We start from the raw sequence: 115,343 nt of genomic DNA on the forward strand, positions 1-115,343 counted from the left end.
ATGGAGCGAGTCAACAAGTTCTTGCGTTGTAACGCTGTTTTTCAGTGTTACAGAAGGTGACAATCCCAGAATTGGCACTGTAAGAAGGAAAAACCGATTTACAGAGGAGGAAGGGAGCGAGTCAGCCAGTTCTTGCGTTGTAACGCTGTTTTTCAGTGTTACAGAAGGTGACACCCAGAACAGGGCGAGCCAGCATAGTTTGCGGATTGAGGAATGAAATTCGTCAACCGATGTTGATATGCTATAATGAACCCGATTAACAGCAGCAGGAGTTGATGCAGGATGGGTTTGCGCAAGATGTACCGAAATTATTTGAAAAATAATTTGTTTATGAGGCTGCTGCTCCTATTTTCGCTGATTACCGTCGTTACGATTATTTCGTTTTCTTATTATATGTACCATTCGATGTCGCAGGCGCGATTAATCGCGAGCTGGATATACAGAAGAAGGCCATGACGAATGTAAACAATTATTTGGGCGGGAAATATGATTCAGCGCAGTCCATCTTATTTGGCTTATACAGGGATAGTTCGTTAGCCGCGGGGGTATCTTTTATGCTGCAGCACCCTTTTCAAGAGTATGTGCAGCATAGTCTGGAGCAGTACAATTTAGGTGGCAACAGCATGTGGAATGACGGGCTGCAATATTTTAAAAATCAGGTGGACGACGACGAAGATATTCGCAATCTGCTGCTATACAGCGTGGATCAACAGACTTTATATGTGCTAGGGCATAACCGGCAATTGAAAATTGTGCCTACAAATCGGGCCCACTCGTATATTCCTGATGTGATGGCGCTCGAAAGTAAAAGCGTTGAGCTGCCGAATGTCTGGGTCCGCGAAGCGGCAGAGCAGTGGGATAACAACTTGTACGCGATTCGAACACCCATAAACGACAAGCAAACCTTAAAAAATATTGGGCAGCAGACCGTGTACTATAGCACGGATGGTATTTGGAAGGTACTGAAGAATGATAAGGACGAGCTGAAAGGGAGCATTCTCGTACTGTCTCCGGATGGCGGTGTTCTATTTGATTCTTCCAATCAGTATGACGGCAAGCCATATCCTTTCATGGATCAGATTAGCTCGTTGTATGAGAATCGGGGTTCGAATCAAAACGACTATGTGACAAAGCTGACGCAAAGCAAAGGAAATTTCAGTGTGATCGGTATCATTCCCAAAAAAGAGCTGGACGCCTCCTCAAGGAAAATCGGAAGCACGATCTTCATGATCAGCGCGATATGTATCTTTTTTGCCATTCTGATTCCGTTCCTCGTTGTCATGAGTGTCGCTAAGCGTACGAACCAAATCATTCGTTTTACACGTAAGGTCAAGCAAGGCGATTTGAGTGCGCGGATTCCGGATGTGCGAGAGGACGAGCTGGGACAAATATCTCGCAGCTTTAACGATATGGTGGAGGAGTTGAACCATTACATCGATCGTGTGTACAAAGCTAATATTAAACAGAAGCATACGGAGCTGACGGCGCTGCAAGCTCGTGTTAATCCTCACTTTTTATACAATACGTTGGAAGTGATTCGCATGCGGGCGATCTCTCAAGGGGCCCATGACGTAGGTGAAATGATTTACAGCTTGTCGGCGTTATTTCGCAGCTTCGTACAGCAGAAAAAAATGTACACGCTAAAAGATGAGCTAGAAGCTTGCCGCTTGTATCTGGAGCTGTTCCAGATTCGCTATAAGGACAAATTTACCTATTCGATCGTGTGCGATCGGAAACTGGCTCGTATCCGTGTTATGAAAATGTCCCTTCAGCCGATTATAGAGAATTACATCGTACATGGGTTGCGAAGCGAAAGCACCGATAATGAGCTTCACATCCGCGTGGAGCAGATAGAGGAATTCCTTCACGTGCAGGTAGAAGACAACGGGAACGGCATTTCACCCCAACGTTTGAACGAATTGGAGGCATTCTTGCAAGATGAGGAGACGGAGGGAGAATCCTTCGGCTTGCGGAGCATTCATCACCGTCTCAAGCTGCTTTACGGCAGCGAATACGGTGTGAAGCTGCAAAGTGAATTACATAAAGGAACAGTAATAGACATATCGCTGCCAATCGATGGTGGTGAGGGGGTGCATGATGTTTAGGGTGTTTCTTGTGGACGATGAGCCATTTATCATCGAAGGATTGTACGATATTATCGATTGGGCTGAAGTCGGACTGGAAATTGTCGGGCATGCCGGTAATGGGCAAAAGGCGTTGGACGCCTTGAAGGAAACATCGGTAGATCTGTTGGTGACGGACATCTCCATGCCGATCATGACAGGTTTGGAACTCATTCGCCATGCTAGGATGGTTCATCCGGATTTGAAAGTCATTGTTCTCAGTGGATTCGATGAATTCACGTATCTAAAAGAAGGCATGCAGCTCGGTATCGAAAATTATCTGCTTAAGCCCATTAATATTCAGGAGCTGAAGGCTACCCTCTATAACACGGTGGAGAAACTAAACACGCTGAGTGAGACTCAGCTTGTACAGGCCTACAGCAAACAGATTTTGAAGGACAATACGCTCCATCGCTGGCTAACGCATCAGATTGCGCCTGTGGAGTTCAACGAACGCGCATCCCTTCTGGGCATTAACCTCGATTTTGCCTATATAGCCGTTTCAATTCTGCGCATGTCCTCGGAGAACACGGAGGTTTTGGATAGGTTGACGGATCACGTTGAAGCCTACAGCTGGATGACCTCATTTTTCGATATGGACGGGGATATTGTGCTGCTTGCTTCCATGGATGACCCTGAGCAGGGAAGACAAGAACTGACCAGCCTGCTGCAGAAGCTTCAGACTGATCTGCATCATCAACCTCTGCGCATTTCTATTGGAAGCGTAGAACCGCTTCATGAACAAGCCGCGCAAAGCTATGCATCAGCGAAGAAAATCCAAGAGTATTTCTGGATCTATCCAGAGCTGCAAGTCATTGATTATCACGAGCTGTCCATGAATACAGACAATCAGAAGGTAGATTTCTCCATCATCGATTGGCCGGCATATGCGAAACTGATTATTGCCAAAGATCAAGAAAATCTGCGCGAGCATATCCAAAGCGACTTCAAACGTATTCAAGGACTGCCCGGAATTACCCCGCACGATTTTCAGAATATTGCCCTTGAGATGGTCATTCATTTCAAGCTGGAAATCAAAGCGATTCGCCATACCGAGGAACTGGACGCGTATCATCATGCTTTTCGCCAAATCCGAAGCGCAGTGACATTAGAAGAGCTAGAGGCTGCGATTCTCGAAATTGCCGATACGACGATAGGCTTCCTTATTTCCGACGTTCGAAGTCCGATTGTGCAGCAGGTGTTAAAATATATCCAACAGTCCTATGCCGAAGAGCTGTCACTCAAAATGCTGGGAGCCCACTATCATATTCACCCGGTTTATTTGGGACAATTGTTCCATAAAGAAATGAATGAGACGTTTACGGAGTATATCAACCGATATCGGATCGAGAAAGCGAAGGAACTGCTGAAGACGACGCATTCCAAAGTTCATGTCATCGCCAAAGAGGTAGGTTATTGGGAGCTGGGCTACTTTTATAAACAATTTAAAAAGTACGTAGGAATCTCTCCAACAGACTATAGAGGATTGCTCTAGGGAAAACTTAGAAGCAATCCTTTTTTTGATCGGAAAAATGATTGGTAGCGTTTTTTTCTTGTTTTTAGACAGGGTTCATTTAATTTATCGTCTATTTGTAAATGCTTTCATGCGGTACTGTAAATATAGCCCCTCGGGCGAAACAAAAGAGCATTCACTAGGGAGGATACAAAATGAGCAAGATGAAAAAAAACTTGGTCACCACACTTGGATTGACGTTAGCAGTTTCACTGACACTTAGCGCGTGCGGCAGTAAAGATGCCGGCGATGCGAAAGGGAATGCAACAAATAAACCCGTAGAGTTAATTTGGTATACAATCGGAACACCGCAAAAAGACGTGGACCGCGTCATGGCTGAAGTAAGCAAGTACACAGCTGAGAAAATCGGCGTAACCGTGAAAATGAACATGACGGACTGGGGTGACTACGCGCAAAAAATGCAAGTCATGACGGCGTCTGGTACACCTATGGATATTATGTTTACGTCCTCATGGGCATTCGATTATGTACAAAACGCCCGTAAAGGCGCATTTAAGCCGATTGACGAGCTTTTACAAAAAAATGGACAAGGGATTGTCAAAGAACTGGACCCTGCGTTCCTTAGCGGTTCCAAAGTAGACGGGCATAACTATGGTGTACCTGCCAACAAAGAATTGCCTGCGCAAGACGTCTGGCGCTTTAACAAAAATCTATTAGATAAATATAACCTCAATCTGGATAATGTGAAAACGTTAGAAAGCTTGGAACCATTGCTTCAAACGATTAAAGCGAAAGAACCTAATACGTATGGATTAGCGGTTGATAAAAATTACATGCCTTATGTGCCTTATGATTACATTGTTGAAAAAATGCCAATGGCAGTAAGTATTGATAACAAAGACTACAAAGTGGTTAACATTCTGGATACGCCGGAAATGAAACAAGCTTTGAAAACAATGAACAAATATTATAAAGCGGGTTACGTCCCGACAGAAGCATCAACGCTGACTTCACTCAATGATGTGCAAGTGACCGGCAAATGGTTCACGGATAAAGCGACGAACCAACCCTTCGCGGACAACCTTTGGTCGGCAAGCTACGGCTACCCGGTTGTGTCCAAACCAGCAAGCCCGGCATTGATTTATAACTGGTCCGTTATGGGCTCTATGCAAGCAATCTCCGCGAATTCCAAATATCCGGAGAAGGCGATGGAATTCCTGAACCTTTTGAACACAGATCCTGTGCTGCGCAATATGGTTGATTCCGGTATTGAAGGCGAGCACTATAAAAAAGTTGACAACGATAAGATGGAAAACTTGCCGGCATCCAAAAATTATGACATGCCAACCTTTTCACTGGGTAACGTTCTTTTGACGTATAAAGACGTTAAAGATCCTGAGAACAAATGGGAAGAGTTTAAGAAATTTAACGATACGGGTGTTCCAGCGCCGCTTCTTGGCTTCAACTTCGATCCTTCCAAAGTGATTAATGAAATCGCCGCGGTTCAAAATGTGAAAGAAGAGTTCTGGGCAACACTTATGACAGGTACCGTAGATCCGGATAAATATATTCCGCTTGCCAATGAAAAATTCAAAGCAGCCGGATTGGATAAAATTATGGCAGAAGCACAAAGTCAGATCGATGCATGGAAAGCTGCAAACAAAAAATAGTTGCTAAATACAGGATGAGGTGAATGTTATGCATTCACCTGATCTTTGTCTTTGTTAACAAAAAAGGGGTGAAAAGTATGAACAGAATAGGAGCATTTTTAAAAGATGTAAAACAAAGCAGAGTGCTGCTGCTGATGGCATTGCCGGCAACGCTTTGGTTCCTGTTCTTCTCCTATCTGCCGATGGCTGGCATGGTTATTGCTTTTAAGCAGTATCGCTACAGCCGGGATGGATTTTGGGCAAGCATTGTTGAAAGCAAGTGGGTAGGGCTGCAAAATTTTAAGTTCTTATTTAGTACGAACGATGCTTATATCATTACGCGCAATACGCTTTTATACAATATTGTGTTCATTATTGCAGGTCTTGTCCTATCGGTTGGATTAGCTATTGTGCTATCGGAAATAACGAACAAGAAACTAGCTAAGCTTTATCAGACAGGGATGTTTTTACCTTATTTCTTATCATGGGTTATCGTAGGTTACTTCGTATTCAGTTTCCTAAGCGTGGATAAAGGAATGCTGAATCATATTCTTCCTTGGTTCGGTGTCGATCCGATCCGCTGGTACAACGATAAGACGTATTGGCCTCTTATTATTATACTCGTCTACCTTTGGAAATCTGTTGGCTACAGCAGTGTTGTGTATTTGGCAGCCATCATGGGGATTGACAAGTCGCTTTACGAAGCTGCGATGATTGACGGTGCAAGCAAATGGCAGCAGATTAAAAACATTACCTTCCCAATGTTGAAGCCGTTGATGACGATTCTAACTTTACTTGCCATCGGGCGCATTTTCTATGCGGATTTTGGACTGTTCCTGCAAGTGCCTAGAGATTCAGGTACCCTCTACTCGGTAACCAATGTTATTGACACGTATGTTTACCGCGGGCTTAAATCTACGGGAGAAATCGGTATGAGTACAGCAGCCGGTCTGTATCAGTCTGTTATTGGTTTTATCCTCGTCATGACATCAAACTATATCGTTAGAAAATTTGATAAAGACAATGCGCTGTTTTAACCCATTTGTTGTTGAAAGGAGGAACTTGGCGTGAATGCTGCAAAATCGATAAAAACCCGTGATTTTCATAAGCTGCCACCCGTTTTGAATACACTTGCTCACCTTGCCGCAGGACTCTTTGCGATTGCCTGTGTCTTTCCGTTTTTGTTTGTGACCATCATTTCGTTTACAGATGAGAAATCCCTGAACACGAACGAATACCGTATTATCCCTGAGAAGTGGAGTCTTGAAGCTTATCGCTATCTCTTTAAAGCAGGCGATCAGCTGCTCATGTCTTATGGTGTGACGATTCTGGTTACGGTATTGGGGACGCTTGTCAGTTTGCTTTTGACAGCTACCTTTGCTTATGCCATTTCACGTAAAAGCTTTAAATTCCGTAATTTTTTCGGTTTTTTCGCTTTCTTTACGATGTTGTTCAATGGCGGTCTTGTGCCGACTTATATTGTAATGACACAATTACTGGGACTTAAGGATTCGCTGTGGGCGCTCATTTTGCCGCTCGCCGGCAATGCGTTTTACATTATGATTATGCGTACCTTCTTTATTACGTCGGTACCGGATGCCATTATTGAATCGGGGAAAATAGACGGAGCCGGCGAATTTGGTATCTTCGTGAAGCTGGTGCTGCCGCTGTCCCTTCCGGGACTGGCGACGATCGGTTTATTCAGTACTCTCGGGTACTGGAATGATTGGTTCAATGCCCTGCTCTATATCGATACGCCTAATCTGGTCCCCTTGCAATCCATGCTGATGCGGATTGAGAACAGCATGCAGTTCCTGCTCCAGAATACGAGCAATCCTTCTGTAGGCATAGGCTTGCTGCAATCACTGCCGCAGGATACGTCTCGGATGGCGATGGTTGTACTTGCAACAGGACCGATTATTTTTGCTTATCCGTTCTTCCAGCGTTACTTTATTCAAGGCTTGACGATCGGTGCTGTGAAAGAATAAAACATCAAACCAACTTTCATGAAAAGATAGATTTGGAGGATTTACCGTGGAACAATTCAGACTGCCGAAAATTCCGATGCCAAAGCTGGAGCTGCCCAAGGCAATTCAAGACGTGATCTTACAAGCCGAAGAAAAGCTGGCTCATCGTCCGAAGCTTTTGCAATTATTTAAAAATTGTTTTCCTAACACCCTAGAGACAACGACCAAATTGATGGAGGACGGGACTACGTTCGTGATTACGGGGGATATCCCTGCATCATGGCTGCGGGATTCCGTCGAGCAGGTCATGCATTATGTGCCGTTTGCCAAAGAGGATGCGGATCTGCAGCGTGTGATTAGTGGTTTAATTAAACGTCATATCCAGTACATCCATATTGATCCCTATGCGAATGCATTTAACGAGTCGGCCAATGATTGGCATTGGAACAAAGCAGACCAAACCGAGATGTCGCCATGGGTGTGGGAACGTAAATTTGAGCTCGATTCCTTATGCTTCTCGATGCGCCTGGCCTACGCATATTGGAAGGAAACAGAGCTGACGGATATTTTCGATGCCGGATTTAAAGCCGCAATGGTAAAAATCTATGAGTTGTTTAAAACGGAGCAGCATCACTTTGAGCAGTCGCCTTACCGTTTCACGCGTGATAACGGAATTCCGACAGATTCCCTGCGCAATAACGGTTTGGGGATGCCTGTCAATTATACGGGAATGGTATGGTCAGGCTTCCGCTCCAGTGATGATGCTTGTGACTTCCATTACAATATTCCAGCCAACATGTTCGCGGTTGTGGCCCTTCGCCATATGCAGGAGTTTGCGGAATGGGTGTTCAGGGATATGGATTTTCTGAAAGATTTGAAAGCACTTGAATCCGATATCGATCATGGGATTCAATTGTATGGCATTTACCGTCATCCGAAGTTCGGCCCTATCTATGCTTATGAGACAGACGGCTTCGGCAACTATTGCTTAATGGATGATGCAGGCACACCAGGTCTCATGTCGATTCCTTATCTTGGTTATGTGTCCGCGGACGATCCGATTTACCAGAACACAAGAACATTTGCGCTAAGCAAAGAAAATCCGTTCTATTTTGAAGGCAAAGTGGCCAGAGGTATCGGCAGTCCGCATACACCGGACGATTACATTTGGCATATGGCCTTGTCGATGCAAGGCTTGACGGCTGCTTCAGCGGAAGAGAAGCTGGAGATGATCGCGATGCTGGAAGCTACGGATGCAGACACAGGGTTCATGCATGAAGGGTTTCATGTAGATGACCCAGCGATTTTTACGCGCAAATGGTTTGCTTGGTCGAACAGTCTGTTCTCTCAATTGGTATACAAAGCAATGAAGGATGGTCTTCTATGAGCCGTCCGATCGTTATATTCTATGAAGCTGGGTTCCCGAGCAGTTCTTTCAACGACGTACAAACGAAGCAATTGACAGCACAAGGCGCGGTTGTTGTTGGAGCTGCTGCGCTTGGAGAGGCTCTTCGAACAGCAGACGGCGGATGCTTCGTCAATCTGCATGCTCCGTATTTTCCGAAATCAGCTTGGCCGCAAATTCTTGCGTTCTTGCAGCGGGGCGGCGGACTGTTGAGCGTAGGCGGTGCAGCGTTCAAGTTTCCAGTTCGCCGGGAGGACGACGGCTGGTATGTGGAATCTGAGCAGACAGGCTATCATCAGCAACTGCATATTCATGAGATTCTTCGCGTCGAAGGAACGCCAATCCGTTCGTATACAGCATTGGAAACTATTCCGCTGCTGCAGGGACAGGAATCGATGTTCGCGCTTTCGGACACGTGGAATATGGTGCCACATACGACGCGCAATAGTGATTTGCCTCATCAAATGGGTGCCGCGGGTACGATGAGCACACAGATTTATCCGCTTTTGAAAAGCATCGGCAAGGAAGGCCGCGAGGTCGCTGCGCCTGTTGTGCTTTGGGAAAACTCGCGTGGCGAGTTTATCGGTTCCCGTTGGATGTTTATCAATGTACCGCTTAGTCCTTCCTTTTGGAGCGAAGGAGGCGCTCAGAGTTTGCTGGCTTGGGCGTCGTTTTGTGGCAGTGGTGTTACTGAGCTGTGGATCAAACCTAATTATGCCAGCTTTGAACCAGGCGAGCATGCGATGCTTACGCTCCAATCGCAGCTTATGAGTGCAGAGTCTGGCTCGAAAACATGGACGTTTGATATACGTGTAGAGCATGAGAATGGCACACAGGAAGCTTGGAATCAGCAGATAAAAGCTCAAGTAAACAAAGAATTCAATGTGGTGCGCATTCCGGTGCCGCTAGATATAGAATGTGGTCTATACCGTGTGACCTGCAAAGCAACGTCTGAGGATGGGGAGCTTCGTGTGCTTCGCCAAGGCTTCTGGGGACACGATCCTCATCTTCTTGCGGAGGGACAACCGATTACTTGTGATCGCGATTATTTCATCAAAGATGGACGTCCGCTGCCGATCGTCGGCATGACGTATATGACCTCTGATGTTGCCCGCAAATTTTTGTTCCTGCCCAATAGCGATGTCTGGGATCGGGACATGGCCCAAATGGCCAAAGCTGGCATCAACTGGATTCGTACGGGTATCTGGACAGCTTACCGCAATATCATGCAGGTGGACGGACATGCCTCGGAAGAGGTTCTGAGAGCCATTGATGCTTTCTTGTTAACAGCCAAGAAACACAATTTGCAAGTGACCTTCACCTTTTTCTCTTTTACGCCGGAAACTTGGGAGGGCGTCAACCCCTACCTTGATCCGCAAAGCGTCGAGGCGCAGAAGCGGTTTATTCGCTCCATTGTTTCCCGCCATAAAGCTACAACGCATGTAGACTGGGATCTGATCAATGAGCCTTCGATGTTTGATCCAGCGCAGATTTTTTCCGATGGACCGCGTTCCAGCCGGGATATCTACGAAAGAGAAGCCTTTGTCGAATGGCTGAAGCAGCGTCATGGCAGCATCGAGCTTCTTCAGGAGCGATGGAATATGTCGCCGGTGCAGCTGCCGACTTTTGAAGCAGCGGCAATTCCCGAGGCAGCAGAAATCAATTTCGACGTGCAAGATATGCACCGGGCGAAAAAGGGAACAAGATGGCTGGATTATTGCTTGTTCTCGATGGAAATGCATAACCGCTGGGCTAAGCAGCTTTACGATACGATTAAAGAAATCTGCCCCGAGCATCTGGTTGTCGTTGGTCAGGACGAAGCACTTGGCGCGCAGCGCCCTTCTCCGTTTTTTTATGAGGAAGCAGTGGACTACACAACCGTGCACTCTTGGTGGTTAAACGATAACCTTGTCTGGGACGGGATTTTTGCCAAAACGGCAAATAAGCCGAATGTCATTCAAGAAACAGGCATTATGTACGTGGAAACGCCGGATGGACGAGCTAAACGATCGGAGATCGAGCTGCGGAGCTTGTTGGAACGCAAATATGCCTATGCTTTTGCTACCGGTGGCGCAGGGGCTATTCATTGGATTTGGAACACGAATTTCTATATGGATAACGCGAATGAATCGCATATTGGCGCGCTTCGCGCCGATGGAACGGAGAAACCGGAAGCGGACGTTTCTTATGACTTTGGGCATTTTATGGCGGAAATCAGGGATTTATTCGAGGATCGGGTTCTGGAGGATATTGTGGCGATCTTCCCTTATTCCAATGATTTTTCTAACCGCAAACTGGCGTTTGATGCGACAACGAACATGACTCGCGTGCTGTCCTATCACATGAAGATGCCGTTCCGTGCGGCGTCCGAATATCATTTGGATGTGTTGGAGGATCAACCAGCGAAGCTGATTCTGCTTCCGAGCGCGCATAATCTGGACGAACAAGCGTGGACGAAACTTGTAGGCATTGTTGAACGCACAGGTGCCACATTGTTGGTGACTGGTCCGATCGGTCTTGATGCGTATTGGAAGCAAACACCTCGTCTAATCGATGAGTTGGGGGCAGCTAAGCTTCATAATGTACGCCGAGAAGAAAGGCTTCTGCTGCAAGGCGCAGCGCTCCCGGTATCATACGGCAAGCGCCGAATTGCTGAAACTGCCAAAGAAGTACGGACCGGAAGTACAGTTCCAGGTCATAGCGCGGAAACGATTAGCGCAGGCGATGCGGTCGTCGATATGCCTATGGGCAACGGCCGATTGATCTGGAGTCCGCTGCCTGTGGAATTGAACGACCGATTGGATACGGTGGCCGAGCTTTATCGTCATGCGGTGGAGACTGCCGGATGCCACAGTGGATTAATGTGGATGCAGGGCGGCGATGTGGCTGGCGTTTATGGCAGGAAGCTTTCATTCAAGGGCGGTTTCTTGTACGTATTCGTATCCGAGTTTGCGTGGGATGTGAATGTTCAGGTGAAGGATACCGATAGTGAAGCGACGTATACATTTAATCTCGAAAAAGAGCGATCTGTCCTCTTTGCCGCTGATACACAAGGGAAGCTTATTGCCGTCTATCGTCCGCAGGAAGTCCATATTGAAAGGAGTTAAACGATGAATACCAAAAGAACGGCACATATCATTTCTCATACGCACTGGGATCGGGAATGGTATTTACCCTATGAGAAGCACCATGTTCGCCTCGTAAAACTTGTAGATACGTTATTAGATAAAATGGATCAAGACCCGAATTATCGCAGCTTCTTTTTAGATGGGCAGACGATTATTCTGGAGGATTATTTGCAAGTTCGACCTGATCAAAAGGATCGATTGAGCAAGCTGATACAAGATGGCCGTATACTAATCGGACCGTGGTATATTTTGCAGGATGCCTTTTTGACGAGCGGCGAAGCCAATATCCGAAATATGCAGATCGGACATCAAGATGCGAAGAAATTTGGGCAAGTTTCGAAAATCGGTTATTTTCCCGACACGTTCGGTCTGGTCGGACAAACGCCGCAATTGATGCGCCAGTCCGGGATCACGAATGCTTTGTTTGGCCGCGGCGTGAAACCGACTGGCTTTAACAATACCGTCTCTGACGGAGATTATGAATCGTCATTCTCGGAGCTGCTCTGGGAAGGTCCCGATGGCTCACAGGTGCTCGGCATTCTTTTCGCCAACTGGTACTCGAACGGAAATGAAATTCCGACAGATCGCGAAGAAGCGAAAGCGTACTGGGAGCGTAAGCTGACGGACGCCGAGAAATATGCGTCGACCGGTGAACTGCTTTTCATGAATGGCTGTGACCATCAGCCCGTCCAGTTGGACTTGCCAGAGGCGATTCGAACGGCGCGTGAGTTATTTCCGGATACAACGTTTGTTCACTCGAATTTCATTGATTACTTGGAAGCTGTTCAGCGTTCATGGAAGCATGAGCTTTCAACGGTAAAAGGTGAGCTGCGCAGTCAACGGACAGACGGTTGGTCTACGCTTGTCAACACGGCTTCCGCTCGTGTGTACTTAAAGCAAATGAATCAGCTGGGGCAAGCGATGCTGGAAAAAGTGGCTGAGCCGCTGGCCGCTTTCGCTCATGTCCTCGAAGTTGGGGAGAAATACCCGCATCATTTATTTACGTACGCGTGGAAAACACTGATGCAAAACCATCCGCATGATAGCATTTGCGGCTGCTCGGTAGACGAAGTGCACCGGGAAATGGTGACACGCTTCGAGAAAAGCCGGCATGTGGCGGAATCAATCGTCGATGATAGCAAACGAGCGATTGCGGAAGCGATCGATACGTCGAGCTTCGCGCAGGCGGGCGAAAGTGCCCTGCCCGTCGTTGTCTTTAATACGTCTGGCTGGGAGCGTACAGGCGTTGTGAACATTGAACTGGATGCTTTGCGTCTGTACTTCCGTGATGGCTACACACTAGAGGAAGCCAGCGCTTTTGCCAAAACAGTAGATCTTTCAGGCAGAACGCTGGTGGACGAGCTAGGCACGATCATTCCGTGTACGGCCCAGGATCTTGGACTGCAGTTCGGCTATGATTTACCAGACGATAAGTTCCGTCAGCCGTATATGTGCCGTAAAGTGACATTGACTTTTGAAGCTGAGAAAGTACCTGCTTTAGGCTTGAAGACGTACGCTTGGGTGAAAAAGGAAGCGGAAAATATGGGTTCCTCGCTGCTCGCGGGAGAACGAGTGATGGAAAATGATGCGATTAAGGTTGAAATCGCGGATAACGGTTCATTCGCAATGACAGACAAGAAGAACGGTCGTACCTACCGAGATTTAGGCGTGTATGAGAATACAGGGGATATCGGCAACGAATATATGTATAGACAACCGGATGGCGAAGAGCCTCTAACCACTTCTGGTTTAGTAGCAAAGATCCGCGTGATCAAAGACGCAGCTTATCAGGCTGCCGTTGAAATTGTACACGATTGGGCAATCCCTGCTTCAGGCGATGAAATGCTGGAAGAAGAGCAGCGGGATCTGATCTACTACCCGCATCGCAAAGCGCAGCGTTCCACACGCATGGTGCCAATGCAAATTCGTACGGTGGTTAGTCTGAGCCGCAGCGGCAAAGGGGTTGAGATCGAGTCTTCCTTTAACAATCAGGCCAAAGATCATCGATTGCGGATGCTGTTCCCATCGGATCTAACTGCACAAGTTCACCGCGTCGATTCCATGTTTGAAATCGCGCAGCGAGACAACGTGCCGGCGGTTGAGTGGGAAAATCCAAGCAATACGCAGCATCAACAGGCTTTCATTGATGTAAGCGAAGCGGGAGCGGGCTTAGTGGTTGCCAACCTCGGATTAAACGAATACGAAGTTCTGCGCGACGGTCGCAATACGATTGCCGTAACGCTCTTGCGTGCGGTTGGCGAGTTGGGTGACTGGGGCTTGTTCCCGACGCCGGAAGCGCAATGTCTAGGCGAGCACACGGTTCGAATGTCTATCATTCCGCATAACGGAGATGGCAGACAAGATGGTGCTTATCAAGAAGCGTACCAATTCCAAATTCCGTGGACCTTGTGCCAAACAGGCGTTCATTATGGACGCATTGCCCCTACGTATGCACCATTCCGTTGGGAAGGCGGCGAGATGGCTTTTTCCTCGATGAAATTGAATGAAGGAAATGGCGATCTGCTGCTCCGTTGGTACAACATGAGTGTACAAAACACCGAAGTTAAGCTTTACTCTCATATTGCGCAATATGATTTCTACAAGAGCACGATCATGGAAGCACACGGCCCGCGTATTGAAGTTGATGCAGATGGTCAAATCGTATTGCCAGTTGGCCCTTGCGAAATTGTGACGATCGGGATTCAGCGATAAGTTTGGCCTTATGTTTAACATATTTTTAAGTGGAGAGGTGCTTAGCGGCACCTCTTTTCACTTTCCTGGAATACAAGATCTTCGGCAATTGTGCAGCCCCAGACTCCGTTTCAAGGACATGGATGAGTTTCTAACAGTAGTCCATCTCGTACTAGCTTTCGCGAAGTGCGATGCAGGGACTATCATTGAAGAAAACCTGCATTTGTACATTTTTAAATATCGCGATTTATCCAGCAGCTACTCATTCATGCGAAAATACATTTTTTCATTCACCTTATCTCAAGTTAGGACAATAAAAAGTCGGAATACCTGTAGATTTGCAAGATTTCCCTACTAAAAAACGATTACTATCGAAAATAACTGCACTCTTACAGTTTAAGAGGGCTACTGAACTAAAAAACACCTTTCATTAGCCCCATAGACCACTGAAAATTTTTTCAGTGGCCCCAGGATGATCTGACGGTTTTTCTTTTTGTGTGCAAAGAAGAGATCTTTCTTCAGAAAAAATTCATAATTACCCTCGCTTTTTCTGCAGAATTTTCAGCTAGGATACAGGAAAGGAAACATTTGTAAGATGGATGTGGGATGCAGGAGAGGGGAAAAGAATGAACAAATTAACGGCATTTTCGATGAAAAACATAACAGCCATCTTCATCATGATGCTGCTGTTGGTTGCGGGAGGCAGCTACTTTACGACGACATTGAAAGTGGAAATGATGCCCGATACATCATCTTCTAGAATTTACATCACGGCACAGTATACCGCAGCGCCAAAAGATATTTTAGAGCAAATCACCAAGCCAATTGAGAAAGCCGTATCTGGGTTGGATGGATTGAAGAATCTTACCTCCAGCTCACAAGACAATTACGCTCAGGTTGTTGTTGAACTTATCCAAGGCAAAAAATTGGATGATGCCAAGAAAGATATCGAGAGCCTAATTGCTAATGTTCGACTGCCCCAGGGGATTGAGAAGCCGAAGGTGCTCACGGCTGGTTTTGCATCAAGTCCCGTTTATTACATGGCTGTATACGGAGAAAATGGGATGAATCAAAATGAGCTGGATAAAGTGTATAAGGACACTATTCTGCCAGGCTTTGAATCGATCAACGGCATTGACCATGTGGATTCGGTTGGTAATCAAGATGCCATGTTGACGATCAAATTGAATGCGGACGCCATCAATAACTATGGACTGAGTCCGACGCAGATCTCCAACATCATTCAGGCTTCACTGATATCCAGCCCTGCAGGGTCCGTGGATGTTAGCGGAAATACACAGATGGTTCGTGTAAAAGGTCAACTCAACTCCATATATAAATTGGATAATCTTCCCATATCAACGCCGCAAGGGGATACCTTATTGCTAAAGCAAATCGCTAAGATTGAAGCGATTAGCGAATCTTCCTTTATCGCGAGAGTCGACGATAAGCCGGCGATTGGCGTGCTGCTGTACAAAACAAAAGCTGCAAATGCCGTTGAATTTGCCAACACAGCAGATAGGATGATGACGGAGTGGCAGCAGACACTGCCTGGTGTGAAGTTTCATATTGTACTTAATGAAGCTACTTCGATCAAAGAATCTATTCATGGCATGGTTCAAGAAGGAAGTTTAGGTGCGATATTAGCATCTCTGATGATATTGCTTTTTTTGCGAAATTTACGAATGACCTTCATTGTGCTCGTTTCCATTCCACTATCTATCCTTATCACTTTATTGGTGATGAATCCCTTGGGCATTTCCCTTAATATTATGACACTTGGGGGCTTAGCTATCGCGATAGGGCGCGTTGTTGATGATAGTATCGTCGTTATTGAGAACATATACAGCCAATTGCAAAAAGCGCATGACCGTAATGAATCCGTCATCAAATTGGCGACTCAGCAAGTTTCCGCGGCCATTACTTCATCCACGATCACAACCGTTGGAGTTTTCGCGCCGATTGCTTTCGTCAGTGGGGAAATAGGCGAAGTATTTCGTCCTTTTGCGATTACACTGGCTTGTGCGTTGTTATCCTCACTGCTCGTAGCATTGACGGTGATTCCTTTGTTGGCAAAGCTCATGGTCATGAAAAGCAGCAAAATTCCGCATCATGCTGAAAACCAGAAAAGCTGGATGGCGAGCCGCTATAAGAAAGCGTTGTTATGGTCGCTGCATAATCGAATGAAGACACTGGCTATAGCTGCGCTTGTTTTTGTTCTTTCCATTGTGTTGATCGTACCGCAACTCAGTATAGCTTTTATGCCAGCCAGTGAGTCGGATAAACAAGTGGTTTATCAAATTGTAATGCCAAGAGAGACCTCATTCGAGATGATGAATGCCAAATCCAAGGAAGTCGAAACGATGCTTCGGGACGCGAAGGATGCGGAAGGCAACCCCATTTTCATGAATAATGAGTCCCTTGTTGGTTATGATTTTAGCAGTGATCGGTCCGCCTATAAGACGACGATGTTCACAGAAGTTGGCCCTAAGCAAAACGCTAAGAAAATAATGAAGAAGTATGAAGCTGAAATCATGAATCTTCTTCCCGGCAGTTCAACCGTTAACAGTCAGTTGATTAGCTTTGGGGATGGCGGTGGGGGAGGTGGGCCGGATTTCTATTACTTTTTGATAGGCGACGATCAACTTTATTTACAGCAAGCAGCTAATATGGTCAAAGAGAAAATGAAGGAGTTTCCTGAACTGACGGATAGGAAAGACAGTTTGAGCGACTCGAAGAGTGAGATTGAAATCACAATTGATGAAAATAATGCCAGAATGTATGGGTTTACAACCACGCAAATACTGGAAAATGTACACAACTGGATTAAAGAAGAGAAGCTGGGCGACTTGAAATTCGATAACGTTACCTATACGACGAAGGTCATGTTGGATAGCAAATTTAAAAATTCAGTCAATCAATTAGGTGCTCTTGTTATGAAAACAAACACGGGGCAAAGCGTACAATTGAATGCCATGGCGAAGGTTAGAACCATCGACGCACCGGTATCTATTCGCCGAGAGTCTCAAAAGCAGGTGGTGTATGTCACGGCGGTCATTGACGGTAAAGATAAAGGCGGTATAAGTAAGAAGGTGTCCGAAGCGCTTAGCAAATTGGAATTGCCGCCCGGTGTTAGCCGTGAGTTGAAGGGTGTATCCAAAAATATTGATAACAGTTTCATGCAAATGTACGCAGCCATGGCCGCATCCATCTTTATTGTATATTTAGTGATGGTATTAGCATTTGGTAATGGCAGTGCGCCATTTGCCATTTTATTCTCGCTGCCGCTGGCCGTTATTGGCGGATTGCTAGGTCTTCTTGTGACCGGAGAATCTGTAAATGTGACGTCACTCATTGGGTTCTTGATGTTGATTGGTATCGTCGTCACGAATGCAATTGTATTAATTGATCGCGTTCAACAGCTTAGAGAGCAAGGACATTCCGTTCATGATTCGCTCATAGAGGCAGGATTAACAAGATTAAGACCGATCATTATGACCGCTGGCGCAACCATAATTGCCCTAATGCCCTTGGCACTTGGTTTATCCAAAGGAACGATCATTTCAAAAGGCTTGGCCGTAGTGGTCATCGGCGGTCTCGCGACCTCAACGCTCCTTACCCTGGTCATTGTACCGATTATGTATGAGCTCATTTATAGAGGCAAGGCGAGACTATCCCGAACGTTTAAGAAAGGGAAGGGGAAGAGGAACTTAAGCGAGCAGCCACCAAGCAGTCATTCCTAGTTTATATATCGGATAGTATATTAAATAATAAGGATATATGCTCTTGTCTTTTGCTCATGACAAGAACATATATCCTTTGTCGTTATGGCGTTCAAATCAATACACCATAGACCCACAGGGTTAAACCTAGGGGTAAACGATGGGTGAATATACGGGTGTAGGGTAAGGATGCACGAGAACAGGTGTAGCGCTCCATCCCGAATTGCCTGGTCCTTGTATAATCGTAAATCCATTGGCAGTGCCAAAGTAACTGCCCCTGCCTAATCCTGAGGCGGTGACATTGTTAAAAGTAACAGAACCGCCGTTTGCTCGATTATCTATTGCAAAAGTGCCTGCCCCAATAATCTGGTCATGATTAAATGTTATATTGTTGATCGTTGAACCAATAAAGTGAATCGCTTCATAATGCTATCAATGATTTTGTTGTCGTCCACATTAATGGTGGTAGTTAAAGGTTTGATCCAACGCGAAAAACCAAAGCGCGCCCGTGCCAAAATAAGAATAAGCATACAGCACCATTTGACTAACTTGTTAGAGCCCATGGACCGTGTTCCATTCAACATTGTTTCCTCCTCAATTCGTTCAAACTAAATTTTCCTAGCTGGTAGGATCCAAGTAAAAACATCATCACCTCCTCAAAAAGCAGACCACTTATCGGACCACCTCATTTTCAGTAGCTATTTTAATTGTAGGCCGCCTTTCCCGGGAGCTCAAAGTAAAGTGCTATGCATATCAAGTGTTTTATTACGATTTATGAGGAATTCTGATTAGGTACCAAGACACTTTTACCTAATTGTGGTAAATTAAATATGGAGGCTATGGGCATTAAACGGGATTATTTTTGAATTGGAGGGTTAATCATTGAGAAAATTAGTTCGATATATATTGGGATTTACACTTTTGTTAATGATAACAAGTTGTAAACCAGCATTCAAAACAGATATATCATCATTAGATTCAATAAATACAACAAATGAAAAGCAAACGGCAGTCATCGAATTGAAAGCCTCAAATCCTCCTACGCCTCTTGCTACACTACCTCAGCCAACAAATCCCCCGAATGTACCAAAGAATACGCCGAATGAGGTTCATGCGAGTAAAGAGAAATTTAACTTAGCTTACGTGAGGAATGAATTGAAGAGTCAAACAGGTATCTTTGATATAACGGAATCTCCCAACAAAAAATATGTAGCTTATATGCACAGTGATACAAACTCACAATATGACCCTCTCACCTTGCACATCTGGCGTGTGGGGGATGATAAACCACAAGAAACTCAGGAAATGAAAGAAGAAACAGTGGGAGACGTGATTTGGTCTCCAAACAGTGAGTATATCTTCGTTGATACGGGAACGTATGTAACTCGCGCCGGAGATTTATTTGTAGCCGAAGGAGTTAAGAAGGTCGTATCTCTTGGCTATCTGCATAGCATTTACTTCTCGCCCAATGGTAAGAAAATACTATACAGCAAACTGAACCGAGATGTTTCCACATTAAAGGGAAAATATGTGGACCCTTTCGAAGCTTTTGATCTAGTTATGTATGACATTGCCACAAACAAGGAAGAAATGATTCTGAAAGGTACAGAGACTGAAGACAGTAACGCAATAGGGTGGTTAGATTCCCAAACGATTAGTTATAACTTAATTAAATATAGTGAGGAAAAGGGCGAACTCCAGGAAGAAAATGTGAAATACAAGTATGATGTAAAGAGCAAAAAATCGATTGTAGACGAACCCATTCCGGGCAACAAAATAACGCTTACAAATTATTGGAAGATCACCAAATCTTTAAGTGAGCAAAAGGATGTTTTTGAAGAAACATGGTCACCCGATCAACGAACTATAATCTACGCTAAAGGGAACAAAAAAGAAGGTCATGGGCAGGTTTGGATATGGAGATGGGGAGAAGAAAAACCGATCTCCATCTATGAAGAGGAAATGCTGAATAAGTTCGTTTGGTCCTCTGATAGCCGCTTTTTCATATTTAGTGGTGGCATTTCATCCGAAGAGCAAATAAAGATTGTTGATGCTCATAATGGAAATATCGATAAGATTGGTTGTTTCTGTTTGGTTGATGGACGGATTGCGGGTACTCCTTATTTTTTTTCTCCAGATTCAAAACTATTATTGTTTAGCGGGGTTGAAGAAATTCGATCTACCTACAAAATGAACACCGAAACGGGAAATTCGCATAATGTATCGATCATGAACATGGACACCAAAGAAATTAAAATTTTATTCAAAGCTACGGATAAAATCGATTATGTTGCCCTGGGATGGTCGGGCGAAAATAAAGTGGTTTATAAAAAGCTTGACTATGAACAGAATTCCGATGAAATATTGGAATATACATTATTAAATTAACCGCATTTTTGGTCCAGAGAAACAGGGCAGGTTAAAAGTAAGGAGCGTGGAAATCGATTGCTTTCAAAAAAATCTGTAAACCCGTTAAAGATTATCTTGTTTTCATTGATGGCTATGACAATTATTTTAACGCTTGTTGATATTGTTTGGGTAACATATACACGTTCGATCGACGTGACAATCCAAGGTGTAAACTACCAGCTTGGAGCTGAAAATAGCAACGACGTACAATCCGAAAGTGTAAGGATCAAAGGATCTTCCTCTAGAAGCTTGAATGGTTTACGAACATTTAAAGGCACAATTACGTTCGCGCATGATACAATTACCGTTCCGGAAGAGAGCCGAGAGGCCGTGATTCATTTCGATAAGAACGGGTACGGCCCAGTCATTTATGGCTATTTCGAGACGTCAAGTTCAGGTGTTGTCATGCCAAGAGTGTATAACAGCGGTGTTTTATTCGCAGATTCCGATTTCCGTTCGGTTACGTTTCTGAGAATGAAGGAAGTCGTTGCCAAAGATGGCTCCAAGGGCGGTGGATGGAACGGCGGCGATGGTTTGATGTTTGCAGGGCCGGCGACGACCCGCGAGCAGGCACTTATCATTTCGAATGAGCTTATGAAAAGACATTTACAAAATGCGGATTATGTCGGTGGCCATTTTATCTTAAAGTAGGGACACAATCACAAAAGTCAAAACGATAACAAAATGGTTCAAATGATTAAGAAGGTCAGAACGAAAACATTAATTTTAATGGAGGCATAGTATGTTTTCTGAATTTGAAAAGCAAGCCTTATATAAAGTTATCTATACAAGACGTGACGTACGAACATTTTTAACAAAAAAGATTCCCGAGAATATTGTTATGAATATTTTAAATGCTGCACATCATGGTCCGTCTGTAGGTTTTATGCAGCCATGGAGTTTTATTTTAGTTTCTTCTGATGAATTAAAGGAGCAATTAGCTTGGGCAGCGGATAAAGAAAGAAGAGCCTTAGCCATTCATTACGAAGGAGAAAAGCAAGACCAATTTCTAAGTCTTAAAATTGAAGGATTAAAACAAGCGTCTTTAACAATATGTGTCACATGTGACCCTTCTAGAGGGGGATCTCATGTACTTGGGCGTAATTCAATTCCTGAAACGGACATATTGTCCACTGCTTGTGCGATACAAAACATGTGGTTAGCTGCATGTGTAGAAGGAGTGGCAATGGGCTGGGTTTCATATTGATCCGATAGCTTTAATTTCAATTGGTTATACGGATGACTACCCGAATAAGCCTATATTAGAGACGGAAAATTGGGCCAAAAGAATTAATCTCATGAATCTTATATTCAAAGATACGTGGGGAGCGCCTCATGATGATTGTGATTTAACGAAGTTTAATTAAGATTTGCAGGTAATGTTGGATAGTATCGCTGCTTCGAATTTGAATATATTGTAAATATAGAAACATTTCTCCTAAGCATGCGTCATATAGTTTAAATCCCGCAAGTGAAGGAGTTAAACGATGAAGATGATTAAACATGCAGGCCTGCGACTCATTCCTTACTGGCTAGTCGTAATGCTATTGATGATTCCAAGCCAAGTTTATGGACAATCCAAGCAAGTGAACGTTAAAATTGCAGAGTTTTCGGTGACTGTAAACGGGATTGCTGCGGATAACGCGAATGCCGCCTATCCGCTTTTCGTGTATAAGGACATAACTTATTTTCCGCTGACATGGGATATGTCTAAAGCGCTGAAGTGGGATATTTCTTGGAGCGAGGAGAACGGATTAAAAGTGTCATCTGTGAATGAGCGAACCGTCTCCACGGTTGCTCCTAAGGCTTTACACCCGGATGCCGCGTCGCCAAATAGTACGAAAAGGTCGTATCTCGCGACCGTTGTTGACTATCCGGTAGAGCTTGGAACGCCATCCGAAACAGGTCTGGGTGGTTGGGAACTCATCGACCAATCGAAAGAGCCTTATCCGCTCCTGCAATTTAGGGATATGACTTATATACCATTAACCTGGCATATAGGTCATGAACTCCTAGGGCTCTCGCTTGCTTGGAACGAACAGAGCGGACTGCAGGTGACAAGTCTGCAGTATCCGGAATTAGGAAGGATTTTTTCGGATGATGCTGATTCGTTGTACGTATTGCAAGGGGGGCAGCTCAGCAGGCAAATGTTTCGGGTTGATAAAAAGCTGGAAGCCAAACCTGTCGCACTTTCTCGGAGTGAGTGGACAACCGTCATGGATGCTAGCAGCAATAAGCGAGACAACGGCAGTTTGGACGTGTCCGCAGAGGTAACCAAGCAGGATGACATGCTTATGTTCCGCGGGAACAAGATTAATGTTAATCATGACTTGCCGGTCGACGCTACGTTATGGACGACACAGAATAATGTTCACATTGAGGCAAAATGGTTTCCTCTGGAAGGTGATCAAGGGCTATTGTCATTACGAATGGAGTTTGTTCCTCCAATAGCCGTTCCTCATGAGCTGCCGTTCCGCGCGTTGTTGTATTGGGTGCACGGGCAAGAGGTGACGGAGCTTCCTGGATATATGAGCGTACCAGATCGGGTGATTGCCAACTCTAACGGGTCGCATTGGATCTATACGAGTATAAGGCGGGGCTATGAATATCGGGCATACAATTATCATCACGGTCAAGCAGCGTTATTGGCTAAGGATGGCACGTTCAAGCTTGTGAATAACATGTTTGAAGGCAAGGACGTAAATGTCTTAGGGGCAGATAATCCAAATCCGGTGCAGCTAGCAGCTGAGGATGGCAGTCTCATGATTGACGTATTTCAGCCGAGTCAGCCAATAGCTAAACCTAGCGAAGGAGGCACGCTCTTTCGTCTTACGACCGAGCTGCTGGCTGATAAAGTGTCTAACTATGATCAAGGTTACTGGTATATGGGAATTAACCGTCATCTCTACTTTCTTGATTCGAATCAGAATTCGATCACGAATGTTACGGAACATCGTTCTGCTAAGTGGTGGGACTACGAGCTGGAACCGGGAACGAATTAATGCGATTTAAATGAACAGTTGAATAACACATTCTAGGCTGCATAGGAATTTTCCTAGGGCAGCCTTTTTTTCTCCAAGATAATATACAGAATTGGAAAATATGCTCAATGAGGGAACCGAGAACTTCATAATTATGGTAAAATTGAGTAAACAGGACAATTGGAGGCTTTTTAATGCAGAAACTAGGTTTACTTATTCTTATTTTGTTTGTAAGTTTTTCTAATATGGCTTTGGCGTTACCAGTGCAATCTCAATCTTCTGATGTCGATGTGTCTCAGAATGAGATGCTTAAAACCATAAGCCTCCTTGATACGACTCCGCTCTATTCTACACCTGATGATACCATAGAGTCCTTAGCTTCGCTTAGTCCCCAGGATGTAAAAGTTGTTCAAACGCAATATGATGGGAATGATTATGAGCAAGCAGAAGGTTATACATGGATTCAAATTCACACAACTTGGCTTGGAAAAATGTGGATTAAGCTTGATAACACTAAACTGGGTGTAATTAAACCGCTCAAGGTCGACTTGAACTTGGCAGCAGACACCCCGTTATATGATCGTCCATACCATTCGGCTGCGAATAAAGCGATACTGTCACCACAGACTGTACATACTAAAGCAGAATTTCTTTCTCCCTCAGGATTTTACGCCATTCAAATTGAAACTTCTTGGAGAGGAGATCAATGGTTGATTAATCCTGAAATTAGTGATGGTAACTCTGAAACGATTTCTTTCCCAACTGCGATAAGTCCTGACTATGGGGATTTAATGACAATTAATTGCATTCACATTATCAAATTGGGTGACCGGACATTTGTTCAAGGGCAATTTACTTTAAAAGCAGATGCATGGAATGTAGGGCGGATTCATCCTGGTCCACGTCAACACTATGTATGGGGAAAACTAAGCTTTTGGAATTCAACGGGTGATATAGCAGCTAAAATTCCTTATACCATTTTTAATCAAGATGGATTGGGGCAAGGAAGTGTGACGACCCCTCTTTTACTGCCTTTGTATAATAAATTGTCATCAACTGAAATACCGACGCTACAGCAGACATTTCCATATTATTTTGGCCTGCCGGTACCGCCTTCTCTGAATTTAGTTGATCCAGAAGGAAAGGTGCTTTTAGGTATTCTTAGAATGCAGAAAACGGGAAGCTACACGGTTGCAAATGCGTGGATAAGCGGGAAATTGTCCGGGTCTCACGATTACAACATAAATCTGACTTTTTTTGATAATAACGAGCGGATTCTAGGTCATTCACGTATTCATCAACACATGGATGTTCCTGTAACACTGGAACAAAGAAGTCCAGAAGGCGGAGGCGTCTATTATCAATTAGATATTGTAGGTAGTGGGGATTGGACAGATTACTCCAAAGTAGATATTCATGTAGATACAATTACAGATTAACGGACGATTGCACAAACGGAAATCAGCAAGACAGGCCGTAGTTCAATGTTAAAAAACGGAAAATTATAGTTGGTTAACAAGCCCGATCTCTTGGTCTCCAAAGGGATTGGTAATTATTTTATCCGTATATTTAGGAACAACCGCGAGAAAAATAGCTTTGAGAAAATACAAATGAAGCCGAAATTGATCGTTATAACCGCTTCTTACCCGCAACGGTAAGGCTTAAAGGAAGGAGGTTATTCCTATCAAAAATCCATTGTACATGTGGCTAGGCAAGAAACTTGGAGTCATCTCAGTTAGAAACAGACGTAATTAACAAGTAGTAGAAGGAATAATTGCATAGGAACGCCTCTTTTCCCATCTTTAGCTAAAGAGGCGTTCTTTTGTTAACGATTGCGAGGAAAGGTAATCCAGCCTAGAAGATTGAGCCTTGATTTTTTACCCTTTTCTCGTACTTGACCGATGAATGCACCAAGAAACTTCTCCCATTTCAAGCCAATTTCTTTTTTTGTATCATCGTTCTCGAGTACACTTCTTATGCTTTGGTTTAATGCGGTTTCTAGATGAGATAAAGCTTCTCGCAAATGAAAATCTACATTTTGCTCCATATTGCCAGTATTCACCTCATTTATCATTTCATTTCTCTTCGTCATCGAGCGATGCGATTTCTTTATCAAGCTGTTTTTTCATTCTTTCAAACTGGGCTTCTGCTATGATATCTTCGACTTCTTCCCGGGCTATTTGAAGTAAGGATCTTGCCCGATGTAACAAGCCAGAACTGCCCTGCATGCCGGCTGACGTGATCGGCTGCAAGGTAGATTTGGCAATTGGGAGTAAGGCGGAGGCCGCTACAGTAAGCGCGGTACCGATAATAATTTTGTCTATGTTTTTCTGAATCATGTTTATACACCCTCGGAGTTTATTTGGACGTTCTCTAGTTTTTTGAGTACTGCGGTTGTTAAACCGCAGCACTCGCATATTCGCCCATGGATGGCAGAAACTTGTTATCTTGTTTTCTTGAAATGAGAGAAAGTAGTGGTTTTGATAAAAGCGATACAGATCCGGCTACCCCGATAATTGGAATCCAATGTTGTAAAGAGAGGGGAGTCGTATGGAAAAATCCTGCTAATGTTGGTATATACAACGCAGCAAGTAAAGTCAACCAGGAGATGCCAAGAGCACCAATTAATAACCGGTCCTTCGTCCAATCGCGAACCGTTTCCTCCGAGCCCTCTTGACGCCACGAGAAGGTTTGGATCAATTGTCCTGCAACTAGCGTAGCGAACGCCATGCTTTGCGCAACCGGGATAGGTGTCCCAGCAGCGATACTCATGGCAAATAAGCCGATTGATCCTAATCCCAGCAGGACTCCTCTGGTGATTACTTTTTGATACAATTCCTTATCAACGATATCATTTCGCTTCGTTTGTTTAGTCTTATTTCCGGGATTCACAGCCAAAATCATCGCGGGCAGCGCATCCGTCAGCAAATTCATTAGCAATATTTGAATAGGTACTAAAGGAATCGGCAGTCCGATCATTACAGCTGCACTAGTCACAATAATCTCGGCTAAATTACCTGTCAATAAGCATCCGAGTGCTTTACGGATATTGCTTATGATCGTTCGACCTTCTTTAACACCTTCAACAATTGTTCCAAAATGATCTTCGGTCAAGACCATATCCGCAGTTTCTTTGGTAACCTCCGTTCCTGATCGTCCCATCGCAATCCCAACGTTGGCTTGTTTGATGGCAGGGGTATCGTTAACGCCGTCTCCTGTCATGGCGACTATATGACCATGTTTTTGAAAGGCAGTTACGATACGAAGTTTATGTTCCGGTGTAACCCTTGCAAAAATAGTTATTTGATCCACAATACGATCCAACTCATCATCCGATAAACGTTCAAGTTCATGACCAGTTAAAACATTCTGAGACCCATTATAAATACCAAGCTGTTTCGCGATGGCAATAGCCGTAATCGGGTGGTCGCCTGTGATCATAACTGGCTTAACGCCTAACTCTAAAGCCTCACGGATATTGTGTTCAACATCGGTTTTTGGAGGGTCCATCATCCCTGCCATACCTACATAAATCAGATCCTTTTCATCCATTCCCTCTTCATTCGTATGTTCATCCATATGTCGGTAAGCGAAGGCAAGTACACGTAAGGCATCTGAAGATAGTTTCTCATTTTGCTGTAAAATGAGTTGTTTTTGCTCTTCAGACAATGGGAAAATTTCACCATTTTTTTGATATCGGTTGCAATGGCGAACGATGGTTTCTACGGCCCCTTTTGAAAACAGAAAACATTCCTGCTCGGTTAGTGTGTCTTTGCACACAACGCTCATTTTGGCAGTGCCCGAGTCGAACGGTATTTCAAGTCCTCGATGCCAATGGGACATATTCTTTTCCCACAATCCGGTTTTGGCTGCTAGCGTGAGAAGTGCGCCTTCGGTTGGATCACCTTTGGTCATCCATCTTCCTTCCTCCTGTACGAGCTTGCTGTTATTGCAAAGTACACAGATTTGGAGAAGGCGCTTCAAATCTGGGCTATTCTCTATATGGTGATGATCTTGAGAATCCGATTGAACAGCCGCTGCGGAAGCAGCAGCCACCTCGGGAATGAGCTCTTCAAATTGACCTGTCGGTTCATATCCATCGCCTGTTATTGCCCATGCCCGATCAACCGTCGAAAGGGCCTTAACCGTCATTTCATTTTTAGTTAAAGTGCCAGTCTTATCCGTACAAATGATTGTTGTTCTACCTAATGTTTCCAAGGAAGAAAGCTTTCTAATCAAAGCATTTTTCTTCGCCATACGGAAAATTCCTGCACTCAAAGCAATGGTAATCGTAACTGGCAGTCCTTCTGGAATAGCGGATGCAGCCAACGTTATGGAAGTCGTAATCATTTGCGTAATAGGTATGCCCCGCAGTAGTCCAGTTATGAATACAAGTCCCCCAGCCACAAGAGCACCTTTTACAAATTTTTTGCTTATAGACGTTACCTTTTCTTGCAAGGGAGTAACTTCTTTGTCATGATTTTTCATAAGGGACAATAAATGGCCCATCTCCGTTTGCATACCCGTATGTACAACGACTCCGATCCCTTTTCCCCCGCATACATCAGTCCCCATGAAAAGCATATTTCTCTGCTCTGCAAGAGGACAATCTACTGTCAGAGCAGATTCATTTTTTTCAATGGGTAACGATTCTCCGGTTAGGGCTGCCTCGTTGACACGCAAGCTTCTTGAGCTTATCAAACGAATATCGGCTGGTACACGATCTCCAGCTTCGAAGCAAACGATATCGCCAGGTACCAATTCCGCAGCGGACATTTCCGCCTGTTTGCCGTTTCTTATTGTCCGGCAGGTAGGTGGTTGAAATTGATTCAGTGTCTCGACTACCTTCTCAGCTTTTCGCTCCTGAATCGTCCCAATAGCCGCATTAGCGAGAAGGATGGATCCCATAGCTATGCCATCGAATACCCCACCAGTAAATAGGGCAAGAACTGAGGTGCCGAGCAGGATTAAGGTTGTAAATTCCTTGAATTGCCCTAAATAGGAAACGAGCCAAGGGGTTGGTTGTTTGCTTTCAAGCTGGTTCGAACCATAACGATTTCGAAGGGAAATGACTTTCTCTGTTGTCAGACCCTGATTTTGATCGACATGGAAATCCCTGGTGACTTGTTCACTTGAAAGGGCATGCCAAATGGGAGCCTCCGAAGCAGCCGCAATTTCAGGATGGAACGTATTTGATGGTGTGGCTGGGAATGATTCGCTTATTTTTTTCGATCGGGACATAAAAACAAGAGATAACGCATCTGAAGCTAGATTGACAACAGGTGCGCTTATCATTCCGAACGTCGCTAAAGCGCTCCCCAGTAAACTCCAATTTTTTGAAACGGAAACATGTTGGTTTACCGTTCGATCGATGAACTCGGCATATGTAGCGCTTTCCTGAATACTCTTCAACTCATCAACTGAAATTGACGCTATGCCAGTTTCTTTAAATAAAGCATTGATTGGATTTTGCTCTGTACTTGAAACAAATAGTACTTCCTCACCGCGCTGCTGCATAACGGCGATTTTTTCAAACACTTCACCATGCTCAAGTGCCAACCAGTTTAAATCCATTTGGTATCGATTGAGCAATTCATCGCTAATTTTCAAACTATTGTGTAATAACTGGATGCGCCAACCTTTTTCTATAAAGGAAGCCGCCATAAGGCCATTTTCATTGATGGAGGTTTCTTGATGTCTGACGATTAGACCCAAACATTCACCATTCTTGATGCCTTGTTTTCCTACAAACAGAACACTATTGCCAGTTTTCATCAGTCTTTTTGCTTTTAGTTCATATGATGTGCAATCAATGCCGTGCTCTTGAAGATACTTGAAACTGCCTAGCAAAATACGGGAATCGTTTATTTTTCCTTTGATTCCTTGTACATCTTCTTCCACTTGGAATGCGGTACGAATCGTACGACACGTTTGTTTGGCTCTATTCCATATCTCCTCTTTCCAAGGATGGCTGCTTTTTGCCATCAATGACGCTGCATAACAAACAATTTTATCTGCATCTGCTTCATTCATTGTCAGACTCTCTATTTCTTCAATTTTCGGAGGGTCAAAAAGGAGAGAAGAGTCTTCAATCAACATTGTTTTTGTACGTGCAAGTTGAGACAACGATCCTTTTTCCGGAACTACGTAATTTCTTTCATCAGAAACGAGATCAGCTTGATTCCAGGCACATTTAGCGGGTAAAGTCATGGACCGAGGATTTGCTGCTAGAAGAACAGCGATTGCACGCAGCGGATTTCGGGTAACCGCCCACGTTACTCCGGCCGCTATCATTCCCAATTTGCTGGCCCTTTCACTGTATGCTTGGATCTCAGGCGATAAAGAAATATCTTGTTGCGTATTTAAGACAGACTGACTTTTCTTCCAGTTAACGAATTGTAATAGGCTTAGTCCGGCTAATACAACTAAGTTTTCGCGAATAAGCGCGAGAGCTAGCGCACTTGTTCCTAAAATGAGATCTGAATTTATTTGCTTCTTATCAGAGAAATTCTGAATTCCCCGCTTTAAGAAGGGGTAACCCGTTAATACGGACACTAGAGCTGACAAATAGAAAGGTGCAGGACTTCTAGCCAAAGCCGAACGTCCCATAAACAACTGCTTCGCTCCTAGAATAGCAAGTCCACCCATGGATAAGGCCAATGGAAGGGGGACTTTTCCCGTAGCTTGTTTAGGTAGTACAAGGTCAATATCTTTGGTGGCTGCAACTTCCTGTTTCACTTCCTCCATTGAAGAAACGGCCTGGTCAAGAGCAAGTTCTGAGGTATTTTGTAAGATGACCTGCTCTTCAATATCTCGGATAATCCCGAAAATATTTTGCTTTGAAATCTGCTTTTCGTCGTAAAGAAGCAGTAGTCTGCCTGTAAGTATACAAGGCTCTGCTTTGTAAATTTCTTTACATGTTGAGAAGCTTTTGATAAGCAGATCGGCAGTAAGCTTGCATCCCTTAAGGCCGCAGATTTCCATGCGTAATCTCCCTGGTAAAACGTGGAGAAATCTGTTCTTATTTTGCAATGAATACATCCCTTTACTCTCCTTACCCCATGTTGAAATGACTTGGATATTGATTTGGTTATTATTCACAGCACATAATTCAAATATTCATTCGTTTAATCCCTGAAATTTAAAAACTTACTTCGTATAAAAATTTTCATTTTATGGAATTATTTAAATAAATTTTGCATGGAGGGTTAGATATGAAAAATAAATCACTATTCGGAATTATCCTAGGTGCAGCGGCACTCGTACTTGCTGTATCTCCAGAAGGAAGAAAAGCTGTACGTAAATTTGCGGTTAAAGGTACGGGAGCATGGCTCGATATTAAGGACCAAATTAAAGAAGTTACTTCCGAGTTTCCATCTGGGCAGATGGGGAGTAAGAGGGAAATAGAAGATCCGATCCCTAAAGAAATTTAAGGGGAATGTTGGAAATATCCGAATTGATGGTTTTTCACAGTAATGGGGCAAACTTTCTACTGTGAAAAATAAGAATGAAGGAGAGATCATTATGTTACAAGGCGGTTCATTATGGGCAGGACTTATTTCTGGAGGTATATCTGAATTCCAAGATGTGAAGAATTTAACAAACGGACAAATGGATAAAAAAGAATTTGCCGTGAAAACAACGGGAAATGTAACAGGGGCATTCGGCATAATGGCCGGTATTGAATACGGAGCGATTCTTGGAACTACGGTTCTTCCTGGTGTTGGAACAGTCGTTGGGTCAGTTATTGGTGGGATATTGGGTAACAGCTTAGGACAGAGGCTAGGTACACAAGCCGGAAATGCAATTGTTCACAATCCTTTATTGAATAACATAACAAAGTCTGTAACGCAAACCGCAACTAATGTGACAGCATCGTAAAAGTAGTAAATTTTCTTTTTAAATGGCTACTCCTAGTGAGGGCACCCGCAGCTGGGTGTCTTCTTTTATTCCGATGCATCAGGAGAAGATAGCATATTTTATATTTACAAATCTAAATAAATAGATATAATAATTGATATGGAACCTTTATTGATTTATAAAGCTTTGTCTAACGAGACGCGCAGTCAAATTATGCTATGGTTAAAAAATCCAGAGGAATTCTTTGATGAAAAGCCCTATGTACAACAAGGTCTCAATTTTCGAATTGGTGTATGCGTGGGAGATATTCAGGCTAAATCGGGACTTGCACAGTCTGTTATCTCAAGTTACTTGTTGATGATGCAGAAAGCTGGTTTGTTGGAATCTGAGCGAATCGGGAAGTGGACGTATTATCGTCGGAACGAAAAGACATTACTGGAATTTTCCGAGTACATCCAAAAGAAATTATAAACGCGGGAAGGAGGTCTTTTTTTACAATTTTACATCTATATTTCTGTATATATAAATATGAAGATGGAGGCTTACATGTAATATGAAAAAGGCTAACCCTTTGCTTATCATTATTCTGGCTTTAGGCGTATTCGGCATTATTACAACTGAAATGGGTATTATAGGGGTTCTGCCTCAGGTAACTGAAAAATTTAATATATCGGCCTCACAGGCAGGATGGCTTGTAAGCATATTCGCTTTAGTCGTTGCCATTTCAGGTCCATTCATGACATTACTCGCTTCCGGTATTAATCGTAAAATCATTCTCTTAACGGCTGTACTTATTTTCGCGATTTCAAATTTGGTTTATGCCTATACGACGAGCTTTGATGTTATGCTAGCTTTCCGTATTGTTCCTGCCATTTTTCATCCTGTCTTTTTTTCAGTAGCCCTTGTGACTGCAGCTAAACTTGTCCCTTCGGAAAAAGCAGCAAAGCGGTTACAAAGGTTTTTGCTGGAATAACGGTTGGATTTGCTTTTGGTGTGCCTTTGACTTCTTATCTTGCGGAACAGTTTTCGTTAGAAACTGCGTTTCTTATTTGGAGCTCTTGTAAGTGTGATTGCCTTTGTGGGAATATTAATTTGGCTTCCCTCCATGCCTGTTAAGGAAAAAATGTCTTATGGAAAGCAGATTGGAATACTACGCAAACCTCAATTGTGGTTAAATATCGTGACTGTCATTTTTATCTTTGCAGCTATGTTTTCTGTGTACAGCTACTTTGCTGAATACCTTGGACAAGTCACACATATGAACGGATCATGGATAAGTATCATGTTGATGGTTTTTGGTCTAATCATGATTTTGGGGAATTTTTTATTTGGAGAATTATTGCATAAAAGCATGACTAAGACCGTCATCATGTTTCCTCTACTATTTGCGGTAATTTACTTATTCGTTTATTATTTGGGTTCTTATTTCATTCCGATGGTTGTTATCGTGCTCATTTGGGGGGCAGTTCATTCCGGCGGGCTTATTGTCAGTCAAGCATGGTTAACGACTGAGGCGAAAGAAGCTCCCGAATTCGGCAACAGCTTATTAGTCTCATTTTCCAATCTTGGAATAACTATAGGGACTTCTGTCGGTGGTTGGTTTATTTCTCACTTGGGCATACATCAACTCATCTGGAGCGGAATTATGTTTGCACTGCTTGCTTTCTTAATGATCGCCATAAAAATAAAAGCTTCCAAATCGAGCTCAGAGCAAGTAAGCGTACGTTGAACAATCACAAGTCAAGCAGTCCTCGAGAGCTGGCTCGTGAGGGGAAAGATTTCGAATAATCAAGTGTGATGAGACGGATACTAATGACAGAGTAAATGAATGAAAAACAGGGTGTCTTCTCATACGAGATGACACCCTGTTTGCTATTTAGTCTGAATTTTTCGCTTTAAATATTTCGCCAATGGCGCCTATGCTGCCCAATGTTTCTATGGCTTTAGTAGGAATGAATATTTTATTGGCAGCACCTTTAGATATTTCACCTAAAGTTTCCAATGAACGGTAAGCGAGCACATTTTCATCGAGACCGGCCGCTCGAAGCAGTTCGATTCGATTTTTCTCAGCCTCGGCAATCGCCTGAATGGCTTTCGCCTGTCCCAATGCTTCAAGCTCCTGCGCTTGACGCATACCCTCTGCTTGGCGGATACGTGCTTCTTTATCGCCTTCAGCCTTGAGGATTTTGCCTTGCTTGTCGCCTTCAGCACGCAAAATCATATCCTGTTTGGCAGCTTCCGCTTCCAATACAATGGCACGCTTGCTTCGCTCAGCCTTCATTTGCTTATCCATTGATTCTTGAATATCCAGCGGAGGTTGGATGTCAATGACTTCGACACGCTCAATGCGAACGCCCCATTTTTCCGTTGCTTCATCCAACGCAATTCGGATTTCACTTGAAATTTTCTCGCGGCCGGATAGGGTTTCATCCAACTCCAACTTCCCGATAATTTGCCTCATCGTTGCTGTGCTAATATTTCGTACGCCATATACATAATCCGAAATACCATAAGTCGCCTGTTCAGGACCGACAACCTGGTAAAAGATGATCGTATCAATTTTTACTTGTACGTTATCCTTCGTAATAACCGTTTGCGGCGGAACATTTGCCTGCTGTACTCGCAAATCGTGAAACGTACGTACATGATCGACAATCGGGATAAGAATATTTAGTCCCGGAGTCAGCAACCGATTGTATTTCCCCAATCGCTCAACAACGGCTACTCTTTGCTGAGGAACAATTTTGACCGTTAAGGCAACAAAAACAATCACAATTACTAGAATAACTATCGTTACGGCAGCACCCATTTACATAAAACCTCCCTTTTTTTGAACTTCCACTATCGTAGTACCTCTGGCAACAACAATGATGATCTCGCCTTTAGGCAAATACTCGTGCGATGAAGCGCTCCATGTTTCATTACCGACTTTAACAATTCCATGCTTACCTAAGGCAATTTCTTCTACAACTACCCCTTCTTTGCCGATCATCTCTTCAAAGGGGTCTTTAAAACCTTTGGACGTTCGAATTCGCTGTGTCAATGGCTTTGTAAAAATGGTTAAAACAATTACTGTGATACAACCTGCAAGTACTTGGAGAACAATACTATCGGGGGAAATCCATGCCACAACAGCCGCCACTGCAGCGCCAATTCCTAGCCAGAGCAAGTAAAACGTAAGCGTCAACATTTCCGCAATTAGTAGAACTCCACCGATAATGAGCCATATCGCCCAAAGCTCCATATGATTTCGCCGCCTTTCTCGCCATGCATAACTTTCAATGACGGAGGGTGTAAGACAGTAGACAGATCCCATACACTCTCTGCAAACTACTTAGTATATTCGTTATTGATCTGTAACTTTCCTGTTTTATAGGGAAAAAATGATATAAATTCCTTCATATTTCATCCGTATATGATGTTTTTCGACAAGAAAGATCCATGATAACGTCTTTCGGAAGGGATAATTTGTTTATAACTGATTTCCACAGATCGACCATGGTACAAGTTATTCAATGAAAATATTCGAGACCATTTGGGGAGTGTTATTCCTGTTTAACTTTAAAAATAATACGGTTAGTTCAGACAGAAGAGTTACGTTATGCTACAATAGAGCAGTGAAATTGGCCAATGGACAATTTGATAGGAAAGTTCATAGGTTTGCGTAATCAGAAATAGAAAAGAGGATTTAACTATGAAAAAAGGGCTATGGTACGCTATTCTGGCCTATACCGCTTGGGGCTTATTGCCGCTATATTGGAAATCTTTTGAGTCGTTGGTCGCGGGGGAGATATTATCTCACCGTGTGATTTGGTCTTTTGTATTCATGACTGTTTTTTTAATGATAGGAAGCGGACGTTGGAATGACATCCGAAAGATGGTGACGAATAGAAAAACAATGCTTCTGATTGGGGCAAGCAGCCTTCTTATCAGCTCCAACTGGCTTATATTCATATGGGCGGTGAATAATGGACATGTCATAGAGACAAGTTTGGGCTATTATATTACACCGCTGATCAACGTTATGTTGGCGGTCCTTTTTTTAAAGGAAAAGCCCAGCGGCAGTCAGTGGTTGGCCGTTGCATTGGCGGGTGCCGGTGTCTTGCTGGCAACCATTGATTATGGCAGATTCCCATGGGTTTCATTAACTTTAGCGTCTACCTTTGGCTTATATAGTCTTGTGAAAAAGAGAGTTTCATACGATGCCACTATCGGACTAGCAGGGGAAACCGCGTTTGTCTTCCCTCTAGCTGTGGCATATATTATCTACTTACATTTGTCACATCATGATTCTGCATGGTCGCTGCCGTCACTTTCTTTTGTGCTATTACTATTATCAGGCGTAGCAACCGCTTTGCCTCTCTTATGGTTCGCCAAAGCAGCTGCCCGTCTTCCACTTTCTATGCTTGGATTCATTCAATACATTGGTCCTTCTATTACGCTGCTTTTGAGTGTATTTATATTTAAGGAGAAATTCTCTCCTATGCTTCTAATTAGTTTCTCCTTGATTTGGACTGCATTAATCGTTTACGCATTAGCGTCGATGAGAATGGCTAGAACGGCTATAGCGAAGTAACGAAACCCGAGAGAAGTTGATAAAATTAGCTGAGTCGTGATTAGGATCATAATGAATTATAGTTCAAATAAAGGCTACCACGGGGTAGCCTTTTTCTTGTATATGGAGTTAAATTTATGGAAGGGGGAAATAAAAATGAAAAGGTTTATTCTAGGTGCAGTTTTCGGAATCCTACTTTCTGCAACAACAATAACTTACGCTTCTGATTCAATCAAAACTTTATTATTTCCTGCGAAATTTGAGTTTAATGGGAAAAATACCGAATTAGGAGATGAATACAAGGTACTTAACTATAATGGTCATGCTTATGTACCGATTCGATTCGTAACCGAAAATATTGGGGCAACAATCGATTATGATCCTGAAACAGAAATCATTTTTGTTAAAAATGGAAACCTGGACTTATCCGATCCAGATTGGAGTGGTATATCTGTTGGGAATTTAATACTAACGAAAGATGGTCCAAATACGAAGGTTACGGGTCATTTGAAAATGGAGAAGATGGGCAATGAAAAAAACATGGTTGGAGCGAATTTATCCTTCTATAAAGATGATCAAACTGAAAAAATTGGAGAGGTTGCCATAACCGGAACTAATTTTGGCAATAAAACGCAAACTTTTGAAGCCATAGGTGAGGGGGATTTTAGAACATATTCAACAGTAAAACTACATATTGGTGCTGTTAATTATCGCATTACCGGTGGAGGACCAGGGAAGTAATGTTATACAGGGTTTACAAATCAGGCTCTGAATTCGGATAAGTCTCTTTTAGAAACTTTACAGATTGGTTTATTAATGCTTCTAAGACGTCGACATTAATATCTGCTACTTTATTGATATAGACACACGCTTTTGCAACTGTATATTTTCCGAAATCCTTTAATAATGCTTCCCGCGCTAAATCACCGGTCGCAAAATACAAACTGATCTTGGCTTTACGAGGTGAAAAACCAACGAGTGGAGCATCGCCTTCGTGTCCAGATTCGTATTTGTAATGATAGGTTCCAAATCCAATAATACTTGGACCCCACATCTTCGCTGGATAACCCGTCGTTTCAGTGAAAATACGTAACAATGTGTAGGCATCTTCGCGTTTCTTAAGATTATCTACATTTTCAATAAACTCAAAGACACTGTTGTCGGTTTCTTTTGTTTTCTGTTCATACATGGATAGAATCACTTACTTTCCTATAAAAGTACGACTGTAAAATTACAGTATCATGCGTACCGCGGCATGTCAAATCAACATGATTGGAGTTGGATGAGAGGGGAAAAAGACCATCGTTCAAAATCGAGAGCAATTTGCTTTTCCAAAGGCAATACCATGAAAAAAAGCGATTGACAACCACATCCGCCCATATTAATATTAACTTCATAAAGTATAAACGTTTATACTTTTGGGATGAATACAAAGGGGGTGATACCAACGATGTTACCGCGTAATACTCGCTATTTTTATTTCTTCATAGCCCCATGGCTTATTGGTGCGCTCGTATTCATGCTATACCCGATTGTCTCTTCGTTTTATTTTAGTTTTACGGAGTATGACATCATTCATCCACCTAGATGGATCGGATTGCAGAATTACACCAAGATGTTCCACGACGAGCTTTTCTGGCGAGGCGTGAAGGCAACGCTCATCTTTACCGTATTCAGTGTTCCTCTGCAGCTTGTATTGTCCTTGCTGTTCGCTGTTCTGGTCAATCAGAAAATTCCATTCAGGCGATTATTTCGAACAGCGCTCTATTTCCCAAGCATGATATCCGGCGTAGCGCTTTCGCTCTTATGGTTGTGGGTATTCAACTCGCAAACGGGCATGATGAATTACATGCTGGGTCTGATTGGCATCCAAGGACCAAGCTGGCTGGAGAGCGAACACTGGGCGCTCGCCGCAATGGTCATTATGACGATGTGGGGAGCAGGTGCAGGAATGATCATTTTCCTTGCTGCGCTGCAAGGGGTGCCGACCTATCTGTACGAGGCTGCCAGGCTGGAAGGCGCAAGCCGCTTGCAGGTGCTGCGCAGTATTACGCTGCCGGCCATTTCACCGGTCATTTTATTTCAGCTCATTATGGGGCTCAATGATTCGTTTCAAGTGTTTACGCAAGCGTTCGTCATGACCAAAGGCGGTCCACATTATGCTACACAGTTCTACGTTTATTATTTGTGGCAAAATGGTTTTAAATTTTTCAAGATGGGGTACGCATCGGCGTTAGCCTGGGTGTTATTAATTCTAGTCATGGTGATGACTTATCTCGTCATGAAGATATCGAAGCGATATGTGCATTATGAAGGGGGGGATGGTGCATGAGTCGCAGTTCTATACATCCGGATAAAAAGAGAACGCTTACAAATACATGCTCACAACTAATTGTGCTGCTTATTTTAATCGTACTTGCGGTCATTATGGTGTTTCCTTCTATTAATATGTTCTCAACGGCCTTCAAGTCACAAGCCGAGGTATTGAAGTTTCCGCCCAAAATCATCCCTGAGCATATTGAATTCAGCAACGTAAAAAAGCTTTTCAATAATTATCAATACGGTAATTGGTATAAGAATAGCTTATTTATTAGCTTTATTACTGTCATCGGGACTGTACTCTCGTCCTCATTCGTTGCTTTCGGGTTTGCCCGCTATGAAGCCAAAGGAAAGCATGTTCTATTCGCTTTTCTGCTCAGTACAATGATGCTTCCCTATCCGGTGCTTATGATTCCTCAATTCATTCTTTTCAAGCAGATGAATTGGATGGATTCATTTCTGCCAATTACGATTCCCGCATTTTTTGGTTCTGCTTATATGATCTTTCTCATTCGTCAATTTTTCACATCGCTGTCCAATGAGCTTTTCGACGCTGCGAGAATCGATGGATGTTCGGAATTTCGCCAGTGGTGGAACATCGCCTTTCCGTTATCGGGGCCGGCTCTTTCGACGGTAGCGATCTTTTCATTCATCGGGAGTTGGAACGATTTGCTGGGTCAGGTGCTGTATTTAAGCTCGACAGAGAAATTCACGCTGACGATTGGCATGACGTCGATGTACTCCTCGGCCACTCGCCTGGTCCCGTGGAATCTGGTCATGGTCGCTGCCATCTTTGCGGTCATTCCGATTTTGCTCTTATTTACATTCGCACAAAGGTATTTCGTGCAAAGCATTGCAATGACCGGTGTAAAGTAAAAACAAGGAGGATCAAGCTATGAATAAAAGCAAGTTATCTGTAGGTTCTTTAGCCATCGTGCTTTCGGTAAGTTCTGTTTTAACCGCTTGCTCAGACACCAAGAATGCGGGCGACGAAGGCAGCAACAGCAAAATCCCTGTGACGATCACGCAGTTTGTCCCTGACGTTCCCGACAAAACTTTTGTCGAGAAGCTTGTCCCGGATTTTGAAGCAGCGCATCCGAATATAAAGGTGAAAATTATGAAGGCCCCTTATTCAGAATTCGATTCGAAACTGCAATCGCTTGTAGCTGCAGGGACAGCACCCGATGTAACTTCCCATTGGGGCGAGATGGGGTTCATTGAGTTCATGGACAAAGGCATGCTTCGCGATATGACGGATCTCGTAAAGGCAGATAATTTCAAAGCGGCTGACTATGGGATGACCGATGATGTGCTGAACATTTACAAAGTGGATGGCAAGAACTATGGGATACCTGTCTATAGCTACACCTCATTGATGCTTTACAACAAGGATATGTTCGATAAAGCGGGACTTCCTTACCCGCCGGCAGATTTTGAAGACAAATCATGGACCTTCGATAAGATGATGGAGGTTGCCAAGAAGCTGTCCAAACCAAGTGATGACCCGCAAAAAGCCGAATTTGGCATTGATTGGGGCTGGGCCGAGAAAGATATGAGGCTCATTTATTTCGGCGCAAAAGTGTATTCCGAGGATACATGGACCAATGGCGGACATCCGACAGCATCCTATTTCAACTCACCTGAAGCTGTGAAGGCGAATCAGCGCTTGCACGATATGATCTATATAGATAAAGCGATGCCATCGAAGGAGTTCACAAAGGCCGTCGCCGGACAAGGCGGAGATCCTTTTGCAACAGGCAAAGTCGGGATGTCGGTAGCAGGTGCATGGATTCTGTCCTCCGTGAAGGATTACAGTTTCAAGGTCGGTGTAGCTGCTGTACCTGCTGGCTTCAATGATAAAGCGCGTGATGTGCTTTATATCGATCCACTCGTTATCCTGAAAGATTCCAAGCATCCGAAGGAAGCCTATGAATGGATTAAATATCAATTGCAGAAAAACGTGCAAGAGAAAGCCATAGAGCTAAGTGGAGGCACGCCGCCTTCTAACCAGTTAGCCGCAGAAAAGTATTATAATCTGTACGCACCTGCGATTGATCCTAAGGATCTTAAGAAAGTGGTTGAAGGCGGGCTAAAGCATGGAACGGAATCTTACAATCATTTAATTTCAAACTACTCTCACATTTTGGATGTGGTGAATAATGAAATGGATCAGCTGGATAACGAAAAGGCGAACGCAGCAGCCATAAGTCCTACTTTGGAGAAAAAAGTGAATGCTCTGCTTGGCGAATTGAATGCAAAATATAAGAAGAATTAGGAATCTGCTATAATGAAACCGAATACGATTCTACTATCAAATTCGGGAGAGCATGTGGATGAAAAAAGTTAGCATTTTAGATGTTGTCGAAAAATCAGGCGTTTCACTGGTAACTGTTTCCAGAGTGTTGAACAACTCGACGACTGTTCGAGAGACCAACCGTCAGAAAGTGCTACAAGCCATGAAGGAGCTCGGCTATACGCCAAATTCTGCTGCCCGTTCACTCGCGCGTGGATCGACCGGTTTAATCGGGATCACGCTGCAATCGCTCGGGGATACTGTGTTTGATGGCATTATTCACGCTGTGAATGAAAGTTTGGAGGCAAAAGGATATTTTCTGGCCTTATCCATCGCTTCCCCAGCACAAATGGACAACAGTGCAGCCAATCATTTTCTGTTCCAAGAGGATCGAGTAGATGGTATCATCTTGCTGTCCACATTTGCGGAGAAGGAATATGTGCTGGAACTGAAAAGGAAGAAAATCCCCTTTGTCATTATTGACAACAACATTGAGGATTCGAAAGCTGTCACGATTAATGTGGATAACTTTTTGGGCGGATATGAAGCGACCAAACATTTATTGAGCTTAGGCCATACGGCCATTATGCATATTAGCGGGCCGGAGGTTTTTCTCAGTGCAAGGGAAAGAAAAAGAGGCTACGTGCAAGCGATGGCGGAGGCAGAATTAGCTCCAACCGTGATCTCGACAAATGAATTTAATATTCGTAGCGGCTTTGATTGCGTTAAGACATGTCTCCAACATGGACTTCGGCCTACGGCTGTGTTTGCCGGAGAAGACGGACTTGCGCTTGGCGCTATGGATGCTTTCCGCGATGAAGGCTATCGCATTCCGCAAGATGTTTCGATTGTTGGCTTTGATGATCAGTATTTTGCCAAATCGATTCATCCGCGTTTAACGACGATCAGACAGCCTATGGAGAAATTGGGTCAAGAAGCTGTTCGGATTTTGCTCGACATGATAGATGGGTCTTCCAAACGGATTAAATCGGTTTGTTTGAAGCCAGAACTCATTGTGAGGGAGTCGACAGCCGTATACAAAGACAATAAGTAGATAAAAAGGACGGAGCCGAACGAATTTGAAAGCTTATTTAGGTGTGGACGCCGGCGGTACGAAGACGAATGCGATGATTACCGATGAAGAAGGCAGACTGCTTGCCATTGGTAAAGCCGGTCCAGGCAATCACCAAATTCATGTTGAACTGGCCAAAAATAATATTTACAGCGCTGTTCACGAGGCGTTAAACAGCGCAGCACTCCAGGTTAAAGATATTGCTGTTGCTTGGTTCGGCTTAGCCGGAGCAGATCGGGAGGCGGATTACCGAATTTTGCGCCCCATCATTTCAGAACTTGGATTCGCACAATACGAAATCGTATGCGATACCATTATTGCGCTGCGGGCAGGATCAACAAGGTCGTATGGGGTCGTTTCCATATGCGGAACAGGAACGAACTGCGCGGGTGTGAATCCTCGTGGTGACATCTTTCAGTGCGGCGGCTTTGGCTATGCCTACGGTGACTTTGGCGGAGGCAGCGAGCTGGCGGTCGAAGCATTTCGATCCGTCATACGTGCGTGGGAAGGTCGTACAGCACCAACGCTGCTGACGGATCTTGTACTCGAAAAGCTGCGATATGATTCGGTAGAGCAATTATTTCATCATTCTTTGGATACCCATCTGCGGATACCTGCCGATTTAACCCCGTTAGTGTTCAAAGCAGCTTCGAGCGGAGATATGATTTCCCGACAGATTCTAAAGAAGCAAGGGGAAGAGCTGGGGATATCTGCGAAGGCCGTTATTCAAAAGCTCGGGATGCAGAACGAAGTCTTTGATCTCGTGTTAGCCGGAAGCGTGCTAGCGAAAGGTGTGAGCGACTTCATACATCCATACATTGCGGAGCAGGTTGCCCAAGTCGCAGAGGGCTGTCAATTAAGGATACTGGGCGTAGAACCCGTCATCGGCGCAGTTTTTCAAGCGATGGAAAAGGATGGCATTCATCTTACCGATGCCATTTATGCGAATATCACGCAAGTATCTCATGTATAAGGAGTTGTCTCGATTGAAGAAGCAAGTCAAAGTAGTTGTCATCGGCGGCGGATCTTCCTACACACCGGAACTCATTGAAGGATTTATTTTACATTATGACGAATTGCCTGTATCGGAAATATGGCTCGTTGATATTGAATCAGGCAAGCATAAACTTGATATTGTTGGGAAGCTAGCGGTGCGAATGGTCGAGAAATCAGGTCTTCCGATTCAGGTGCATATGACAATTGACCGTAGATTGGCTCTAAAGGACGCAGATTTCGTATCCACGCAAATGCGGGTTGGCATGCTGCAAGCTCGGATTTGGGATGAGACGATTCCGCTGAAGTACGGCGTGATTGGTCAGGAAACGACCGGACCTGGCGGGATGATGAAAGCTTTTCGTACGATTCCTGTGCTGCTCGATATTTGCAAAGATATGGAGGAACTATGTCCGGATGCTTGGATGCTGAACTTCACGAACCCAGCGGGAATGGTCACCGAAGCGATCTATACCCATTCGTCTGTGAAAGCCATTGGCATATGCAATTCGCCTATTTCGGTATACAAGTGGTTGTCGAAGCTGTATAACGTGGAGCCTGAACGTATCTACGCGGAGTTTGCCGGGCTTAATCATCTGCATTGGGTGACGGACATCCGAGTTGACGGCGAATCCAAGCTGGCGGAGCTGCTTCAGGGAAGTGAAAGTTATTCGGCCCAAAATGTACCGCAATACAGCTGGAACGCAGCGTTTATGTGGACACTCGGAGCAATCCCGTCGTATTATTTGAAATATTTCTATTTAAATAAAGAAATGCTGGAAGATCAACTAGCGTCTTCCGCGAAAGAAGGTACACGAGCTGAGGTTGTAAAGCGGCTTGAAGATGAGTTGTTTGAGCTGTATCAAGATCCGAATTTAAATCATAAACCGGCTCAACTGGAGCAGCGCGGTGGTGCGTACTACTCGGAAGCCGCCGTTAAATTGATGAAATCGATCTACAACGATACGAGAGATGTTCAAACGCTGAATGTTCGCAATGGATCGAATCTTGATTTTTTGCCGGAAAATGCGTGTATTGAAGTCAACTGCATCGTTACGAAGCAAGGGCCTATTCCGCTCCAAGTGACGACGGTTCCTGATACGATTAAAGGACTTATTGCTTCAGTCAAAACGTATGAGCAGTTGGCAATCGAAGCAGCAGTACAAGGTGACCTCGGGTTAGCGCTTCAAGCAATGGCCCATCATCCACTTGTTCCATCGATTAATATAGCAGAGAAGCTGCTATTGGAGATGTTGGAACAGAATAAAGATTTGCTTCCTCAGTTTTACACTAAAGTATAAACGTTTATATATAGAGGGGGGTGATGCCTTCGCAAGCTTATAGCTGGATATGGGTTAAATGAAACATGTACGAATCTTCTTAATGGGGGTGACAATGCTCTAAATTTTCGTGATAGGCAAATGAAGACAGTCATTTCAGATTGATTTTCAAAATGATTCATAAACAATAAGGAGGTTTTCTCATGATATTCAAAAAATCCATGAAATTGCTTATGACTGGTGCCATGCTTTCTGCTGTGCTTTTTTCCAGTGTTTCCACGGTTAGTGCCAGTTCACCCGTGATCTTAGGCTATTATACACCAGATCAAGCTTCGGATAATTCCCTAGCCACGAACTATAGTTACCTTACACATATGTCTACGGATACCTTTAACTTTAACAGTCAAGGTAATATTGTAGGCACAACGCCTACTAGTGCCATTTCTTTGGCTAAGTCTAAGAACATTACCACTTACGCTTGTATATCCAACTTTGGTACAACTGATTTTGATCCTGTTTTAGCTCATACGATTCTAACAAATACGACGGTTAAGAATAAGGCCATTTCAAATTTAGTTGCACTGGTCAAAAATAACGGATATAAAGGTGTTAATTTTGATTTTGAGAGTGTTCCTAAAACAGATCGTACGGCTTTAAGTAATTTTGTTCGTGATTTGGCTAACTCCTTGCGTCCATCAGGGTACCAAACGTTAATCTCCGTACCGGCAAAAACGGTAGACGATCCGAATGATGATTGGGCGGGAGCCTTCGATTACGCGTCTCTTGGTCAAAATGTCGATTACGTGCAAGTCATGACCTATGATCAAAATGGTCCTTGGTCTTCGCCGGGTCCTGTGGCAGGGAAAGATTGGATGGAACAATCCTTACAATTCGCTGTTTCCACAGTTCCTTCAGCTAAAGTGCTTATGGGACTTCCCGCTTATGGCTACGATTGGAATTTGACAACGAATAACCCGAATGACGGCAAACAAGTCGCATGGAAAGATATCTCTTCCCTTATTTCTAAGACAAAAGCTTCACCTAAATGGGATGCGGCTACATCTTCTCCTTATTTCACCTACCAAGCAAGCGATAAATCAAACCATGTCGTTTGGTACGAAAATGCGCAAAGTATTACGGAAAAGTCCGGTTTTTACGGAAAGTATCACTTAGGCGGAATATCTATGTGGGCGATGGGCTTGGAAGATACAAGTTTCTGGCAAGCGCTGATTACAAACACACCAACACCGGATGGGGCAGCTATTCCAGGGAAGATAGAAGCTGAAAATTACAGTGCCATGTTTGGCGTCGTGAATGAGACAACGACCGATACAGGCGGTGGTTTGAATGTCGGCTATATCGATGCCGGCGACTGGATGAATTACAAAGTCAACGTCCAAACAGCAGGCAGCTATAAGGTAGAATTCAGAGTAGCCAGCCCAGTTACGGGTGGGCAATTCCAAATCAAAAATGATTCGGGTACGGTTATGGCTTCGCTCACCATCCCTAATACGGGCGGATATCAAACATGGCAAACAGTGAATACCAACATCACTCTGCCAGTGGGCAGCCAAACGCTAAGAGTGTATCTTGTAAATGGTGAGCCTAACCTGAACTGGCTGAATTTTATTAAACTATAAGATAAAATACTTCTGGTTTTCCAGAGAATGAAGTGTATAAAGATTGCTTCTTACTGACCTTGTTGGTCAGTTGAGGAGCGATCTTTTTTATCAAAAACGACTTAACTCATCTTTCTCATGATCAGCTCGACGGGACCTCTGTTCATCGATTTTCTCCACACATACGAAAAGATAATGGCGATAATGAAGTAGCCGCACCCATAGGCGATTGCAAAAGAAAGCTTCCCGTTTTCCAAATGGCCTACAGCTTCAAGAAACCCCAAACCGATCACAACGTGCCCGATATAATGGGTTAACGAAAGCTGTCCGGTATTAATAAACGCTTGTGTCACAAGGGAATTCCTGAATCTATCGACTACATAAAGGCTGATCGCAATGATGGCGAGTGCCGAGCATGTTGCGGATAATACATAGAGCATCGTTGGCGGCATTGGTTTTGTTGTAAATAAATAATTGGCAGCTTCTATATCAAGTATAGGAGAGGTCCATTTGACCAGAGAATAGGAAATCATCTCCAAAAGAACAGTGCCTGACAATGAATAGAGCAGTAGCTTTGGTGAGTTTTCCCTAACCAACCAACGTTTTCTACCGATCCACATACCAATCAGGAAAAAGCACACCCAAGGAAAAATAGGATGGAAGCCGTTTAACATCAGATTGCGGCCAAACCCTGCAAGCGTCCAAAAACCGGAATATATGTGAAAATTCACGTCCCAACCTTTACTGTAATCGAAAATAACTAAAAATAATTGCGAAGCTATTAGGATAACTACGAACAGACTGAGCATTTTTTTGTCAGATACAGTGATCATGACCGAAGCTATAAGCATAAACACCGCATAATAATGCAGAATGTCAGCATTCCAACCGATAAGCAGCAGAAATATGCCGACGACAAAAAGGAAAGCAGCTCTCCGGCACAAGCTGTACCGAATTTGACGAATGAGTTCCTTGTTCATCGAATTTCTTGCTTTGGCGTTCATTAGTGAAACACCAATGCCTGCAAGAATGACAAAAAGTGCCGATGCTCTTCCCTCAAACAGACCCGCGATGGCAACCAACCAGGTTGCTCCGCCGTTCTCCGCTTGCATCGCAAGCTTATAGTTCACGATAATCATTCCGAAGATCGCCCATGCTCTCGCAAAATCAAGCCCTGTTATTCGCTGTGTCGATTCGTTCATTTCGTTTCCTCTCCCTTTATATTGGATAGGACAGCTTGAGTCCAAATCTCCGCATAACGATACTCAAACCCGTAGCTCATGAAATTGTCCATGCTGTCTAGGATCATGTTCAGCATTTGCGCTTTAATCAGCGTATCTTTGGCATTGATGGCCCCAAGCGAAGCCCCGTGCTGCAGCAGCTCGTCAAACCCTGATGTAAATCCTCCCAAAACTTCGAGCAATTTTTGAGCATATTTGGGATCTCTGTAGCCGAGTGCTTGATATTGATTCATGATGCGCGAATAATTAGCGTCTTCTTTCTGCTTGTTAATTAGGCTCAGTCCATCAGAAATCAGCTTCTCAACAAAATTATCCATCGTGTAGTCCTGAATATTAAAAAAGTTGGCAAACCCGATACTTTTGCATATCTCGTCAAACAGCACATCGATTATGGCTTCTTTCGACAAGAAATGATAATACAAGGCCGGTTTGGAAATTTTCAATTCTTTGGCAATCATGGTCATACTTGTTTTTTCAAAGCCGTGCTCAGCGAATAAACGGTACCCTATCTCCAAAATATCAGCGTACGTCGAATTTATCTTCATGATGAAACATCCTCCAGTCATTATTTTACTTAACGTACGGTAAGTAAAATATACATGAGAGTACGATTATTTGCAATTGAATAGTTTTTGAAATCGCTCATGGTTATTCCCGAAAATCCGTGATACCATAGTTGAAATAAAATCATACGAGGTTCATCCATCAAAGAAATGCACATGATAACCAATAATTGTTTAAATGAGTAAAGTGGGGACTACGTAATGGCATGGGGAAAGAAAGTATTCAAACATTGGAATTCGATTCACAATCAAATCTTATTCTTTATTCTTTTGTTTCTGATTATCCCTTTGGTCATTAGTACATTATCGATTGATAAGCCATTAGAGGGAGTCATTGAAAAGAAAATCGGTAGTGCAACCGAAGTCGCTTTGTCGCAAGTGGACTTCAATATGGAGTTGTTTTTACAAGATATGTTGAAATCTACTGTCGACATTTCTACCAATCCCAAAATCGTTGCTATGTTGAAGCAGCCGGATTCGGTATCCTATTACGACAAGCTGCGACTGATGGATTCCGTAACGAATAGGCTGACAACCCCTTATTTTGCAGAAAGTTATGTGACTTTGCTTGATATGCATGGAAACTAGCTAAGCAACAAAGTTGTTCAGCAAGATTTGTACAATGCCTATATTCAATCAGATTGGTATAAGGAAATGCTGAAAGAGCCATTTGGGACTAGGTGGATGGCGAATAGCAGCAAGAATTATCTTCAAAAACATCGTTACAGGCGACGAAAAGGAGAAACGGCAGCCAAATAGCAGCTGTAAGCCCGAAAAACCGTGTTCCAGTGGTAGTGGGCATAGTAAGGTGACGGATAAACAAGCATCTGTACACGACCTAGATGAACAAATGGGTTTGACATTCACATTTGATTGATTCATAATATGAGCATATACTCATATTTGCATATTAGAGGTGAACATATTGGAACATAATAATGAAGATGATTACCAAGGTCAGCCTTGCGAACAACTGGATGATGAAACTTTATTTATGGTGTCGCAAACATTTAAGGCACTATCTGATGCAACGCGAATACGTATCCTGCATTTACTATCACAGCGGGAATACTCGGTTAATGATATTGCGGAAGAACTATCTCTTCTCCAAACGACCGTTTCCCATCAGTTAAGGTTTCTGAAAAACTTGAGATTGGTTAAGTTCAGACGCGCGGGTACAACACTATATTATTCCACTGACGATCAGCACGTGATGGATTTACTTAAACAGGCAATTATTCATGCTTGCCATGATTAACAGGTGGAGGTGGAGTGATGAAAGAATATCAGGTTAAAGGTTTAACATGTGCGCATTGTACCCAAGAACTTCAAGATGAAATACAGAAATTAGAGCATGGTTCAGATGCAATTTTAAGTTATAACACGGGCAAATTAAGAGTGAACCCAAATGTTTCTATGAGCGATGTAAGCAGTGTATTGAAAAGTGAGGGCGCATATATTGATGCACACGCAGCACATGCAGCACACGAACATCATCATCATGACCACGATGAAGAGGGGCACGCTCATTCACACGATCATTCAGGAAATTCCAACACCAAGCTCCTCCTTATTCTAGCAGCTGTTTTGTTTGGAATAACTATTCTGTTGGACGGGAAAGTACCAACCAGCGCAGCTATTATCATGTACCTCATTTCTATGGCAATCAGCGGCTATCCAACCTTTTTAAAAGGTATAAAAAATCTGTTTCGCTTTAAATTCAACATCGATACGCTTATGACGATCGCATTAATTGGTGCGATTGGAATAGGTGAGTGGAAAGAAGCGACACTGGTTGCTTTGCTATTTGGTTTAAACGAGCTGTTGGAAGGCCTTGGAATGGAAAAAGCGCGTAAATCTATGGAAACACTGCTTCAAGTTGCGCCTAAAGAAGCTACGGTCATTTCGGATGGTGTTGAGACGGTAGTTCCTATAGCATCTCTGAACATTGGTGATATTGTACTCGTACGTTCGGGCGAAAAAATCCCATCAGATGGTATTGTCACGGAAGGGAAAAGCTCGGTCAACGAGGCTGCAATTACCGGCGAATCGCTTCCCGTTGAAAAAAGCGTCAACGAACCTGTATTTGGCGGGAGTATAAATAACGAAGGCGTCTTGAGAATAAAAATTGAAAAAGCGTATCAAGATTCTTCGCTAGCCAAAATATTGCACCTTGTAGAAGAAGCGCAGGAGACCAAAACACCGACTGAACTTTTTATTAATCGCTTTTCAAAATACTACACACCAGCCATTATTGTAGTGAGTATCCTTGTATTTTTACTACCCCCACTTTTCTTTGGCGGGGAATGGAGTAAATGGTTATACCAAGGGCTAGCCGTATTAATTGTTGGGTGTCCATGTTCACTGATTTTATCTTCCCCAATCGCTATTGTTTCCGGTATCACCCGTAATGCAAGGAACGGCATTTTGGTGAAGGGCGGCGTTTTCTTAGAACAGCTTGGCAAAATTGATACACTTGCTTTTGATAAAACAGGAACGCTCACAAAGGGTGAGCCCCATGTTGAAGTCGTCAAGAGTTATGACGAGAAGACTTTTTTGGAAGTCGCATATGCGGTTGAAAAGTCATCATCTCATCCTTTGGCTAAAGCGGTCATGAAATTTCTTCAAGAGAAGGAAATTGTCGCGGGGGATCCCGATGATATTGAGACAGTGTCTGGGCGCGGTATCCAAGCGAAAGTGAACGGGCAGCTATATTATCTGGGTAATGAGAAAAGCATGGAACACGTGCAAATACCAGATGAGATCCGACAAGATATCAATACTCTGAAAGAAGCAGGATTGACGTTAGTGTTGATTGCTAATCAAACGGACATTTTAGGCATGTTCGGTATAGCGGATGAAATCCGCGATGAAAGTAGAGCCGTTATTCAATCACTGCACGAAATCGGCATTAAGCATACGGTAATGCTCACAGGTGACCATCAAAAAACGGCGGAAAAAGTTGCAAAAGCTGTTGGCGTTACGGAATATTTCGGCAATCTGCTGCCTGAAGATAAAGTAGCGAAAGTGAAGGAGCTTGTGTCCAAAGGTAAGGTAGCCATGATTGGTGATGGTATCAATGACGCTCCTGCCCTTGCTTCTGCCGATCTTGGTATTGCAATGGGGAAAGGGACCGACAGTGCCATTGAAACCGCTGATATTGTTTTGATGCAAGATCACTTAGGGAAATTGCCTGAAGCGATTTTGATTGCCAAAAAAGTCAACAGGGTTATCAAGTTTAACATTACATTTTCTCTCGCTTTAAAACTTGCCGCCTTACTGCTGACGATTCCTGGCTGGCTAACACTTTGGATCGCAATCCTCTCGGATATGGGAGCCACCATTTTTGTAACCCTTGTTAGTTTAACAGTACTGATTCAGAAAAAACAATAACGATGGAAAAGGGACCCTGCAGCTTATGTGCAGGGTCCCTTCTTGTCCTTCTTCAAAAAAATCGGTTGGTTGGCTGGTAGAATTTCCAGGTTGACCTCAAATACCCTATGGGGTATATTAGGTACATCTTCTTGAATACCCCTATGGGTATATCGAGAGTGGAATAACTACTGGAGGGGAAACAAGATGACAATTCAAGTCAATCACATGTTGGATGCAAAAGGTCTCGCTTGTCCGATGCCCATTGTGAAAACAAAGAAAGCCATGCAGGAGCTTCTGCCTGGGCATGTATTGGAAGTGCAAGCTACAGATAAAGGATCCATTGCGGATATTCAAAGCTGGTCAGCAAAAACAGGTCATGCCTATTTAGGAAATAAGATTCAGGGAGACATTATTCATCACTATCTTCAAAAATCGAATGCCTCTGACGTTAAGCCTGAAGCTATGTACCCCACAACCTTAAGCAACGATGAATTACAACTCAAACTAGAACAATCGAATGAAGATAGCCTAGTTATTGATGTCAGGGAACCAGCAGAATATGCATTTGGTCACATCCCGGGTGCACGTTCCATTCCTTTAGGCGTTTTGGAAGAAAGGTTGCCTTCATTGGACCCCACCAAAACCATTTATGTGATTTGTCGTACGGGTACTCGAAGCGATATGGCTGCTCAAAGGCTATCGAATAAAGGATTTACCAAGGTGACGAATATTATTCCGGGAATGTCCGAGTGGACAGGTTCTCTAACCAATGAGGAGTGATTGTCATGATAAAAGCACATCCAATGAGCGCCGAGGAATTAATGCCATACCTGCTAGGAAATAAAGAACTCTTCCTTTTGGATGTTCGAAATGAAGAGGATTATAAAAGCTGGAAAATCGAAGGTAAAAACATCGAAAGCCTGAACATCCCTTATTTTGATTTACTGGATGGAGTGGACGACATTCTTCCCCAAATTCCAAGTGACAAGCCGATTCTTGTCGTCTGCGCAAAAGAGGGGTCCTCTATTTTTGTAGCGGAGCAGTTAGTTGAACATAAAAGAAATGAGATCTACTACCTTGCTGGAGGGATGAAAGCTTGGAGTGAACATTTGGAACTAGTCAAAGTGGGAGATCTTGATCATGGTGCAGCGATCTACCAGTTTGTTAGAGTCGGAAAAGGCTGCTTGTCCTATATGGTCGTTTCCAACAAAGAAGCTTTGATCGTCGATTCGGCTCGAATGATTTCCCCGTATGAAGAGTTTGCAGATCAGAACGGTGTAACCATTAAACACCTTGTTGACACGCATTTGCATGCTGACCATATTTCCGGTGGCAGGAGGCTAGCTCATAAAGTGAACGCTACCTATTGGCTGCCTCCTAAAGATGCTGAGGAAGCGACATTTGTTTATAGTGCGTTGGATGAAGGGACAGTGATAAATATAGGGAAGATGACTGTGAAAGTATCTCCTTTGTATTCTCCAGGACATACGATTGGCAGTACATCGTTGATTGTTGGCGACAAATACCTGTTGAGCGGTGATATCCTTTTCACAGAATCCATTGGTCGACCTGATCTAGCTGGAAAAGCAGAGGACTGGGTAAACGATTTAAGAACAACCCTTTATTCCAAGTATAAAGAACTGGATCAAGATTTAGTTGTTCTTCCTGCTCATTTTGGCAGCCTTACAGAATTAAACCCAGATGGGTCCGTATCAGCTCGCTTGGGAGACTTATTTCTATCTAATGCTGGGCTTAATGTGGGAAATGAACATGATTTTAGGCAGATGGTAACCGAAAACTTGCCGCCCCAACCACATGCTTATCAAGAAATCAGACAAACTAATTTAGGTAACCTGAATCCAGCGGAAGATGAACAACAGGATATGGAAATAGGTCCTAATCGCTGCGCTGTTCACGGTTAAAACACGATACGTGGACAAAATCTTCATTCATCATCAGCTTCTTGAAGGAAATATCCTGTCCAACAGGAGGTTAACCATGTGGACACATCCTATCTATTCATCTTATTTGCTATTGGGTTTGTAGGAGCTTTTATTTCTGGTATGGTAGGGATTGGTGGAGCTATCATTAGTTATCCTCTGCTGATTTATATCCCTATTGCCTTTGGATTTGCAGGCTTCACGCCACAGGAAGTGTCGAGCATAACGGCTTTTCAGGTCTTTTTCGCCAGCTTATCGAGCCTTCTAGTTTTTAAGAAGAGTGGCTATATGTATAAACCCCTTGTGTTGTATATGGGCTCTGCCATTATTGTCGGCAGTTTTATCGGCGGGTATGGGGCCAAGTTTATTCCTGATTCAGCCATCAACATGATATATGGTATGTTAGCTTTACTAGCTGCAGGAATGATGTTTTTACCCAAAAAGAATAAGGACAACGTAGATTTGAACAGCATAACGTTCAACAAGGCTCTAGGTGCAGCTATTGCAGGCTCAATTGGTATTGTATCAGGCATTGTTGGAGCAGCGGGGGCATTTATTACTGTTCCTGTCATGTTGGTTATTTTTAATATTCCGACGCGAGTAGCGATTGCTTCATCATTAGCCATTACGTTTATTTCTTCCATTGGCACCACGTCAGGCAAGCTTATAGGTGGACATGTGTATTTTATTCCTACGCTTATTATTGTTATTGCAAGCACAATCGCTTCGCCGCTTGGAGCAGCCTTAAGTCAAAAGCTTAACACAAAGGTGTTACAGTGGATTTTATCGGTACTGATTGTCGTTACAGCAATTAAAATTACGTTTACTATTTTTTTATAGATTTTATATACTCATACATGTATAAGTATAGGAGGCCGATATGTCAGAAATTCAGAAATCAACGATTGTTTTGTTTAGCGGTGAAATGGATAAAGCGATCGCGGCATTCATTATTGCGAATGGAGCTGCGGCTTATGAGCATGAAGTAACCATTTTCTTTACATTTTGGGGACTTAATGCACTTCGTAAGGATGAAGCGGTCATGACCAAGAAAGGCTTCTTAGAAAGGATTTTCGGGAAAATGATGCCGCGTGGCGTGAATAAAATGGGTCTTTCCAAAATGAATTTTGGAGGAATGGGCCCCAAAATGATCAAACATGTGATGAAAAAGCATAATGTGTTGACGCTTCCCCAGCTTATATCTTTGGCACAAGAACAAGGCGTTAAGCTTGTCGCATGTACCATGACGATGGATCTACTTGGACTGCAAAAAGAAGAACTGTTGGATGGCATTACGTACGGAGGTGTTGGGGCTTACCTGGGTGACGCATCCGATGCTAAAGTAAACTTATTCATTTAACGTCATGTAAAGTCTTGCCATTCTGTTGTGAAACCCTAGAGAATCGGTCATAATAATACCTATACGGGCTAAGGTAATGGGAGGCTGGATGAACATGATGAGTTATGATGATGATTTGAAAAAACGTTTACGAAGAATGGAAGGTCAAGTTCGTGGCGTGTTAAATATGATGGAAGAAGAAAAACATTGTAAAGATGTGGTCGCTCAAATATCCGCTATCCGAAGCGCAGCGGACAAGGCCATAGCTTACATTGTTGCGAAAAATTTAGAGCAATGTATACGTGAAGAGAAAGAAGCTGGCGGAGATACAAGCAAAATTGTTGCAGAAGCCGTTCAATTGTTAATCAAGAGCAGTTAACTTTGACAAAAAATCGCTAGCCATACAAGCTTAACCATAGATAAGACATGAACCCAAACTGTTGAAGTTTGGGTTTTATGTTTTGATCAACGGCAACAATCCATACCCAAGAACGTCATCGTAGTTGCTTTAATATTGAACATATAGTACATGCTTGTGCTTATAATAGGCATTCTACCTAGAAAGAAAGCGTGCTATCCTGAGTATATAAGAAGAGTTATTCTTCTGATGTATGTCATAGCGTTAGATTGAGGGAGGAAGAACCTGTTATGAGCATGAACAAGATGAAAATTGGTGTAATTGGAGCAGGTTCTATTTCTGATCTGCATTTCCAGTCTTATAGTAAGCAAGATAACGCGGATCTATTTGCTGTGTGCGACATGAATCAACAAAGAGCTGAAAAGAAAGCACATCAGTATGCGATTAAGCACGTCTACACGGACTATCGTGAGCTTTTGGCAAATCCTGATCTGGATGCGGTTAGTATTTGTACCTGGAATGATTCACACGCAGAAATCAGTATCGCCGCGCTGCGTGCAGGCAAGCATGTACTTGTTGAGAAACCACTTTGCAAAACCGTGGAAGAAGCGAATCGGATTGCAGACGCCGTTCGTGAAACGGGCAACATCTTACAAGTTGGATTTGTACGACGTTATGATACGAACGCTCAACTCGTTAAGCGGTTCATTGAGAATGGAGATCTGGGCGAATTGTATTATGCTAAGGCTTCTTGCATTCGGAGATTAGGCAATCCCGGCGGTTGGTTCGCCGACACCGAGCGTTCGGGTGGTGGGCCGTTAATCGACATTGGCGTACATGTCATTGATTTGTGTTGGTATCTCATGGGTAGACCGAAACCTGTTTCTGTCAGCGGTCATACGTATAACAAATTGGGAAATCGTTCGAATGTGCGCAATCTCTCCTTTTATCAAGCGGCAGATTATGATGCGAGCTTGAATTCCGTAGAAGATATGGCCAATGCCTTAATCCGATTTGAAAATGGGGCTTCACTCTTCGTGGATGTCAGCTTTACGCTGCATGCGAAGCAGGATGAGACGAGTGTAAAGCTATATGGAGATAAGGGCGGCTTCGAGCTGGAGCCTGAACTGGTATTCGTGACAGAAATGAATGATACCATTCTGAATGTATCTCCTCAGACCGATTCCAAATCTCTGAACGTTGCAGAGGCATTCAACAATGAGATTAAACATTTCCTAGCCTGCTGTCAAACGGGAAATTCGCCTATCAGTCCTGTTGAGGACGGCATTACGATGATGAAAATATTGTGCGGAATTTATGAATCAGCGAGCAAAGGGAAGGAAATCAACTTGTAGCTCTGTGTCATGCAGATAGGGAGGTAAAAGAATGAAATTGGGTGTTAGTACTTATAGTTTATACAAAGCGCTCCAATCCGGCGAAATGGATATTGAAGGTGTCATTGACTGGATTGCGGATCAGGGTGGCGAGCATGTTGAAATCGTGCCTCTAGGATTTGAATTGGCTGGTAATCATGAGTTGGCCGATAGCTTGAGACGAAAAGCCGAATCGCGGGAACTGGAAATATCCAATTATGCCATCGGCGCTAATTTTCTCACGGATTCGGAAGAAAGCTTTGAACGAGAAGTTGAACGTGTAAAACGGGAAGTCGATCTAGCGGCTGTTCTTGGTGTGAAGAAGATGCGTCATGATGTAGCAAAGAGTGAGGATATCTCGATTCGCAATTTCCACAATCAATTGGAACGAATGACAAGAGCATGCCAAGAAATTGCTGATTATGCATTGCAATACGGCATTACAACCAGCGTTGAGAATCACGGCTTCTTCGTTCAGCATAGCGACCGCGTGCAAGCTTTGATTCATGCTGTTGATCGTCCCAATTTCCGCACGACCATGGATCTCGGCAATTTTTTATGTGTGGATGAGGACCCGGCTGCAGCGGTGAGAAACAATCTATCTTATGCATCCATGGTGCATGTTAAGGATTTCTATCGCCGTCCTTCCTATTTAAATCCAGGAGAAGGTTGGTTCCAAACGCCAAGCGGTACCTATTTGCGTGGTGCGATTGTGGGCCATGGCGATATTGACTTAAGAGACATATTGCGTATCATCAAAGGATCTGGTTACGACGGATACATATCCCTAGAGTTTGAAGGCTTGGAAGAATGCAAAACGGGCACACGAATCGGATTGCAAAATATTCGCAGGCTATGGGATGATATTTCGTAAGTTAGTACTCTTTAGATATTTTCCGTATGAAAGGTGTGTTTGTTAGCTATGAAGAACCCTATCGGTATTATGGTGGACAGCTTACGTCTTGGCTTATCAGACGGCTTGAAGAAAGCAAAGGATCTGGGCGCGGATGGCGTACAAATATACGCAGTTTCCGGTGAGATGGACCCGGCGAACTTATCTCCAGGCGCGCGAAAAGAGCTGAAATCTTACATCGAGTCGCTTGGATTACATATCTCTGCGCTATGCGGTGATTTAGGAGGCCACGGTTTTCAAGATGCATCTGCGAATGCGGCGAAAATTGAGAAATCCAAGCGTATTCTCGACCTTGCTGTTGAACTCGGCACCAAGGTAGTTACGACGCATATCGGCGTTGTACCGGATCAAACAGACGAACGGATCTATGATACCATGCAGCATGCCTGTGAGGAACTTGGCGTGTATGCAAGCGGCTTAGGTGCCTTTTTTGCGGTCGAGACAGGGCCGGAAACAGCGGCACATTTGAAAGGTTTTCTGGATTCTTTATCCACGAACGGCGTGTCCGTAAATTTTGATCCTGCGAATATGGTGATGGTAACCGGAGATGACCCTGTGCAAGGCGTTGTAACGCTGAAGGATTATATTGTCCATACGCATGTGAAGGATGGCATTCGCTTGCGTCAGGCTGACCCTCGTGCTATTTATGGATCATTGGGGTATCAACCTATGACTCATGAACAAATCGCAGAGGATGCTTCTGCCGGTTCCTTCTATCGGGAGCTTGCTTTAGGTGAGGGGCATGTTGATTTTGCCCGCTATTTCCAAGCACTTCAGGATATCGGATATCAAGGTTATTTGACCATTGAGCGCGAAGTAGGGGATCGACCAGAGGAAGATATAGCGAATGCGATTGCGTTTATTCGTAAATTTCGGTAGCAGAAGGATTTACAATTGCGGAAGGGACTGTCCTAGAGGGGAAACTTGAGTGAGATAATCCCATAATAAGTAAAGAAGAATCTTCAAAACCACTAAAAAGTGGAGCTGAGGGTTCTTTTTTACCATTCCAAATTACCAACAGTGGGAAACCATATCGACCGAAGGAATTCGTAAGTACCATGGCCTAGCCCTTTGTTAAGCAATTCCCGCCTTCTGTGATTCCTCTCTTTATCTATATTTGTCTGTAACCATTCCTCATATTTTTGCTCGAATCGGGACAATAGGATCCACACGCCTCTCTGAAAAAATATAAAGCCGCCTTCATACAACAAACCCATCAGGTCTGGTGTATGAGAGCGGCGTGTACTTCACAACCTATTTTTGTCAGTATAACGCAAGGTGGTCATTTCATCAATCATGCATCTAAAATGGTCTCTTTGATAAGCTTTCCCACATCTAGATAGTTCATTGGAGCTGCATATGGTTTTGTGCCCCAAATATTACGTCAAAAGTGGAGCTAACTTTCCGAAAAAGACTTTTTGGACAGCCCCCAAGTATGCAATGATTTTATATAGAATGCCAGATTCCAACCTACAATACCCCTTACTGCTCTGCAGAATGAAGACCATTATTTATCTTCGGTAGGCTCGCTAACTAATTCCATATTTATAAACTTATCAGGCTCAACCACGGCCGGTTGTGCGTACAATTCATTCGATTTCGGCTGCGTGTGTTTATTGGTGAATCCTTTTATAAGCGCCTCTAAGTCAATTCCCGATACACTTTTCAGCATATCCGGAGCGGTAGCCATCAATTCTGTCACATATTTACTGACCTTTGTTGCTCCACCACCACTACCTCCGGCATCGACAATCGTCAGTTTATCGATATGAGACATTGGCTCAGCAATTTTTGCAGCTAATTCCGGCAGCATCTTGACGATAATATCCAGAATCGCCGCTTCGCCAAATTTGGCATAGGCTTCAGCAAGCTTCGCCTTGGCCTCAGCCTCAGCAAAACCTTGAAGGCGTATAACATCCGCATGCGCGGTACCTTTAGCCAGCTCAACGGAAGCCTCGGAGTTACCCTTGGCTAAGCCGGCATCTGCGATTGCGATACCTGAGATACGCACCTGCTCGGCATTCGCCTTGGCTTCTGCTTCAATCTGATACTGTCTAGCGTCAGCTTCCCGCATCCGCCGCGATTTATCCGCCTCAGCCGCCTGTTCAATCGCATATCGATCCGCGTCCGCTTTTTTCTTGACCTCTGAATCGTACTGCTTCTCACGACGCAGAATCTCTTTCGTTTCCAGATCGATTTCACGCTCTTTACGGACAATCTCGATCTTCATTTGCTCTTCAACAATGATTTGCTTTGACTTGGCTTCCTGAATGCCATAGGCCTGATCGGCTTCCGCCTTAGCCACGTCCTGTTCTTTCTTAAACGCGGCAACCTTAAGCTGTTTATCTTTCTCAGATTCAGCAATGTTCGTATCGCGCGCAAGCTCGGCCTTCTGGCTCTGTTCTTCGGCATTCGCTTTAGAAATCCGTGCATCCCGTGATGCTTGGGCCTCAGCAATATCGGCATCGCGTTTGACCGCAGCGATCCGCGGCTTACCGAGTGCATCGAGATAACCGTTGTTATCTCTCAGGTCCTTAATGGTAAAGGAAACGATCTGCAGCCCCATTTTGCGAAGGTCGATTGCGGATACCTCCTGCACCTTTTGGGCGAAAATATCACGGTTTTTGTAAATATCCTCAACCGTCATACTTCCGAGAATCGCTCTAAGGTGTCCCTCAAGTACTTCTTGGGCTTCACCGCGAAGCTCCTGGTCGCTTTTGCCAAGAAATTGCTCGGTTGCCGTCGCTACATCTTCTATAGAGCCGCCTACCTTGATGATCGCTACGCCGTTAGCAAGAACCGGCACGCCTTGTTCCGTATATACCTCTGGCGTCGCAATATCCAACTTATGGGAGAGAAGTGAAATGAACTGTGCTTGTTGAAATACCGGGAGGATGAAGGCACCACCGCCACGAATGATTTTCAATCTGCGATCGGTTTCGTCGTTCATCACATTTTTGGAGCCCAGAAAAGAACCCGTAATGATCATCGCTTTGTCAGGACTCACCGTTCTATAGCGTGACCAAAAGGCTAAACCGAGAATAACCAGAACAGCAATTAAGATAATAGGAATTGTTAAGTACTCATAGTTAGGTAACAATGAAATCCCACCTTTTCCGAATTTTAAATGTTGAGCTCACTTACCGCAAAGTCGCGTCCTCTTAATTCAACAATGACAACTTTCTGGCCCTGAGAAATTTCCAACCCCTCGAAGCTAACAGCCGGATAGTTAGAAACTCCTGAGTTCGTACGAATTAGAATCTCTCCATACCCAATTGCAGGGATCGTAACCGATACTTCAGCTGTTCGACCAATAAGCTCGCCGACCGAATGCCCGATGGAATGTTCCGCTTTATTCATGTTTTTCACAAAGAAAATGTAAGTTAAAACTGACAGAACAATCGCGATCAAGATTGCCAACAATGCAATTAATGCTACACCCAGCATCGTGTATGTATGAAAAATAATTCCTGCGGCACCAAAAGCCGTTATCCCTCCGACCAGAACAATGGGTTGCATAAAGTCGAAATGGTTCAAATGTAAGGCTGATGCTGCACTGTCCAACCAGTGTCCAATTATATCACCGATCACGAGCGAAATCACAGCAAAGGCAATCCCGAATATCAAACAGTTCCAATACACAATTAGCATGGCGCCATCCTCTCCAATCCTTCCTTTCTTCAAAAGTAATAAGATGCAAGGGGCAAATGGTTTGGTGCGATTCTGTGCACTTCTTTATTATACACTTTATTAAGGAAGGGGAGAAGGCATTTCGATAAGTGGGTGGAGAACACACGCTGATCCTAGCTTTATATTCGTGTTTTCCGGATTCCCCTCTTGGAAAAGGATTTTTTTTGAGTTATAGGTTGGGGGGCGGACAAACAATGGATGAAAAGCAGCGTTGGTTGTTCAAAGAAAATGGGAATTTCGTTGTAGAGTATTATCATGATGGTGATATAAAGCTGGGAATTCAAAACAAATGATAGATCTTGAATAATAAAAGGAGCTGACACGCAGCTCCTTTTATTATTTTTCACAAGTAGTTGAATGCTCAATTTAAGGAGCACCTCTATAACGATAGGGACTAAGGCCAACGTGCTTTTTAAACAATTGAGAAAAGTAAGAAGGGTTGTGCATACCGACAGATCGGCCTACCTCCTCTACACTTTGACTGCTGGTTTTCAACAACCAACAGGCCTGACGAATACGCCGGGCGGTTAAATATTCGGTAATGGTGGTACCGATGGTTTGCCGAAAGACAGCAGATACATGATTGGGCGAAAGATGAACGGCGTTTGCTAACTGATTCAATTGAAAATCGTCGCTGTAATGCTCCTCCAGCCATTCCATAACCTGCTTGGCAACGGAAGAACCGGGTTTATTGTGCGGTTGGTGCTGGTGTGAAGTATCCTCATAGACTTTGAGGAAACGAAGCAGTTCAATAAGACACAAGGCTTGTTCTTCCAGCAGAAACTCAGAAACGGCATTGTCCATCCGTATTCGGTAGTCCTCCAACTTTTGATGAGTAATTTCCCGAGGCAGCCTAGTGAATACCTGCATGGTTAAGGGTTCCTTCCACATCCGATGGAAAAATGTAAGCAAAGAAGGGAATGGCGCAAGGAAGCGTTCAAGCTCAGACGGCTCAAAGACGAATAAAGATCGTACATAACGCGCACCGGCTTCGAGCTTTAATTGAATACGATGAAGCTGGAAGGGCTGAAAAAATACCAAGTCACCTGGTTGTAAATCGAAAATTTGTTGATTCGTAATAACCCGAATGTGACCTTCGTGAACGTATAGCAGTTCCATCCCTTGATGGGCATGGTAAATCTCGACGAACTCCAAGGTCCGATCCATCTCAAATGAACACTGAATCGGGTGCTGGTTCAAGTTTAAATAGTTTAGAATTTTCATGGGCATATCCCCGTTTTAGGATCGTAATATAACAACATTTTATCATAATCGAGCCCAATATAAACCCCTAGTGATCTAAGAAATGAAATACGAATAGAGGAGGGCATGACCTCCTTTGTTAAGGCTCTAAACGGATCTGTACAGGATTAATGGTTGTTTGATATACTGGAATAGAACGTAAGTTCGGGATAGATTAGCTAATTTGCGTAAGATCGATAATTCGGCGTCTACCTTTCTGAAACTTGAATGTAAGCTAGAATGACTTTTGGCTACAAAATAGTGGTAATATAGTGGTTGTAGGTTGTGAGAAAGGAAGATAATAATTGGCTAAAATGAAAACACAATACCGCTGTTCTTGCGGTCATATAGAGCCTAAATGGGCAGGCAAATGTCCATCCTGTCAGGAATGGAATACGTTAATAGAAGAAGATGTCTCTACAGCTAAGAAAGTCAATGCTGCCTCTCATCGAGATTCCGCCTCAAGAGATGAGAAACCAAAGCGACTTAAAGATATTACGGCCTCCAAAGAACCTCGCATAGTCATAGGGATGCCAGAATTTGACCGAGTGATGGGCGGGGGATTGTCAGAGATAGCGTCAATGTCATCACTGCACCTCCCGGTGCGGGGAAATCAACCCTCTTATTAATTATATCTAATATTATTGGAAAACTTGGACTGGTTGTTCTTTATTTATCAGGAGAAGAAAGTGAAAACCAAGTAAAATTACGTGCTGATCGCATATGCCCTGATTTGTCTGAAAATGTATGGTTTAAATCGGAATCCAACATGAATGCCATTCAAGATCATATCAGAGATTTAGACCCAGATATCATCATCATGGATTCAATTCAAATGGCCTACTTGGAGGAGTTAGAGCAGGCACCTGGTACACAAACCCAAGTTTTGGCGTGCACCAAAATATTCAAAACCATAGCTAAAAATTCGGAGCGGTCCAGAGCTGTATTCTTAGTTGGACATATGACTAAGTCAGAAGAATTAATGGGAAGCCGAGGGTTCGAGCATGAGGTGGATGCCGTATTCTATCTCGATGGGGATCGCGGAGAACAGCTGCGGATTCTTAGAACCTCTAAAAATAGATTCGGAGATACCGGAGAGACAGGGCTGTACCGTATGGAGGGGGAGGGCCTTGTCCCCATCGATAATCCTTCTGAATTCTTTATGACTAAGCGCGAAAACCCTGTAGCAGGCAGCTCTTTGACTGTAACCAGAGAAGGAACGCGAAATATTGTTGTGGAAATCGAATCTCTGTTGGAAAAAACGATGTTTGGTTTTCCGACACGCGTATCCGAGGGCATTAATTTGCAGCAGCTGAAAATACTTACAGCCATCCTCGAAAAAAGAGGGGGACTTCAAACTAGCGATAAAGATGTCTATGTCAAAGTTGTCGCCGGAATGAAGCTGCAGGAAACAGCAGTTAATCTGGGTGTCGTAATGGCGATGGTATCTAGTATGTATAACAAAGGAATACCTACCGAGACCGTTTTTATTGGTGAAGTTGGACTGACTGGAGAGATCAAAACAGTTCCGCACCTGGAATCTCGCATTAAAGAACTGGATCGCCTTGGCTTCTTGCAGGTTTATGTCCCAAAAGGAAATTTGAGAACACCCATCAAAACCAAAAAGATCAAAGTCATCGAGATAGCCACGCTAGATGAAGTCATTAGAATGCTGTATGGACAATACAAAAATTGAGCTTCTTATATGGCTTAATCACAAATCAAAATTGTTGTACAAAATAGGATTAGAATAGGAGCTCATGATGAAATTACTTATAGGTATTATAGGTACAGGTTGGTTCAGTAAAGTGCATGCTAAGATTTTATCTGAAATGGAAGAAGTGCAGCTGCAAGCTGTATGTGGGACGAGCATAGTGAAAGCGCAGGAGCTGGCTTCTGAATTTAACATTGCTTCAAGCTATGACAATGTGAGTGAGATGTTGGAAAAAGAGCGACTAGATGCTGTGTATATTCTAGTGCCGCCAATGTCCCACGGTGAAATTGAGATGCAATTGATTGAGAGAGGCATTCCTTTTTTTGTAGAAAAACCTATTGGTTTGGATGTAGAGCAGCCAAGCCGCATTCTAACAGCAATACGCGAGAAATCGCTGATCACTTCCGTAGGTTATCATTTTCGTTATTCAGATACAGTAACTCAAATGAAAGCCATGTTGGCTCAGATGAACATTGGAATGATTACTGGCAATTGGATGGGCAGTATGCCTCAGGTTGCCTGGTGGAGGGATCAAGAGAGATCAGGGGGGCAATTTATTGAGCAAACTACACATTTGGTTGATATTTTGCGCTACTGTGTCGGGGAAATAGAAGAAGTCTACGCTATGTACGGCAGCCAAGTGATGCATAAGCAGTTTGAGGGAGTGACCGCAGCTGATGTGGGAACGGTCACGCTCAAATTTAACAGCGGAATTATAGCCAATGTTTCAAATACTTGCGTTTTGCCTGACGGAGTAGGTAAAGTGGGTATCACTTTTTATGCGCAAGAAGGGATGCTGGAATGGGATACGAAAAATTTGAAACGAACGACAGGCGCTCATTCAACATCCGAAATAACAAACGTTGTTAACCCTTATAAAGCAGAGAATGAAGCTTTCATCCATGCGCTGAAAACAGGAGATCGCGGACGCATTCTTTCGGATTATGAGGATGCTTATAAGACCCAACAAGTCACGGTTGCCGCATTGAAATCTGCTAAATCGGGAACATCGATCCACGTCGAAGGAAATCATTCACATGATGTTGAATAAGGTGGTTTATCTATCATGATTAGGTGTTCAAACTGCTCAAAACTTACTGAACTTCAAAAGCACCATTGCACCCATTGCAAAACAGTCTTGAAATACTCGGTTGCAGAAAAATTCGATATGCTAGCTGAATCCGTTGAAAATGCACTTAAGAAAGAACTGGCAGCAAGAAGAAATAATAATAAGCATTAAGCGTTTCAATTACATACGCAAAATAAAAGCCCTACAGCATGCATCCATGGATCTGTAAGGCTTTTCGAGTATGTCATTATTAAATAGATTGTGTTATTTTTGGTTGAAATTGCAGGTTAATTTGAAAAGTGTCACTTTGATAATTAATGACCATTGAAAGCAGTTGTCTAGTCGATTTGCATTTTGCCTTCAGGATAATGCTGGAAATGTGGTTTTTTAACGTTTTTTCAGAGATATAGAGCATTTGTGAAAGTTCTTTGTTGTTATAGCCATAGATGGTAAGAAAGGCAAAAATTTCGCTTTCACGAGGTGTTAAATTGAATTGATTAGACATTTCAGTGATGGAATTTGTGATCTTTAATGTTGTTATCTGCATGTAGATTCATCCGTCCTTTGGTAATCCAGCCGTCATAGCATATGCTTTAGACCTGTGACTTTGCGTCCTTACCTTTCGGTAAGTTTGCTATTATCATTTTAGGTGAAATTTATTAGTGTCTATCATAAGATACTAATTTATTGATAGTATGTCAATTATATACGGAAATATAACCGATTATATGCCTAATATGTTAATATTGGCAGAAAAGTAAAAGTTAGGAGGAAGAAGGGGTGCTTATAGTAGGCGTATTGTATATTATTCAATAAAATAATCGAGAAAACCAATTATTTCGTCTACGTCTTCTTTTTGATCGAGGAATAAATAGCGTTTTCTCTATTGGCGTCTCAGAAATATCTAGTTTAGATAGTAATAAAGCTGCTTCTTCATTTGTAATTCCCTGAGGATTCATCTAATACACACCCTTTGATGTAATACCAATTAGCTTAACATAATGTCGATTAGAATGATGTGTCAAATATAACATTTTGAATGCAGCAATAGCTTAGGAAGAAACGATGAGAGTCAGCTAGCTTCTTTTTTTGTTCGTCATGATCTCAGCGGGGTGCCAATTAATAATTTGCACTAACTGATCCTGCATGTAAGCCACCGAATAGGTAAATCCTCCTTCAATCCAATGAAAAACGAGACCGAGCAACGCATGGATAGCGTAGATAGCATGAAGTTCATGGTTTAGCTTGCTTTCAGCGCCATTTAGATCCTCGATAGTAATTTGTTTTAAGGCAAGAAACATCTTTTCTCGTATATCTGGCAATACTTCAGAATGTAATAGTGTGGTATATAAAACAGCGTTTTGAAAAATGTTTTCAAAAATCATCACGGAACTAGCGGGTAACTCATCGATACGTAATAAGTCAACGGTTTCGTAGGGTGCGCGAAAAGATCGAATTAATTCTTCAATCAAACGATCCATGATATCGTTTAATAAAGCTTCTTTATTGTCATAATGGGAATAAAACGTACCGCGATTATAATTAGCCAGTTGGACAATTTCCGTAATCGATATGGAAGAAAACGATTTCTGGGACATAAGCGTCCTTTAATAGTAATCGTACAAAATGCTTTCAGATGTTCATTAGCATACAAACGGATGCTTTTTACTGATTGTTTGGCTATTCGTTACCTATTATACTCTAAGTGAACACTTGTTGTTTATTTAACAAGTATTCAAATCCTATAGCCTAGTGGAGGAATTATTATGAAACTATCAGGAAAAGTAGCTATTGTGACTGGTGCAGCCTCTGGAATGGGAAAAGCGATTGCTGAGCTGTATGCAGCAGAAGGCGCCAAAGTTATCGTGTCCGATATTGATTTAGATACAGCTCAAATCGTTGTTGCAGGCATTGAATCTCAAGGTGGAACGGCATTAGCTGTTGCAGCAAACGTAATGAAAGAGGAAGATGTTCAGCATTTAATAGATACTGCGGTAAACACATACGGGACTCTAGATATACTGGTAAACAATGCTGGCATCATGGATAATTTTGTTCCTGCTGGGGAGTTAACCGATGCGCTTTGGGAGCGGGTATTTGCGATCAACACGACTGGACCTATGAGAACAACAAGAAAAGCGCTTCCTATATTTATCGAAAAGAAAAGCGGCGTTATTGTGAATATTGCCTCTGCGGGAGGCTTATATGGATCCAGAGCCGGTGCTGCTTATACAGCATCCAAACATGCTGTTGTGGGCTTTACGAAGAATGTCGGATTCCAATACGCTAATTTGGGAATTCGTTGCAATGCGATCGCGCCCGGTGGAGTCGCTACAAACATTGGAGCTACAATGACTGAGCCGAATGGATTTGGTATGGAGCGAGCAATGGCTGGTATGAATTTGAACCCGCGAACGGGTGATGCTTTAGACATTGCCAAAGTCGCTCTATTCCTTGCCTCAGATGATTCCGGTTTCGTGAATGGAACTGTCATCACGGCTGATGCTGGGTGGACGGCATATTAATAAGCATTGAAAAAAATAAAAAGCATAATCTGAGCAGCGATGCGCTGCCTCTGATTATGCTTCTTTTTTGCATCTGTTATGACGGTTCGCCAACCAACTCCACATGAGCCTCCTTAATGGAAGCGTTAAATGCGGAGCGATGATCCCATAAAAACGAAACGATACTATCGTGCTCGTTAAAAAATAACTCTTGTTCATCGGCGTAATCAGTTCCAATACCATGCACACTGAAACGATTTCCTGAGTAGTTCATCAAAGTCCATTTTCCCCCGCGTTTGCGGTCAGGAAATACGAAGTATAGCTTTTTGCCTGTGGCATCCCACTTTGCAACAGAGGAAAAGTTGTCCAAGATCAGGTTAATATCCGTTTTCTTTTTGATTTGCATAGTTCATCACCTTTCGTCTATGAATGATTATTTAAATTGTGAACAATCGACGGTTGAAAAGATAGCCTGTCTTACATGAATGACATCATCTTTGAATAGGAATCGTATTTAATGACTTTTTTATTTTATTACACATTGATAAATAATTATAGGGTTGTAAAATAAGAAGCTTTGTCGGTTTTTGTCATCCTTTATAGAATATTTTTGATATCGATAGGTTAAGCGGATGTTGATGTTAACTTGGTGAAATTAGGATTTGACTGCAACCGTTCTCATATCCTACACTATGAGCGACCTACAATTGAGAAGCATACTAGTTGAAAGATGTGAATGTTTTGACGTCTATACCATCTTGGAAGAAATTAAGTTTATTCGCTGTCACATGGCCGATATTTGTTGATTCCGTTTTGCGAATGATGCTGGGGACAGCGGATGTATTCATGCTTAGCCGAGTTTCCGACCAAGTGACCGGGGCTGTTGGCTTGGCGAACGAAATTATTGTGTTCTGTATTCTAATGTTTGGCTTCGTCGGGATTGGAACAAGCGTTGCAGTTGCTCAATACCTTGGCGCTGGCAGGACGAAAGAAGCAAGTGAAATATCGGGGCTCGCGATCACGATAAATCTGATTTTTGGCTGTATCGTCAGCATTGTATTAGTCATTTTTGGAGAATCATTGATGCGTCTTATGAATTTGGCGCCGGATCAAATCGATATTGCAAAACGATATTTAAGTATTATTGGAGCATTTATTTGGATCGAGGCGTTGTCATACGCCATATCATCCGTTCTTCGCTCGAACGGTCAGACAAGGGATGTCATGTTCGTTACGTTAGGGGTGAACATCATCCATGTGGCTGGCAACTTCCTGCTCATCTTTGGCAGTTTAGGTTTTCCCATGCTGGGCGTGACCGGGGCCGCTGTGTCTACGGTAGTAAGTCGTCTCATTGGACTTCTTGTATTGCTGATAATCTTGAATCGCCGTATGACAGTCCCCATTCGTTTCAGAAATTATTTGACTTTCGATCGTCGCCAATTGAAGCAGATTCTAAGCATTGGACTACCTGCTGCGGGCGAACACTTGTCGTGGCAATCCCAGCATATGATGATGGTCAGCTTTATTAATATTATTGGGAAGACAGCGTTGAGCACCCATGTATATGTCATGAATGTCTCCAATTACTTCATGGCCTTAGCTATGGCAATTGGTATGGGAACGGAAATTATTATCGGGCATATGGTAGGCGCAGGTGAAATGAAAGCGGCTTACCATAAGTTAATGAAAAGTCTGCGGATTAGTTTCATCCTAACCTTCACTGTGGTAGGTATATCATCCATTTTTCGCAAACATATCATGGAATTATTTACCAGTAATCCAGAGATTATTGTGATTGGCTCCAGCATTCTGCTGCTCTCGATTATTCTTGAGCCCGGCAGAACGTTTAATTTGGTTGTGATTAATTCTCTTCGTGCAGCTGGAGATGCGAGATTCCCCGTTCTTATGGGGGTCCTTTCCATGTGGGGAATTGCGGTTCCTCTAGCGTATTGGTTGGGTATTCATTTGGGTATGGGGCTGTTAGGAGTCTGGTTGGCCTTTATGGTTGATGAATGGCTTAGAGGTTTGATCATGCTGCTGCGCTGGAGAAGCCGGGCGTGGGAGCGTAAGGGGCTGGTGAAGCCGGTCATGGTATCCGCCGCTGAAATGGGTTGACTGTATTTATGTAGTAGAAATAGCGCACCTTTCATTGTTAATGAGGGTTGCGCTATTTTTAGATGTATCGTAGATGCTCAGAATAGGATAGGAAGCTCTCCGAATTTATTCCTCTAACCGATAGTCATCTGTTTTCTCTCCGTCTTCCCAGATCTCAACGAAAAGTGCTTCGCAATTCTCAAAATCTGCCGGTTTTAGGGAAAGTGCCTTCTCTTCATTCTCGCCTACAAATACATTTTCCATTTCGTCGCCGTTAAACGAAAGGATGACAAATATTTTCATCTCATAAAGCCTCCAATTATTGATATGAAGCATTATATCATAATTGCCTGAAGTGTTCGAAGATGCCAAAGAAGCTGTATGTCCTTATTCTCAGATTTACTATAAAACCTCTATTTGAAGTCTTACCAGGTAAAATCAACTGTTAATAACCCTCAATGCTTGTCTTTGGTCGTCCAATGCGCAGCGGCAGCTGCTCCGGGCATGCGAAAACAGAGCAAATTGTTAAAATAACCAAATGCACGGCAAATCGACGGCCTTGCTGAATGAATGCCGCATTGGTCATGATTGAGATCATAGAAGATACAAGTGCCCTAATGCCTTGGCTGGTTTTCTAAGGCAGAGCGAAGCTGGAGGGGCATGGATTTAAGCTCATTTTTACCACAAGGAAATGAAGCAGCGCTTTCGAAATTGTATGTCTAATGATATTATGGGTACACAATCATTTAGTAAAGTAGGTTTTAATGAAATGACCCCACATATTTATCGTTTCAGTGAAGCGCCGATTTGGGATTTGCAGCGCTCCTATTATCAAGAACAGGGAATTCATGCTTGGCAAAGTGAAGAAGTTCCTCAGTACATAACGAATAATCCAATTATCGCAGTGGCTTATGCAGAAATGATCATTGGATTTCTGCAAGATAGAATCCGATTAGGTGATGCCACCGAACCTTTCACTATTCTCGAACTGGGTGCCGGCTCAGGCCGGCTAGCCTTTCATATTCTTAAGGAGCTATGTGAGCTAAGAGATTATTCGGGGCTTTCACTACCTCCTTTTCGTTATGTGATGAGTGATTTAGCGGTCAAAAATATAGCGTACTGGCAGCAGCACAGCAGCTTGCTTCCCTTTGTACAACAGGGTGTGCTGGATTTCGCGACATTTGATGCGGTGCGTGATACCGAAATTCACCTGACACAGGCTGACATTCGAATACAACCCGGCGATTTGCAGCAGCCCTTAATGGTGATCGCGAATTACTTTTTTGATTAGTATCCCGCAGGAACTGCTGTACGTAGATGAAAAAAAAATCTACGAGTGTGGAGTTTCGCTGAAATTCCCAGATGAGACTGCGCAGCTAAGCACCTCTGATTTGCTCAAACAGGTTGTTCCAGAATATCACTATCGTCGAGCTGCTGAATATGAGCAGCAATCCTATCCTTATCACGATGTTATCGAGATGTATATGGAGAGTCTGGAGGACTCGCATGTGCTTTTCCCGGCTTTAGGGCTGGATTGTTTGGAACGACTGAGCCAGTTGTCACAAGCCGGTTTTGTACTCCTTACCGCAGATAAGGGAGACCATCGCTTAGAGAATTGGGAATATGCAGAACCTCCCAAATTAATCCATCATGGAAGCTTTTCATTAACGGCCAACTACCATGCGATCAAGCACGCTTTTGAGCAAAAGGGTGCAGAGTCGTTATTCACATACCATCAATATAAACACCTAAATGTAGGCTGTGTGCTAATGATTTCAAATCCCAAGAATTATGCCAATACGCGTCTGGCTTATCGGCGGTTTGTAGAGCGCTTTGGACCTGATGATTTTTTTAGCCTGAAAGAATGGTTTGACAAGCATCTGGATCAGATGACGTTATCCCAACTTCTTGCTTTTTGGCGATTAGGCAGCTATGATGCCCAACTGTTTCTACAAAGCGCGAAGCGCATCTCCAACTTACTTCCCATAAGCAGCGAGGAAGAAATGAACGATACGCGCAGAGGGATACATGCCATGTGGAAAGGGTATTACCCGATGGAGGAGAAGCATGATCTAGCCTTAGACTGTGCGATGATTTTGTACCAAATGGATTTATTTGATGATGCGCTCGTGTTTTTTAAACGTTCATTGCAGGATCATGAGGCGAATGCCGCTGTGTTCTATCATATGGCGATTTGCTGCTATGAAATTCATATCGAAGATGCCGCGCTGGATTATGTGCATAAAACGCTGGCCTTGGAGCCTGAGCATGAAGGCGCATTGGCGCTTCAGCCGCTGCTGTTAAGCAGTAACCATCAATCATAAACCGAATAAAGGAGAAGATCACTTTCATGTCAGAAAAGCGGGCACTAGAGGCCGTTGTTGCAGTTACCGGGGTCCCGGATCATTTGTTGGAGGAAACGGAAGGATTCGAAGGCGGCTATGTGTTTGTTTCCCATATGTCGGGAAAAACCTATTGTGTCGAATCGATGGATCAGGTGGATCGTCTAACCGCAAAGCAAAAGAAGGATATGCATATTTATGGTGAATACGAAGGATTTTATATTTATGAAATGAAGGCTTGGTGGAAGGATCTTATTTAGGCTCAAACGAATGAAGAAATAAGCTGGACGGTATTTTTCCCGTTCGGCTTATTTAAGGATTGACAAAAGGTTGGATAACATCATATATTAGTTGTACATACAAAATACAATCAAATGATAAATGAGGTCTGCAGCATGGATGAAGGATTCTTGCACAATTGCTTGTTTTTCACGGCTAATCGTTTAAGTCGTACGATTACGAAAATGGCGGAAGAAGAATTTGCTTCAACAGGTCTTACTCCCATGTACGGGTATCTCATCCGTCTTGTTAACGGAATTCCCGGCATTTCACAAAAAGAATTGTCTGAAAAGCTATATATAACACCCTCCACGTTAACGCGTTTTATTGATAAATTAGAAGGCAAGCATTTAGTAGAACGTAAGGTAAGTGGTAAGACCGTCTTGGTGTACCCTACTGAAAAGGGGAAAGAGTTGGAAGATACGATTCGTCAAGCGTCGAAAAACTTGAGCTTAAGATATGAGAGCATTTTGGGAATCGAGGCAGCGAGACAGCTATCGCTGGAAATTGAGTTATCAAGTGAGCAATTAGAGAAATAAAGCTTTTCTTTTTATATTTTGTATGTACAACCAAAATTAGAGCTGATGGAGTGAAACAACATGAACACACGTACCAAATCATCAAGCATGCATTACGGATGGGTAGTTGTCCTCGTGGCATTCGTTACCTTGCTGGTTTCCGCCGGAATCCGTTCCATGCCAAGTATTCTCATGCTTCCCTTCGAAAAGGAATTCGGATGGAGTCGAGGAAGCATATCCGGTGTTGTCTCGATCAGTATCTTTTTATACGGATTAGTAGGTCCTTTTTCAGCCGCAGTTTTAGCCAAATTCGGTATTCGCAGAATAATGGTGATCTCGCTGGCAGTATTGGCTTTGAGCCTCTCTATTACGCCCCAGATGACGCATTTGTGGCAGTTTGAGCTCCTATGGGGGGTTGTAGCAGGGCTTGGAACGGGTATGATGGCAAACGTTTTAGGTGTAACGGTGAGCAATCAATGGTTTGTAAAGCGGAAAGGACTTGTCATTGGTTTGTTAACGGCAAGCGCCGCAACCGGACAATTATTATTCCTGCCTCTGCTGGCCAAAATAACAGTTGATGTAGGCTGGAGAACAGCGATATACGCAGCAGTAGGCGCAGTCGTTATCGTTTTAATCATCGTAGCCCTGTGGATGCGAAATCATCCGTACGAAGTAGGTTTAGCACCTTATGGTACAGAAGATGTCGTGAAACCTGTTGCCTTTCAAGGGAATATATTTCTCACCCCTCTACGGACACTGCGTTCAGCTTTGCGAAACAAAACTTTCTGGCTGCTCGCGGGGACATTTTTTTTCTGTGGTTTTTCCACGAATGGTTTGATTGGCACGCATCTGATACCGGCCTGCGGAGATCATGGTATTCCCGAAGTCATGGCAGCGGGGTTGCTCGCCTTGATGGGGCTCTTCGACCTCGTTGGCACAACACTCTCCGGATGGTTGTCGGATCGATTTGATAGTCGCAAGCTGCTTTTCTGGTATTACGGATTACGCGGCTTATCCTTACTTTTCTTGCCGTTCGCTCTTAATGCTGGTCCATCGGCACTTCTCATTTTCTCTATTTTCTATGGCCTTGATTGGATTGCAACTGTTCCGCCAACCGTTAAACTAGCATCCAAAGAATTCGGCAAAGAAAAGTCCGGAATGATCTTTGGTTGGGTAGTCGTTGCCCATCAATTGGGTGCGTCCGCTGCTGCCTACGGGGCAGGTCTCATGAGAGATTGGCTTGGTGATTATACAATTCCTTTTATGGCTGCTGGGTTTGTTTGTTTATTTGCAGCATTGATGGTTATGCGTATTTCCAAAAATAATGGCGCAATTCAAGCATCCCAAGTGTGAAAAAGATGATTTATTTTGAATTGTGATTTATAATTCGATAGGAAGCTGTTAGGTTCGGGATAGGAAAGGAAAGTGAAGGCACGTGATAACGGGACCATCTCATGTTTTAGACGTACAGATCGAGCAAGCCGGATACGATGGACAGTCCGATATCATTAAACAGATTCATTTTAGCGTTGGACGTGGAGAGCTGGTCGGCCTGTTGGGGCCAAACGGAGCAGGGAAGAGTACAACGATCAAAAGCATTCTAGGACTGCTGAAAGATTTCAAAGGGCAGATCTCTTTTCTGGGCGACCGGAAAAGTTATGCTTACATACCTGAGCATCCGATTTTGTATGATGAGTTGACACTTTGGGAGCACATGGAGTTCGCGGCCGTGTTTACGAGCTGGACCGCGACGTTTTTCTGCAAAGAGCGGAGGATTTATTGCTTCGTTTTCGACTTATGGAGGAAAAACATCATTTACCGGGTAAGTTTTCCAAAGGCATGCAGCAAAAGATTATGTTGATTCTCGGCTTCTTGAACAAGCCGGATGTGTACATTGTGGATGAGCCTTTTATAGGATTAGATCCAAAGGCGATCAAAGATTTTCTAAATATGCTGGATGAGGAAAGAAAACGCGGTGCGGGGATTTTAATGAGCACTCATATGTTAGATACGGCCGAGCGCATCAGCAGTTCGTTTGTTCTTCTTTCCGGCGGCCGCTTAGTAGCAAAAGGAACCCTTCAGGATATTCAAAAGCAGTGCGGTCTGCCGGATGCTCCCTTATTCGATTGTTTCCATTCTTTAATATGATGGGGGAGCGTACCTTGACGAGCAACTTTCAACTATTTACACGTAGAATTCGATCGGATTGGCACTATCAATACCGCGCGCTGCGAACAGCCGTGGATTGGATAATCGCGATTTATTTTGTGATACCTCTGCTAATCGTGGCGGGCTATCAATACTACTCTTGGTGGCAGACTCAGCCTAGCTGGTTTAGTTGGCTACCCTTGCCCTTAGTGACGATTGTCTTGTACATCTTTACATGGTTGGGGACTATTCGTTACTTTGTTGAGGAAGGCGATCAGCTTTTCTTAAGACAAAATGATCATTGGTTTAAACAACTCATGGTTTTAGGATACCGGTACTCACTTGTCCTACAAGGGGCAACTACGTTATTTTTGCTAGCCGTTTTCCTGCCCTTACTGATTAAAACATTTTCGTTTTCGCCACTGGAAGTCCTATCTTTATATCTGCTCACTTATTTATTAAAGCTCAATTTAGGATTAGCTCGTCAATTACTTGCCATTCATGTATATGGCATCTTCTTCTGGCTAATTCGGATAGCTGCATTTGTTGGTCTTTTCTTCCTTTATGAGGCGTCTGTTGCTCATCTAAGGGAACAAGTGATGTATAGTTGGTTGGAGATCCTGCTGCTGCTGGTTCTTTTGGTCATCCAGACACGTGTGCGGCTTCGTCAGAAGGGGGCTTTCTTCGCAGATGTAACGAGAGAAAGCCACTCACGGATGAGAATTGTTTCGATTATGCTAATCCAAGTTGTCAGAAGAAAGCCAAAACCGACTCGGAAGCATCCGGTGTTATTCCGAAGATCCCAACGTTTGTTTCGTGGTACAGGTGCGAACGTAGGTCTATCTGATTTTCTAGCTAAATCTTTTTTTAGGAACGGTACGCAATGGAAAATGACGATCCAGTTCGTTATTGTCATAAGTGCCGCCATGTTTATCATGCCAGGACCGATCAAAATTATCGTCTGGATTCTTATGGCCTGTCTGCTGGCCTATTGGAGAAAGTTGTTCTGTAAAGAGGAGCTAACAGCACCTTTTCTGCGTTTGTTTCATTTGTCCGATAAGGCGAAACTAGAGGCTCTTCAAACGACGATTCCTGTACTTGTTCTGCCGGCGCTTATTTTTATCAGCTTATGCTTGGGAATTTCATTTTTTACCTGGTGGGGACCGATTCTGATGGTGGCTGCCGCATTTCCGCTAGCCTATGGAACATCTTCTGTGTTTACTAGTTGGTATTAAATTTAAAATTGTATGCCAATATGACCCGTTGTATACATAACCTGTATACTGCGGGTCTTTTCATATCGGACATGTAGTTATATGCCTTTGACGAAAAGGCGGCAAATGCCAGCTGTGAACCGTTCTTTGTTGTAGCCTAAAATCTCGCGGTGATACAAGTACTGTTCAGGGCTTAAGGAAGCAATGAGCGCATTAACGGTAAGTGTAACGTCAAGTTCCTGAATTTCACCTTGATCAATGGCTTGTTGAATTAACGTTTCCATGATGCTGCGCAAACGAACAAAAATGGGTTTTTTATGCAAAGTAAAACTATGTTTTTCAGTATGAACGGAGGTAATCACCGAAAGGATATTTGCTTTTTCATCAACAAAATCAATAATTCGCCTAATGATGTTTGCTAATTGATTTAACGCTTTTCCCTCTTCAGGGGCAGACAGGCTTGATTCTAAAGAGTTAATAAACTGGGAAGTTGTCGTGTGCAATAAGTCCGTATAGATTTCACCTATATGAGAATAACGCCGATATAAAGTTCCTTGACCGACACCAGCCTCTTGGGCAATTTGATACATGGTGACGGTTTCAATTTGTTGTTTATTACATAAACTTTGTGCTGTGGCAAGGATACGATTGCGATATTCGGAGTTGCGTTCTTCTCGCCGCCCGCAAGACGGCTCCTTGCATACAGGTTGAGAAGGCATGTCATCCTTTTTGAAATTGTCAGGCTTCAAGCCAAACCCTCCTTACGATCCATCATTAACAAAATAATTATTTGACATTGCGGACAATTGTCCGTAATATGAGGTTGCGGACAATTGTCCGTAACTAAGTATAACACGATAGCGTGGTTATTGTCGAAGGAGGCAAACAAATGAGTCAAACAGCAAACCCTGGTAATACGGAGCCTGAGTTTAAGATTACAAGTATCTTGGTTCCGCTTATTGCTATTATATCAGGTATTTTCATGGTTATCCTCGATTCGACGGCTATGAACGTAGCTTTGTCGAGACTTGTGGTCGATTTTCAAACCGACTTGCCTACCATCGAATGGACGGTAACAGGATATATGTTAGCGACAGCAGCGGTTATTCCACTAGCAGGTTGGTTATCAGACCGGTTTGGTGCGAAGAACGTATTTTTAACCTCTGTCATATTATTCACGATTGCATCGCTGCTATGCGCGACACCAAACAGTGCAGAATGGTTAATTGTGTTTCGTATTCTTCAAGGCTTAGGCGGGGGATTCGTGATGCCTGTCGCTATGGCTTATGTATTCCGTCTTAGTCCTCCGAATAAAATCGGTCAAGTGATGGGGATGCTGGGTGTGCCTATTTTGTTAGCACCTGCTATTGGCCCGGTATTGGCGGGGTGGCTGGTAGAATATCATTCTTGGCACTGGATTTTCTTAATTAACATACCTGTAGGTATTTTCAGCTTTGCTTTTGGATTATGGAAACTGCCGAAAACGGAGCGTAAAAAGGTAGCAGGCTTTGATTTGCCGGGTATGATCTTGGGGCCGATCGCCTTCGCAGCATTATCATATGGAATCGCGCAAGGTGCGGAGAGCTGGACTCGGAGAAAACACTCCTCGGTATTATTGTAGGGGTCGTAGCCTTGATCAGTTTCATTATTGTTGAGCTGAAGGCTCCGATTCCACTGCTTGAACTCCGTGTGTTCCGTTCGATTGATTTCTCGTTCAGCATATTCGTACAATGGGTGCTGCAGTTTTCCTTATTCGGGGCGATCTTCCTTCTCCCGCAATTTCTCCAACAAGCTCGCGGCTATGGGGCGTTTGACACCGGGATGACCCTATTCCCGCAAGCTTGGCATCCGCAGCTATGATGCCGATTGGCGGCTATTTATTTGATAAAATTGGTGTTAGATGGTTGGTCGTTGTGGGACTTAGTCTAGTTTCGGGAGCAATTTTCCAATATTCTCATGTCAGTGCAACGACAGAGGGGCACGACTTGATTTTACCTCTTATCATGGCTGGTGCTGGCATGGGGCTGATGATGATGCCGCTCAATTCGCATCTGATCAGCAAAGCGCCGCGCGATTTGGTTAGCCGTGTGACTTCATTAACCAGTGCTATGCAGCAGGTCATCAACTCTTTCGCAGTGGCGACAATGGTAACCATTCTATCCTCTCGCGTAACCAAATTGATTGCTGAAAATAAGCTGGTCGTTAAAGGACCTGCTGATATGCAGAAGGCAATGCTTACCGTTGCACCGGAAGCTTTCGGTTACACCTTTGGTATTATGCTTATCGTATCCATTACTGGTATTTTCCTAGGTTTGTTCTTACGTCGGGGGCAGCAGCAACCCGGAGAAGCAGTGAAAAAGGAAGCAGCCTTGGAAGGACTTCACTAAGCATAAAATAGACATAACGAATAAAAAGGGCAGTCGAATGGGTTAAATTCGATCTGTCCCTTTTTTTAGTAGCCAGAAAGAATATGTCTACACTTTTACTTCGCATCTACCTTGATAAACTCACTCGTCCCTGAAGGACGACGAAGTCGTTTATCCTTGGGCTGATCCGTAATCGATAATGTGTGCATTCACTATGAATCTTCAACTCTTAAGAAGAGCTTAAACCAGCTAATAATCTCTTAATAACGACTACCGATTCTGCCCGGTTTGCATGTTCCTTAGGAGCAAACTCATGGTCTGTTCTACCGTTCATTAATCCTGCCTCCACTGCAAGCTCAATAACCTTTTCCGCCCAAATGCCGATTTCACTCTTATCCTTGAATTGAATCGATGCGCTAGCCTTCATGTCTTCCACTTTGTCCCCGTTGACTGAGCCTTCGCTCTCATCAGCATCGCTGTCATTTCCTCACGCGTAATGTTCTTTTCCGGTGCGAAATTGCTATCGGAAACTCCGTTGATAATGCCTGCCGCATAAGCCTTCTTCACGGGACTCTCATACCAGGAACCGGATGCAACGTCAGTGAACGGATTTTGTACATTGTCATCTTTCAGGTTTAATGCTTTGGAAATTAAGGTTGCAAATTGTGCTCTTGTCACATTAGTGTCTGGTGCGAAATGATCGTCATCCATACCTTCCACAATGTTTTTGCTCACCATCAGCATAATATCGGATTTAGCCCAATGGCCGGCGAGATCGCTGAAAATTTTATTGAAGTCCGAAGATTCATTCGGTGTAAAGACTTGACTTCTTAAATTGTGATCGACGATCTTCAAAGAGGTCCATTTTACATTCGTTGAACCTACTTTTTTCGCCTTAAAGGTTATTGTGCCAATATCGAGATCACCCTTCTCGCCATCCACATTCCCGACTTTTGTATGAGCAATCGTTACTTCATTGTTCTTAACGAGCGGAGAAATGGAGAAGCCTGGGATTTTCGTATCGGCTTTGACAACTTCAAGTTTGTTTGCATCGAAGCTGAATTTCGCTTCATAGGCAAATAAGTCCTGAATATTCTGTCCCTTCAAGGTAATAGTAAATTGGCCAGTGCTCGATTCATTATCCGAAGTTGTCATGACAAATTTGGACGCATCCTCCGCAAAAGCGGGAGCTGATAATGCTAAAGACAAACAAAGGTTGCACACTAATGTAACTAGAATTGTTTTACGTTTCATTATGATCCATCCTCTCTTATTCCAGATTATTCGTTGATTTTTGTTGCAATCGCTGTGAGGTGGCTCGCCATCAAGCGACATATTTCGAATAGGTTGTCGCGCTGAACAGCTTGTCTTCATTGTGCTCAGTTGATCTTGACAGACCTTGACAATGGTCTCGATACAATACGAATCATATGTTACATTTCGTATCTGTTGTTGTCAACCGCTTTTTACTTTAATTTTCACTCTCGTTTCTAACGGAACAAAGTTATCGATGCCTGTAAGGATACGAATAGTACAAGTGTAGAAAATAACGCTTACATCGTAGGTTTAGTACATATGTAAGCGCTATTTTATGTGATACAATTTGTATCGAGAAGAAAAAACACTCTAAAATCAAAATGAAAAGGGAGGAAGTCAAAAGATGAGGAAAGTTTTACTAAGCAGTATGATACCGATGTTAGCCTTATCCGTTACATTAGCCGGCTGTTCTCAGAGACAAGCCGGAGCTAATCCAAGTCCAACACCGGCTGTAAGCACAACCGCACCGACTCAAGCACCTAAAAGTACGGATACAGTAAGTAGCGGAGGTGGAGAGAAAACCAAGGTTACCGTATTCCTCAATACCAACGACAAACCCGTCCAAGATGTTTATAAACAAATTGCGGGCGATTATTCAAAAGAGAACTCGAAAATTGATGTGGATCTCCAGTTTCCGGGGTCCGAATATGAAAATATTATGAAGGTTAAAATGGCAGCGAACGACCTGCCTGATGTATTTGATACGCATGGGTGGGCGATCATTCGCTACGGTAAATATTTGGCCGACCTGAGAGACCAGCCTTGGGTACCTAATATGACGGATACGATCAAAAACGTCGTAACAGATAAGGATGGCAAGGTATACGTCCTTGTAACGAGCGAAGCAAAGGACGGCCTGACCTACAACGCCGATTTACTGAAAAAGTACAGTATTGAGCCTCCGAAAACGTTCGACGAATTGTTGGCAGCCTCCGAGAAGCTTAAAACGGAGAGTAAAGGTGAAGTTACTCCATTTTTCTTCTCAGGCATTGATGACTGGATGATCGGCCAATTCTTCGATTACTTTGCCACTTCACTTTTGATTAGCCCGCAACAAAACGATGGACAGAATTTGCTGGATAACAAATTTGACTGGAATAAATGGAGTCCGCTTCCAGAGAAATTACTCGACATGCAAAAGAAAGGGTATATCAATAAAGATGTGCTTACAGCAAAATACAGCGATCTCCCTCAGCAATTCGCGCAAGGAAAAGTGGCTTTCTCACTGTTAGGCCCATCTTTCGCAGATGAAGTTCATAAAGTTAAGCCGGATCTTCAAATCGGTTTCATGCCCGTTCCTTCCATGGTAGCCGGTGACGCGCCGAATTTCTCTGGTGGCGAGCGCAATACGATGGGGGTTTGGAAAGACGGCAAGCATGTTGAAGATTCGAAAAAATTAATCGCTTTCTTTGCGAAACCGGAAAATATGGCGAAGATCGCCAATGCATCGAAGTTGCCTCCTGGTTTGAAAGGTGTAGAATCGAAACATGAATTTACTGAATATTACAACAAGTATGCTAGTATTCGCGTCTTCCCTTATTTCGATAGGGTTTACCTACCGAACGGCATGTGGGATGTAATGTGTAAAACGGGCACGGCTTTGCTTGCCGGAAGTGCGACACCGAAACAATATTCCGACAAGATGAAGCAAGAAGTGGATCGCTTACGCAACAAATAATGAGGGAACAAGGAGGGCCCTCCGCCCTCCTTATTCCCTAACCAACCAACCCAAGGAGGGGGCACGAATGACAGAACCCCAGACAACTTCCATGCCTGTTCCTGCCGAACGGCAAATGAAAAGCGGATTCTTTCGGAAGAGTATCCGCAGTAAAAGCATCCTCAACTTGCTATATGCCCCTGCGCTGATCCTGTTCTGTATTTTTATTTTTTATCCTTTTATTAAAGGAATTGATATCTCATTTACGAACTGGGATGGCTACTCGCAGGAGTATAAACGGATTGGCCTTAGCAATTACAAACGCATGTTTACGGACCCGGATATTATAAAAGTAATGAAGAACACGATTATTTATGGCATGGGTAGTACCATCTTTCAAAATGTGATTGGGCTGGCCTACGCTTTATTCTTAAATCAAAGCATCCGGACGAGGGGGATTGCGAGAACAGTCATTTATTTGCCTGTCATCATCAGCCCACTCATTATGGGCTATATTTGGTACTTTTTCTTTCAATTTCAAGGCGGCGCTATCAACGACGTTCTTCTGCTATTTCAAGATCAGCCTGTTCATTTACTTGGCGATCCGAACATTAACGTATGGATCATCACTTTTGTGAACACCTATCAATATCTTGGCATCGCAATGGTTTTGTTTCTTGCTGGTCTTCAAACGATTCCTAAGGATTATTACGAAGCCGCTACGATAGATGGCGCAGGGGCATTCGCTCGTTTCGCCCATGTCACTTGGCCGCTTCTTGCCCCTTCTTTGACGATCAGTATTGTGCTCAACCTGATTGGTGGGCTGAAGCTGTTCGATATCATTACGGCGATGACAAACAGCGGACCTGGATACGCTTCTGCATCGCTTTCCACGCTCATGTATCAGCTTTACTTCGGACGCCAGGACGCAGGATACGCAGCTTCCATCGGGAACTTGATGTTCGTCATGATTTCTGTTGTCAGTCTCACGACGTTATTCTATTTGAGACGCAGGGAGGTTACGTCATGAGAGGAAAGCAAAAGTTGAAAAACTTTTTCTCCCTGCTGATTTCTTTGATTCACATCTTACCGTTCTATATTCTGCTTACGACTTCTTTTAAGGCTTCAGACGATATTAGCTCGAAATGGATCATGCCAGGTTACTTATTTTGGGATAATTTCAAAAACGCGTGGCGGGAAGCGAATCTAAGCAGTGCGTTCATTAATAATGCATTCGTAACCAGCTTTGCGGTAGTTATCCTCATCATTCTTGGATCCATCGCTGCCTATCCCTTGGCACGCAATCGGAGTACATGGAACAAATTCATTTACATGCTTTTCATTTCCGCTTTGATCGTACCGCCACTCACTATTCTTGTTCCGCTATACAAGTTTATGGTCGATATTGGTGGAATGAATCACTTCTGGGGGATTATACTGCTGCATGTCACTTTTTACCTGCCGATTACCATTTTCTGTATACCGGCTTTATAGGGACGATTCCAAGAGAGCTTGACGAAGCGGCTATGATCGATGGGGCCGGGCGTTTCGAATTATTCTATAAGGTTATTTTACCGCTTTTGAAGCCTATTACGGCCACTGTAATCATTTTAGCCGGAGTGCAAATTTGGAATGATTACCAGTTTTCCGTTTTCTTTCTGCAAAAACCAGCAACGCGTACGATCACTGTGGCACTTTCCAGCTTCTTCGGACAATATAATAACAATATTGGTTGGGTTGCGGCCGGTTCATTAATGGGAGCGCTTCCTATTGCAGCCGTATATTTGTTCCTGCAAAAATATTTTATACATGGACTTTCTTCCGGGGCGGTTAAAGGTTGACATTGCCTCATGATACAAGCTGCAAAACGCCGATTGACAAAAATTAATGACAACAGACTGACTCCTATTCTAGGAAGGACAGTCTTTTTCACTGAGATATAACTTTCGCTTATATTTAAAAGGGAGTTGACAGAATGAACATTGTCGTTGCGGACGACGAAGGAATCATAAGAGAGGGTATTCGTTCTGTGGCAAATCAAGCCGGTTTGGGTTTCTCAGTGTGGGAAGCAACAAATGGCTTGGAGGCGTTGCATTTAATTCAAAAGTTTCAAGCTGATATTGTTTTGACGGATATACGCATGCCTGAAATGGATGGATTGGAATTACTAAGAAATTTAAAAGAAAATGGACTTCATGTTGTTAGCATTATTATTGCTGATTATGAGGATTTTTCTATGGTAAGGCAAGCAATCAAATTCGGTGTGGCCGAATATTTGTTAAAACCAGCGAGCGTCAGTGAGATCTTGGAGGCTTTGCAGAAAGCGGCACAGCAGGTATTGCAGATGAAATCTAAAAAAGGGACACCTCTTTCTGTAGTACCCGACAATAGGTCAAACGAGAAACCGATTACGGTTGCTTTAAAATATATAGATGCCAATATACGTAGACGTCTTACATTAACAGAGGTTTCTAAACAAGCTAACGTTTCTCCTACCTATTTGGCTGCATTGTTCAAACAAAAGTTGGGGCGGACTTTTCTGGAATACCTTATTTCAAGAAAGCTTGAGATAGCCTGTGTTTTATTGCAAAGAGGCTATCAGTGTCAAGAAGTAGCGGATTATATCGGTTACGATAATCCAAAGTATTTTGGACAGACATTTAAAAGAATTCTTGGAGAGACACCAACGGAATATCGCAGCAGGCTCATCCACTGAAAGGGTCCGCTCATTTCCTAAAGATTTCGAACATTTTCGATAAGATCACCTATCACATGACTTCTGAGAAGTGATGTACAGTAAGGTGCAATGGGTGGCCAGGTACCGACAGCAAGCTAGTGATAATGCCGACCAAGCTGATTTTAATGGAGGTGATCAAGATCGGGCTGCTGGCGTAACCGGTAAAACGCTGAATGAATGTTTGGTTCCAATTGATCTGAATTTCATGACAAGATTTCGAGTAGGAGATATCTAAACAAATGCTGGCAAGAAGTCGCAAATGAGGAAAAATACTATTAAATGAGGGTGATTTTTTGTGAAAAAGACAGTGTCATTGGTTCTGTCTTTATTGATCGGTTTCAGTGTATTTTTCTCACCGGCAAACACAAATACCGCGTCGGCAGCCGTAATGCCGACAGCTGCTGAAGTTGCGGCAAGCATAACGTCAGTTGCGGTGCCGCCTACTGACGCTCCGTATCTGGTTCTGCCGTCGGTGCCCGACGGATTTAGAATCAGGATTAATTCTACAAGCAACGCCAATGTTATTAAACTGCACGGATCGATCATCCCTCCGGCTGCGAATACTAACGTTAATTTAACATTCCTGGTTACAAGAACGACTGACACCCCTGTAACGACGGCTACTACCGGAAGTATCACGGTAACGGTACCTGCTAAAACGGGTGCCGTCTGGACCAGCTATGAAGCCGAGAGTGCGACAATAACCAGCAACACGGTCACTCAACCTGTTACGATAGCGACTTGCAGCGCTACTACACCTTGTTCTGGCACGGGCAACGGGCAAAAGTTAAAGAACGTAGGGAACAGCCCGGACAGATACGTAACTTTTGAGAACGTTACCGTACCTTCTGCAGGCGCTTATTTTATGCAAATGGCTTACGGCATTGGCGCCGGATCAAGATCATTCTTTATCAGCGTCAACGGCGGTGAGCGACCGAGGTATCCGTGAGCGGTCCCGGAACCGATTTCAATCCCATTTTGAATACGTTTACAATAGTGAACTTGAATGCCGGAACGAATACAATTAAAGTTTTCAATAATTCCGCTTGGGCTCCCGATTTCGATAGAATCGCAATCGGTCCGGTTGTTACGCCGATTGTCGCTTATTCTGTTGCATCGATCGCTTTACCAGCGAAAGACGACACGAGCTTAAAGCTGCCGGTCATCCCAGGATTTTCCGTTGCGATCAAAAGTTCGGATAATTCGAATGTGATTAAAACGGACGGCTCGATTACACCTCCGGATACCGATACAACCGTAAGGCTGGTTTTGGAGCTGACAAGATTGGCGGATGGCGCAAAGGGAACTACAGCGAGCATTCCGGTCATAGTGCCTGCCGGAACCACGGCAGCTCAGGTTGCCGCAAGCATTGCCGCAATTCCAGCACCCGTGCAGGATGCCGCCAGCCTAGTGCTGCCATCGGTGCCATCTGGATTTGTTTTGGTAATTAAAAGCACGGATAATCCGGCTGTCATTCAAACAAGCGGGACCATTATCCCTCCGAAAACAGACACAACCGTTTCATTAGTTTTGGAAGTTACGAAAACTTCCGATAATTCCAAGGCACTCACAGCAAGCATTCCAGTGGCAGTGCCTGCGAAAAGCTTGAAACAAGACAATACGAATATCCAATTGAAGACTTCCGGACATCCTAAGCTGACTGCTGTTGATACGAGCGCCCATACATTCAATACCGTTGCAGGAACAACGGTGGCAGATATCACAGCTCAGGTGGAATCGACAGACGGCTCGACGCAAGCCTATGCGGTTGTAGATTCCAGCAACACAATCAAATCTTCCGGTTTGTTAGTGACTGGAGATAAGCTACTGGTAATTGCGGCGGACGGCAAGACCCAATCGAGCTACGCCATTACGGTAATGGGAAATACGGACATCCGATTGAAAGAACAAGCCTATAACTATGTTAGCGATATAACAGGAGATGTAATTACGATTACATCTGGGGACACCTATATTTACACAGTCGATACGGCTGAAGGTGCTGGCCGCACCACATTGACCATAAAAACAGTGGGGGAACTGCTGAATTCCATTACATCTTCGAATTCTACTTCTCAAACTTATTCAGTCAAGGGTGCAAGCGGGACTAAACAATTGACGGATCCAATAGCAAAGGGTGACATTTTAACAGTAACTGCAGGATCGGATACTCACAATTACTCAGTAAATGTCACCAAAGGCGCGTTGAGAGGCAAGATGGAGCTCGTGGGTAGTGCAATCACTGCAAACACGCCGTCTGACGTCGCTTTGAATTTCTTTGCAGGGATGAGAAGTCCAGCAACAGAGGTCTTGCTCAAGGTTCCAAAGGGGATCGGAGCAACGATGGATAATACATCAGTGAATGTAATCGGCAGAGGCAAAGTTAAGCTTTCAGAACTTGCGACGCAATCTATAGGCAGAGCGGGTGCCGGATACCGATTCCAGCAGGTAGGTACGGTTGCTATCGATAACCAGGCGGATGGAAGTCAGCTCATCACATTTAAGGGACTTGATTTCAGACCGGCCAATGGAGCTGATCTTAAAATTACGTTTGAGGGTGTCACAGCATCGGCGGCAGGCAGTTATGAATTTGCTGCTTCCTACAAGACATCCGAGCCGGAAGTATTAACAAGCCCATGGGGTACAGTGAGTTTACAAGTAGTCAGCACAATAAGCAGCTTTAATCGCGTATTGGATAAAAGCCTTACTTATAAGGAAAGCAGCGATACTTATACAAAGGCAAAGTTCAACTGGAGTGCTGCAAAGGATGCCGCTTCCATCAAGCTGATGCAATCAACGGATAAGGGGGCAAGCTGGACTGAGAGTAATGCTTCAGTCGGTGCGCAAAGTATAGAAGTGGAGGTTGCAAACCTTAATCCGAATAAAGAGTACTACTTTAAACTCGCAGTTGCTGGCGGAGCGAACACGGGAGACTCTAATATTGCCAAATATTATACCGGCAAATTTAATGCCAAGATGATGGGCGCAAAAGGCGACGGGAAAGCGGATGACACGCAAGCCATTGATAATGCCATTTTGTATCTGAATGCTTTGGGCGGCGGTACGCTGCTGTTTGAAAACGGCACGTTTAACATAAGAACCGTTCATCTTCAAAGCAATGTCTACCTGTATGTCAATCAAGATGCGACCCTATCTGCTTTAAAAGGCGGCGATGCTCCAGAGACCACGTACTTCTCGGATCTAGGATATCGCTCGGGTACGTCCGCAACGGCAACAGGACCCTACAAAGATCCTGAAAATTACTTTACCAAGCAGGACGTAGGCCATCATTACTTTAGAAACAGCATGTTTTTTGGCGAAAGATTAGACAATATCAAGATTATCGGAAATGGCAGAATTACAGGAAACGGCAATTTAACGACCAGTGACGGGGTCATGAGTAATACGCCGGACAATCGCAGCGATAAGATGCTTACAGTAAAACTAAGTACGAATGTTGAATTCGGCGGCTTGGATAACGGGCTTGACCTGTGGTACGAAGAGACAAACTCACCGACAACGGACGAACCGTATTATATTCAAAGCATTGACCCAGACGGCAAAAATGAAGTCAAGCAAAGAGACATTAGCAATATGCTCAGAGTGGATAAGGCAGGGCATTTTGCTATGCTTTCAACAGGTTCGGAAAATGTCAATACGCATGACTTTTATTATGGCAAGGATGCGAGCGGCAGCGCCAGAGACGTTTTTGACTACATGCAAACCAGCAATGTGTATGCGAAAAATATTTATGCCAAAGGCACCTCCGATGATATTGTCAAGCCAGGCAGCGACTCTTCACTAGGCTTTACAAAACCGGCATCTAATTTTTATGTTCGCAACATTATCGGCGACACCAACTGCAATCTATTCCAAATCGGCAGTGAAACCGTAGACGACATTAAAAATGCCTATGTGGATAATATTTACGTTCTCGCTGGAAATAAAGCCGGATTTTCCATTTCCACGAATGATGGCGCTACGGTGGAAAATATTTATTTGAATTATGGTCAGACAGGTCCCATTCACCATAAGGCGCAAATGAGACGCACGCGGGCACCGTTCTTTATTTCGATTTCCAATAGGGGACGTGTGATCGGCGGCGATGCTGTAAGAATGAAATGGATGGAAAACGGTGTACAGCGTGATGAGCTGTTAAGCAAAAATGTCAATATTGGGCATGTAAGAAATATTTTCATTAAGGATGTCAATATCGAAGAGGTGTATGGAGGAAGTCAGTATAGCAATCCTTCCAAGAGATGGGTTCCATATACCAATCAGAGCAAAGCAACGCCAATCATTGCAGGCTACAAAGTTGGTGATGGCGGACCGATCCTGCCGGACGGACGCAGCATTGGCTATATTGAGAATCTGCACTTTGAAAATGTCGATGTGTTAGTCAAGGGCGGCAATAGCATTGCCGATGCGGAAATTAGTCCGCCGGAGCTGGGTGTCGGCAAGTACAACATTTCAGACATTGGGGAACAGCCATCCTACGGGTTCTGGGCTAGACACGTGGACGGTCTGACGTTTACGAATGTCACGACAAGATTTGAGAAAAACGATGACCGGTATGCCATCGTGCTGGATGATGTTAAAAATGCGACCCTGGATAATATGAAAATGGTCAAAGGGAGCGCTAACCCCAAAATCATACAGTTAAGGAATGCAAGCAACATAACCGTTAAGAATACTTCGTACTACAAAAATACATGGGGCAATCAGCTTACCGCTCTTACAGACTTAAACAATGTCACGGTGACGGGCAAACAAAGCTATCCGCTCGCTATACAGAACCCGAACAATACGTCGATTCAATTGAAAACGCCGGCCATCCGAATCTGACGAATTTAGATAATGCTGCCTTCACGATTACGGCAACTTTGGGAACGGCAGTGGCTGATATGATCGGCCAACTGGACTCAACGGACGGCTCGGTACAGACTTACTCCGTAACGGATTCGTCTGGCGCAGCGAAGAATTCGGGGATCGTTGAGACGGGAGACCTTCTCGTCGTAACCGCTCAAGATGGGATTACGAAGAAAAGTTACCGTATTCTCGTTCCGCTTGAGATTCTGGTAAAAGCAGATTCGCAGTTGAATTCTGTTACGAAGAGCATCCCGAGCATTACGCTTTCAACCTCTTCAACCAATGGAATCAGCTATCTGCAAACGAGTGCTGTGCCAGTTGGAGAGTGGATTGAATTCAACATTGCCGTTCCTGCGGCAGGCACTTATAACGTGTCTTTCCAATATAAGACCAATACGACGGGAAGGGCTACGGTTCAGCCTTATGTGGGCGGGGTTGCCAAAGGATCACCGGTTAACCAAAATAACGCGACGGCCAATCTGTTTATTCCGGTGGATCTTGGCCAGGTAACTTTTGCGGCTGCGGGCAGCTATCCGGTAAGATTCGTGGCGACCAGCGCCGGCTCGATCGTCATCGACTACATCAAGTTTATTAAAGCGTCGGGTGAAATTCCGGCCATAACAGGCTTTGCACCGGCAGAGGTTACGGCCAAGGCCGGCGTGGCACCTGAACTTCCTGCAGTTGTAACCGCTCTTTACAGTGACAACTCAACGAAGGAAATAGCAGTAGCTTGGAACAGCATCGATCCGTCCCAATACGCATCAGAAGGAAGCTTTACGGTAGAGGGAACGGTAAGCGGTACTGCAATCAAGCCTGCAGTCCTCGTGACGGTTATTCGTACGGATGCTGCAACAAAGTCCGTTTTAAGCGGAACGGAAAGCGTTCAAGCCGGTGAGTCGTTCGACTTGACTTACGGGTTGTCCAATGTGAAAGACAGCATTTATGCACAGGATGTTACCTTTACTTACGATCCAGAGAAAGTGGAGTTTGTCTCCGCCGTATCCGTGAAAGACGGACTGCAGATCGTAGACCGGAAAGAAGCGCCGGGCCAAGTCCGCATCATAGCTGCAAGCCTTGGATCAAGCCATGCGGTCAATAGCGGCGGCGATTTGCTGAAACTGAGCTGGAAAGCCAAGTCACTCAGCCAATCTACAACAACGGCTATCGCTTTATCGGGCGTTATCATCTCTAATGGCGAAGGTGTTGAAACCCAAGTTGAAGGCGCTTCACATCATTTATCGATCACAGCTAAGGTCATCGTCGATAAAACGGCGCTCTACAACATCATAGCCAGCGCTCAAAGCAAGCATGAGACCGCAGTCGAAGGCGGCAGCGCCGGTCAATATCCGACTGGATCGAAAGCGGTGCTGAAAGCAGCGATCGAAAGCGCGAAAGCGGTAGCTGACAATACGACGGCTACACAGCAGCAAGTGGATGAAGCGGCGGCGGCATTGAACGCATCGCTTGAAGCCTTTCTGGCGTCGGTCAATACAGGGGTGCGCGGAGATGTGAATGGAGATGGTGCGGTCACAGTCGGAGACTTGGCCATCGTGGCAAGATACTATGGCAAATCGAGCGCTGATCCGGATTGGGATCAAGTTAAAATTGCCGATGTAAACGGCGATGGCAAAATCGACATCACGGACCTTGCGATCATAGCTAGAGCAATTTTTGAAAATTGATACTGCTTCTGAATGGAATTCATTGGGGGAGGGCGGAACTTCCTTCCCCTCGAATTCATCGGCAGAAGAATATTGGTGAAAAAAATTCGAAGAGGAGTCAACAAAAATGAAAAACCGCACCGTTTTGTTTAAAAAAATGTGCGTAACGGTCCTTATACTATCACTGATCATTGGCAACGTGTTTACCGTTTCGGGTGCATGGGCAGCCGGCAGTGTTAATACGGATATTAAACTGCAGGCCTCTCATCCAAATCTCGTATCTATCGCTATAACTCCTAAACGTATCATCACTGCCGTAACTGGTACAACGATTACGCAACTATTGGCTCAGATCCAATCTTCTGACGGTTCGGCACAGACTTATGGTGTCATAGATAAAAATCGCGATCCCAAAAATAATGGTGTTACGCTTGCGATCGACGATAAATTAGTCGTAAAGGCCGAAGACGCAACAGTAACTGCAGAGTATACGATAACCCTCGTGGCGCAGGACGAAAATACAAACATCAAACTAAAAGATTCACATCCTAATATATTGGATATCGATACGGTTCATCGTGCCATCTATGTGATTAGCGGCGCGACTGCAAGCCAATTGACGGCTCAGATCCAATCCTCTGATGGATCGATTCAAAGTTATTCGGTTGTTGATGCCGGCAACAATCCGAAGGGAGCGGGTCTACTTGTAACTGGGGATCAATTGCTTGTAACGGCGTCAGATGGCGTGACAACGGCAAGCTATGAAATCGATACGCTCTTTTCCAAAAGATATGAGAGTGAGACTGCTGCATTTACATCTTCAATCGTCACAAATACCGCCAACGATGCGGCTGCAAGCGGAGGCTCTTATCGACAGTTTACAGGCACGCCTAAAGTAGGCGACTGGATTGAATTTGCGCTGGATGTTCCGGAAGCCGGTATTTACAGTGTCAGCTTCGGCTATAAAACCAATAATAACAGATCATATCCCAGTTATCCGTCGATGGGGTATCGCTAGGCAAACCGATAGACGAATACGATACGATTCAGGCCTATACCCAAGCGAATTTGGGTAGTATTAACTTCCAATCGGCTGGAAGCCATAAATTCAAGTTCGTTATTACCAGTAAAAATACAGCCAGTTCCTCGTATTCAACTACTTTCGACTTTATCGAATTGGTGAAAGTACCAGCCGGACTGTCCGACAGATCGGACAATACGGATATCAGGTTTAAAAATACCAACCCTTATTTGACTGCCGTGAGTAATACGGCCCATACAATTACGGCAGTAAGCGGCGCAACTCCTGCAGATGTATTGGCGACGCTGGGCTCCACTGACGGTTCGACCCAGGTCTATTCCGTTCAGAATACAGGAAATGGTCCCAAAACATCAGGCATGATCGTTTCTGGCGATAAAGTCGTCGTCACTGCCGAAAACGGCATGTCAGCCATATTTAATATGATCCTTGGTGTGCCTGTCGGTACCGATATGCCTTATAACGCTCCTGTCATGCTGGCTGAAAATATGTGGGTGCCATGGGCACTAGACATGGACAATGAGGGCACGCTATACGTCACGGACCGCAAAGGAACATTGCATTTTATTCGCGAAGGCCAGCCGTTGTCGGCTCCGATGATTACATTCACGGACACATTCACAACAGGAGAGAGCGGATTGCTCGGTTTGGCTCTTCATCCGGATTTTGCAACAAATCGCCTGCTGTTTGTCTACCACACTTACAAAGAAGCTGGAACGAATAAAATTTATAACCGGTTGATGCGTTTGAAGGTCAATGCCACGGGCGACAAAGCGACGGTCGACAAAATCATGCTGGATCAGCTGCCGGGAAGCGACGCCAACGGCAATCACAGCGGAGGGCGCATTAAAATCGGTCCGGACGGATATCTGTATATCGGCGTAGGTGAAGTTTACAACCAAAACATCGCGCAAGATCTGAATAGTTTTGGCGGGAAAATCCTACGCATGACGTTGGATGGCGACGTTCCGGCTGACAATCCGTTCCCCGGATCTTATGTTTACTCCTGGGGCCACAGAAACCCTCAGGGACTTGCCTGGGATGCTTCCGGGCAGCTTTACGGCTCTGAGCATGGAGCGACAGGACATGACGAGATCAATAAAATCATAAAAGGCGCCAATTACGGTTGGCCGATCGTTCAAGGCGATGCGGTAACTAAAGTTAACGGCGTGAATACGATGGCGCCGATCCTGCATGCCGGATCTGACACATGGGCGCCTTCGGGAATGACTTTTATTAAGAACGGCCCATGGGCGGGCAAGTTGTTAGTCACCAATTTGAGAGGCTCGCAGCTGCTGCTGATCACACTTGACGATAACGGCAGAGTCACGCAGCAATCTTATTTTAAAAATACGTATGGCCGAATCCGGGATGTGTTCGAGGATCCTAAAGGGAACCTGTATTTTTCAACGAGCAACCGTACCGGCACAGGGGCGAAACCCGTCGCCAACGACGACCGGATCTTTAAGCTTACTCCGAAGTTTGTTGTAGAGGACCAAACGACCAACACGAACATCCAGTTAAAGGCAGATGCGCATCCTAATCTGGAATCGATAGATACGGCCGCACGTACGTTAACGGCGATGAACGGCGCGACCGTGCAGAATTTGCTGTCTCAAATCCAATCGGCAAACGGGACGACACAAAGCTATTCCTTAACGGATTCAAACAACAATGTAAAAGCGTCAGGCTTGCTGGTTACCGGGGATAAGCTGGCAGTAACGGCTCAGAATGGCATAACCAAAGCAACCTATATCATTACCGTTCTACCGGGCGCCGAAGCCAAGCTTACTGCTGAACTAAAGGGAGGCAGCAGCGTTTATGCAGGCGGAACTTTCGATCTGACCTATGGGTTGATACATGTAAGGGACGGCATTTTTGCGCAGGATGTTACGATAAGCTTTGATTCTGCGAAGGTACAATTTTTATCGGCGGAATCCCTAAGAAGCAGTTTCGTCATCGTTGAGACCAAGGTGACAGATGGAAAAGTTCGCATTCTTGCGGTAAGTCTCGGAGAAGACAATGCGGTGAAAACAGATGGTCCATTGTTGAAGCTTCATTGGAGAGCTTTAGCGCAAACCAGCTCTACAACATCGAAGTTACCTTGTCCAATGTTGTTGTTGCTAACGGTGAAACGAATGCGAACGGAGAAACAGCGCCTGATGGAACAGGAACACAAGTAGATATCGAAATTATTTATATCGATAAGGCAGGATTGAACGCCTTGATTGCCGATGCTCAAAGCAAGCATTATGCAGCAACCGAAGGCAGTGGTATCGGTCAATATCCGGCAGGATCGAAAGCATCGCTGCAGACGGTCATCAATAACGCTAAGGCAGTTGCCGACAGCACTTCAGCTTCGCAGCAGCAAGTCGATCAAGCGAAAGCGTACTTGAACGCTGCCTTGCAATCATTCCTCGCATCGGTCATCACTGGAATACATGGAGATTTGAATGGCGACGGTAAAGTCACGATTGGCGACTTGGCTATTTTGGCAAGATTATACGGCAAGTCATCCGCTGACCCGGATTGGGAGCTATATAAATTTGCTGATCTCAACGGCGACAACAAGATTGACATCGAAGATCTTGTCATTATCGCAAGGTTGATTTTCGAATAACCATAACGAATGAACAAGATTGATGGAGGAGATTCATTCTCTCCTCCCCAAAAAATAAAAAAAGAAGGATTTGATGCTCAATGGGTAACGTTAAAAATTTTAAGATGATTAAAGTCATGTTTTTAACTCTCTTTGTATTTGCATTGCTTCTTGGCAGCGCATTTACGTCTCAGCAAGCACAAGCGGCAAGCTCCAATACGGATATCCAGTTGAAAGCCGCCGGCCATACCAATCTTTTAGTCGTTAATTTAATGCAGCACAAAATCGGATTAATATTAGCAACGACTACAGCATTGCAACTGAAATCACAAATAGAATCAACTGACGGTTCGTTGCAAACTTATGCGGTTCAGACTGCAACTGGAAGTACCAGGGCTGACGGGACTGCCGTGGCCTTCGGAGATGTGTTAGTCGTAACGGCTGCTGACGGCGTAACGAAAACGACATATCGGACAGCAACTTTAGCAACAGTTTCAAATGCTTATATCGAACCGAGACTATCCGGAAGTTCCAACCTAGTTGCCGTTTATAATAAAGGCCCTGTAATCACGGCATACAAAGGCATCACTGTAGCGAATCTATTGGCACAGGTGGAATCGTCTGACGGCACGGCACAGACTTATGCCGTAACCGATGCAAGCGACGCCGCAAAAAGCGCAGGTGCTCTTGCAGCAGGGGATAAGCTGGTCGTCACTTCGCAAGACGGTACTGCAAGCATTACATTTACTATTCTTTTAGTGGACTTTGTCCGTGAATTGGACACTTCTTCAACTGCATTCGGTCAATATACGTTGTCACCAGGCTTAACAACATCTGTTCTTTCAGCGGGTGCTAGTATCAATAATTATGCTCAAAATTCAGCGTCAAACGGATCGCATTTACAAGTAGCATTCACAGCTGTTGGCCAATGGATTGAAATGACGGCAAATGTTCCGACAGCGGGAGAATATGAACTGAATATTGGCTATAAGAAAAATAACGGTAGAGGAAATCCACAGTTATCGATCGATGGTGTCAATCAAGGCCCTGTGGTAGATGAGTATATCGTCACTACGGATGCCGGAATGTATATGGCAAATCTCGGCAAGGTTCAATTAACGGCAGGCGACCATACAATCAGGTTCACATTAATAGGTCGTACGGCAGGAACTAGTTACACCGTTTCTCTCGACTTCCTCGGATTCACGAAGCAAAACGCAGCGCCGACGATTACAAACATTACATCGGTAGATGTTACAACTACAGCGGGAACAGCTCCCGTACTGCCGTCAAAAGTAACGGCGAACTACAGCGACGGCTCGAGTCAACAAGCGGATGTAACTTGGGAAAGCATCAGCCCCTCCCAATATGCATCGGCGGGAAGCTTTACGGTAAATGGAACAGTAGCCGGAACAACGATTAAAGCAGCGGCTAATATCACAGTAACTCCAGCACTTAAAACTGCCGCCGTTTTAAGCGGAACGCATAGCGTCAATGCCGGAGCTACGTTTGAATTGACGTACGGTTTGAGTAATGTGAAAGAAGACCTTTATTCTCAGGATATTACCTTGACGTACGATCCGTCGAAAGTAGAATTTATTTCCGCAGCGCCTTTAAATTCCACGGCACATGCCATTTATTCAAAAGCAACGGGAGCTAATACGGTTCGAATTCTCATGGCAAGCTTGGGAGAGAACAATGCGGTGAAAACCGGCGGCAATCTGTTAAGCGTGAAATGGCAAGTCAAGTCGCTCACGGAATCTGCTCAAACAGCAATCGCTTTATCCAATGTGGTTATCGCTAATGCAGCCGGAGAAGAAAAAGTGTTAGACAGCGTTTCTCATAACGTATCGATTACTTATACGCCAACAATCGATAAAACAGCTTTGAACGCTTCGATCGATGATGCTCAAAGCAAACACGACTTAGCTGTAGAAGGCAACCAAGCAGGCCAATATCCGACAGGATCTAAAGCAGCATTGCAAACGGCGATCAATAATGCAAAGGCAGTAGCAAATAGCGGGTCGGCATCGCAGCAGGAAGTAGATCAAGCGAAAGCGGATTTGGACGGTGTCGTACAAACATTCCTCGCTTCGGTCATCACCAGAATACCGGGAGATGTAAACGGAGACGGTAAGGTTAGCATCGCAGACTTGGCGATTGTAGCTAAATACTATGGAAAATCGAGCGCAGACGCGGATTGGAATACTTATAAGTTCGCGGATCTGAGTGGCGACGGCAAAATAGACATCGAAGACCTCGTAATTATTGCAAGATTGATTCTCGATTTCGAATGAATTTGAAGTTGAATCGAAGTTCCAGGGGATGGCACAAGAGCCATCCCCTCATTAAGGGGAATCAATGAAGCAATAAAATAGGAGGAATGTGTATGTTTAAGAAATTAAAAATACCGACCGCCGTTTTGCTTTCTTTTTTCATTTTGTTAAGCAGTTTAGTCTCCGTGTTTGCGGTTCCGCCGCAAGAAGCAAAGGCATCAGATAACGGTTTAGCTCAAAAACCTATCATGGGCTGGAGCAGCTGGAGTTTTATCAGAAAAGATCCGACGGAAGCCAAAATTAAAGCGCAAGCAGATGTGCTGGCTGCGAAATTCAAGTCTCACGGCTATGAATATGTGAACCTAACTTGCCAAATTTCATGAGAAAAGCAAGGGAGAGGATACACCGTTTATGAAGAAGCAAAGTTATAGCTATTTATCCAGTTTTCTGGCGATATGTCTTTTATTCACATGCTTCGGTTTTACAGGAAGTGCGCTGGCCGAACCGCAGCAAACAAGTTTCGATTACCTTAGCGATTTAAACTGGACAAATTTAGTTAACGGGAAAGTGGCAACTAAAAAAGATCAGAATGCAAGCGGACGCCAGCTCATCATGAATGGTATCAACTATTCCAAAGGAATCGGATCGCATCCCGATACGACTATTACGTACCGTCTAGGAGGAAAGTATTCCCGCTTTACATCGACAATTGGTATCGACGATCAAGCATTGGAGAATACAAAATTTCCAACGAAAATCAAATTTACGGTGTATGCAGATGGTGTAATCAAGTATGAGAGCCCGATAATGACAGCTAAACCTTATATGGCTCCGATCCCGGTTGATCTGGATATTACAGGCGTTGATGAGTTCAAATTAGTGTTGACGGGTCATGCGGACGGCACCAATCCACAGACGACAGGATATGGGGATTGGGCTGATGCCCGTCTTATCAAAGCCGGCCAGAGCTTGTCGGCTGCAGATGTCGCATTAGGAATTACGTCCATCCCTGCCCCGGCCAAGAATGATACGATTCTGACGCTTCCGACAGTGCCCGATGGTTTTACGGTAGCCATTAAAAGCTCTAACAATGAGGCTGTCATTCCTCTTGACGCTCAAATTTTTCCGACCGATGCGGATACATCGGTAACGCTTGTTTTGAAGGTTACGAGAGTGTCTGATAATTCGACTGCGGACACAGCGCCGATTCAAGTGCTCGTTCCTGCAATTCAAATCGTAGAGAATGTAAATAAAACGGCATTGACTGAGGCAATCTCAACGGCTAATTCCACTTATAGCTCGGCTGTGGAAGGAACGGTACCGGGACAATACCCTTCAGGCTCTAAGGCTGCTTTGCTATCGGAGATCCTTGCGGCTCAGTCGGTAATGGATTATGCGAAAGCAAAGCAAGCTGAGATTGATGCAGCAACTGCGTCACTAAATCAAGCGCTTACGGCGTTTTTGGCATCCGTTATCGTTGATTCAAATTCTGAATTGGCATCAGTTACGCTCATTGCGGATAAGGATACCTTGAATTTGGACGGTCTGGCTACCTTAAGCCTCAGCGGCAAGATGAGCGATGGCAAAGTGGCTGACCTAAGCTCGGCCGTCGTGAGGTATAGCACGAATAGCACCGATAAAATTGCATCGATCAATAGGGTCGGAAGTGGTGCGGAAGTTAGGGCGGGCACGAAAATTAATTCTCCAGGTTCAGCTACCGTTACTGCTACCGTAACCTTGAACGGTATCACAAAGGTGGCCACAGTCCCGTTCACTGTGAAATTGGCGGCTGATAAACCTTGGACTCACCAGTATCATCAAACGCTAACGATGAAAATGTTCTTATGTGAAAATAACGGTACAGTCAGATTGACCTTCGAACAAGGCTTGGAAGCCATTAAGAAAATCGATCAACTGACACGCGGAATACCAAAAATTATTTATTTGGTAGGATGGCAGTATGACGGCCATGATACAGGATATCCCGCATTTGATGTCGTGAATCCCAAGCTGAAACGAGCGCAAGACGTCAAAGCGGAAGACAGCCTGAGCTGGCTGATGGATGAGGCGTTCAAATATAACACAACGGTAAGCTTCCACATTAATATGCTGGATGCCAGCCCGAAAAGCCCTTTATGGCAAACGTATCTGGATGCGGATGTTATTGCCAAAGAGACGAATGGCGATCTAAGATCCTATGTCTGGGGATATCCGATCAGCTATAAAAGGGAATGGGAAGCCGGTTTGACGATGCAACGGATCGACAAGCTGTTGGAGCTGTTTCCGGTGCAGAGAGCGGGAACCATTCATATCGACGCATTCCATCAAAATATTCCCGGTTTGACGGCAGGCTTTATTAGTCCGTTTCACGGAATCACTTCCCAAGAGGAAGCGGAGTACCAAAAGAAAATCATTCGTTATTTCCGTGAAAAGGGAATCGACGTCACCGCTGAATTTGACAAAAACTACAGAGTGGACCAACTCGTCGGTTTGCAGGCGATGGCATGGCATATTCGCTGGAGTAATTCAGAGCAATATAGCATGCCGCCTTCACTATATATTGGCGGCGATGGCGGTTATGATCTGCTTGGCACGGGGATGCTCGGCGAAGGCACGATCAAATCAGACCCTAACAACTTAAAAGGATTTCTTGAAGAATTCTCTTTGAAAACGCTGCCTTGGTATTATTTGAACCGTTTGAACAGAGTATCCAATCAGCAGGGCGTCAAAGTGACATTCTCCAACAACGTAACAAGTGAAAAAGTGGGCAGCAATATTGTCATTAAACAGAACGGCCGTGTCATGCAGGATGGAACCGATGTGTTCTTCCCGGCGCTTTGGAATGAGGGTAAAGGCAAAGAAATCATCGCCTTCAGCAAAAGCGGATATACCAACAAAACATGGACGCTGCCGGATGATTGGGCAAACACGACTAAAGTCGATGTGTATTCGATCGGTTTGACCGGTTTAACCTTGGTGCAAAAAGATAAGCCTGTATCTAGCGGTGCTGTAATGCTATCCCTAACGGCTGGTCAAGGCGTCTCCATTGTTCCAACCGGAACGTCAGACGTTAAAAATCCTGGTGCTTTCCAATTGTTAATGCCTGCAAACGGCGCTTCAGGGGTAGATCCTTCGGCAGCAACGTTCAATTGGGAAGCTGCAATTGATGCAGACAGCTACCAGTTAACGATCGCCGATGACCCGGAATTTAGAAACGTTGTAATTGATCAAACAATGAATTCAACATCCAAGAACGTAACGGGATTGTTGGCGGATAAGAAGTATTACTGGAAAGTTACGGCTAAGAATGAACAATCGGGCGGAACAACGATGAACAGCGGCGGCGCAGCTTCTTTTATTACGAAGCTGACGATTTCGGCAGCCGATGTTGCGGCATTCATTACAGGCATTACGCCGCCAGTGAGCGATGCGACTGTTTTAAAACTGCCGACAGTGCCGGCCGGATTTACAGTAAGAATCAAAAGCACGAGTAATTCGAATGTGATCAAAACAGACGGAACAATCATTCCGCCTGGAGCGAAAACTGATGTGACGCTTGTATTGGAAGTAACCAGTACGTTGGATGGTTCGGCAGCCAGTACCGAAGCTATTACGGTGGCGGTTCCGGCAAGAACAAGCACATCGACAACTTACGATACGTCCAAGGCAACATTGTTCGGTTCAACGTCTGTGGCCAACTCCGCGCTCTTTGCAACCGGCAAAAAAATTAAAAATGTAGGAAATAATGCGAACAACTATGTGATTTTTAATAACATAAATGTTTCGGATTCAGGCGCATACAACTTGCAAATTGAATATGCAACAGGCCAAGATCGGGCGTTTTATGTGAGCGTCAACGGAGGTACTGGCATTTATGTGCCTTTGCAAGCCGGTCCTGATTTTAATGTTCCTTTTACCACAACGGTACTTATAGAACTGCAAGCAGGAGCGAACAGCATTAAAATTTATAACAATAGTGCTTATGGTCCGGATTTAGGTGTCATAACCATCAGTTCGGTCAGTCCGATTGCGGTTGCAGCGGGAATTACAGCGATTACGGCTCCGCTTCAAGGTGCTTCAAGTTTAACACTGCCAACAGTGCCATCAGGATTTACCGTTACGATCAAGAGCTCGGATCGACCGGAGGTTATTCAAACGAATGGGACGATCAACCCTCCGAGCGCAGATACGACTGTCTCATTGGTATTGGAAGTAACGCGTACGTCCGATGGCTCGAAAGCGATTACCGGCAGCATTCCGGTGCTTGTGCCGGGAGTACCTGTCTCGGCTTCGCCGCAGGTCACATTAAACGGAACAGACAGCATCTATGCCGAAGGGTTGTTTGACCTGAAAGTCGGGACACAACATGTGAAGGGCAGTATCTACGGTTACGATATATCCATCGATTATGATCCGTCCCAAATCGATCTATTCACGGCGGATACTTTGAAAGACGGACTCATGATCGTGGATAAAAAGGCGGTTTCCGGCCAGCTTCGTATCCTTGCAGTCGTCATCGGAGACGACAAAGCTGCGAACGCGAACGGCGATTTGCTGGTCATTCACGGTAAAGCGAAATCGCTTGCGCAATCGGCAACCGCAAGCATTAGCGCATCTTTGGTAGTCGCGAACGGCGATGGCCTGGAAACACCAATTGGCGGCGCGACGCATGAGATACAAATCACTTATGTTAATAAAGCAGCGCTGAACAGTCTGATCACCGATGCGCAAAATACGCTTAACGCAGCGGTGGAGGGTTCACAACCAGGCCAATATCCGGTGGGATCGAAAGCTGATCTGAAAGCGGCATTCGACAGAGCGAAAGCAGTAGCGGGCAATCCGGCAGCTACACAACAGCAAGTGCAGCTGACCGCGGTTGATTTGAGCGCAGCGCTCCAAGCATTCAAAGCTTTGATCATTACCGGAATTCCGGGAGATCTGAACGGCGACGGTAAAGTCAGCATCGGGGATTTGGCGATTGTAGCGAAGTACTACGGAAAATCGTCCGCAGATAGCGATTGGGATCCATACAAATTTGCGGATGTCAATCATGACGGCATGATCGACATTACCGATCTTGCGATCATCGCTCAGAAGATTCTCTACTCCGAGTAACTTAATCAAAATTTGTTAGAAGTTGGAAATTCAATAAAAGGCAAGCACCGATGATTTCGGTGTTGCCGATCCATGAAAGCAGGTGAACGGGATTTTGATGAAACGAAAATTGTTCGTACTAATCGTTGTTTGTTTGATGATTGCGCAAGTTTTGCCGATGACGACGGCAAATGCGCAATTTAACAATCCTATTAGCAACCCAGTTATAACTTCGGGTGCACTTGCTGCTGCTGCGGGAGATCAATTAGCCGTAATAACGGCTGACGGTACAATCAATTTGCAGGCGCCGCAAAATGCGTTTTCTCCTCAAGAGTCACAAACGGACAGTTCTGTGCTTTTGCTGTGGGATAAACCGGCCAATATTTATAGTATCCCCAATTTTGATAAGTATGTCGTTTACAAGGACGGTGTTCAAGTCGGTGAAACAACCCAAATGGGATATTCGGTTTCGGGATTAACCCCGAGCACCTCCTATTCCTTCACACTAAAGACGAGGGATACGAGTGGAAATCTGTCTGATGCAAGCGCCGCTTTAACGATCCGGACGAAGGTTTCCGGTCAGACGATTAATGTTGAAAATTACGGAGCGGTAGGCGACGGCTCTACAGTCAACACAGCGGTGATTCAAAAAGCCATCGATGAATGTCCGGCAGGCTGCACAGTCTATATCCCTCCGAATAAAACCTTTATGAGCGGCGCGCTGTTCCTGAAGAGCAACATGACGATGAAGATCGACGGTACGCTGAAAGGAACGACGAATCTTAAAGATTATCCGGTCATCCCGACTCGCTTTGAAGGTTTCGAGCTGAACGGTTATGCCAGTCTTTTGACACTCGGACAACGGGATGCGAAAGGGCCGTACAACATTTCCAATGTCGTCATCAGTGGTTCGGGAACAATTGACGGCAACGGTCTGGATCTTGGGAACGCCCAAAAAGCGGCATTAGGCAACAGAGCGCGCGGGCGCGCAATTATGATGATGAATGCGCAGAACGTATACGTCAAGGATCTGACGGTAAGCTACGGTCCGGCATGGACCACGCATTTCATCTACAGCGATCATGTCACTTTCGATAATGTAAAGCTGATTTCCAAAAATTTGTCCTACCGGATTGCCAACGGCGACGGGATTGATCCGGATTCATCGACGCATGCGAATATTTTCAATTGTTATTTCCATACCGGCGACGATTCCGTAGCGATCAAGTCGGGCAAAAACCTGGAAGGCTACAATCTAGGCATTCCTACGGAATATATCCGGGTCACCGACAATGTCGTCGACGGCTCCAACGGCGGTTATGTCATCGGAAGCGAAATGTCCGGCTCGGTCAGACACGTGCTGATCCAAAACAATACTGTAAGCTCGATCAGCTGGGAGGGCATCGATATCAAATCAAGCGCCGGACGCGGAGGTATCGTTGAGGATGTAACGTTCAAAGATATGACCATTTCCAAGACGAGATTGGCCGTCAGACTTTCGGCAAATTACTCGGTAAACAATGACGGAGCTCCGGCGCCGGTTCTGCCGATTTTGAGGGATATTCACTATGAAAATATCGTCACGGGTCCGGGCACGAATGGATCGGCTTTGGAGATTACGGGCCTGGATGGCAGCAATGTCCGAAATATTACGATGAAGAACCTCAATCTGAAGGGTACGGCCGGAGCGATCGTCAATTATGCGGATTCGATTTCGTTCGATAACGTGAATGTTACGGCAAGCAGCGGCCCGGCATGGACCGTAGCGAACTGGGCGAATATCCAAAGCTCGAATCCGGAAATTCAGCCGCTATCCATTCATCCGAACATTCACAATTTTAATGCGGCAGGACGCGTCATTACGGCGCTTACCGGCACAACATTCGGGCAGCTGATCGCTCAACTGACTGGCGTGGACGGGGCGGTCCAAAATTTCGCCTTAACGGACGCAGTAGGCAGGGCCAAACAAGCTTCAGATGTGCTGGCGGACGGAGACAAGCTGACCTCATCAGCCAAGATCGGAAGCGGTAAAGTTGTCTATATGATCATGGTTGTTTCAGATGCAACCATTCAGTTGAAGGCAAATCATCCGAATGTGACTTCACTGGATCTTGCGGCGCGTTCTTTTTCCGTAGTGCATGGAACTACAGTTTCAGATCTTATCAATCAAATCGAATCTCCGACAGGCTCGGTGCAAACGTATACGGTAACGGATTCGGCAAACGCGCCAAAAGCTTCGGGCACTTTGGTTGGCGGCGATATTTTGGTCGTGATTGCTCAGGATGGGATAACGAAAAATAATTATGCGATAAATATAATAAGCATCTCTAAGATTTACGAAGGTGAAACGACACCCTTTGTAACCTCGGGACTGGGAACAAGCACGGCAGCGGATGCGGCTGCGAGCGGCGGATCTTACCGGCAATTTACCGGAACGCCAGCTGTAGGCAACTGGTTGGAATATACGATTAACGTGCCTGCGGCCGGCACCTACAATGTCATTTTTGGCTATAAAACAAATAACAACAGAGGAACTGTACAGTTATCCGTCGATGGGAATGCGCAAGGCGCTCCGACCGATGAATATGCAAGTGCGCAAGGATACACATCGGCGAATCTTGGAAACGTGACTTTTGCCGCAGCGGGCGATCATAAGTTCAGATTTGTGATTACTGGAAAGAATGCAAACAGCAGCGGTTATGGAATTACGTGGGATTATATTCAATTGGTTTCCGTCATTCCGGTCATACAGAGCATTGCCCCGGTTCATACGAATACTGAAACGGAAATCATGCCTGATCTCCCAGCACTTGTTACTGCGGTGTACAGCGATAACTCAACTCATCAAGTAGCTGTTGCTTGGGATCCTATTGCCCCGTCCCAATATGCAGAGCCTGGAAGCTTTGCGGTTGAGGGAATCGTGGCGGGCACTTCGATCAAGGCAGTAGCTACGATTACGGTAATGGAAGCTACTCCCGGAACGATTGCCAAGAGAATTGTATCGCTCCCCACTCCTGAACAAGGCGCGACGGTCTTGGATCTGCCGACCGTACCTGACGGATTTGAGATTAAGATTAAACAATCGGATGATCCTTCGATCATCAAAACGGATGGCACTATCAATCCACCGAGCGAGAATAAAACGGTAAACGTCGTTCTGGAAATTACCAGATTGTCCGACGGAGCGGTCGCGGTTACCGACGCCATTCCCGTGCTTGTGCCTGGCGTACGGGTCTCCGCTTCTTCGAAGGTCACATTGCACGGAACTGACAGCGTCTACGCAGGCGGACAGTTCGACCTGACGGTCGGAGCGCAACATGTGAAGGGCAGCATCTACGGTTACGATATAAACGTGCATTACGATCCGTCCAAAGTCGATCTGCTCTCAGCGGATGCTTTAAAAGACGGACTCATGATTGTGGATAAAAATGCATCATCCGGCCAGCTTCGCATCCTTGCGGTTGCCATTGGAGACGACAAAGCCGCGAACGGGAACGGCGATTTGCTGGTCATTCACGGCAAGGCGAAATCGCTTGCGCAGTCAGCAACCACGAGCATTAGCGCATCTTTGATCGTCGCGAACGGCGACGGAGCAGAGACGCAAATGGATGGCGCGTCCTACGACTTCCAAATCACGTATGTTGATAAAGCAGCGCTCAACAGTCTGATCACCGAAGCGCAAAATTCGCTTAACGCAGCGGTGGAGGGCACACAACCAGGCCAATATCCGACAGGCTCGAAAGCTGCGTTGAACACGGCGATCGACAGAGCGAAAGCGGTAGCCGGCAATCCGGCAGCTACACAGCAGCAAGTACAGCAGACCGCAGCTGATTTGAGCGCAGCGCTCCAAGCATTCAAGGCTTCGATCATTACCGGAGTTCCGGGAGATCTGAACGGCGACGGTAAAGTCAGCATCGGGGATTTGGCTATTGTAGCGAAGTACTACGGGAAATCGTCCACAGATCTAGATTGGGATCAATACAAATTTGCGGATCTCAATCATGACGGCGTTATCGACATTGCCGATCTTGCGATCATCGCTCAGAAAATTCTCGACTTCGAGTAATTTTAACAAAGTCTGGTAGAGAGGAGATCAAAGAATGAATGTTTTAAAGAAACGGTTCAGTTTGCTGTTAAGTTTACTTCAAGTGGTTGCTATTTTATCGGTGCTAAGTGTTTCCAATCCTTCAATCACATATGCAGCGGAAGGGGATGGCACTCTTCCGGCGTCTCCTACGCTAACAACCGCTGATCAGACGGTGAATACAATCTATTTGCGTATTAAGGGCACAGCGACGCCGGGCGATGAGATTTTCGCCGAACGCGATCCCGAAGACTATTTTTATGGAATGGCGAATAGAGAGACGGGAGCATTCGATATGGTAGTCCTGTTGGAGCCTAATCGATTGAATAAATTTTCCATCTATGCTGTGAACAGTGTCGGAGTGAAAAGTAAACCGAGGATGTTGAACATTACTCATAAACCGGTTGAACAGGACCAAACGCCGCCGAACGCACCGACGCTTGCAACCAGCGATCAGACGACCAATGCGGATTACATCCGTGTAAAAGGTACAACCGCGCCAGGGCTTGGAATCTTGGTTGAAAATAGGCTGGAGCAATTTGTGGGCATAGCAAACAAAGATACGGGAGCATTCGAAGTCATTGTTCCGTTAGAACTAAATGCGGTGAACAGATTATCGGTATATGCTGTAAGCGCTGCTGGCGTTAAGAGCGGTCCGGTGACGCTAATCATTTCACAAATTATTTCTGATCAAAATATCAAAGGGGTAACGAACCCAGCAGACAAAGCAGTCCCTCACGGGACATCTTTTAGCCAATTAGGACTTCCGGCAGAAGTTACCGTAACTCTGGATAATAACACAACTGCTCAGATTCCGGTTATATGGGCAGCAAGCTCTTACAATGGAAATACTGCAGGAGCGTATACGCTCACGGGAACACTGCATACTCTTCCGAAGGGGATCTCAAATATAGACGGTTTAACTGCGCAAGTTAAGGTTTTAGTCGGCAAACCGGCTGCTAGTAACGATGCGGCGCTGAGCGGCATTAAAGTGAATGACACAGGTCTGTCCGGATTTAATAAGGATACATTGGCGTACAATGTGGAACTGCCATCAGGCACAACTGCTGTACCAAATGTCACCGCTGTATCCGCCGATGCGAAAGCAACCGTTGTGATTACCCCGGCAGCTGGTCTTCCCGGCACGACGAAGATTGGAGTAACGGCTGAAGACGGCATCACGAAGCAAACGTATACAATTAACTTCTCGGTAAAAGCGGCTCCGCAAAAAATGAGTGCATCTCTAAGCGGAACGAATAGTGTCATGGAAGGTCAATCATTTAGTCTGATCTATGGATTGCAGCATCTGAACGATTCCATTTATGCTCACGATCTGCTCATTTCGTATGATCCGAATAAAGTGGAGTATGTCTCTTCGGAAAGCTTAATTAACGGCTTGAAAATTGTTAGTGAAAAGGGAATTCAAGAAAAAGGATTGCGGATCCTTGCTGCCAGCTTAGGAGAAGACGGTGCGGTGAAAACGGACAGTGATTTGTTGAAGCTTAATTTTAAAGCTAAATATGTCAGTGCATCCACACAAACATCCATTTCCTTGTCGAATGCGGCTGTTTCTAATGGCGATGGCGTGGAAACAAAATTGGAGGACGTTTTCCTGGGCGTACAAATTACACATAAAGTTGTTGATGTTGTTGACAAAACGGCATTAAACAGCGCGATTGCGGGCACGCAAACTGCGCATGATGCGGCGGTAGAAGGAACAGGTGTCGGCCAATATCCGGCAGGAGCGAAGGCAAAACTGATGGCAGCAATTGAAGCTGCGGAAGCAGTAGCTGGAAATGCCTCCGCCACTCAACAGCAAGTAGATCAAGCGACAGCTAAATTAAATGAAGCGCTGCAAGTATTCAAGGATTCAGTACTTACCCGCATTCCGGGAGATTTGAACGGCGACGGGAAAATCACGGTCGGTGACTTGGCAATTGCGGTAAGTTACTACGGTAAAGATTCGACCGATCCGCAGTGGGATACGTACAAGATCGCAGACCTCAATGGCGACGGCATTATTGATATTGTCGACCTTGCGGCGATAGCAAGGAAAATCTTCAATTTAATTGATTAATTCGATGTCATTGGGAAGATTTGAGGAGGGGGGACTGTCTTCTCTCCCCAAATCTTCTTCTCATGGCAGCAATAAGAGTGAATAGCAAAGGAGTCAATGGCCCAATTTACGGATGCGGATTGGGATGCATACAAGTTTGCGAAATTATAGTTAATCGTAGAGGAGCCAGTTCATAATGAAACGTAGAAACCGTATTTCAATATTAAAATCGATGCTTTTTACGATCGTTTCATCCTCATTGATTTTTGGCAGCATGATTACGGGTTCTAACGTTCAAGTGGCAAAAGCCGCAGAACCTGCAAACCCCATCGCATACGCCAAAAGAACAACAGGCACTATGGGATGGCACGCTACTTCCTATGGCGGAGGTTTTACCGAGGCAAATATGAAAGCAAATGTGGATTGGATGGCAGCGGAATATAAAGACTTCGGGTATGAATATATCCAAATTGACGGTTGGATCAACACTGGGCTCCGGCATAATGAGAATGGGTATATTACCCACTACAAAACATGGGCGAACGATTACAAATACTGGGCCGATTATGTGCATGGCAAAGGCTTGAAATATGCTGTGTACTACAATCCCTCGTGGATTCTGAAATCGATTGCCGATGACGAGACGGTTAAAGTCGTAGGTACCGATATTAAAATTAAAGATATTGTTAACACGACTGATCCAAGCAAAAGTTTCCAGGACTGGTATATGGTTGATCCTAGCAAACCGGGAGCGGAACAATACATTAAAGGAATGGTTAACTACTATAAGAGCATTGGGGCAGATATGCTCAAGGTCGATTTCATCAGACTCTTCGATGATGCATATGGAGCTGCGGCGACCGAAGATTTCTACCGCTGGATGAGAGAAGCGGCCGGTGATAACTTTATCCTCTATTATGCGAACCAAAAGAATCGCAACCATGCCGATGCTGAAAATAAATATGCTGATCTTATCAGAGCCAGCGAAGATTGGAGAACGGATACAAACGTACAGGGCGTATGGTGGCATACCAGCGTACGCAACAGAGGAACTGTACAGGATAACAAATGGCCGCCGGCTTACAATCTTTTCGACGGATTCGTCTGGCTGTCGGATGTCTCCGGACCGGGAAAAGTTGCGCTTGACGGAGATTTCAGCATATTAAGCTCAACGGGAAGCACGGATGCGGAAAAGAAATTTAGAATCAGCCTGCTGGCGATGGCAGGGAGCAGTATTAACATCGGCGATAGATACTCGAATATCGGAAATAATGACGTGTACTATAAAAACTGGGAAATTATCGATATGAATAAGCGTGGCTTTGTGGGCAAACCGTTAGCCAGAGACGTGAAAAACCCGCTCAGCCAAGTTTGGAAAGGCCAACTGCCTGACGGAACATGGGTAGTCGGTTTATTTAACCGGGAAGATTCCGCTCAGACAAGATCGATTAATTTTAATAGCGATTTGGGGCTGAGTGGCAATTATCTGGTGAGCGACATCTGGTCGCATTCTAGCCTCGGAACCATGTCGTCTTACAGCGAAAATGTTCAGCCGCATAGTGTCAGACTGCTTAAAATATCCAAAGTGTCGATGGAACCTTTTGGCGCGTTTTTCACCGGATCGCAGCAGGTCACGCTGAACGCCGCCGATCCGCAGGCGGAAATCCATTATACAATCGACGGCAGCGAACCTACTTCCAGCTCTCCCGTTTATAAAGCTCCATTTACAGTAAGTCAGACTTCGACAGTCCGCGCAAAAATTACACAAGGAAGCGGTCAAGGTTACGAAGCCGCAGCAAGGTTTATCCAATCTGATATTGATCCGATCGTGAATATTGCAGCTGGAATCACTTCGGTTGCAGCGCCGATTAAGGATCAGAAAAATTTAATTTTGCCGACAGTGCCTTCGGGATATACGATCAGGATCAAAAGTTCGGATCAATTGAATGTCATTAAAACGGATGGTACCATTATTCCTCCGTCGGCGGATACGACTGTAAACCTTGTATTTGAAGTCATGAGAACGTCGGATGCAGTCACAAGGGATACTGTCGGCAATCAAGTGATTGTTCCGGCCGGACTCACGATCCCGGAAACCCTGTAACCGATTTTATCATCAGCGCGCCGAATGATTACACGACGATTTATGGCAGCAGAACTGTACAGCTGAAAGCGCAGCATCCATTGCAAGAGCCCGTGAGCTGGTCTGTTGCCAATCAGGACGGAACGGCTGCTGCCGACGCTAAAATCAATGCGAGCGGATTATTGTACGCCACCAAAGAAGGCGTTTATCAGGTTACGGCAACGTCAAAATCCGGTGACATAGCGGCAATACGGATTACTTTTACCCAAATGTCACTCATGCCTAATTTAGCGGTTCCGGGCAATGGCAGCGTGATTGGCTCAACGCTTACAGGATCCTATCCGCCTTCGAATGTTTTCGACGGTCAAACGAATACGTTCTTTGACCATAGTACAGCCACTCCATATGTCGGATGGGATTTTGGCGCAGGCAACGCCAAAGCGGTAAACTTTGTCAGATTTTATCCGCGAACCAGTTTTGAGAGCAGGATGGCAAGCGGGAAAATTCAAGGTTCCAATTCGGCAACCAGCGGCTATGTCGATTTGTATACGTTTACTGCTCTACCTGCGGCCGGATGGAATTTCATTGCCTTAGATAATAAAACGTCTTATCGCTACTATCGATATACTTCGGCACAAGCCGATCGAGGCAACGTAGCTGAGCTAGAATTTTACATCCATATCGACAGAACGGTTCTTGGCAACAAAATCGCTGCTGCCCAATCGCTGCACGAAGGCAATTATACTCCGTCAACATGGGGATCGCTGCAAGCTGCATTGACGGATGCGATCCGTGTGAACGAAAATGCAGCCGCGACACAAGCTCAATTGGACAATGCTGCGGCCAGCCTGCAGACAGCAATTGCGGGACTGGAAATTGAACGCAATTCTCCTGCAGACGTTGCAAACGGAATAACGGCGATTGAAGCGCCGGCAAAAGGCGCCACGTCCTTGACTCTGCCGAGCGTGCCTGACGGATTCACCATTAAGATCAGTTACACCGATGGCACGAACGTCATTCATTCGGACGGGACGATAACCCCTCCGCAAGAGGATAAAACGGTACTCGTCGTGTTGGAAGTAACCAGAACGTCTGATGGTGCTACGGCGGAAACCGATTTGATTCCAGTGGTCGTGCCTGGAGCCTACGTCCCTGCTGCTGCGCATGCTTCGCTGCACGGAACTGACAGCATCTATGCCGGCGGGCAGTTCGACCTGACCTACGGATTAGAACATGTGAAAGACGGCATCTACGGCCAAGATCTTACATTCACGTATGACCCGGCGAAAGTTGAGTTTGCCGGAGCGGATTCCGTGAAGACTGGATTTACGATCGTGGATAAAAAGGAAAAGCCGGGACAAGTGCGCATCATTGCCGCCAGCCTCGGCGGAGACGCTGCGGCTGGGGCGAACGGCGATTTGCTGACGCTGCACTTACGAGCCAAAGCGCTTGCCGAAACTTCGACAACCGCTATCGAGGTGTCCAAAGCAGTGATCGCAAGCGGCGAGGGAACGGAAACGCAAGTTGAAGGCGCTTCGCACAGCATGACCATCACGTACGTGGATAAATCGGCACTGGGCGCTCTTATCGCAGAGGCGCAGCAAACGCTTGACGCTGCAGAGGAAGGCACGCGTGCCGGCCAATATCCTGCGGGCTCGAAAGCGGCGCTGCTGGCGGCGATTTCCAGCGCGCGGGCAGTCGCGGGCGATGCAGCGGCTGCGCAGCCGCAAGTGCAACAGGCAGCGGCTGACTTGAATGCAGCACTCCAAGCTTTCAAGGCTTCGATCATCACCGGAGTTCCGGGAGATGTGAACGGCGACGGTAAAGTCACTGTCGGCGACTTGGCGATTGTTGCGAAGTATTACGGAAAAACGTCTGCCGATACGGATTGGGATCAATATAAATTTGCGGATCTCAATCATGACGGCGTAATTGACATAGCCGATCTTGCGATGATCGCAAGGATGATTTTTGAATCGAACTAAAGGCAATATATGAGATGAATTTATATAGGGAGGTGGCCAAGTTGCCATCCCCCTGATTCATCATAAAATTTCGAACATTTTCGATAAGATTGCCTATCACTTGTCTTGAGAGAAGTAATGTACAGTTAAAGAAGTACGATAGAACCTGAACTTGAAATATGAAAAAATAGATTGGAGGAGCTCCATGATATCGGTAAAGCATAAACCTATGCGCAGGTCTTTATCCTTAACTTTCGTCATCACGCTAGTCGCTTCAAGCTTAACTAGTCTTATGCCGGGCACCATTATTGTTCGAGCGGAATCAAGCTTTACGGCGACACAGGCAGTTCTGGACCATTTAAAGCAAAATGATTGGTCAGATCTTCAGAATACACTGTCAGGCATCTATGGTTCAATTTCATCTCCGCTCAAAATCAGTGATGTGGATAAAGGCAGTTACACAACGGGACAGCTTATGGGCAACGGAGACATCGGCGTTATTGCCGCAGGGGTTTCGACCACTTCACAGCAGTTCTACTTCGGCAAGAACGATTTTTGGGGAACGCTTCATGCGCAGGGCAGTTCGGTTAAAGACAATCAAGGTATATTGTCGGGTGGTGGTCTGGATATTTGGCCTACGAAGGCGGCAGGAAGCAATGCATCGTCTGTTTTCAACATGACTCAGGATATTTTGAATGCACAAGTGATTACCAAGATGCAGCTTAAAAACGATGAGGGTTATGACGCGACCGTCGAAATGAGATCGTGGACGGCTGATACGGACAATGTATTTGTAACCGAAGTTGAAAACAGGGGTAACGGTGCCGTAACTCTTAATACAAAGCAATGGGTTCCGAAAATGGCTTATGCCAATTCAAGCGCGACCGATTTAACGGATGCAATTACCACCTATCCCTATACCGGAGGCATTGATACGAAAGGTGCAAATCCCGTCCTGTGGACAACTAGGGATTCCAATTCAGGCGCCACTGGAAACACGTCAAACTTTAGGAGCAGAACGGCGACCGCAACAACTGTTGTTGGCGCTCCGCTCATCAATACCCGAGAAAAGATTGAAGCAAATGACTATTATGACAGCAACAAAGGAAAATATTACAACTCGCTTGGCGAGTCTGGCGATTTTACCGTTGAGGCAGGGACTACAGTCTACTTGGTAACCTACTTCGCGAGCAGCAGCGGCGCTTACGACTCGATCAAGAGTGTAGCTGACGTGCAAGCGGATGCCGTTAGCAGCATTTCTGCTTACACGACCCCAAGCAAGATTAACCAGCTAAAAAATGAACACTTGGATTGGTGGAAAAATTACTGGCTTAAAAGCTATGTGCAGTTTAACGATCCCGAACTCAATAAGTATTATCACGGCTCGCTCTACATTCTTGGCAGCTCCAACAGGCCGACAAGCCTGAACGGAAAAGTCAATAAGCAAAACCTTCCTGCTTCGATGTACGGTGAGTGGATTCCCGCGGATAATGTGGGCTGGGGCGGCAGGTATTTCCTGAATTATAACCAGCAAGCCCATTATTATGCTTCGGGCTCGGTGAACAGGATTGATACTGCGATTCCGTACAACAGAGTTATTGCCTATGATCTCCCATGGCAAATGAATAATGCAGCGGCACAGGGATTTGACGGAGCCGTGCATGTCAGAACCCTTTCGCCGTTTCATCTCATGGCAAGCTCTCAACCGTCCTTGAACGCAAAAGCCTCGACAAAGACGTATGGCTTCAACTCGAGTTCGACAGATCAGAAGTCAAACGGCATGTTTGCGGCAGTTCCGATGATATTCTACTACGAGTACACGCTGGACGAAAATTACCTGAAAACGGTGCTTTATCCGTACCTTAAACAACTGCTCTCCTTTTATAGTTCCTATGTATTAAAACAGGATGATGGTAATGGTCAATACCACTATTCCGTCATTGGCTCTTCCATCCATGAAGGGGATGCTGCCGACATTAATCCGGATTTGGACATTGGCGCTATCAAGTTTATGTCAAACTTCCTCATTAACCATGCTTCAAAAATGAATGAAAACCAAGCCAATCTTGGCCGCTGGCAAGATCTCATGGACCATACTGCGTTCCCGGAAGCGATGCTTCCGAAGGGTATATTCAATGCAGATAACAACAGCAACTTTGTACCTACTTTGATCGCTACTGACTATCAGTCGCCTAATCAGGCGCACGTTGACATGATTGAACCGGGCGACCAACCGGTTGAGCTTGAGGGTGTCGTATTCCCGTTTGAAAATAATCAAGTGTTGGACGGCGACAAAGAGCTGCTGCAAAAGGTTTTGAATACACTTGAATACATGAATGGATGGGCAGCAGCCGGGTTCGCAGGCTGGAGCAGCCAGAACAACGGTTTCCCGAAAGTATTCCCGATTGCTGCAAGGGCTGGTTGGCCTGCAGCGGATTTGATCTCCAAATTTAAAACCTCTTTGAGTGCAAAGGTTCGAAACAGTAATCTTACTTATTATGGAAGCGGTGGCGCAGTTGAAACCATAGCGTCAATGGAAACTTTGGATTCTATGCTGATGCAGAGCAGCACGACACCTAACGTACCTAGTACGATACGGGTATTCCCAAACTGGGATATGGCGAGGTCTGTGAACTATGAAAGGCTCGGTGCTATGGGCAACGTGGAGGTATCCAGCGCTTACGACGCAACAGCACAAACGATTCCTTACGTTGACTTAAACAGCAAGCGCGATGGTAAAATAGCGCTTGTCAATCCATGGACAGCAGGTAAGCCGATCATTCAGGTAGTTAATCAGGATAAAACGTTGGGTGCTACAGTAAATTACACCATTAACGGCGGAAAAATCGTTATTGACGCGCAAAAAGGCACAAGATACATGGTCATGAACGATACGACGGATCCTACCAATCATGTTTCTGATCTTACATTGGATAAATACTCCACAACCCTTATCTATAATGGAAGCAATGGAGCCGATAAAGCGACTATACATGCAACTGTAGTCGGTAATTCAAGTGACAACGTTACCTGGACTTCGTCGGACAACAGCATTGTCGCAGTGGCAGGAAACGGAAATACAGCAACAATCCAAGCGGTGGGCACAGGCGCGAATAAGGTTGCGAACGTAACCGTGACTGCGAGAAGCATACAAGATGGGGGCGTAGCTCAGACTCTTAAGGTCAAAGTAGCGGACGAATCCACCATTCCGACAAGCGTGGCTATGGTCAACCCAGCGACGGCTATCATATACGGGCCAGCTAATACGAGCTCTACAACAGGAAAAGTTACAGGCACAAACAGACTCCAGCTCACGACCGCTATAAGTCCGAACAATGCTTACGACAAGAGAATGATGTGGACGACAAGCAATCCGAACATTGCGATGGTGGATAAGAATGGTTTGGTCATCGCACGTGGAGCTGGTAAGGTTACGATTACCGGTACAAGTATGGCGAATCCACTCCTGCCGCCGGTTGTATGTACCGTGACGGTTACGAGTTCCGGAACAGATTACAGCGGAGATGCAACGCTCTCTTCCGTATTAACCGCTGCCAAATCCATTTCAGCCTATACGGGTGACACAACGGCAAGTGGTGGCTTTAAACAAATATCAACCAGTCCGAATTGGGAAGGAAGACAGGAAGACTTCCAGAAAGCGTATATCAACGCATTGGGTGTAAAAGCTAAATATTCAGGATATTCAACAACCAATATAAGTAAGGATACGGCATTATTTGCAGCAATCGCTTTAAATGAGGGTATCAGGTCGATTGATTCAAGCAAGGCTTTAGTGATCAGCCAAATTATTGACAAGGTTGCTCTTAATGCAGCGATCAACAGTGCAATGAAGCTTACGGCAGACAATTTTAGCACACCAGAGAATTGGGCTGCTCTTCAAACAGCTCTGCAAGCTGCGAAGGACATCAATAATAAGGTAAACGCGACACAAGCAGAAATAGACAGTGCCCTTGCTTTATTGCAAGTGGCAATGAACAAAGCCATTCAAATGCCGGTATCAGGAGGCAGCGTACCTAGCGTTCAGGTGTCCAGTGGTTCCGCTACCATTTATGGAAGCCGCTTTG

89 protein-coding genes, 6 pseudogenes and 1 riboswitch (1 of these 96 running past the window's edge) are annotated in these 115,343 nt (G+C 44.5%); of the genes and pseudogenes, 73 read left to right on the forward strand and 22 right to left on the reverse strand.

The window, feature by feature from the left end; genetic code table 11:
• The first annotated feature begins 282 nt into the window (after window positions 1-282).
• The 10 genes from FU659_RS38220 (at window position 283) to FU659_RS08935 (ending at window position 18,180) form a co-directional block, all read left to right on the forward strand.
• A complete protein-coding gene (locus FU659_RS38220) occupies window positions 283-456 on the forward strand; it encodes a hypothetical protein (protein ID WP_315971289.1) in 174 nt (57 codons plus the stop codon).
• Window positions 453-2,105, forward strand: coding sequence for a sensor histidine kinase (locus tag FU659_RS08895; protein ID WP_315971290.1), 1,653 nt, complete (start codon window positions 453-455; stop codon window positions 2,103-2,105). Before FU659_RS38220 ends, FU659_RS08895 begins: the two co-directional genes overlap by 4 nt.
• Window positions 2,095-3,618 (forward strand): response regulator, encoded by a 1,524-nt coding sequence (locus FU659_RS08900; protein WP_315971291.1) that lies wholly within the window; start codon window positions 2,095-2,097, stop codon window positions 3,616-3,618. The genes FU659_RS08895 and FU659_RS08900 overlap by 11 nt, the downstream gene beginning before the upstream one ends.
• Window positions 3,619-3,791: 173 nt before the next feature.
• On the forward strand, window positions 3,792-5,267 hold the full coding sequence (locus tag FU659_RS08905) for an ABC transporter substrate-binding protein (RefSeq protein ID WP_147947248.1): 1,476 nt from the start codon (window positions 3,792-3,794) through the stop codon (window positions 5,265-5,267).
• Between the two features lie 77 nt (window positions 5,268-5,344).
• Window positions 5,345-6,283, forward strand: coding sequence for an ABC transporter permease (locus FU659_RS08910; protein WP_147947249.1), 939 nt, complete (start codon window positions 5,345-5,347; stop codon window positions 6,281-6,283).
• 30 nt (window positions 6,284-6,313) lie between these two features.
• Complete coding sequence (locus tag FU659_RS08915) at window positions 6,314-7,234, forward strand: carbohydrate ABC transporter permease (protein WP_147947250.1); 921 nt, start codon at window positions 6,314-6,316, stop codon at window positions 7,232-7,234.
• A gap of 46 nt (window positions 7,235-7,280) precedes the next feature.
• A complete protein-coding gene (locus tag FU659_RS08920) occupies window positions 7,281-8,600 on the forward strand; it encodes a glycoside hydrolase family 125 protein (RefSeq protein ID WP_147947251.1) in 1,320 nt (439 codons plus the stop codon).
• Window positions 8,597-11,725 (forward strand): beta-galactosidase, encoded by a 3,129-nt coding sequence (locus FU659_RS08925; RefSeq protein ID WP_147947252.1) that lies wholly within the window; start codon window positions 8,597-8,599, stop codon window positions 11,723-11,725. Before FU659_RS08920 ends, FU659_RS08925 begins: the two co-directional genes overlap by 4 nt.
• A 3-nt stretch (window positions 11,726-11,728) precedes the next feature.
• A complete protein-coding gene (locus FU659_RS08930) occupies window positions 11,729-14,458 on the forward strand; it encodes an alpha-mannosidase (RefSeq protein WP_147947253.1) in 2,730 nt (909 codons plus the stop codon).
• Window positions 14,459-15,063: 605 nt separating this feature from the next.
• Window positions 15,064-18,180, forward strand: a complete 3,117-nt coding sequence (locus FU659_RS08935; protein WP_147947254.1) for an efflux RND transporter permease subunit — start codon at window positions 15,064-15,066, stop codon at window positions 18,178-18,180.
• 362 nt (window positions 18,181-18,542) lie between these two features.
• Here FU659_RS08935 and FU659_RS08940 read toward each other — a convergent pair whose 3' ends face one another.
• Window positions 18,543-18,743: a hypothetical protein gene (locus FU659_RS08940; RefSeq protein WP_147947255.1), complete on the reverse strand. Its 201-nt coding sequence runs from the start codon at window positions 18,741-18,743 to the stop codon at window positions 18,543-18,545.
• A gap of 298 nt (window positions 18,744-19,041) precedes the next feature.
• Here FU659_RS08940 and FU659_RS08945 point away from each other — a divergent pair, with 298 nt between their 5' ends.
• The 5 genes and pseudogenes from FU659_RS08945 to FU659_RS08965 all read left to right on the forward strand — a co-directional run bounded on the left by FU659_RS08945 (window position 19,042) and on the right by FU659_RS08965 (window position 24,988).
• Entirely contained in the window at window positions 19,042-20,547 is a 1,506-nt protein-coding gene (locus FU659_RS08945) for a hypothetical protein (RefSeq protein ID WP_147947256.1), read from the forward strand.
• Between the two features lie 57 nt (window positions 20,548-20,604).
• A complete protein-coding gene (locus tag FU659_RS08950; RefSeq protein WP_147947257.1) occupies window positions 20,605-21,219 on the forward strand; it encodes a hypothetical protein in 615 nt (204 codons plus the stop codon).
• A gap of 91 nt (window positions 21,220-21,310) precedes the next feature.
• A pseudogene (gene bluB / locus FU659_RS08955) lies at window positions 21,311-21,935 on the forward strand (5,6-dimethylbenzimidazole synthase).
• Window positions 21,936-22,055: 120 nt separating this feature from the next.
• On the forward strand, window positions 22,056-23,570 hold the full coding sequence (locus FU659_RS08960; RefSeq protein WP_147947258.1) for a hypothetical protein: 1,515 nt from the start codon (window positions 22,056-22,058) through the stop codon (window positions 23,568-23,570).
• Between the two features lie 173 nt (window positions 23,571-23,743).
• Entirely contained in the window at window positions 23,744-24,988 is a 1,245-nt protein-coding gene (locus FU659_RS08965; protein WP_147947259.1) for a hypothetical protein, read from the forward strand.
• Window positions 24,989-25,374: 386 nt separating this feature from the next.
• Here the strand turns inward: FU659_RS08965 and FU659_RS08970 are convergent, their stop codons facing one another.
• The 3 genes from FU659_RS08970 to FU659_RS08980 are packed head-to-tail and all read right to left on the reverse strand — an operon-like array spanning window position 25,375 to window position 30,590.
• Window positions 25,375-25,623 (reverse strand): hypothetical protein, encoded by a 249-nt coding sequence (locus tag FU659_RS08970; RefSeq protein WP_261807705.1) that lies wholly within the window; start codon window positions 25,621-25,623, stop codon window positions 25,375-25,377.
• 1 nt (window position 25,624) lies between these two features.
• Window positions 25,625-25,888 (reverse strand): DUF5132 domain-containing protein, encoded by a 264-nt coding sequence (locus FU659_RS08975; RefSeq protein WP_147947260.1) that lies wholly within the window; start codon window positions 25,886-25,888, stop codon window positions 25,625-25,627.
• Window positions 25,889-25,946: 58 nt separating this feature from the next.
• Window positions 25,947-30,590 (reverse strand): cation-translocating P-type ATPase, encoded by a 4,644-nt coding sequence (locus tag FU659_RS08980; RefSeq protein WP_147947261.1) that lies wholly within the window; start codon window positions 30,588-30,590, stop codon window positions 25,947-25,949.
• A gap of 173 nt (window positions 30,591-30,763) precedes the next feature.
• On the opposite strand from FU659_RS08980, the gene FU659_RS08985 reads away from it, so the two are divergent.
• From FU659_RS08985 to FU659_RS09000, 4 genes and pseudogenes are all read left to right on the forward strand, one after another.
• Entirely contained in the window at window positions 30,764-30,982 is a 219-nt protein-coding gene (locus tag FU659_RS08985; RefSeq protein WP_147947262.1) for a hypothetical protein, read from the forward strand.
• A 91-nt stretch (window positions 30,983-31,073) separates the two neighbouring features.
• Window positions 31,074-31,430, forward strand: coding sequence for a hypothetical protein (locus FU659_RS08990; protein ID WP_147947263.1), 357 nt, complete (start codon window positions 31,074-31,076; stop codon window positions 31,428-31,430).
• 138 nt (window positions 31,431-31,568) lie between these two features.
• Complete coding sequence (locus tag FU659_RS08995) at window positions 31,569-31,880, forward strand: ArsR/SmtB family transcription factor (RefSeq protein ID WP_147947264.1); 312 nt, start codon at window positions 31,569-31,571, stop codon at window positions 31,878-31,880.
• A gap of 82 nt (window positions 31,881-31,962) precedes the next feature.
• Window positions 31,963-33,138, forward strand: a pseudogene (locus tag FU659_RS09000) (MFS transporter).
• Between the two features lie 147 nt (window positions 33,139-33,285).
• Here FU659_RS09000 and FU659_RS09005 read toward each other — a convergent pair.
• Both FU659_RS09005 and FU659_RS09010 read right to left on the reverse strand, forming a co-directional pair.
• On the reverse strand, window positions 33,286-34,218 hold the full coding sequence (locus FU659_RS09005; protein ID WP_147947265.1) for an SPFH domain-containing protein: 933 nt from the start codon (window positions 34,216-34,218) through the stop codon (window positions 33,286-33,288).
• The gene (locus tag FU659_RS09010) at window positions 34,219-34,653 is read right to left on the reverse strand and encodes an NfeD family protein (RefSeq protein ID WP_147947266.1); all 435 of its coding nucleotides are present in this window, start codon (window positions 34,651-34,653) and stop codon (window positions 34,219-34,221) included. It abuts the gene before it with no gap.
• Between the two features lie 450 nt (window positions 34,654-35,103).
• Between FU659_RS09010 and rarD the strand changes: the two genes are divergently transcribed.
• Window positions 35,104-35,985 (forward strand): EamA family transporter RarD, encoded by an 882-nt coding sequence (gene rarD, locus FU659_RS09015; protein WP_147947267.1) that lies wholly within the window; start codon window positions 35,104-35,106, stop codon window positions 35,983-35,985.
• A gap of 135 nt (window positions 35,986-36,120) precedes the next feature.
• Window positions 36,121-36,705, forward strand: coding sequence for a stalk domain-containing protein (locus FU659_RS09020; protein ID WP_187274016.1), 585 nt, complete (start codon window positions 36,121-36,123; stop codon window positions 36,703-36,705).
• Between the two features lie 13 nt (window positions 36,706-36,718).
• Here FU659_RS09020 and FU659_RS09025 read toward each other — a convergent pair whose 3' ends face one another.
• Window positions 36,719-37,153: a DUF1801 domain-containing protein gene (locus FU659_RS09025; RefSeq protein WP_147947269.1), complete on the reverse strand. Its 435-nt coding sequence runs from the start codon at window positions 37,151-37,153 to the stop codon at window positions 36,719-36,721.
• A gap of 261 nt (window positions 37,154-37,414) precedes the next feature.
• On the opposite strand from FU659_RS09025, the gene FU659_RS09030 reads away from it, so the two are divergent.
• The 7 genes from FU659_RS09030 to FU659_RS09060 all read left to right on the forward strand — a co-directional run bounded on the left by FU659_RS09030 (window position 37,415) and on the right by FU659_RS09060 (window position 45,561).
• Window positions 37,415-38,296: a carbohydrate ABC transporter permease gene (locus FU659_RS09030; protein ID WP_147947270.1), complete on the forward strand. Its 882-nt coding sequence runs from the start codon at window positions 37,415-37,417 to the stop codon at window positions 38,294-38,296.
• The gene (locus tag FU659_RS09035) at window positions 38,293-39,159 is read left to right on the forward strand and encodes a carbohydrate ABC transporter permease (protein WP_147947271.1); all 867 of its coding nucleotides are present in this window, start codon (window positions 38,293-38,295) and stop codon (window positions 39,157-39,159) included. Before FU659_RS09030 ends, FU659_RS09035 begins: the two co-directional genes overlap by 4 nt.
• A gap of 19 nt (window positions 39,160-39,178) precedes the next feature.
• Window positions 39,179-40,558, forward strand: a complete 1,380-nt coding sequence (locus FU659_RS09040; RefSeq protein ID WP_147947272.1) for an ABC transporter substrate-binding protein — start codon at window positions 39,179-39,181, stop codon at window positions 40,556-40,558.
• Window positions 40,559-40,616: 58 nt separating this feature from the next.
• The gene (locus tag FU659_RS09045) at window positions 40,617-41,630 is read left to right on the forward strand and encodes a LacI family DNA-binding transcriptional regulator (protein ID WP_147947273.1); all 1,014 of its coding nucleotides are present in this window, start codon (window positions 40,617-40,619) and stop codon (window positions 41,628-41,630) included.
• 25 nt (window positions 41,631-41,655) lie between these two features.
• Window positions 41,656-42,621 (forward strand): N-acetylglucosamine kinase, encoded by a 966-nt coding sequence (locus FU659_RS09050; RefSeq protein WP_147947274.1) that lies wholly within the window; start codon window positions 41,656-41,658, stop codon window positions 42,619-42,621.
• Between the two features lie 13 nt (window positions 42,622-42,634).
• A complete protein-coding gene (locus tag FU659_RS09055; RefSeq protein ID WP_147947275.1) occupies window positions 42,635-43,942 on the forward strand; it encodes a 6-phospho-beta-glucosidase in 1,308 nt (435 codons plus the stop codon).
• 182 nt (window positions 43,943-44,124) lie between these two features.
• Window positions 44,125-45,561 (forward strand): glycosyl hydrolase family 18 protein, encoded by a 1,437-nt coding sequence (locus FU659_RS09060; RefSeq protein ID WP_147947276.1) that lies wholly within the window; start codon window positions 44,125-44,127, stop codon window positions 45,559-45,561.
• Between the two features lie 101 nt (window positions 45,562-45,662).
• On the opposite strand, the gene FU659_RS09065 is transcribed toward FU659_RS09060, so the two are convergent.
• Both FU659_RS09065 and FU659_RS09070 read right to left on the reverse strand, forming a co-directional pair.
• Window positions 45,663-46,742 (reverse strand): DUF418 domain-containing protein, encoded by a 1,080-nt coding sequence (locus tag FU659_RS09065; protein ID WP_147947277.1) that lies wholly within the window; start codon window positions 46,740-46,742, stop codon window positions 45,663-45,665.
• The gene (locus FU659_RS09070) at window positions 46,739-47,326 is read right to left on the reverse strand and encodes a TetR/AcrR family transcriptional regulator (RefSeq protein WP_147947278.1); all 588 of its coding nucleotides are present in this window, start codon (window positions 47,324-47,326) and stop codon (window positions 46,739-46,741) included. Before FU659_RS09070 ends, FU659_RS09065 begins: the two co-directional genes overlap by 4 nt.
• A gap of 219 nt (window positions 47,327-47,545) precedes the next feature.
• Between FU659_RS09070 and FU659_RS09075 the strand changes: the two genes are divergently transcribed.
• The 11 genes from FU659_RS09075 (at window position 47,546) to FU659_RS09125 (ending at window position 57,521) form a co-directional block, all read left to right on the forward strand.
• Window positions 47,546-47,932, forward strand: a complete 387-nt coding sequence (locus FU659_RS09075) for a hypothetical protein (protein WP_147947279.1) — start codon at window positions 47,546-47,548, stop codon at window positions 47,930-47,932.
• A gap of 406 nt (window positions 47,933-48,338) precedes the next feature.
• Entirely contained in the window at window positions 48,339-48,602 is a 264-nt protein-coding gene (locus FU659_RS09080; RefSeq protein ID WP_187274024.1) for an ArsR/SmtB family transcription factor, read from the forward strand.
• A 17-nt stretch (window positions 48,603-48,619) separates the two neighbouring features.
• On the forward strand, window positions 48,620-50,737 hold the full coding sequence (locus FU659_RS09085; RefSeq protein WP_147947281.1) for a heavy metal translocating P-type ATPase: 2,118 nt from the start codon (window positions 48,620-48,622) through the stop codon (window positions 50,735-50,737).
• A gap of 186 nt (window positions 50,738-50,923) precedes the next feature.
• On the forward strand, window positions 50,924-51,499 hold the full coding sequence (locus FU659_RS09090; RefSeq protein WP_147947282.1) for a sulfurtransferase TusA family protein: 576 nt from the start codon (window positions 50,924-50,926) through the stop codon (window positions 51,497-51,499).
• Window positions 51,500-51,504: 5 nt separating this feature from the next.
• Entirely contained in the window at window positions 51,505-52,641 is a 1,137-nt protein-coding gene (locus FU659_RS09095; protein WP_147947283.1) for an MBL fold metallo-hydrolase, read from the forward strand.
• Window positions 52,642-52,719: 78 nt separating this feature from the next.
• On the forward strand, window positions 52,720-53,499 hold the full coding sequence (locus FU659_RS09100) for a sulfite exporter TauE/SafE family protein (protein WP_147947284.1): 780 nt from the start codon (window positions 52,720-52,722) through the stop codon (window positions 53,497-53,499).
• A 40-nt stretch (window positions 53,500-53,539) separates the two neighbouring features.
• The gene (locus tag FU659_RS09105; RefSeq protein ID WP_147947285.1) at window positions 53,540-54,019 is read left to right on the forward strand and encodes a DsrE/DsrF/DrsH-like family protein; all 480 of its coding nucleotides are present in this window, start codon (window positions 53,540-53,542) and stop codon (window positions 54,017-54,019) included.
• A 94-nt stretch (window positions 54,020-54,113) separates the two neighbouring features.
• Window positions 54,114-54,377 carry a metal-sensitive transcriptional regulator gene (locus FU659_RS09110; protein ID WP_147947286.1) on the forward strand — a complete coding sequence of 88 codons (264 nt, stop codon included), beginning with the start codon at window positions 54,114-54,116 and terminating at the stop codon, window positions 54,375-54,377.
• A 275-nt stretch (window positions 54,378-54,652) separates the two neighbouring features.
• Window positions 54,653-55,711 carry a Gfo/Idh/MocA family protein gene (locus FU659_RS09115; protein WP_147947321.1) on the forward strand — a complete coding sequence of 353 codons (1,059 nt, stop codon included), beginning with the start codon at window positions 54,653-54,655 and terminating at the stop codon, window positions 55,709-55,711.
• 31 nt (window positions 55,712-55,742) lie between these two features.
• The gene (locus tag FU659_RS09120; protein ID WP_147947287.1) at window positions 55,743-56,603 is read left to right on the forward strand and encodes a sugar phosphate isomerase/epimerase family protein; all 861 of its coding nucleotides are present in this window, start codon (window positions 55,743-55,745) and stop codon (window positions 56,601-56,603) included.
• Between the two features lie 48 nt (window positions 56,604-56,651).
• Window positions 56,652-57,521, forward strand: coding sequence for a sugar phosphate isomerase/epimerase family protein (locus FU659_RS09125; protein ID WP_147947288.1), 870 nt, complete (start codon window positions 56,652-56,654; stop codon window positions 57,519-57,521).
• A 125-nt stretch (window positions 57,522-57,646) separates the two neighbouring features.
• Here the strand turns inward: FU659_RS09125 and FU659_RS36935 are convergent.
• The 4 genes and pseudogenes from FU659_RS36935 to FU659_RS09145 all read right to left on the reverse strand — a co-directional run.
• A pseudogene (locus FU659_RS36935) lies at window positions 57,647-57,802 on the reverse strand (transcriptional regulator); the annotation flags it as partial.
• 347 nt (window positions 57,803-58,149) lie between these two features.
• Complete coding sequence (locus tag FU659_RS09135; RefSeq protein WP_147947289.1) at window positions 58,150-59,742, reverse strand: flotillin lipid rafts scaffold protein FloT; 1,593 nt, start codon at window positions 59,740-59,742, stop codon at window positions 58,150-58,152.
• A gap of 23 nt (window positions 59,743-59,765) precedes the next feature.
• Window positions 59,766-60,293 carry an NfeD family protein gene (locus FU659_RS09140; RefSeq protein ID WP_147947290.1) on the reverse strand — a complete coding sequence of 176 codons (528 nt, stop codon included), beginning with the start codon at window positions 60,291-60,293 and terminating at the stop codon, window positions 59,766-59,768.
• 405 nt (window positions 60,294-60,698) lie between these two features.
• Window positions 60,699-61,556: an AraC family transcriptional regulator gene (locus tag FU659_RS09145; protein WP_261807706.1), complete on the reverse strand. Its 858-nt coding sequence runs from the start codon at window positions 61,554-61,556 to the stop codon at window positions 60,699-60,701.
• A 332-nt stretch (window positions 61,557-61,888) separates the two neighbouring features.
• Here FU659_RS09145 and FU659_RS36285 point away from each other — a divergent pair, with 332 nt between their 5' ends.
• The 3 genes from FU659_RS36285 (at window position 61,889) to FU659_RS09155 (ending at window position 64,339) form a co-directional block, all read left to right on the forward strand.
• The gene (locus FU659_RS36285) at window positions 61,889-62,203 is read left to right on the forward strand and encodes a DNA repair protein RadA (protein ID WP_261807713.1); all 315 of its coding nucleotides are present in this window, start codon (window positions 61,889-61,891) and stop codon (window positions 62,201-62,203) included.
• Entirely contained in the window at window positions 62,161-63,270 is a 1,110-nt protein-coding gene (locus tag FU659_RS09150) for a DNA repair protein RadA family protein (RefSeq protein WP_261807714.1), read from the forward strand. The genes FU659_RS36285 and FU659_RS09150 overlap by 43 nt, the downstream gene beginning before the upstream one ends.
• A gap of 64 nt (window positions 63,271-63,334) precedes the next feature.
• Entirely contained in the window at window positions 63,335-64,339 is a 1,005-nt protein-coding gene (locus FU659_RS09155; protein ID WP_315971292.1) for a Gfo/Idh/MocA family protein, read from the forward strand.
• A gap of 268 nt (window positions 64,340-64,607) precedes the next feature.
• Here the strand turns inward: FU659_RS09155 and FU659_RS38755 are convergent, their stop codons facing one another.
• The 3 genes and pseudogenes from FU659_RS38755 to FU659_RS36940 form a co-directional block, all read right to left on the reverse strand.
• Window positions 64,608-64,904 (reverse strand): helix-turn-helix transcriptional regulator, encoded by a 297-nt coding sequence (locus tag FU659_RS38755; protein WP_147947292.1) that lies wholly within the window; start codon window positions 64,902-64,904, stop codon window positions 64,608-64,610.
• Window positions 64,905-64,920: 16 nt separating this feature from the next.
• Window positions 64,921-65,003: riboswitch (cyclic di-GMP riboswitch) on the reverse strand.
• Between the two features lie 430 nt (window positions 65,004-65,433).
• The gene (locus FU659_RS09165) at window positions 65,434-65,838 is read right to left on the reverse strand and encodes a TetR-like C-terminal domain-containing protein (protein WP_261807715.1); all 405 of its coding nucleotides are present in this window, start codon (window positions 65,836-65,838) and stop codon (window positions 65,434-65,436) included.
• A gap of 15 nt (window positions 65,839-65,853) precedes the next feature.
• A pseudogene (locus FU659_RS36940) lies at window positions 65,854-65,955 on the reverse strand (TetR/AcrR family transcriptional regulator); the annotation flags it as partial.
• Between the two features lie 165 nt (window positions 65,956-66,120).
• Between FU659_RS36940 and FU659_RS09170 the strand changes: the two are divergent.
• Window positions 66,121-66,882: an SDR family oxidoreductase gene (locus tag FU659_RS09170; RefSeq protein ID WP_187274025.1), complete on the forward strand. Its 762-nt coding sequence runs from the start codon at window positions 66,121-66,123 to the stop codon at window positions 66,880-66,882.
• Window positions 66,883-66,958: 76 nt separating this feature from the next.
• On the opposite strand, the gene FU659_RS09175 is transcribed toward FU659_RS09170, so the two are convergent.
• Window positions 66,959-67,267, reverse strand: coding sequence for a hypothetical protein (locus FU659_RS09175; protein ID WP_147947295.1), 309 nt, complete (start codon window positions 67,265-67,267; stop codon window positions 66,959-66,961).
• Between the two features lie 317 nt (window positions 67,268-67,584).
• Between FU659_RS09175 and FU659_RS09180 the strand changes: the two genes are divergently transcribed.
• A complete protein-coding gene (locus FU659_RS09180; protein WP_261807707.1) occupies window positions 67,585-68,976 on the forward strand; it encodes an MATE family efflux transporter in 1,392 nt (463 codons plus the stop codon).
• Window positions 68,977-69,081: 105 nt separating this feature from the next.
• Here FU659_RS09180 and FU659_RS35290 read toward each other — a convergent pair whose 3' ends face one another.
• Window positions 69,082-69,258: a hypothetical protein gene (locus FU659_RS35290; RefSeq protein WP_187274017.1), complete on the reverse strand. Its 177-nt coding sequence runs from the start codon at window positions 69,256-69,258 to the stop codon at window positions 69,082-69,084.
• Between the two features lie 152 nt (window positions 69,259-69,410).
• Window positions 69,411-69,560, reverse strand: a complete 150-nt coding sequence (locus FU659_RS36945; protein ID WP_397355391.1) for a CxxCxxCC domain-containing protein — start codon at window positions 69,558-69,560, stop codon at window positions 69,411-69,413.
• Between the two features lie 110 nt (window positions 69,561-69,670).
• Here FU659_RS36945 and FU659_RS38225 point away from each other — a divergent pair, with 110 nt between their 5' ends.
• The 7 genes and pseudogenes from FU659_RS38225 (at window position 69,671) to FU659_RS09215 (ending at window position 75,477) form a co-directional block, all read left to right on the forward strand.
• Window positions 69,671-70,246: a class I SAM-dependent methyltransferase gene (locus FU659_RS38225; protein WP_315971294.1), complete on the forward strand. Its 576-nt coding sequence runs from the start codon at window positions 69,671-69,673 to the stop codon at window positions 70,244-70,246.
• Window positions 70,239-71,279, forward strand: a complete 1,041-nt coding sequence (locus FU659_RS09190; RefSeq protein ID WP_315971295.1) for a tetratricopeptide repeat protein — start codon at window positions 70,239-70,241, stop codon at window positions 71,277-71,279. The genes FU659_RS38225 and FU659_RS09190 overlap by 8 nt, the downstream gene beginning before the upstream one ends.
• Window positions 71,280-71,305: 26 nt before the next feature.
• Window positions 71,306-71,557, forward strand: coding sequence for a hypothetical protein (locus tag FU659_RS09195; protein WP_147947296.1), 252 nt, complete (start codon window positions 71,306-71,308; stop codon window positions 71,555-71,557).
• 135 nt (window positions 71,558-71,692) lie between these two features.
• Window positions 71,693-72,115 (forward strand): MarR family winged helix-turn-helix transcriptional regulator, encoded by a 423-nt coding sequence (locus FU659_RS09200; protein WP_147947297.1) that lies wholly within the window; start codon window positions 71,693-71,695, stop codon window positions 72,113-72,115.
• Window positions 72,116-72,175: 60 nt separating this feature from the next.
• The gene (locus FU659_RS09205) at window positions 72,176-73,447 is read left to right on the forward strand and encodes an MFS transporter (protein ID WP_147947298.1); all 1,272 of its coding nucleotides are present in this window, start codon (window positions 72,176-72,178) and stop codon (window positions 73,445-73,447) included.
• An 85-nt stretch (window positions 73,448-73,532) separates the two neighbouring features.
• Window positions 73,533-74,242, forward strand: a pseudogene (locus FU659_RS09210) (ABC transporter ATP-binding protein).
• Window positions 74,243-74,256: 14 nt separating this feature from the next.
• Window positions 74,257-75,477 carry an ABC transporter permease gene (locus FU659_RS09215; protein ID WP_187274018.1) on the forward strand — a complete coding sequence of 407 codons (1,221 nt, stop codon included), beginning with the start codon at window positions 74,257-74,259 and terminating at the stop codon, window positions 75,475-75,477.
• A 77-nt stretch (window positions 75,478-75,554) separates the two neighbouring features.
• Here the strand turns inward: FU659_RS09215 and FU659_RS09220 are convergent, their stop codons facing one another.
• Complete coding sequence (locus tag FU659_RS09220) at window positions 75,555-76,205, reverse strand: TetR/AcrR family transcriptional regulator (RefSeq protein WP_147947300.1); 651 nt, start codon at window positions 76,203-76,205, stop codon at window positions 75,555-75,557.
• A 140-nt stretch (window positions 76,206-76,345) separates the two neighbouring features.
• Here FU659_RS09220 and FU659_RS36950 point away from each other — a divergent pair, with 140 nt between their 5' ends.
• The 3 genes from FU659_RS36950 to FU659_RS36960 are packed head-to-tail and all read left to right on the forward strand — an operon-like array spanning window position 76,346 to window position 77,843.
• Complete coding sequence (locus tag FU659_RS36950; RefSeq protein ID WP_261807708.1) at window positions 76,346-77,077, forward strand: DHA2 family efflux MFS transporter permease subunit; 732 nt, start codon at window positions 76,346-76,348, stop codon at window positions 77,075-77,077.
• An 11-nt stretch (window positions 77,078-77,088) separates the two neighbouring features.
• Window positions 77,089-77,316 (forward strand): hypothetical protein, encoded by a 228-nt coding sequence (locus tag FU659_RS36955; protein ID WP_261807709.1) that lies wholly within the window; start codon window positions 77,089-77,091, stop codon window positions 77,314-77,316.
• Window positions 77,298-77,843 carry an MFS transporter gene (locus FU659_RS36960; RefSeq protein WP_261807710.1) on the forward strand — a complete coding sequence of 182 codons (546 nt, stop codon included), beginning with the start codon at window positions 77,298-77,300 and terminating at the stop codon, window positions 77,841-77,843. The genes FU659_RS36955 and FU659_RS36960 overlap by 19 nt, the downstream gene beginning before the upstream one ends.
• A gap of 208 nt (window positions 77,844-78,051) precedes the next feature.
• Here the strand turns inward: FU659_RS36960 and FU659_RS09230 are convergent, their stop codons facing one another.
• Together FU659_RS09230 and FU659_RS09235 are read right to left on the reverse strand one after the other, a co-directional pair.
• On the reverse strand, window positions 78,052-78,249 hold the full coding sequence (locus tag FU659_RS09230; protein WP_147947301.1) for an S-layer homology domain-containing protein: 198 nt from the start codon (window positions 78,247-78,249) through the stop codon (window positions 78,052-78,054).
• Window positions 78,246-79,076 (reverse strand): S-layer homology domain-containing protein, encoded by an 831-nt coding sequence (locus tag FU659_RS09235; protein WP_187274019.1) that lies wholly within the window; start codon window positions 79,074-79,076, stop codon window positions 78,246-78,248. Before FU659_RS09235 ends, FU659_RS09230 begins: the two co-directional genes overlap by 4 nt.
• 406 nt (window positions 79,077-79,482) lie before the next feature.
• Between FU659_RS09235 and FU659_RS09240 the strand changes: the two genes are divergently transcribed.
• The 19 genes and pseudogenes from FU659_RS09240 to FU659_RS09320 all read left to right on the forward strand — a co-directional run.
• Window positions 79,483-80,817: an ABC transporter substrate-binding protein gene (locus tag FU659_RS09240; protein ID WP_261807711.1), complete on the forward strand. Its 1,335-nt coding sequence runs from the start codon at window positions 79,483-79,485 to the stop codon at window positions 80,815-80,817.
• A 115-nt stretch (window positions 80,818-80,932) separates the two neighbouring features.
• On the forward strand, window positions 80,933-81,826 hold the full coding sequence (locus FU659_RS09245; protein ID WP_261807717.1) for a carbohydrate ABC transporter permease: 894 nt from the start codon (window positions 80,933-80,935) through the stop codon (window positions 81,824-81,826).
• Window positions 81,823-82,637 (forward strand): annotated as a pseudogene (locus FU659_RS09250) (carbohydrate ABC transporter permease). Before FU659_RS09245 ends, FU659_RS09250 begins: the two are co-directional and overlap by 4 nt.
• Before the next feature lie 134 nt (window positions 82,638-82,771).
• Window positions 82,772-83,512, forward strand: coding sequence for a response regulator transcription factor (locus tag FU659_RS09255; RefSeq protein ID WP_147947303.1), 741 nt, complete (start codon window positions 82,772-82,774; stop codon window positions 83,510-83,512).
• 94 nt (window positions 83,513-83,606) lie between these two features.
• Window positions 83,607-83,768, forward strand: a complete 162-nt coding sequence (locus FU659_RS35295; protein WP_187274020.1) for a hypothetical protein — start codon at window positions 83,607-83,609, stop codon at window positions 83,766-83,768.
• A gap of 60 nt (window positions 83,769-83,828) precedes the next feature.
• A complete protein-coding gene (locus FU659_RS09260) occupies window positions 83,829-84,482 on the forward strand; it encodes a carbohydrate-binding protein (protein WP_147947304.1) in 654 nt (217 codons plus the stop codon).
• Window positions 84,479-88,378 carry a hypothetical protein gene (locus FU659_RS36965; RefSeq protein ID WP_261807712.1) on the forward strand — a complete coding sequence of 1,300 codons (3,900 nt, stop codon included), beginning with the start codon at window positions 84,479-84,481 and terminating at the stop codon, window positions 88,376-88,378. Before FU659_RS09260 ends, FU659_RS36965 begins: the two co-directional genes overlap by 4 nt.
• A 59-nt stretch (window positions 88,379-88,437) precedes the next feature.
• Entirely contained in the window at window positions 88,438-90,084 is a 1,647-nt protein-coding gene (locus tag FU659_RS09265; protein WP_261807718.1) for a cohesin domain-containing protein, read from the forward strand.
• 106 nt (window positions 90,085-90,190) lie between these two features.
• Window positions 90,191-91,081 carry a carbohydrate-binding protein gene (locus FU659_RS09270; protein WP_147947306.1) on the forward strand — a complete coding sequence of 297 codons (891 nt, stop codon included), beginning with the start codon at window positions 90,191-90,193 and terminating at the stop codon, window positions 91,079-91,081.
• 50 nt (window positions 91,082-91,131) lie between these two features.
• A complete protein-coding gene (locus tag FU659_RS09275) occupies window positions 91,132-93,285 on the forward strand; it encodes a PQQ-dependent sugar dehydrogenase (RefSeq protein WP_187274021.1) in 2,154 nt (717 codons plus the stop codon).
• Window positions 93,207-93,722, forward strand: a complete 516-nt coding sequence (locus FU659_RS36970; protein ID WP_147947307.1) for a dockerin type I repeat-containing protein — start codon at window positions 93,207-93,209, stop codon at window positions 93,720-93,722. The genes FU659_RS09275 and FU659_RS36970 overlap by 79 nt, the downstream gene beginning before the upstream one ends.
• A gap of 80 nt (window positions 93,723-93,802) precedes the next feature.
• The gene (locus tag FU659_RS09285; RefSeq protein WP_147947308.1) at window positions 93,803-95,998 is read left to right on the forward strand and encodes an Ig-like domain-containing protein; all 2,196 of its coding nucleotides are present in this window, start codon (window positions 93,803-93,805) and stop codon (window positions 95,996-95,998) included.
• A gap of 92 nt (window positions 95,999-96,090) precedes the next feature.
• Window positions 96,091-96,360, forward strand: a complete 270-nt coding sequence (locus FU659_RS09290) for a hypothetical protein (protein ID WP_147947309.1) — start codon at window positions 96,091-96,093, stop codon at window positions 96,358-96,360.
• Between the two features lie 28 nt (window positions 96,361-96,388).
• Entirely contained in the window at window positions 96,389-101,092 is a 4,704-nt protein-coding gene (locus tag FU659_RS09295; RefSeq protein WP_147947310.1) for an NPCBM/NEW2 domain-containing protein, read from the forward strand.
• Window positions 101,093-101,189: 97 nt separating this feature from the next.
• Window positions 101,190-105,137, forward strand: coding sequence for a glycosyl hydrolase family 28 protein (locus FU659_RS09300; RefSeq protein WP_261807719.1), 3,948 nt, complete (start codon window positions 101,190-101,192; stop codon window positions 105,135-105,137).
• A 34-nt stretch (window positions 105,138-105,171) separates the two neighbouring features.
• The gene (locus FU659_RS09305) at window positions 105,172-107,232 is read left to right on the forward strand and encodes a cohesin domain-containing protein (protein ID WP_147947312.1); all 2,061 of its coding nucleotides are present in this window, start codon (window positions 105,172-105,174) and stop codon (window positions 107,230-107,232) included.
• A 175-nt stretch (window positions 107,233-107,407) separates the two neighbouring features.
• Window positions 107,408-109,315: a chitobiase/beta-hexosaminidase C-terminal domain-containing protein gene (locus FU659_RS09310; protein WP_147947313.1), complete on the forward strand. Its 1,908-nt coding sequence runs from the start codon at window positions 107,408-107,410 to the stop codon at window positions 109,313-109,315.
• 92 nt (window positions 109,316-109,407) lie between these two features.
• On the forward strand, window positions 109,408-111,279 hold the full coding sequence (locus tag FU659_RS09315; protein WP_187274022.1) for a cohesin domain-containing protein: 1,872 nt from the start codon (window positions 109,408-109,410) through the stop codon (window positions 111,277-111,279).
• Between the two features lie 184 nt (window positions 111,280-111,463).
• Window positions 111,464-115,343, forward strand: partial view of a glycosyl hydrolase family 95 catalytic domain-containing protein gene (locus tag FU659_RS09320; RefSeq protein WP_147947314.1) — the 5' portion only. Its footprint extends 2,168 nt past the window's final position; the window shows 3,880 of its 6,048 coding nt (coding positions 1-3,880); it begins with the start codon at window positions 111,464-111,466; its stop codon lies beyond the right edge, outside the window.

Origin of the sequence: Paenibacillus sp. N3.4, assembly GCF_008017805.1 — a bacterium.
Taxonomy (GTDB): domain Bacteria; phylum Bacillota; class Bacilli; order Paenibacillales; family NBRC-103111; genus Paenibacillus_E.

What these genes read in the sequence shown, in the direction of transcription:
- FU659_RS08980 (WP_147947261.1), bottom strand. Translation starts at nt 30,590, where the DNA reads ATGTATTCATTGCAAAATAAGAACAGATTTCTCCACGTTTTACCAGGG.
- FU659_RS09110 (WP_147947286.1), top strand. Translation starts at nt 54,114, where the DNA reads ATGATGAGTTATGATGATGATTTGAAAAAACGTTTACGAAGAATGGAA.
- FU659_RS38220 (WP_315971289.1), top strand. Translation starts at nt 283, where the DNA reads ATGGGTTTGCGCAAGATGTACCGAAATTATTTGAAAAATAATTTGTTT.
- FU659_RS09305 (WP_147947312.1), top strand. Translation starts at nt 105,172, where the DNA reads ATGAATGTTTTAAAGAAACGGTTCAGTTTGCTGTTAAGTTTACTTCAA.
- FU659_RS09125 (WP_147947288.1), top strand. Translation starts at nt 56,652, where the DNA reads ATGAAGAACCCTATCGGTATTATGGTGGACAGCTTACGTCTTGGCTTA.
- FU659_RS09010 (WP_147947266.1), bottom strand. Translation starts at nt 34,653, where the DNA reads ATGGAGCTTTGGGCGATATGGCTCATTATCGGTGGAGTTCTACTAATT.
- FU659_RS08910 (WP_147947249.1), top strand. Translation starts at nt 5,345, where the DNA reads ATGAACAGAATAGGAGCATTTTTAAAAGATGTAAAACAAAGCAGAGTG.
- FU659_RS08960 (WP_147947258.1), top strand. Translation starts at nt 22,056, where the DNA reads ATGAAGATGATTAAACATGCAGGCCTGCGACTCATTCCTTACTGGCTA.
- FU659_RS09240 (WP_261807711.1), top strand. Translation starts at nt 79,483, where the DNA reads ATGAGGAAAGTTTTACTAAGCAGTATGATACCGATGTTAGCCTTATCC.
- FU659_RS36950 (WP_261807708.1), top strand. Translation starts at nt 76,346, where the DNA reads ATGAGTCAAACAGCAAACCCTGGTAATACGGAGCCTGAGTTTAAGATT.
- FU659_RS09070 (WP_147947278.1), bottom strand. Translation starts at nt 47,326, where the DNA reads ATGAAGATAAATTCGACGTACGCTGATATTTTGGAGATAGGGTACCGT.
- FU659_RS09040 (WP_147947272.1), top strand. Translation starts at nt 39,179, where the DNA reads ATGAATAAAAGCAAGTTATCTGTAGGTTCTTTAGCCATCGTGCTTTCG.
- FU659_RS08970 (WP_261807705.1), bottom strand. Translation starts at nt 25,623, where the DNA reads ATGATAAATGAGGTGAATACTGGCAATATGGAGCAAAATGTAGATTTT.
- FU659_RS09255 (WP_147947303.1), top strand. Translation starts at nt 82,772, where the DNA reads ATGAACATTGTCGTTGCGGACGACGAAGGAATCATAAGAGAGGGTATT.
- FU659_RS09080 (WP_187274024.1), top strand. Translation starts at nt 48,339, where the DNA reads ATGGTGTCGCAAACATTTAAGGCACTATCTGATGCAACGCGAATACGT.
- FU659_RS09035 (WP_147947271.1), top strand. Translation starts at nt 38,293, where the DNA reads ATGAGTCGCAGTTCTATACATCCGGATAAAAAGAGAACGCTTACAAAT.
- FU659_RS08965 (WP_147947259.1), top strand. Translation starts at nt 23,744, where the DNA reads ATGCAGAAACTAGGTTTACTTATTCTTATTTTGTTTGTAAGTTTTTCT.
- FU659_RS08940 (WP_147947255.1), bottom strand. Translation starts at nt 18,743, where the DNA reads ATGTTGAATGGAACACGGTCCATGGGCTCTAACAAGTTAGTCAAATGG.
- FU659_RS09090 (WP_147947282.1), top strand. Translation starts at nt 50,924, where the DNA reads ATGACAATTCAAGTCAATCACATGTTGGATGCAAAAGGTCTCGCTTGT.
- FU659_RS09045 (WP_147947273.1), top strand. Translation starts at nt 40,617, where the DNA reads ATGAAAAAAGTTAGCATTTTAGATGTTGTCGAAAAATCAGGCGTTTCA.
- FU659_RS09145 (WP_261807706.1), bottom strand. Translation starts at nt 61,556, where the DNA reads ATGAAAATTCTAAACTATTTAAACTTGAACCAGCACCCGATTCAGTGT.
- FU659_RS09075 (WP_147947279.1), top strand. Translation starts at nt 47,546, where the DNA reads ATGGCATGGGGAAAGAAAGTATTCAAACATTGGAATTCGATTCACAAT.
- FU659_RS09205 (WP_147947298.1), top strand. Translation starts at nt 72,176, where the DNA reads ATGAACACACGTACCAAATCATCAAGCATGCATTACGGATGGGTAGTT.
- FU659_RS09230 (WP_147947301.1), bottom strand. Translation starts at nt 78,249, where the DNA reads ATGAAGGCTAGCGCATCGATTCAATTCAAGGATAAGAGTGAAATCGGC.
- FU659_RS09005 (WP_147947265.1), bottom strand. Translation starts at nt 34,218, where the DNA reads ATGGGTGCTGCCGTAACGATAGTTATTCTAGTAATTGTGATTGTTTTT.
- FU659_RS38755 (WP_147947292.1), bottom strand. Translation starts at nt 64,904, where the DNA reads ATGCAGATAACAACATTAAAGATCACAAATTCCATCACTGAAATGTCT.
- FU659_RS09025 (WP_147947269.1), bottom strand. Translation starts at nt 37,153, where the DNA reads ATGTATGAACAGAAAACAAAAGAAACCGACAACAGTGTCTTTGAGTTT.
- FU659_RS09200 (WP_147947297.1), top strand. Translation starts at nt 71,693, where the DNA reads ATGGATGAAGGATTCTTGCACAATTGCTTGTTTTTCACGGCTAATCGT.
- FU659_RS08905 (WP_147947248.1), top strand. Translation starts at nt 3,792, where the DNA reads ATGAGCAAGATGAAAAAAAACTTGGTCACCACACTTGGATTGACGTTA.
- FU659_RS09270 (WP_147947306.1), top strand. Translation starts at nt 90,191, where the DNA reads ATGAAAAACCGCACCGTTTTGTTTAAAAAAATGTGCGTAACGGTCCTT.
- FU659_RS38225 (WP_315971294.1), top strand. Translation starts at nt 69,671, where the DNA reads ATGTCTAATGATATTATGGGTACACAATCATTTAGTAAAGTAGGTTTT.
- FU659_RS09030 (WP_147947270.1), top strand. Translation starts at nt 37,415, where the DNA reads ATGTTACCGCGTAATACTCGCTATTTTTATTTCTTCATAGCCCCATGG.
- FU659_RS09300 (WP_261807719.1), top strand. Translation starts at nt 101,190, where the DNA reads ATGAAACGAAAATTGTTCGTACTAATCGTTGTTTGTTTGATGATTGCG.
- FU659_RS08930 (WP_147947253.1), top strand. Translation starts at nt 11,729, where the DNA reads ATGAATACCAAAAGAACGGCACATATCATTTCTCATACGCACTGGGAT.
- FU659_RS09140 (WP_147947290.1), bottom strand. Translation starts at nt 60,293, where the DNA reads ATGCTAATTGTGTATTGGAACTGTTTGATATTCGGGATTGCCTTTGCT.
- FU659_RS09115 (WP_147947321.1), top strand. Translation starts at nt 54,653, where the DNA reads ATGAACAAGATGAAAATTGGTGTAATTGGAGCAGGTTCTATTTCTGAT.
- FU659_RS09285 (WP_147947308.1), top strand. Translation starts at nt 93,803, where the DNA reads ATGGGTAACGTTAAAAATTTTAAGATGATTAAAGTCATGTTTTTAACT.
- FU659_RS08995 (WP_147947264.1), top strand. Translation starts at nt 31,569, where the DNA reads ATGGAACCTTTATTGATTTATAAAGCTTTGTCTAACGAGACGCGCAGT.
- FU659_RS09290 (WP_147947309.1), top strand. Translation starts at nt 96,091, where the DNA reads ATGTTTAAGAAATTAAAAATACCGACCGCCGTTTTGCTTTCTTTTTTC.
- FU659_RS08900 (WP_315971291.1), top strand. Translation starts at nt 2,095, where the DNA reads ATGATGTTTAGGGTGTTTCTTGTGGACGATGAGCCATTTATCATCGAA.
- FU659_RS08990 (WP_147947263.1), top strand. Translation starts at nt 31,074, where the DNA reads ATGTTACAAGGCGGTTCATTATGGGCAGGACTTATTTCTGGAGGTATA.
- FU659_RS08975 (WP_147947260.1), bottom strand. Translation starts at nt 25,888, where the DNA reads ATGATTCAGAAAAACATAGACAAAATTATTATCGGTACCGCGCTTACT.
- FU659_RS09165 (WP_261807715.1), bottom strand. Translation starts at nt 65,838, where the DNA reads ATGGATCGTTTGATTGAAGAATTAATTCGATCTTTTCGCGCACCCTAC.
- FU659_RS09120 (WP_147947287.1), top strand. Translation starts at nt 55,743, where the DNA reads ATGAAATTGGGTGTTAGTACTTATAGTTTATACAAAGCGCTCCAATCC.
- FU659_RS09195 (WP_147947296.1), top strand. Translation starts at nt 71,306, where the DNA reads ATGTCAGAAAAGCGGGCACTAGAGGCCGTTGTTGCAGTTACCGGGGTC.
- FU659_RS08985 (WP_147947262.1), top strand. Translation starts at nt 30,764, where the DNA reads ATGAAAAATAAATCACTATTCGGAATTATCCTAGGTGCAGCGGCACTC.
- FU659_RS08925 (WP_147947252.1), top strand. Translation starts at nt 8,597, where the DNA reads ATGAGCCGTCCGATCGTTATATTCTATGAAGCTGGGTTCCCGAGCAGT.
- FU659_RS09175 (WP_147947295.1), bottom strand. Translation starts at nt 67,267, where the DNA reads ATGCAAATCAAAAAGAAAACGGATATTAACCTGATCTTGGACAACTTT.
- FU659_RS09310 (WP_147947313.1), top strand. Translation starts at nt 107,408, where the DNA reads ATGAAACGTAGAAACCGTATTTCAATATTAAAATCGATGCTTTTTACG.
- FU659_RS09095 (WP_147947283.1), top strand. Translation starts at nt 51,505, where the DNA reads ATGATAAAAGCACATCCAATGAGCGCCGAGGAATTAATGCCATACCTG.
- FU659_RS09235 (WP_187274019.1), bottom strand. Translation starts at nt 79,076, where the DNA reads ATGAAACGTAAAACAATTCTAGTTACATTAGTGTGCAACCTTTGTTTG.
- FU659_RS09245 (WP_261807717.1), top strand. Translation starts at nt 80,933, where the DNA reads ATGAAAAGCGGATTCTTTCGGAAGAGTATCCGCAGTAAAAGCATCCTC.
- FU659_RS09085 (WP_147947281.1), top strand. Translation starts at nt 48,620, where the DNA reads ATGAAAGAATATCAGGTTAAAGGTTTAACATGTGCGCATTGTACCCAA.
- FU659_RS36285 (WP_261807713.1), top strand. Translation starts at nt 61,889, where the DNA reads ATGAAAACACAATACCGCTGTTCTTGCGGTCATATAGAGCCTAAATGG.
- rarD (WP_147947267.1), top strand. Translation starts at nt 35,104, where the DNA reads ATGAAAAAAGGGCTATGGTACGCTATTCTGGCCTATACCGCTTGGGGC.
- FU659_RS09295 (WP_147947310.1), top strand. Translation starts at nt 96,389, where the DNA reads ATGAAGAAGCAAAGTTATAGCTATTTATCCAGTTTTCTGGCGATATGT.
- FU659_RS09155 (WP_315971292.1), top strand. Translation starts at nt 63,335, where the DNA reads ATGATGAAATTACTTATAGGTATTATAGGTACAGGTTGGTTCAGTAAA.
- FU659_RS09265 (WP_261807718.1), top strand. Translation starts at nt 88,438, where the DNA reads ATGATCGGCCAACTGGACTCAACGGACGGCTCGGTACAGACTTACTCC.
- FU659_RS08935 (WP_147947254.1), top strand. Translation starts at nt 15,064, where the DNA reads ATGAACAAATTAACGGCATTTTCGATGAAAAACATAACAGCCATCTTC.
- FU659_RS35290 (WP_187274017.1), bottom strand. Translation starts at nt 69,258, where the DNA reads ATGAAAATATTTGTCATCCTTTCGTTTAACGGCGACGAAATGGAAAAT.
- FU659_RS08895 (WP_315971290.1), top strand. Translation starts at nt 453, where the DNA reads ATGACGAATGTAAACAATTATTTGGGCGGGAAATATGATTCAGCGCAG.
- FU659_RS09065 (WP_147947277.1), bottom strand. Translation starts at nt 46,742, where the DNA reads ATGAACGAATCGACACAGCGAATAACAGGGCTTGATTTTGCGAGAGCA.
- FU659_RS09105 (WP_147947285.1), top strand. Translation starts at nt 53,540, where the DNA reads ATGTCAGAAATTCAGAAATCAACGATTGTTTTGTTTAGCGGTGAAATG.
- FU659_RS09020 (WP_187274016.1), top strand. Translation starts at nt 36,121, where the DNA reads ATGAAAAGGTTTATTCTAGGTGCAGTTTTCGGAATCCTACTTTCTGCA.
- FU659_RS09060 (WP_147947276.1), top strand. Translation starts at nt 44,125, where the DNA reads ATGATATTCAAAAAATCCATGAAATTGCTTATGACTGGTGCCATGCTT.